Origin of the sequence: Gilliamella sp. ESL0232 (assembly GCF_013346885.1) — a bacterium.
Taxonomy (GTDB): domain Bacteria; phylum Pseudomonadota; class Gammaproteobacteria; order Enterobacterales; family Orbaceae; genus Gilliamella; species Gilliamella bombi.
In genome coordinates this window covers 1-115343 of record NZ_JAAEDW010000001.1, presented here as the reverse complement: position 1 = coordinate 115343, position 115343 = coordinate 1, and the positions used below count along the sequence as shown (strand labels likewise).

The 115343-nt window shown below is 34.9% G+C and carries 96 protein-coding genes, 1 tRNA gene, 1 other RNA gene, 1 pseudogene and 1 riboswitch (1 of these 100 running past the window's edge); of the genes and pseudogenes, 53 read left to right on the top strand and 46 right to left on the bottom strand.

Annotated elements, in window-relative coordinates:
• The 3 genes in view from GYW75_RS00495 to GYW75_RS00485 are tightly spaced (at most 6 nt apart) and all read left to right on the top strand, a layout consistent with a single transcriptional unit that may run on beyond the window.
• On the top strand, positions 1 to 273 hold the 3' portion of the coding sequence (locus GYW75_RS00495) for a manganese/iron ABC transporter ATP-binding protein (RefSeq protein ID WP_174798059.1). It extends 618 nt beyond the left edge of the window; 273 of the gene's 891 nt are visible here — the last part of the coding sequence; its start codon lies off the left edge, out of view; the stop codon is at positions 271 to 273.
• Positions 274 to 279: 6 nt separating this feature from the next.
• The gene (locus GYW75_RS00490; protein ID WP_174798058.1) at positions 280 to 1146 is read left to right on the top strand and encodes a metal ABC transporter permease; all 867 of its coding nucleotides are present in this window, start codon (positions 280 to 282) and stop codon (positions 1144 to 1146) included.
• The gene (locus tag GYW75_RS00485) at positions 1143 to 1979 is read left to right on the top strand and encodes a metal ABC transporter permease (RefSeq protein ID WP_065560162.1); all 837 of its coding nucleotides are present in this window, start codon (positions 1143 to 1145) and stop codon (positions 1977 to 1979) included. The genes GYW75_RS00490 and GYW75_RS00485 overlap by 4 nt, the downstream gene beginning before the upstream one ends.
• Before the next feature lie 116 nt (positions 1980 to 2095).
• Here GYW75_RS00485 and dnaB read toward each other — a convergent pair whose 3' ends face one another.
• From dnaB to GYW75_RS00470, 3 genes are read right to left on the bottom strand one after another with little or no spacing between them, the layout of a single operon-like run.
• The gene (gene dnaB / locus GYW75_RS00480) at positions 2096 to 3520 is read right to left on the bottom strand and encodes a replicative DNA helicase (RefSeq protein ID WP_034909856.1); all 1425 of its coding nucleotides are present in this window, start codon (positions 3518 to 3520) and stop codon (positions 2096 to 2098) included.
• Between the two features lie 53 nt (positions 3521 to 3573).
• Positions 3574 to 4365 (bottom strand): tRNA pseudouridine(38-40) synthase TruA, encoded by a 792-nt coding sequence (gene truA, locus GYW75_RS00475; RefSeq protein ID WP_174798057.1) that lies wholly within the window; start codon positions 4363 to 4365, stop codon positions 3574 to 3576.
• Positions 4352 to 5371 (bottom strand): aspartate-semialdehyde dehydrogenase, encoded by a 1020-nt coding sequence (locus GYW75_RS00470; protein WP_085165927.1) that lies wholly within the window; start codon positions 5369 to 5371, stop codon positions 4352 to 4354. The genes truA and GYW75_RS00470 overlap by 14 nt, the downstream gene beginning before the upstream one ends.
• Positions 5372 to 5548: 177 nt before the next feature.
• Here GYW75_RS00470 and GYW75_RS00465 point away from each other — a divergent pair, with 177 nt between their 5' ends.
• Positions 5549 to 6595 carry a LacI family DNA-binding transcriptional regulator gene (locus tag GYW75_RS00465; RefSeq protein WP_174798056.1) on the top strand — a complete coding sequence of 349 codons (1047 nt, stop codon included), beginning with the start codon at positions 5549 to 5551 and terminating at the stop codon, positions 6593 to 6595.
• A gap of 541 nt (positions 6596 to 7136) precedes the next feature.
• On the opposite strand, the gene guaB is transcribed toward GYW75_RS00465, so the two are convergent.
• The 3 genes from guaB to ubiG form a co-directional block, all read right to left on the bottom strand.
• Positions 7137 to 8603, bottom strand: coding sequence for an IMP dehydrogenase (gene guaB / locus GYW75_RS00460; protein WP_065609461.1), 1467 nt, complete (start codon positions 8601 to 8603; stop codon positions 7137 to 7139).
• A 212-nt stretch (positions 8604 to 8815) separates the two neighbouring features.
• Entirely contained in the window at positions 8816 to 10156 is a 1341-nt protein-coding gene (gntT, locus tag GYW75_RS00455) for a gluconate transporter (protein WP_342366956.1), read from the bottom strand.
• Positions 10157 to 10250: 94 nt separating this feature from the next.
• Positions 10251 to 10961, bottom strand: a complete 711-nt coding sequence (gene ubiG / locus GYW75_RS00450; RefSeq protein ID WP_085165923.1) for a bifunctional 2-polyprenyl-6-hydroxyphenol methylase/3-demethylubiquinol 3-O-methyltransferase UbiG — start codon at positions 10959 to 10961, stop codon at positions 10251 to 10253.
• A 528-nt stretch (positions 10962 to 11489) separates the two neighbouring features.
• On the opposite strand from ubiG, the gene GYW75_RS00445 reads away from it, so the two are divergent.
• The 8 genes from GYW75_RS00445 (at position 11490) to GYW75_RS00410 (ending at position 22582) form a co-directional block, all read left to right on the top strand.
• Positions 11490 to 12851 (top strand): sodium-dependent transporter, encoded by a 1362-nt coding sequence (locus GYW75_RS00445; protein WP_202983886.1) that lies wholly within the window; start codon positions 11490 to 11492, stop codon positions 12849 to 12851.
• 313 nt (positions 12852 to 13164) lie between these two features.
• Positions 13165 to 15039, top strand: a complete 1875-nt coding sequence (gene htpG / locus GYW75_RS00440) for a molecular chaperone HtpG (protein WP_065590702.1) — start codon at positions 13165 to 13167, stop codon at positions 15037 to 15039.
• A 173-nt stretch (positions 15040 to 15212) separates the two neighbouring features.
• The gene (gene licT / locus GYW75_RS00435; RefSeq protein WP_174798054.1) at positions 15213 to 16055 is read left to right on the top strand and encodes a BglG family transcription antiterminator LicT; all 843 of its coding nucleotides are present in this window, start codon (positions 15213 to 15215) and stop codon (positions 16053 to 16055) included.
• A 188-nt stretch (positions 16056 to 16243) separates the two neighbouring features.
• Positions 16244 to 18124, top strand: a complete 1881-nt coding sequence (locus GYW75_RS00430; RefSeq protein ID WP_065590703.1) for a beta-glucoside-specific PTS transporter subunit IIABC — start codon at positions 16244 to 16246, stop codon at positions 18122 to 18124.
• Between the two features lie 3 nt (positions 18125 to 18127).
• The gene (locus tag GYW75_RS00425) at positions 18128 to 19522 is read left to right on the top strand and encodes a glycoside hydrolase family 1 protein (protein WP_174798053.1); all 1395 of its coding nucleotides are present in this window, start codon (positions 18128 to 18130) and stop codon (positions 19520 to 19522) included.
• A gap of 268 nt (positions 19523 to 19790) precedes the next feature.
• Positions 19791 to 21122, top strand: a complete 1332-nt coding sequence (locus GYW75_RS00420) for an OprD family outer membrane porin (RefSeq protein ID WP_174798052.1) — start codon at positions 19791 to 19793, stop codon at positions 21120 to 21122.
• Between the two features lie 13 nt (positions 21123 to 21135).
• A complete protein-coding gene (locus GYW75_RS00415) occupies positions 21136 to 21900 on the top strand; it encodes a histidine phosphatase family protein (RefSeq protein WP_174798051.1) in 765 nt (254 codons plus the stop codon).
• 142 nt (positions 21901 to 22042) lie between these two features.
• Positions 22043 to 22582: a methylated-DNA--[protein]-cysteine S-methyltransferase gene (locus tag GYW75_RS00410; protein WP_174798050.1), complete on the top strand. Its 540-nt coding sequence runs from the start codon at positions 22043 to 22045 to the stop codon at positions 22580 to 22582.
• Positions 22583 to 22785: 203 nt separating this feature from the next.
• On the opposite strand, the gene GYW75_RS00405 is transcribed toward GYW75_RS00410, so the two are convergent.
• Positions 22786 to 24354 (bottom strand): hypothetical protein, encoded by a 1569-nt coding sequence (locus GYW75_RS00405; protein WP_174798006.1) that lies wholly within the window; start codon positions 24352 to 24354, stop codon positions 22786 to 22788.
• Positions 24355 to 24765: 411 nt separating this feature from the next.
• On the opposite strand from GYW75_RS00405, the gene GYW75_RS00400 reads away from it, so the two are divergent.
• Entirely contained in the window at positions 24766 to 25881 is a 1116-nt protein-coding gene (locus GYW75_RS00400; protein ID WP_085164725.1) for a hypothetical protein, read from the top strand.
• Positions 25882 to 26097: 216 nt separating this feature from the next.
• On the opposite strand, the gene GYW75_RS00395 is transcribed toward GYW75_RS00400, so the two are convergent.
• The 7 genes from GYW75_RS00395 to bamE form a co-directional block, all read right to left on the bottom strand.
• Positions 26098 to 27693, bottom strand: coding sequence for a hypothetical protein (locus GYW75_RS00395; protein WP_174798005.1), 1596 nt, complete (start codon positions 27691 to 27693; stop codon positions 26098 to 26100).
• 623 nt (positions 27694 to 28316) lie between these two features.
• Positions 28317 to 29171 (bottom strand): hypothetical protein, encoded by an 855-nt coding sequence (locus GYW75_RS00390; RefSeq protein ID WP_174798049.1) that lies wholly within the window; start codon positions 29169 to 29171, stop codon positions 28317 to 28319.
• 41 nt (positions 29172 to 29212) lie between these two features.
• Positions 29213 to 30127, bottom strand: coding sequence for a lysine exporter LysO family protein (locus GYW75_RS00385; RefSeq protein ID WP_065589158.1), 915 nt, complete (start codon positions 30125 to 30127; stop codon positions 29213 to 29215).
• 81 nt (positions 30128 to 30208) lie between these two features.
• Positions 30209 to 31153 (bottom strand): VirK/YbjX family protein, encoded by a 945-nt coding sequence (locus GYW75_RS00380; RefSeq protein WP_174798048.1) that lies wholly within the window; start codon positions 31151 to 31153, stop codon positions 30209 to 30211.
• A gap of 227 nt (positions 31154 to 31380) precedes the next feature.
• Positions 31381 to 32682, bottom strand: a complete 1302-nt coding sequence (eno, locus tag GYW75_RS00375) for a phosphopyruvate hydratase (RefSeq protein ID WP_065589160.1) — start codon at positions 32680 to 32682, stop codon at positions 31381 to 31383.
• Between the two features lie 53 nt (positions 32683 to 32735).
• A complete protein-coding gene (pyrG, locus tag GYW75_RS00370; protein WP_065589161.1) occupies positions 32736 to 34367 on the bottom strand; it encodes a glutamine hydrolyzing CTP synthase in 1632 nt (543 codons plus the stop codon).
• Between the two features lie 460 nt (positions 34368 to 34827).
• Entirely contained in the window at positions 34828 to 35244 is a 417-nt protein-coding gene (gene bamE / locus GYW75_RS00365) for an outer membrane protein assembly factor BamE (RefSeq protein WP_065574933.1), read from the bottom strand.
• Positions 35245 to 35450: 206 nt separating this feature from the next.
• Here bamE and GYW75_RS00360 point away from each other — a divergent pair, with 206 nt between their 5' ends.
• The gene (locus GYW75_RS00360) at positions 35451 to 36062 is read left to right on the top strand and encodes an FKBP-type peptidyl-prolyl cis-trans isomerase (RefSeq protein WP_174798047.1); all 612 of its coding nucleotides are present in this window, start codon (positions 35451 to 35453) and stop codon (positions 36060 to 36062) included.
• 41 nt (positions 36063 to 36103) lie between these two features.
• Here the strand turns inward: GYW75_RS00360 and GYW75_RS00355 are convergent, their stop codons facing one another.
• On the bottom strand, positions 36104 to 37300 hold the full coding sequence (locus GYW75_RS00355; RefSeq protein ID WP_174798046.1) for an MFS transporter: 1197 nt from the start codon (positions 37298 to 37300) through the stop codon (positions 36104 to 36106).
• A gap of 135 nt (positions 37301 to 37435) precedes the next feature.
• On the opposite strand from GYW75_RS00355, the gene dapB reads away from it, so the two are divergent.
• From dapB to tamB, 5 genes are all read left to right on the top strand, one after another.
• The gene (gene dapB, locus GYW75_RS00350) at positions 37436 to 38257 is read left to right on the top strand and encodes a 4-hydroxy-tetrahydrodipicolinate reductase (RefSeq protein WP_174798045.1); all 822 of its coding nucleotides are present in this window, start codon (positions 37436 to 37438) and stop codon (positions 38255 to 38257) included.
• Between the two features lie 7 nt (positions 38258 to 38264).
• Positions 38265 to 38762 (top strand): tRNA adenosine(34) deaminase TadA, encoded by a 498-nt coding sequence (gene tadA, locus GYW75_RS00345; RefSeq protein WP_174798044.1) that lies wholly within the window; start codon positions 38265 to 38267, stop codon positions 38760 to 38762.
• 132 nt (positions 38763 to 38894) lie between these two features.
• On the top strand, positions 38895 to 39434 hold the full coding sequence (gene hpt / locus GYW75_RS00340; RefSeq protein WP_085164198.1) for a hypoxanthine phosphoribosyltransferase: 540 nt from the start codon (positions 38895 to 38897) through the stop codon (positions 39432 to 39434).
• A gap of 56 nt (positions 39435 to 39490) precedes the next feature.
• Positions 39491 to 41167, top strand: coding sequence for an autotransporter assembly complex protein TamA (tamA, locus tag GYW75_RS00335; RefSeq protein ID WP_065611030.1), 1677 nt, complete (start codon positions 39491 to 39493; stop codon positions 41165 to 41167).
• Position 41168: 1 nt separating this feature from the next.
• Complete coding sequence (gene tamB, locus GYW75_RS00330; protein WP_174798043.1) at positions 41169 to 44984, top strand: autotransporter assembly complex protein TamB; 3816 nt, start codon at positions 41169 to 41171, stop codon at positions 44982 to 44984.
• Between the two features lie 211 nt (positions 44985 to 45195).
• Here tamB and GYW75_RS00325 read toward each other — a convergent pair whose 3' ends face one another.
• Positions 45196 to 46125, bottom strand: a complete 930-nt coding sequence (locus tag GYW75_RS00325) for a hypothetical protein (protein ID WP_174798042.1) — start codon at positions 46123 to 46125, stop codon at positions 45196 to 45198.
• 172 nt (positions 46126 to 46297) lie between these two features.
• Positions 46298 to 47005 (bottom strand): tRNA (5-methylaminomethyl-2-thiouridine)(34)-methyltransferase MnmD, encoded by a 708-nt coding sequence (gene mnmD, locus GYW75_RS00320; protein WP_174798041.1) that lies wholly within the window; start codon positions 47003 to 47005, stop codon positions 46298 to 46300.
• 86 nt (positions 47006 to 47091) lie between these two features.
• Here mnmD and GYW75_RS00315 point away from each other — a divergent pair, with 86 nt between their 5' ends.
• The 6 genes from GYW75_RS00315 (at position 47092) to GYW75_RS00290 (ending at position 51885) form a co-directional block, all read left to right on the top strand.
• Positions 47092 to 47823 (top strand): 1-acylglycerol-3-phosphate O-acyltransferase, encoded by a 732-nt coding sequence (locus GYW75_RS00315; RefSeq protein ID WP_174798040.1) that lies wholly within the window; start codon positions 47092 to 47094, stop codon positions 47821 to 47823.
• 3 nt (positions 47824 to 47826) lie between these two features.
• The gene (locus GYW75_RS00310; protein ID WP_174798039.1) at positions 47827 to 48606 is read left to right on the top strand and encodes a methyltransferase domain-containing protein; all 780 of its coding nucleotides are present in this window, start codon (positions 47827 to 47829) and stop codon (positions 48604 to 48606) included.
• Positions 48607 to 48706: 100 nt separating this feature from the next.
• Complete coding sequence (gene rfaD / locus GYW75_RS00305; RefSeq protein WP_085164186.1) at positions 48707 to 49633, top strand: ADP-glyceromanno-heptose 6-epimerase; 927 nt, start codon at positions 48707 to 48709, stop codon at positions 49631 to 49633.
• A 15-nt stretch (positions 49634 to 49648) separates the two neighbouring features.
• Entirely contained in the window at positions 49649 to 50698 is a 1050-nt protein-coding gene (gene rfaF, locus GYW75_RS00300; protein WP_174798038.1) for an ADP-heptose--LPS heptosyltransferase RfaF, read from the top strand.
• On the top strand, positions 50698 to 51660 hold the full coding sequence (gene rfaC / locus GYW75_RS00295) for a lipopolysaccharide heptosyltransferase RfaC (RefSeq protein ID WP_174798037.1): 963 nt from the start codon (positions 50698 to 50700) through the stop codon (positions 51658 to 51660). Before rfaF ends, rfaC begins: the two co-directional genes overlap by 1 nt.
• Before the next feature lie 24 nt (positions 51661 to 51684).
• Positions 51685 to 51885 carry a YaeP family protein gene (locus GYW75_RS00290; protein ID WP_065560145.1) on the top strand — a complete coding sequence of 67 codons (201 nt, stop codon included), beginning with the start codon at positions 51685 to 51687 and terminating at the stop codon, positions 51883 to 51885.
• Here the strand turns inward: GYW75_RS00290 and GYW75_RS00285 are convergent.
• From GYW75_RS00285 to trmA, 3 genes are all read right to left on the bottom strand, one after another.
• Complete coding sequence (locus GYW75_RS00285) at positions 51878 to 53284, bottom strand: heavy metal sensor histidine kinase (RefSeq protein ID WP_065589174.1); 1407 nt, start codon at positions 53282 to 53284, stop codon at positions 51878 to 51880. The genes GYW75_RS00290 and GYW75_RS00285 overlap by 8 nt on opposite strands.
• The gene (locus GYW75_RS00280) at positions 53262 to 53948 is read right to left on the bottom strand and encodes a heavy metal response regulator transcription factor (protein WP_034914857.1); all 687 of its coding nucleotides are present in this window, start codon (positions 53946 to 53948) and stop codon (positions 53262 to 53264) included. Before GYW75_RS00280 ends, GYW75_RS00285 begins: the two co-directional genes overlap by 23 nt.
• Before the next feature lie 361 nt (positions 53949 to 54309).
• Positions 54310 to 55407, bottom strand: a complete 1098-nt coding sequence (gene trmA / locus GYW75_RS00275; protein ID WP_174798035.1) for a tRNA (uridine(54)-C5)-methyltransferase TrmA — start codon at positions 55405 to 55407, stop codon at positions 54310 to 54312.
• Between the two features lie 362 nt (positions 55408 to 55769).
• Between trmA and srmB the strand changes: the two genes are divergently transcribed.
• A complete protein-coding gene (gene srmB, locus GYW75_RS00270) occupies positions 55770 to 57068 on the top strand; it encodes an ATP-dependent RNA helicase SrmB (RefSeq protein WP_174798034.1) in 1299 nt (432 codons plus the stop codon).
• A 131-nt stretch (positions 57069 to 57199) separates the two neighbouring features.
• A complete protein-coding gene (locus tag GYW75_RS00265) occupies positions 57200 to 57802 on the top strand; it encodes a peroxiredoxin C (RefSeq protein WP_065589177.1) in 603 nt (200 codons plus the stop codon).
• A 93-nt stretch (positions 57803 to 57895) separates the two neighbouring features.
• Here the strand turns inward: GYW75_RS00265 and GYW75_RS00260 are convergent, their stop codons facing one another.
• Both GYW75_RS00260 and GYW75_RS00255 read right to left on the bottom strand, forming a co-directional pair.
• Positions 57896 to 58210: a DMT family transporter gene (locus tag GYW75_RS00260; protein ID WP_085164172.1), complete on the bottom strand. Its 315-nt coding sequence runs from the start codon at positions 58208 to 58210 to the stop codon at positions 57896 to 57898.
• Positions 58211 to 58234: 24 nt separating this feature from the next.
• Positions 58235 to 58558 carry a DMT family transporter gene (locus GYW75_RS00255; protein WP_202983885.1) on the bottom strand — a complete coding sequence of 108 codons (324 nt, stop codon included), beginning with the start codon at positions 58556 to 58558 and terminating at the stop codon, positions 58235 to 58237.
• A gap of 559 nt (positions 58559 to 59117) precedes the next feature.
• Here GYW75_RS00255 and GYW75_RS00250 point away from each other — a divergent pair.
• Genes GYW75_RS00250 through GYW75_RS00240 form a run of 3 tightly spaced genes read left to right on the top strand, consistent with a single transcriptional unit; the run spans position 59118 to position 61349 of the window.
• Positions 59118 to 59774, top strand: a complete 657-nt coding sequence (locus GYW75_RS00250) for a nucleoside recognition domain-containing protein (protein WP_174798033.1) — start codon at positions 59118 to 59120, stop codon at positions 59772 to 59774.
• The gene (locus tag GYW75_RS00245) at positions 59767 to 60234 is read left to right on the top strand and encodes a YjiG family protein (protein WP_065589180.1); all 468 of its coding nucleotides are present in this window, start codon (positions 59767 to 59769) and stop codon (positions 60232 to 60234) included. Before GYW75_RS00250 ends, GYW75_RS00245 begins: the two co-directional genes overlap by 8 nt.
• A gap of 14 nt (positions 60235 to 60248) precedes the next feature.
• Entirely contained in the window at positions 60249 to 61349 is a 1101-nt protein-coding gene (locus GYW75_RS00240) for a M20 peptidase aminoacylase family protein (protein WP_174798032.1), read from the top strand.
• A gap of 122 nt (positions 61350 to 61471) precedes the next feature.
• Here the strand turns inward: GYW75_RS00240 and ribB are convergent, their stop codons facing one another.
• The 6 genes and pseudogenes from ribB to eco all read right to left on the bottom strand — a co-directional run bounded on the left by ribB (position 61472) and on the right by eco (position 67942).
• Positions 61472 to 62119, bottom strand: coding sequence for a 3,4-dihydroxy-2-butanone-4-phosphate synthase (ribB, locus tag GYW75_RS00235; RefSeq protein ID WP_174798031.1), 648 nt, complete (start codon positions 62117 to 62119; stop codon positions 61472 to 61474).
• Between the two features lie 161 nt (positions 62120 to 62280).
• Positions 62281 to 62458, bottom strand: a riboswitch (FMN riboswitch).
• A gap of 109 nt (positions 62459 to 62567) precedes the next feature.
• The gene (locus tag GYW75_RS00230; RefSeq protein ID WP_141671346.1) at positions 62568 to 63326 is read right to left on the bottom strand and encodes an ABC transporter permease subunit; all 759 of its coding nucleotides are present in this window, start codon (positions 63324 to 63326) and stop codon (positions 62568 to 62570) included.
• Positions 63327 to 63569: 243 nt separating this feature from the next.
• Positions 63570 to 64439 (bottom strand): annotated as a pseudogene (locus GYW75_RS00225) (ABC transporter permease subunit); the annotation flags it as partial.
• 321 nt (positions 64440 to 64760) lie between these two features.
• Positions 64761 to 65897, bottom strand: a complete 1137-nt coding sequence (potG, locus tag GYW75_RS00220; protein ID WP_081296719.1) for a putrescine ABC transporter ATP-binding subunit PotG — start codon at positions 65895 to 65897, stop codon at positions 64761 to 64763.
• 101 nt (positions 65898 to 65998) lie between these two features.
• On the bottom strand, positions 65999 to 67108 hold the full coding sequence (locus GYW75_RS00215) for an extracellular solute-binding protein (protein ID WP_065589183.1): 1110 nt from the start codon (positions 67106 to 67108) through the stop codon (positions 65999 to 66001).
• Between the two features lie 339 nt (positions 67109 to 67447).
• Positions 67448 to 67942: a serine protease inhibitor ecotin gene (gene eco, locus GYW75_RS00210; RefSeq protein WP_085164162.1), complete on the bottom strand. Its 495-nt coding sequence runs from the start codon at positions 67940 to 67942 to the stop codon at positions 67448 to 67450.
• 100 nt (positions 67943 to 68042) lie between these two features.
• Between eco and ydiK the strand changes: the two genes are divergently transcribed.
• Both ydiK and pssA read left to right on the top strand, forming a co-directional pair.
• The gene (gene ydiK / locus GYW75_RS00205; protein ID WP_174798030.1) at positions 68043 to 69095 is read left to right on the top strand and encodes an AI-2E family transporter YdiK; all 1053 of its coding nucleotides are present in this window, start codon (positions 68043 to 68045) and stop codon (positions 69093 to 69095) included.
• 181 nt (positions 69096 to 69276) lie between these two features.
• Positions 69277 to 70632: a CDP-diacylglycerol--serine O-phosphatidyltransferase gene (pssA, locus tag GYW75_RS00200; RefSeq protein ID WP_174798029.1), complete on the top strand. Its 1356-nt coding sequence runs from the start codon at positions 69277 to 69279 to the stop codon at positions 70630 to 70632.
• A gap of 207 nt (positions 70633 to 70839) precedes the next feature.
• Here the strand turns inward: pssA and GYW75_RS00195 are convergent, their stop codons facing one another.
• The 12 genes from GYW75_RS00195 to GYW75_RS00140 all read right to left on the bottom strand — a co-directional run bounded on the left by GYW75_RS00195 (position 70840) and on the right by GYW75_RS00140 (position 86388).
• Positions 70840 to 72390, bottom strand: a complete 1551-nt coding sequence (locus tag GYW75_RS00195) for a hypothetical protein (protein WP_174798028.1) — start codon at positions 72388 to 72390, stop codon at positions 70840 to 70842.
• Between the two features lie 851 nt (positions 72391 to 73241).
• On the bottom strand, positions 73242 to 74141 hold the full coding sequence (gene truB / locus GYW75_RS00190) for a tRNA pseudouridine(55) synthase TruB (RefSeq protein WP_446719033.1): 900 nt from the start codon (positions 74139 to 74141) through the stop codon (positions 73242 to 73244).
• Between the two features lie 67 nt (positions 74142 to 74208).
• A complete protein-coding gene (gene rbfA, locus GYW75_RS00185) occupies positions 74209 to 74586 on the bottom strand; it encodes a 30S ribosome-binding factor RbfA (RefSeq protein WP_065560170.1) in 378 nt (125 codons plus the stop codon).
• Positions 74587 to 74652: 66 nt separating this feature from the next.
• Entirely contained in the window at positions 74653 to 77316 is a 2664-nt protein-coding gene (gene infB, locus GYW75_RS00180; RefSeq protein WP_174798026.1) for a translation initiation factor IF-2, read from the bottom strand.
• Between the two features lie 17 nt (positions 77317 to 77333).
• Positions 77334 to 78809 (bottom strand): transcription termination factor NusA, encoded by a 1476-nt coding sequence (nusA, locus tag GYW75_RS00175; RefSeq protein ID WP_034910699.1) that lies wholly within the window; start codon positions 78807 to 78809, stop codon positions 77334 to 77336.
• Between the two features lie 16 nt (positions 78810 to 78825).
• Complete coding sequence (gene rimP, locus GYW75_RS00170) at positions 78826 to 79287, bottom strand: ribosome maturation factor RimP (RefSeq protein WP_065560173.1); 462 nt, start codon at positions 79285 to 79287, stop codon at positions 78826 to 78828.
• A gap of 191 nt (positions 79288 to 79478) precedes the next feature.
• Positions 79479 to 79555: transfer RNA gene (locus GYW75_RS00165), tRNA-Met, on the bottom strand.
• 218 nt (positions 79556 to 79773) lie between these two features.
• A complete protein-coding gene (gene trpA, locus GYW75_RS00160; RefSeq protein WP_174798025.1) occupies positions 79774 to 80580 on the bottom strand; it encodes a tryptophan synthase subunit alpha in 807 nt (268 codons plus the stop codon).
• The gene (gene trpB, locus GYW75_RS00155) at positions 80577 to 81770 is read right to left on the bottom strand and encodes a tryptophan synthase subunit beta (RefSeq protein WP_065590104.1); all 1194 of its coding nucleotides are present in this window, start codon (positions 81768 to 81770) and stop codon (positions 80577 to 80579) included. The genes trpA and trpB overlap by 4 nt, the downstream gene beginning before the upstream one ends.
• Before the next feature lie 26 nt (positions 81771 to 81796).
• On the bottom strand, positions 81797 to 83179 hold the full coding sequence (gene trpCF, locus GYW75_RS00150) for a bifunctional indole-3-glycerol-phosphate synthase TrpC/phosphoribosylanthranilate isomerase TrpF (protein ID WP_065590105.1): 1383 nt from the start codon (positions 83177 to 83179) through the stop codon (positions 81797 to 81799).
• A 15-nt stretch (positions 83180 to 83194) separates the two neighbouring features.
• Positions 83195 to 84826, bottom strand: coding sequence for a bifunctional anthranilate synthase glutamate amidotransferase component TrpG/anthranilate phosphoribosyltransferase TrpD (gene trpD / locus GYW75_RS00145; RefSeq protein ID WP_085164143.1), 1632 nt, complete (start codon positions 84824 to 84826; stop codon positions 83195 to 83197).
• Complete coding sequence (locus GYW75_RS00140; protein ID WP_174798023.1) at positions 84826 to 86388, bottom strand: anthranilate synthase component 1; 1563 nt, start codon at positions 86386 to 86388, stop codon at positions 84826 to 84828. The genes trpD and GYW75_RS00140 overlap by 1 nt, the downstream gene beginning before the upstream one ends.
• 359 nt (positions 86389 to 86747) lie before the next feature.
• Between GYW75_RS00140 and GYW75_RS00135 the strand changes: the two genes are divergently transcribed.
• From GYW75_RS00135 to GYW75_RS00125, 3 genes are all read left to right on the top strand, one after another.
• Positions 86748 to 87656, top strand: a complete 909-nt coding sequence (locus GYW75_RS00135) for an SPFH domain-containing protein (protein ID WP_174798022.1) — start codon at positions 86748 to 86750, stop codon at positions 87654 to 87656.
• A gap of 106 nt (positions 87657 to 87762) precedes the next feature.
• Entirely contained in the window at positions 87763 to 87993 is a 231-nt protein-coding gene (locus GYW75_RS00130) for a hypothetical protein (RefSeq protein ID WP_065610987.1), read from the top strand.
• 106 nt (positions 87994 to 88099) lie between these two features.
• On the top strand, positions 88100 to 88564 hold the full coding sequence (locus GYW75_RS00125; protein WP_065560179.1) for an NfeD family protein: 465 nt from the start codon (positions 88100 to 88102) through the stop codon (positions 88562 to 88564).
• Positions 88565 to 88617: 53 nt separating this feature from the next.
• On the opposite strand, the gene yqfB is transcribed toward GYW75_RS00125, so the two are convergent.
• The 5 genes from yqfB to GYW75_RS00100 form a co-directional block, all read right to left on the bottom strand.
• Positions 88618 to 88926 carry a N(4)-acetylcytidine aminohydrolase gene (gene yqfB, locus GYW75_RS00120; RefSeq protein ID WP_034910676.1) on the bottom strand — a complete coding sequence of 103 codons (309 nt, stop codon included), beginning with the start codon at positions 88924 to 88926 and terminating at the stop codon, positions 88618 to 88620.
• Between the two features lie 43 nt (positions 88927 to 88969).
• The gene (gene bglX / locus GYW75_RS00115) at positions 88970 to 91252 is read right to left on the bottom strand and encodes a beta-glucosidase BglX (RefSeq protein WP_085164136.1); all 2283 of its coding nucleotides are present in this window, start codon (positions 91250 to 91252) and stop codon (positions 88970 to 88972) included.
• Positions 91253 to 91462: 210 nt separating this feature from the next.
• Positions 91463 to 91954: a YajQ family cyclic di-GMP-binding protein gene (locus tag GYW75_RS00110; protein ID WP_174798021.1), complete on the bottom strand. Its 492-nt coding sequence runs from the start codon at positions 91952 to 91954 to the stop codon at positions 91463 to 91465.
• 104 nt (positions 91955 to 92058) lie between these two features.
• On the bottom strand, positions 92059 to 92883 hold the full coding sequence (gene dapD / locus GYW75_RS00105) for a 2,3,4,5-tetrahydropyridine-2,6-dicarboxylate N-succinyltransferase (RefSeq protein ID WP_085164133.1): 825 nt from the start codon (positions 92881 to 92883) through the stop codon (positions 92059 to 92061).
• Positions 92884 to 93622: 739 nt separating this feature from the next.
• Positions 93623 to 95209 carry a hypothetical protein gene (locus tag GYW75_RS00100; RefSeq protein WP_174798020.1) on the bottom strand — a complete coding sequence of 529 codons (1587 nt, stop codon included), beginning with the start codon at positions 95207 to 95209 and terminating at the stop codon, positions 93623 to 93625.
• 935 nt (positions 95210 to 96144) lie between these two features.
• Here GYW75_RS00100 and GYW75_RS00095 point away from each other — a divergent pair.
• Genes GYW75_RS00095 through GYW75_RS00080 form a run of 4 tightly spaced genes read left to right on the top strand, consistent with a single transcriptional unit; the run spans position 96145 to position 97924 of the window.
• Positions 96145 to 96621, top strand: a complete 477-nt coding sequence (locus tag GYW75_RS00095) for a prepilin-type N-terminal cleavage/methylation domain-containing protein (protein ID WP_085164125.1) — start codon at positions 96145 to 96147, stop codon at positions 96619 to 96621.
• On the top strand, positions 96615 to 97178 hold the full coding sequence (locus GYW75_RS00090; protein WP_085164123.1) for a prepilin peptidase-dependent protein: 564 nt from the start codon (positions 96615 to 96617) through the stop codon (positions 97176 to 97178). Before GYW75_RS00095 ends, GYW75_RS00090 begins: the two co-directional genes overlap by 7 nt.
• Positions 97162 to 97596 carry a DUF2509 family protein gene (locus tag GYW75_RS00085; RefSeq protein ID WP_174798019.1) on the top strand — a complete coding sequence of 145 codons (435 nt, stop codon included), beginning with the start codon at positions 97162 to 97164 and terminating at the stop codon, positions 97594 to 97596. Before GYW75_RS00090 ends, GYW75_RS00085 begins: the two co-directional genes overlap by 17 nt.
• A complete protein-coding gene (locus GYW75_RS00080; RefSeq protein ID WP_051634165.1) occupies positions 97589 to 97924 on the top strand; it encodes a prepilin-type N-terminal cleavage/methylation domain-containing protein in 336 nt (111 codons plus the stop codon). Before GYW75_RS00085 ends, GYW75_RS00080 begins: the two co-directional genes overlap by 8 nt.
• A gap of 22 nt (positions 97925 to 97946) precedes the next feature.
• On the opposite strand, the gene GYW75_RS00075 is transcribed toward GYW75_RS00080, so the two are convergent.
• Entirely contained in the window at positions 97947 to 98696 is a 750-nt protein-coding gene (locus tag GYW75_RS00075) for an alpha/beta fold hydrolase (protein ID WP_174798018.1), read from the bottom strand.
• A gap of 136 nt (positions 98697 to 98832) precedes the next feature.
• On the opposite strand from GYW75_RS00075, the gene GYW75_RS00070 reads away from it, so the two are divergent.
• The 14 genes from GYW75_RS00070 to GYW75_RS00005 all read left to right on the top strand — a co-directional run bounded on the left by GYW75_RS00070 (position 98833) and on the right by GYW75_RS00005 (position 114376).
• Positions 98833 to 100770: an exoribonuclease II gene (locus tag GYW75_RS00070; RefSeq protein ID WP_174798017.1), complete on the top strand. Its 1938-nt coding sequence runs from the start codon at positions 98833 to 98835 to the stop codon at positions 100768 to 100770.
• A 204-nt stretch (positions 100771 to 100974) separates the two neighbouring features.
• The gene (locus GYW75_RS00065; RefSeq protein WP_034910662.1) at positions 100975 to 101214 is read left to right on the top strand and encodes a YecH family metal-binding protein; all 240 of its coding nucleotides are present in this window, start codon (positions 100975 to 100977) and stop codon (positions 101212 to 101214) included.
• Between the two features lie 202 nt (positions 101215 to 101416).
• A complete protein-coding gene (locus GYW75_RS00060; RefSeq protein ID WP_065589216.1) occupies positions 101417 to 102079 on the top strand; it encodes a hypothetical protein in 663 nt (220 codons plus the stop codon).
• 18 nt (positions 102080 to 102097) lie between these two features.
• Positions 102098 to 103660 (top strand): glucan biosynthesis protein G, encoded by a 1563-nt coding sequence (locus GYW75_RS00055; protein WP_174798016.1) that lies wholly within the window; start codon positions 102098 to 102100, stop codon positions 103658 to 103660.
• A 35-nt stretch (positions 103661 to 103695) separates the two neighbouring features.
• The gene (gene mdoH, locus GYW75_RS00050; RefSeq protein ID WP_174798015.1) at positions 103696 to 106056 is read left to right on the top strand and encodes a glucans biosynthesis glucosyltransferase MdoH; all 2361 of its coding nucleotides are present in this window, start codon (positions 103696 to 103698) and stop codon (positions 106054 to 106056) included.
• A gap of 64 nt (positions 106057 to 106120) precedes the next feature.
• The gene (epmA, locus tag GYW75_RS00045) at positions 106121 to 107095 is read left to right on the top strand and encodes an elongation factor P--(R)-beta-lysine ligase (RefSeq protein WP_238786363.1); all 975 of its coding nucleotides are present in this window, start codon (positions 106121 to 106123) and stop codon (positions 107093 to 107095) included.
• Between the two features lie 62 nt (positions 107096 to 107157).
• Positions 107158 to 108450, top strand: coding sequence for a DNA recombination protein RmuC (rmuC, locus tag GYW75_RS00040; RefSeq protein ID WP_363319000.1), 1293 nt, complete (start codon positions 107158 to 107160; stop codon positions 108448 to 108450).
• A gap of 66 nt (positions 108451 to 108516) precedes the next feature.
• The gene (gene xseB, locus GYW75_RS00035) at positions 108517 to 108762 is read left to right on the top strand and encodes an exodeoxyribonuclease VII small subunit (protein WP_174798012.1); all 246 of its coding nucleotides are present in this window, start codon (positions 108517 to 108519) and stop codon (positions 108760 to 108762) included.
• Complete coding sequence (gene ispA, locus GYW75_RS00030) at positions 108746 to 109624, top strand: (2E,6E)-farnesyl diphosphate synthase (protein ID WP_174798011.1); 879 nt, start codon at positions 108746 to 108748, stop codon at positions 109622 to 109624. Before xseB ends, ispA begins: the two co-directional genes overlap by 17 nt.
• Positions 109625 to 109651: 27 nt before the next feature.
• Positions 109652 to 111508: a 1-deoxy-D-xylulose-5-phosphate synthase gene (gene dxs / locus GYW75_RS00025; RefSeq protein ID WP_174798010.1), complete on the top strand. Its 1857-nt coding sequence runs from the start codon at positions 109652 to 109654 to the stop codon at positions 111506 to 111508.
• A gap of 7 nt (positions 111509 to 111515) precedes the next feature.
• Positions 111516 to 111800, top strand: a complete 285-nt coding sequence (gene zapA / locus GYW75_RS00020; RefSeq protein WP_065589209.1) for a cell division protein ZapA — start codon at positions 111516 to 111518, stop codon at positions 111798 to 111800.
• 65 nt (positions 111801 to 111865) lie between these two features.
• Positions 111866 to 112046: non-coding RNA, 6S RNA (ssrS, locus tag GYW75_RS00015), on the top strand.
• Positions 112047 to 112075: 29 nt separating this feature from the next.
• A complete protein-coding gene (locus GYW75_RS00010) occupies positions 112076 to 112621 on the top strand; it encodes a 5-formyltetrahydrofolate cyclo-ligase (RefSeq protein WP_174798009.1) in 546 nt (181 codons plus the stop codon).
• A gap of 294 nt (positions 112622 to 112915) precedes the next feature.
• Positions 112916 to 114376: a catalase gene (locus GYW75_RS00005; protein WP_174798008.1), complete on the top strand. Its 1461-nt coding sequence runs from the start codon at positions 112916 to 112918 to the stop codon at positions 114374 to 114376.
• Positions 114377 to 115343: the final 967 nt, after the last annotated feature.

The window sequence follows — 115343 nt, the reverse complement described above, 5'->3', positions numbered from 1 at the left end:
TTTTGTGATCAAGTGGTATTAATTAATCAAACCGTACTGGCCTTTGGTCCAACTAAAACAACTTTTACACCGCAAAATTTAATGACCACCTTTGGTGGTGCACTACGTTACCTTAGTTTATCAGGCGAGAAACTGCATAATGACGAAGATCCTCGTAAAGTATCCATATTAACTGACGATGAGCGTGCTGCTATTTTTTATGGCGAAGGTAAGCATGATTCCCCCCATCGAGATTTATTGATTGACCATCACGATAATAAACCCAAGGGGTAACAATAAATGGAACTTTTACTTGAACCATTTACCTACGATTTTATGCTTAAAGCAATTTGGGTAAGTAGTATTGTTGGCGCTGCTTGTGCTTTTTTATCGGCTTTTTTAATGTTAAAAGGTTGGTCACTAATGGGCGATGCGCTATCGCACTCTGTTGTACCTGGCGTTGCTGGTGCGTATGCACTTGGACTACCTTATTCAATTGGAGCATTTTTTACTGGGTTACTGGCGGCACTTGCAATTACGTTGGTTCGTGCCTTTACACGCTTAAAAGAAGACGCCACTATCGGTTTTATTTTTTCAACCTTTTTTGCTGTCGGTTTGTTAATTATTTCGCTCAATCCAACATCTGTTAATGCACAAACTATTATATTTGGTAATATTCTTGGAATTGATGATAGCGATATGTGGCAAGTGCAAATCATTATTTTGGTATCATTTATACTACTTTTCTTTTTTTGGAAGGATTTGTTAGTTGTCTTTTTTGATGAAACTCATGCCAGATCGATTGGATTAAAACCATTAAAACTAAAAATCCTATTTTTTACTATTTTAAGCGCATGTACCGTTGCAGCATTACAAACAGTTGGGGCTATTTTAGTAATAGCTATGGTTGTTACCCCTGGGGCAACCGCTTACTTACTGACTAATCGATTTTCTCGGCTATTGATTATCTCGGTTCTTATTGGCACTATAACTAGTGCTGTTGGTGCTTGGATTAGCTACTTTTTAAATGGCGAAACTGGTGGCGTTATTGTAACGCTACAAACGCTGATTTTTATTGCCGCATTTTTATTTGCTCCAAAGCAAGGATTTATTGCCAATCATCTTCAGATCCGTAAAAGCCGTTTAAATAAAGGGAGAAAGGTATGACAGAGTTTTGGGAATTTATCTACTATCCTCTGACCCTTCCTCTTATTCAGCGTGCAATTTTAGCTGCACTAGCAACTGGTATAGTTTGTGCTTTGCTTTCTTGCTTTTTAGTTTTAAAAGGCTGGTCCTTAATGGGGGATGCAATTTCGCATGCGGTTTTACCTGGAATTGTGCTAGCCTATTTAGCAGGTATTCCCATTATAATTGGTGCTTTTGCTTCAGGCCTATTTTGCTCGGTTGCAACAGGTTACATCAAAGAAAATAGCCGATTGAAAGAGGATACCGTAATGGGGATTGTATTTTCGGGTATGTTTGCTTTTGGTTTAGTATTATTTTCAAAAGTAGATACTTCACAGCATTTAAATCATATCCTATTTGGTAGTGTACTTGGCACTAGTTATGACGAGCTTAAAAAGATCATATTTATTGCTACAATTGTATCAATCTTAGTTATTATAAAACGCCGCGATCTTATGCTTTACTGCTTTGATCCTGTACAAGCCAAAGTTGTTGGACTACCAGTTAAACTATTACATTATGGTTTATTAAGTGTGTTAGCTTTAACCATTGTAGGTTCATTAAAAATAGCGGGTATGATTTTAGTTATTGCTATGCTAATAGCTCCAGGTATAACTGCTTTTTCGTTAACTAAACGTTTTGAATGGATGTTAGTAATTGCTGTGTTAGTTTCCACATTTTCAACGGTGGCGGGCACCTTGATAAGTTATTATGCTGATGCATCAACTAGTGCTTGTATTGTTATTTTGCAGGCAACCATATTTTTATTTGCTCAGGTTTATCAGTTTATTACTAGCAAAAAATTACGCCACTAAAATTATTCTTGTAACTATTGTAAAGAAGCCGTCTTTAGAAATACTTTTTTACAGCTATAAAAAACAGCGTAATGATATTTTTAAGCCATTTTACGCTGTTATTATTAATTTAATTGTTATTCATCATCCAAATATTTACTATTATCAGCATAATTATCAAAACGTGAAAACTGACCTTGGAATTTTAATCGAACTTTCCCAATTGGTCCGTTTCGCTGTTTTCCTAGAATAATTTCAGCAATGCCTTTATGTTCTGAGGCTTCGTTATAAACCTCATCACGATAGATAAACATTATCACATCAGCATCTTGTTCGATAGAGCCTGATTCACGTAAATCAGAGTTAACTGGTCTTTTATCGGCTCGTTGCTCCAAACTACGATTAAGCTGAGATAGTGCAACAACAGGAACTTGTAATTCTTTAGCCAAGGCTTTTAGTGAACGCGATATTTCGGCAATTTCTAAAGTACGATTTTCAGAAATATTCGGTACACGCATAAGCTGTAAGTAATCAACCATTATCATACTTAAGCCTTTATGTTCCCGATAAATACGTCTTGCTCTTGAGCGTAATTCCATTGGCGTTAAACCTGATGAGTCATCGATATAGATGTTTTTCTTTTCGAGCAATAGTCCCATTGTGCTTGAGATTCTTGCCCAATCATCGTCTTGCAGTTGTCCTGTTCGAATTTTTGTTTGGTCAACACGTGAAAGCGAAGCTAGCATACGCATCATGATTTGTTCTGAAGGCATTTCTAAGCTGAATATTAATACTGGTTTTTCTTGTTCTAGCGCAGCATTTTCGCACAAATTCATAGCAAAAGTGGTTTTACCCATTGATGGCCTTGCCGCAATGATAATTAAATCGGAACGCTGCAAACCAGCCGTTTTTTTATCTAAATCGATATAACCTGTTGAAACTCCTGTCACACCATCATGTGGACGTTGAAACAACTCTTCGATTTTAGCTACCGTTGCTTCTAGCACTTCGGTAATACTTTTTGGACCTTCACCTTGTTTAGTTCGGCTTTCAGCGATTTGAAATATTTTGCTTTCCGCCAAATCTAAAATTTCGGTACTATCTCGCCCTTCTGTTGCATAACAGTTATCAGCAATATCATTTGATGCACTAATTAATTCACGTAAAATCGCTTGTTGGCGAATAATATCACTATAAGCAACAACATTTATCGCACTTGGTGTGTTTTTTGAAAGTTCAGCCAAATAAGCAAAACCACCGACATCAGCTAAAACATCTTTACTTTCAAGGCTTTCAGAAAGGGTAATTAAATCAATTGGTGTACCTTTACTGACCAATGTATGCATTTCAGAAAAAATTAGTTGATGATGGCGCGAATAAAAATCGCGATCAGTGATCATTTCAGATACAGCATCCCAACGTTGATTATCAAGCATCAAGCTACCAAGTACTGCTTGTTCAGCTTCAATTGAGTGTGGTGGAAGCTTGATATTATGCAAGTTTGATTTTTTCGCTTCTTGATTTCTAGAATCTTTATTTGTGCTTGTTCGATCAGTCTTCATTACATTTATCTTTTTAATTTAATTAACTTTTTATTGTTTGCTTATTATCCAACTTATTTTAAAAATAATGGGCCTAATGCTTGGGTTGGTATTTGATATTCTGATGGATAATCCACCTGAACTAAATATAATCCTTCAGATTTTGCTGTTGCAGCAGCTTTCGTCCTATCTTTAGCCTGTAAAAGTTCGCTAATCCATTCTGGATGTCGATTACCCGCACCAACTTCAAGTAAACTGCCCACAATGTTACGTACCATATGGTGAACAAACGCGTTAGCTTTAATATCAACAATAATAAATTCACCTTGTCGCCAAACTTCGATATGATGAATATTACGCCAAGGTGTTCTTGATTGGCACTGCGCTGCTCTAAAGGATGAAAAATCATTCTCACCTAATAAATACTGTGCAGCTTGATGCATTAAGGTTTCATCCAAAGGTAAATAATAATGCGATACTCCTTTAGCTAAAATTGCTGTCCGATAACGATGATTATAAATCACATAACGATAACGCCGAGCAGTCGCACTAAACCGCGCATGAAAACTATCATCAACTACTTGTGACCAACGCACCGCAATATTATCAGGTAAATGAGAATTCACTCCCATTGTCCAAGCACTAGCTGATCGCATGGCTTGGGTTTCAAAATGAATAACTTGACCAGTTGCGTGTACACCAGCATCTGTACGACCAGCACAAAAGACGTTTATTGGTGAATTAGCAATTGTCGATAGTGCGGATTCTAGTCTTTCTTGAATAGAATCAACATACTGCTGTCGTTGCCAGCCAAAGTAATTACTACCATCATATTCAATACCAAGGGCAATTTTATATATAGTCATTAATGAGGATCTCAAGTGTCTCAATTAACATTAATGCACCTAAATAACGAATATTATCAGCAACTGACCAAAATTGAATTTGTTCATAATGGCCGTAACTGTGTCTCAAATTAGCCAATTTAATAGTTAGCTGACCTTCAGACTCTATACTAACTTCGGTCACTGGAGTTGGCATATTATCGCTTTGCACTTCAACCCCAAACTCGCTAAAACGTGCCATATCTAACTCAATCGGTAAGCTACTTGATACATTAATAGCTTGTGACACCCCATAAAACACAGGCACAATCACTGACTCAATAGAGACAGGAAGTTCATAATTACTTAATATTTTACGAATTTGATTAACTTGTGACTTTTCACCTAATATTGAATCATCATGTTCGTGCGATACGGGTAATAAGTTAAATGCCAATTGCTTGTCAAATAACTGATTATCAACTGGCATACCATTTAATAAGCGAGCGCTCTGTCCAGCCAGCTCATCTACTCCTGGCTTACCATACAATGAGGCCGGAATAAAACTGGTGACATGTAAATTGGTTAATAACTCAATATCAGTTAAAGACGCAACACAACGCAATAATTGGCACACTGTGGCACTAGCTACAGCTATAATGTTTTCATTACGGTATTCAGTTAATACACTGTTATTAACTTTAGGTACTACTAATGGAATATGATCCTGCTGAGCAAAATAGCCACTTGCATCAATCACTACACAACCTGATTCTGCCGCAATTTGTGCATATTTTTCACTTGTTTCATAACCAGCAACAAAAAAGGCAAAATGGCACTGGCTCCAATCCATTTGTGCACTATCGGTAACAGTTAAATTTTTACCAGCAAAACGAACAACTTCACCAGCACTATTGTCACTACCGACCAAATAGAGATTTTCAATTTTTAGACTATTGTCTTGTAAACTACGTTGTTGTAATAATTCAACTAGCGCAGAACCCACTTGCCCTGTCGCCCCCACAATAGCAATATTCCATGCAGACATATTTATAAACCCAAATAAAAAATTTAACGGTAATTATATCACTATATTGTCAAATATAGCGGAAAAGATATTTTTCAATTTTGGAACACAGATCGACAAAACAAAATCTGAGCCCTTACAAATTAGCTTAATATCCGTAAAGTAATAAGCCACTTTAATCAAAATTTATTCGTTAATATGACAAAAATCACTCTATCGGATATTGCTACAAAAGCTAATATTTCAGTTGCTTCGGTTTCAAGAGTATTAAAAAAACCACATTTAACTTCTCCTCAAGCTCAACTACGCGTTTATCAAGCTATTGAAGAATTAAATATAGATACATCAAAAAATTTCAAACCCTTTCAATCAATACATAACAGTAGAAAGATATTAATTATTGATAATCAACTTTTTTCAAAAAGTTTAATCAATCTTGGTTTAGAACAAGCTTTGAAAAAAGAGCAGTATCAACTGTTTTATTTGCAGTTTCCTTATAATAACAGAAACGATATCCATCATATTATTCGTTATGTAGCCCAAAATGCATTTGACGGGATTATAATTATCAATGATGCTCCATATTTAAAAACACTGGTTTCTTATAAAGATACATTACCCCCCATTGTATTAGTTAATCACTTTTCGCTTGATTTTATTTGCGTTCACTTTGATCATTTATTGATCGGATATCAAATGACGAAATATTTAACTGAAAATTCTCATACCAAAGTTGCTATTTTACTTAATAATGACCAATTGATAAGTTCAGCACTTTTGCTACAAGGTTATAAACAAGCATTGCTACGTGCCAATATTGTTATTGAGCCTCGATATATTATTCAAGGTTGCTTTACTTATCAACATTCCAGATCAGCTATAAAAAAATTAATAAACGGAAGTAAATTGCCATCAGCAGTCATTTGTGCCGATAATTTTAGCTTAACCTATTTAGATGAAATTTATTATAAAGATCTACACAATCAATCTCCTGATAGCATGGTTTTAGGGGCGTTACATCAAGCCAATGAAAGTAAATCCAAACTAACTAAACCGCTCACTATCTCGTATTTTAGCGCTTCTAAAGAACTTAAATATAATGAATTAGATAATTTATGTAGAATTAATAAACCATTATTTAAAATGGGACAACAGTCTGCAACTTTACTATGTGATATTATTAAAGACACAACAAAGTCTATTAAACACAATAAAATAATCAATGTTGAATCGATGTTTTACTAATACGTGCACTATCTTTAAAAGATAGTCCCTATTTTGTTTTTGCTCGCTTTCATTGCAAATAATCATCGTACATTCTGATATTGCAGAGAGTAAAAATAATTCAGAAGTCCAGACCGTTTAGTTTTATTGAGATCTGATATCGCCTTAGCGCTTGGCAAATTGAAATAAGGAGGGTAATAAATAAGGCAAAGTGTAGCCGTAATCTTTTTCCCAGATAGTAAGCTTTTAAGTTGAATAGCCACTTATTAAATTTCATCCATTATCATTTACAGGACTTTACCCAATGTGAATAAATTAATATGAAATTTCAATATTCGAGCATTTTTAATATAAAATTCGGTGATTAAATTGCCTTTCACCTTTAATTAGCAAATACACAAAATTTAGAATTAACTCTAAAAACAAGATAATTTTTCCAAATAACCTTTATTTACTCCATTTAAGATATTAGATAGCAATTATTATGTTTGTTTAAATGTTCGCTTTATTGGTAAACGGCGTTAAATCAGTACATAAAAAGAGGGAAGCATCCCTCTTTTTTTTACGCTCCAGCTCTGTAATTTGGTGGTTCTTTGGTGATAAGTACATCGTGCACATGGCTTTCTTTCATTCCAGCACCAGTAATGCGATAGAATTTAGGTTTAGTTCTTAACTCATCAATTGTTGCGCAACCGGTCAATCCCATACAAGATCTTAATCCCCCCATTTGTTGATGAACTATTTCTTTTAGTAAACCTTTGTAGGCAATACGACCTTCTATACCCTCTGGCACAAGTTTATCAGCAGCATTGTCAGTTTGGAAATAACGGTCAGAAGATCCTTTTGTCATTGCACCAAGCGAACCCATTCCACGATATGATTTATATGCTCTGCCTTGGAATAGTTCAATTTCACCTGGTGCTTCTTCAGTACCTGCAAACATTGAGCCAACCATTACACAAGATGCACCTGCTGCAATAGCTTTAGCAATATCACCTGAATATCGAATTCCACCATCAGCAATAACAGGAATGTTGTGTTTTTGTGCAATTTCGACAGCATCCATTATGGCGCTAATTTGAGGTACGCCAACACCAGTTACAATGCGTGTTGTACAAATTGAGCCGGGGCCAATTCCTACTTTAACGGCGTTAACACCTGCATCAATTAAGGCTTTAGCTCCTTCTGCTGTGGCGATGTTACCGCCAATAATTTGTAAATCTGGATAGGACTTTCTTGCTTGGCGAATACGCTCAAGTACGCCTTCTGAATGGCCGTGCGATGAATCAATCAATAATACATCTACACCTGCTTCTACTAATGCTGCAATCCGCTCTTCATTACCAGCGGCTGCGCCAACAGCTGCTCCAACACGCAAACGACCTTGTTTGTCTTTACAAGCATTAGGTTTTTGTTCAGCTTTGTTATAATCTTTGACGGTAATCATACCTTTTAGGTGGAATCGACCATCAACAACAAGGACTTTTTCAACCCGGTATTCGTGCATTTTTTGCAGCACGATTTCACGTTGTTCACCTTCATTTACAGTCACTAAGCGTTCTTTCGGTGTCATCACCGCAGTAACAGGTAAAGAAAGATCCGTTGCAAATCGTACATCGCGTGCGGTGATAATGCCAACTAGTTCTTGAGTTTCAGTCACAACTGGAAACCCTGCAAAACCATACTCTTTAGCTAGTTCGATAACTTGCTTTATAGTTGCAGTTGGTAGAACTGATACAGGATCTTGTACTATGCCGCTTTCATGTTTCTTAACACGTTTTACATGATTGGCTTGATTTTCAATTGACATATTTTTATGAATAAACCCAATACCACCTTCTTGAGCAAGTGCAATAGCTAAATCAGATTCGGTTACAGTATCCATTGCGGCAGAAATCATTGGAATATTGAGCTTGATGGTTTGGGTTAATTGAGTACTAATATCAGCAGTGTTAGGTAATACAGTTGAGTGGGCTGGAACTAATAACACGTCGTCAAACGTGAGAGCTTCTTTGACTATACGGGACATGACAATATTCACCATTGAGTTAAATTGTTGATAAAATATTGCCGAGACATTCTACTTACTTTTAACTTAAAAGGCTAGGAAAATTTTATTCTATATTGAAATAAAAAAGTAAATAAAAATACAATAGAATTAAATATAAGTGAAGATATATTGAAAACACCTCACCAATTAAATAAAACTGGTGAGGTAAAAAATCGGCTCTTAATGTTTTATTAAATAAACATATTAATAGCTAAGCATCCTACTAATCCACAAACAGAAATTGTAGTTTCTAATAGTGACCAAGATTTCATGGTTTCAGCAATACTTAAATTGAAATATTCTTTAAATAACCAAAATCCAGGATCATTAACGTGCGAAAATACAACACTTCCAGCTCCTGTTGCAATAACCATCAGTTCAGGACTTACTCCTGTTGAAGCAATAAGAGGGAACACAATGCCTCCTGCTGTCAACGCTGCAACAGTCGCAGAACCAAGCGCTAATCGAAGCAATGCCGCAATTAACCAAGCCATTACGATAGGTGAAATATTCGATGAATGCATCATTTGTTCAATGTAAACTTTTACACCACTATCAACAAGCACTTGTTTAAATGCTCCGCCTCCACCAATAATTAATAACATCATGGCAATAATTTTGATTGAATCAACTAGAGTAGTATTAACTTCAGCCATGGAGCGTCCACGTAAAAGGCCAAATGTAAATACCGCAACTAATACAGAAATCAAAGTTGCAATGACTGGATCACCTAGAAATTCTACATAAGGTAACACTGCATGTCCTTTATCTAAAGTCATATCGCAAACCGCACGAATTGACATTAAAATAACTGGAATTAAAGCGGTAAAAACACTGACTGCAAAGCTTGGCATTTGCTCATCAGTAAATTTTTTAGAATTATATAAGCCTTCTTCAATTGGATGATTAATTACGCGAATAAATGGTAATCTTGCTAATACAGGCCCAGCTAAAATTACCGTTGGGATACCGATGGTAGTACCATAGAGTAAGGTTCGTCCCATATCTGCTTTAAAAATTTCAGCAATAGCTGTAGGACCAGGATGAGGAGGTAAAAAGCCATGGGTCACAGATAAAGCCGCAGCCATAGGAATACCAATATATAGTGGCGATATACGTAACGTGGCAGCAATAGTTAATACTAATGGTAATAACAAAACAAAGCCAACTTCATAGAAAAGTGCAAAACCAACAATAAAACCGGTAAGTGTAACCGCCCATTGGATTTTCTTGTCACCAAATGTTTCAATTAGCGTTGTTGCGATACGTTGGGCTCCACCACAATCGGCCAATAATTTTCCCAACATTGCTCCAAAGCCCATAATTAAGGCTAAACTACCAAGCGTACCTCCGACTCCATTTTTTATGGATTTCACCACATCCATAACTGGCATGCCTTCCATTACACCAACACTTAGCGCAACTAGAATTAGAGCAATAAAACCATTGACTCGAAGTGGTAACATTAAAATAAGTAGCAGTGCTACACCAATAGCAATTATTATTAACGGCATAAATAGGTCCTCTAAAATAAAATATCCCTTGTTATCGGTAACATGCTAAATTATAGAGAAATTTTAAAAAAATACAGGTGGAAATATCTAAAATGAGAATTTGATCACATTTTTAAAATGAATCTGATTTCTGTGCCATTAATATATAATTTATATCCACATTTGGACTTAATTTGAATTGATTTTTAAATAAAAGATATTCCATACCGATAATAGCCTCTACATCTAATTTTGCTTGCTCAACAAACGCCATTAACTCTGATGGGCGAATGAAGCGATTAAAGTCGTGCGTACCTTTGGGCACTAAGCGAGCAATATATTCTGCTCCATAAATCAATAACAATTTTGCTTTATGATTACGGTTAATAGTCGATAAAAATAGTTTACCTCCTGGTTTAAGCAATTTTGCACAGGCTTGTATGACAGAAAAAGGATCAGGTACATGTTCTAATAACTCCATACAAGTAATGACATCATACTTGGCAGGATGTTGTTGTGCATGTTTTTCAACCGTTTGCTTTTGATAATCGATCGTAAGGCCATTTTGTTCGGCATGAATTTTGGCAACGGTAAGCGATTCATCAGCAAGATCAATGGCGGTAACATTTGCCTCTAATTTGGCTAGGCTTTCAGATAATATCCCTCCCCCACAGCCAACATCAAGCACAAGTTTGTTGGTTAGTGATCCACATTTTTGTTTTATATAATCCACACGCAGTGGATTGATAATGTGTAACGGTTTGCATTTACCATTTGGGTTCCACCAATCGGCAGCAAGTCGTGAAAATTTGTCAATTTCATTTTGGTCGATGTTTTGTGACATAGTAGCTCTTTGATATCAGTAAAATCTAAAATTAACTATATGCTATGTTCTTGTGATTATCAATAAATCGGCCTAATTAAACTTGTTTATCAAAAAAATAACATATTAAACACTGCGTTTACTTTATAATTTATCCTACAAAAAGATTATTACGTCAATTAATAAGACAGTGAGAAGGTATCGTTCTTAAATGAATTTATTTAGTTCAAAACATATCATAATTTTTAGCAAATATAATTGATTTTGCCTTTAATTGGCTATGTTGTAATTTTTTATTGTAGATTTCTTCTTTTTGAGTGTTTTAAAAATGTTTAATATGACATATTGATTAGTATAATCGTTATTAAAAATAAATATGATACATTCCTATCGATACTCGCTAAAAATTTATACGGATATAACCAATAACTTGCATAATATCTTGTTTATAGAAGTATTTCATGGCATGATTAAAATTTCATTTATAAAATGACACACTTTTTTCACAACGCTAAATTAAACTAATTAAGATTAAAGGAAACAATATTAATGAGTACGGGTACTATGAAAAAAAGTCACTCACAGTGGAGTTCGCGCATGGGATTTATGCTTGCCGCGGCTGGTTCTGCTGTTGGGTTAGGTAATATTTGGAAATTCCCTTATATGGCTGGTGAAATGGGTGGCTCTGCGTTTGTGCTTACCTATTTACTATTTATGTTTGTTATTGGCTTGCCAATTTTAGTTTTAGAATGGTTAATTGGGCGTCGAGGGCAAAAAAATCCAATTCATACTATGGAAGATGTCGCTGTTTCAGAAGGTCGTTCTAAATCATGGCGCTGGGTTGGTATTATTGGTGTAGTAGGTTCTTTTTTAATTCTATCATTTTATAGTGTTATCGGGGGATGGGCGACCGATTACATTGTTTTAGCTGCTCAAGGTTCTTTCGAAGGTGCTAATGGCGAAGCTACTGGTCAACTTTTTACCCATTTCCTTGGTAATGTTAACAGTCTACTAACTTGGCACACCGTATTTATGTTTGCTACAGCATTTATTGTTGCTCTTGGTGTTGGTGCTGGTTTGGAACGCGGTTGCAAATTGATGATGCCTGGGCTAGGTGTATTATTACTTGTTTTAGTTGGTTATGCTGCCTATGTTAGCGGTCCATCTTTTTATGATGCTTTTAAATTCTTGTTCACCCCTAATTGGTCTGCAATTAACGGTACAGCAGTATTGGCGGCATTGGGACATGCATTCTTTAGTCTATCTTTAGGTATGGGTATTATGATGGCATATGGTTCTTATCTGGGTTCAGATGTGAACTTACTATCAACTGCACGTACTGTAGTTATTTTAGATGTAATTGTAGCGATGCTATCTGGTATGGCGATTTTCCCACTGGTATTTGCTAACGGTTTACAACCTGGTGAAGGCCCAGGACTTATTTTTGTCACCTTACCGATTGCTTTTGGTAATATGGCTGGCGGCACTGTTTTAGGTGTTTTATTCTTTATTTTCCTTACTTTTGCTGCATTAACGTCTTCTATTTCATTACTTGAACCAACAGTTGAATTGTTAGAAGAAAAAACACCATTGGGTAGAAAATCAGCAACAATTTTAAGTAGTTTAATTATTTGGGCATTAGGTATCGCATGTATTTTATCATTTAATGAATGGGCAGAAGTGAAACTATTTGGTAAAAATATATTTGATTTGCTTGATTACTTAACTAGTAAAATAATGTTACCTGTTACAGGTTTAGGCACAGTGATATTTGGTGCTTGGATGATGAACCAAAAACACATCCGAGAAGAATTAAATTTAAATAATTTCTGGTTTAGCATTTGGACTGTTTTATCACGATTCGTTATTCCAGCTGCTGTTATTTTAATTCTTGTTTATGGATTTATGTAATTTTTATTAATTTAAAATAACCTTTAATTAAAAAAGCCTTAATCCCTTCAAGGCTTTTTTTTTTGCTCTCTTTTTGCATTTTTAACAAAAAATAACCAAACAATGAATAAATGTCTTAACCTCTATTGAAATCTGTTTTTTTACTCCCATATAGCAATACATCAATAAATCAAACCATTATGTTAATTTTATTCGGTTAATCTAACTGGCAATGCACTATTAAATGAGCAAAATGATAAAAGTTAGTTAATAACAAATCATTTTCGTCATTAGAATTAATTGAAATGACTAAATATAATAGAGGAACTAGTCAATGAGTAAGCAAGGCACTGAAACTCGTGGATTTCAATCCGAAGTTAAACAAATTCTACATTTAATGATTCACTCTTTATACTCAAATAAAGAGATTTTTTTAAGGGAACTTATTTCAAACGCATCCGACGCAGCCGACAAACTTCGATTTAAAGCGTTAGAAAATCCAGATCTATATGCTGGCGATGGTGAACTTGGTGTGCGCATTTCAACTAATAAAGAAACAGGCACTTTGACTATTACCGATAATGGTATTGGTATGACTCGTGATGAAGTGATTGAAAACTTAGGTACCATTGCTAAATCAGGTACCAAAGCATTTTTAGAGTCCATTGGTAGCGATCAAGCCAAAGATAGCCAATTAATTGGTCAGTTTGGTGTAGGTTTTTATTCTGCTTTTATCGTTGCCGATAAAGTCACTGTTAGAACGCGCGCAGCCACCGCAAAAGCTGACGAAGCAGTTATGTGGGAGTCAACAGGGGAAGGTGAATATACTATATCTGATGATAATAAAGAAACCCGTGGTACAGAAATTACTTTACACTTAAAAGAAGATGAAAAAGAGTTTTTAGACGATTGGCGTTTACGCTCTATTATCAGCAAATATTCTGATCACATTTCACTTCCTGTTGAAGTACAAACTACTGATGAAGAAAGCAAAGAAGTCAAATGGGAAAAAGTTAACAAAGCACAAGCTCTTTGGACTCGTAGTAAATCAGAAGTGACTGACGAGGAATATAAAGAGTTTTATAAACATCTGTCACACGACTTTGCCGATCCATTAAGCTGGAGTCATAACCGTGTTGAAGGTAAACAAGAATATACTAGCTTACTTTATATTCCAGCAAAAGCGCCTTGGGATATGTGGAATCGTGATAATAAACACGGCTTAAAACTGTATGTACAACGTGTATTTATTATGGATGATGCTGAACAATTTATGCCTAACTATTTACGTTTTGTAAAAGGCTTAATTGATTCAAATGATTTGCCATTAAATGTATCGCGCGAAATTTTGCAAGATAACAAAATCACCCAAAACTTACGTAATGCATGTACTAAGCGTGTGTTACAAATGCTTGAAAAACTTGCTAAAGACGATAAAGAACAGTATCAACAGTTCTGGAGTGAGTTTGGTTTAGTATTAAAAGAAGGTACTGGTGAAGACTTTACAAACCGTGAAGCAATTGCAAAATTACTTCGTTTTGCGTCAACTCACACTGATAGCGATGCGCAAACTGTTTCGTTAGATGATTACATTAGCCGTATGCAAGAAGGTCAAGAAAAGATCTACTATATTACCGCTGATAGCTATGGTGCGGCAAAAAATAGTCCTCATCTTGAGCTATTCCGTAAAAAAGGTATTGAAGTATTATTATTGTCCGATCGTATTGATGAATGGATGATGAGTAACTTAACTGAATTTGATGGCAAACAGTTCCAGTCTATCAGTAAATCAGACGAATCAATCGAAAAATTAGCCGATCAAGATATTGAACAACAAAAGCAAGTTGAAAAAGAACTTGAACCATTTATTGAACGTGTTAAAACCGCATTAGGCGATAAAGTGAAAGAAGTAAAATTAACGCATCGCTTAACTGATACACCTGCGATTGTTACCACTGCTGCCGACGAAATGAGCACACAAATGGCTAAATTGTTTGCAGCAGCAGGTCAAAAAGCACCAGAAATCAAATACACGTTTGAAATCAATCCAGATCATAAGCTGGTTAAACGTATTGCCGATACACAAGATGAAAGCATATTTAACGATTGGGTAGAACTACTACTAGATCAGGCTTTACTTGCTGAAAAAGGTTCACTTAGCGATCCAAGTAAATTTATTCAAACCATGAATAAATTATTAACACAATAATAAAATAATAGACTAAGCGGCCTCGATACATTAACCCTATCGGGGCTTTTTTATAGTAAAAGAAAAGCAATATTTTTTTAAAATATGATATTTATCACATTTCTTTATATTTTTGCTTCCGATTTTTTTATGTCTATTCATAATAAATAGACATATATAATTAATCACACCCAATGAAAGTTTATAAAATATTAAACAACAATGTTATTGTTACACTTGATGCTAAAGGTAATGAATTAATTGTTACTGGTCGTGGAATTGGATTTAAAAAACGTGAAGGTGACTTAATTAATACAAATCTTATTGAAAAGCAGTTTTCACTCGATAATAAAGAAACATACCCTAAATTTGAAGAATTGCTTTCAAAGATTCCTTTTGAAGTGTTAGCCACATCTGAAATTATTATTAATCATGCAAAACAATGCATAGATGGCATATTACAAGACAGCATTTATATTTCGCTGACCGACCATATCCATTTTGCTATTGAGCGCCACCAGCAAGGATTTGATATTCCTAATGGATTTCTATGGGAAATCAAAAAGTTTTACCCTAAAGAGTTTCAAATCGGTTTGTATGCCTTATCAATAATAAAAGAACGATTATCTGTTGAATTACCTGAAGACGAAGCTGGTTTTATTACTTTTCATATTATCAATGCGCAATTAAATGACACAATGCCCAATATTGTTAATATGACTAAAATCATGCGCGAAATTCTTAATATTGTGAAATACCACTTTAACTTTGAATATGACGAAAATTGCCTATCTTATCAACGTTTTGTTACTCATTTAAAATTTTTTGCTCACCGTATTTTAAGCCACAGAAAGCAAACACAACAAGATAACTCTTTGTATGAATTAGTACGACAAAAATACGAACTAGCCTATATTTGTACTAAACAGATAGATTTACATTTAATACAACAATATCAACATCCACTTTCTGATGACGAAAGTCTCTATTTAACTATTCATATTGAACGATTACGAACTGAATTGAAAAATCAATAATGTGATATAACTCACATTTTAATCATTATATTTAAACAAATTATATCTATTATTCTTAAATCATGCTAATTTTATTAAATCATTTTTGGATTGTTATTGCATAGAAAAGCAGTTAGCTATGCGAGCAAAACCTAAATTCCTTAAATTAAAGGGATTTAGGTTTTTTTTTGCATTGAAAAGGATAAGGTATGAAAAATAAACAGTTTGCCGAATCAATTATTCAACATGTTGGAGGTAAGGACAATGTTATCAGCTTAGTGCATTGTGCTACTCGTTTAAGATTTGTATTAAAGGATGATAACAAAGCCGATGCAGAAACATTAAAAAAGTTAGCTGGTGTGATTACAGTTGTACAAAGTGGAGGACAATTTCAGGTTGTTATCGGTAATAATGTTGCTGATGTATATAGTGACATTATGCAACTGACAAATCTTAATGAAAATAATCAACCAACCTTGCAATCAGGCAAAAAATCGGGGATTTTCTCTAAATTGATTGATCTGGTTTCGGGCATTTTTATTCCAGCTCTTGCTGTACTTGTTGCTGGCGGGATTTTAAAAGGTCTAATCTCGTTGTTACAAGTAATCAATGTCATTATCCCTGAAACACCTACTTATAATTTCCTATTTGCCATTGCTGATGCACCTTTTTATTACCTACCTATTATTTTAGGATTTTCTGCTGTTAAAAAATTTGGCGGTAACCCCTATGTAGGCATGGCAATTGGCGGTGCATTAGTTCACCCTAATATTGTCGGTATGATGGGAGGCGCATTAGAATTACAAACCGAATTCTTTTCAATCCCAATTAGTCTAATCCCTTATGCATCATCGGTATTTCCAATTATTTTAGCAAGTTGGGTATATTCTATATTGGAACGAGCTTTTAATAAAATATTGCATGATTCGTTTAAAAAATTTATCTCGCCATTACTCAGCATATTAATTACCGTACCGTTAACTTTTGCGGTTATTGGCCCTGTTGTGTCAATGTTAAGTGACCTTATTGCCTCTGGAATTATCTTCATCTATCAATTAAATCCTGTAATTGCTTCAATGATTTTAGCAGCTGGCTGGCAAATCATGGTGATATTTGGGGTTCATTGGGGATTAGTACCATTTTCGATGAATAACTTGGCTCTTTATCATGAAGACTTTATGTTACCTATTTTATTACCGGCTGTTTTTGCACAAACAGGGGCAGCATTAGCGGTAATGTTACGTTCTAAAGATAAGCAATTTAAAGCATTAGCAAGCTCATCTGTATTATCAGGGATTTTTGGTGTGACAGAACCAGCAATCTATGGCGTGAATTTACCATTAAAAAAACCATTTGTTATTGGTTGCTTGTCTGCCGCAATTGGTGGGGCTATTGTTGGTTATCATCACACTGTCACTTATTCGTTTGGTATGGTTAGTATATTTTCATTTTTACAATTAATTCCAATTGAAGGGGTCGATGCAAGATTTTATGCGGTTGTTATTGCTACAATTATTTCCTTTGCAATTGCAACAATCGTTACTTACTTCTTTGGTATACCTAAAGATAAATCTCAAACGGATGAAATTGATAATTCATATTCTAACAATATGGAGACTGAAAATAAAACCACGATCTACAGTCCAATGTCAGGCAAGGTCAATTTATTAAGTGAGGTAAAAGATCCTACATTTGCCAGTGAATTAATGGGTAAAGGTATTGCAATCATTCCAACTGTTGGTCAAGCTGTTGCACCTGATAATGGTGAAGTTGTGTCATTATTTCGAACTAAACACGCAATTGGCTTTCAAACCGAATCTGGAGCTGAAATATTAATTCATATCGGTATTGATACCGTTAAATTAGATGGTCAACATTTTGAAGCTCACGTAGAAGCTGGTAGCAAAGTAAAAAAAGGTGATTTGCTAGTCAGTTTTGATATAGAGGCAATTAAGCAAGCTGGTTTTGAAGTTACCACACCAATTATCATTACTAATAGTGATAGTTATCAAGATATACAATGTATCTTTGAACAAGATAATATTCAAAGCGGAGAGGCTTTATTAGCGTTATCCCAAAATAAGGAGTAAAACATGTCAACAAAATTTCCTAATGATTTTCTTTGGGGCGGTGCCATTGCCGCTAATCAAGTTGAAGGGGCTTACCGTGAAGGAGGCAAAGGTTTATCTACATCAGATTGTACGCCAAATGGTTTATTTGGTGACATCATCAATCGCAATGAAACTGATATTGCTAGTATTAAAGACAAAGCTATCGATTTTTATCATCGCTATCCTGAAGATATTGCTCTATTTGCTGAAATGGGTTTCACTTGTCTACGCACATCAATTGCTTGGACACGCATATTTCCTAATGGCGATGAAGAACAACCAAATGAGGCTGGTTTAGCCTTTTATGACAAATTATTTGATGAAATGGCAAAACACAACATAAAACCACTAGTCACTTTATCACATTATGAAATGCCCTATTATCTTGTTACCCAATATGGTGGATGGGAAAATCGTAAAGTCATTGAATTTTTCACTCGTTACGCTAAAACTGTTTTTGAACGCTATAAAAATAAGGTTAAATATTGGCTTACCTTCAATGAAATCAACATGTCATTACATGAACCTTTCACTGGTGTTGGTTTGGACAGAAACAGCACCAAACAGCAAATCTACCAAGCAATTCATCATCAATTAGTTGCCAGTGGTCGAGCGGTTAAACTCTGTCATCAAATCATTCCAGATGCAAAAATTGGTAACATGTTATTAGGTGCTGTGGCTTACCCTCTTACGCCAAAACCTGAAGATGTTTGGGAAACTCATCAAGAAAATCATGGTTGGTTATTTTTTGGGGATGTTCAGGTGCGTGGTTATTATCCAACCTATATGGATCGCTTCTTTAAAGAAAATCATATTAAGCTTGATATTACTGAACAAGATAAACAAGATCTTAAAGAAACAGTCGATTTTATTTCATTTAGTTATTACATGAGTTGCTGTGCAACAGATGATGAGTCACAAAAAACCAAAGGTAATATTTTAGATATGGTACCTAACCCTTATCTTAAAGCATCCGAATGGGGATGGCAGATCGATCCAATTGGGATTCGTTATCTTCTTAATTTACTTTATGAGCGTTATCAAAAACCGTTATTTATTGTCGAAAATGGCTTAGGTGCTAAAGATAAATTAGAAGTAGACAATACAATCAATGATGATTATCGGATTAATTATATGAATGATCATTTAGTACAAATCCGAGAAGCCATCAACGATGGTGTTGAAGTCATGGGATACACCAGTTGGGGACCAATAGATCTTATCAGTGCATCTAAAGCCGAAGTCACTAAACGCTATGGATTTATTTATGTAGATCTAAATCAAGATGGCACTGGCACACTAAATCGTTATAAAAAGAAAAGCTTCTACTGGTATCAATCTGTGATTTCCTCAAAAGGTGAAAATTTGAAAGCATAAGATAATCTGGGAGGATTGACGCTACTCATCCCCCCTATTATTTTTTTATAAACATGTGACAAGGTAAATAGCTAATTGAATGGAGATATAAATTATTTAAATTAATCATATTACTATAAAAAACATATATACATAAAAATAAAACAAAACTTTAAATTATTGGATTGTTACTGCTTTTTGGCAGGCAAAACCTAAATATTAATTAGAGAATTATTCTCTGATTTGGTATTTAGGTTTTTTAATATAAAAACGATTAGGAAAAAGAACAATGAAAATAAAATATCTCACAATAATGCTATTAGGGATATCAAGTTATTCTATGCTAGCAAATGCAACAGCCCACAACAACTCAATTCTCGATGATACATTTTTTAAAGACACCAAATTTGTATTTTCTACTCGAAACTATTGGAAATATTTAAAAGAAAATGCATCCCAACCTAAAGAGGTACACAGCGCTTGGGGGCAAGCATTTAGCTTTGATTATAAATCAGGTTATTTATTTGACATGATTGGTTTTGATGTCACCTATGATAACATAATAAGATTAGGTGCTAGTGATTACTTTGCGACCCGTAACCTACTTTATAACGATGGTAAAGGCTATAACAAACATAACGCTCACGGATTTAATAAATTTACCCAACGTTATGCCAAAATAAAATTAGGTAATGATGCTATTAACTTTAATGGGAAAGCTGGTTGGCATAGCATGAAGGATTTAGGTATCATAAGTTCAACCCAACATCTTACCCGCAATAGTTATCTTGGTTATAGCGGAATTCTAAAATATGATAACGTTTATTTTTCATTGGCTTATATTGATAGCACCCTACCCCGCGAATCCGCTAAAAAATTACGTTTTTTAACGGCCGATCGTAAAAAAATCATTAATAATATTTCAACAGCTGAAATCGCTTATAAAGATAAAGATCTTACTTTAGATTATTCTTATGGTGTTGCTAAAGATTATTTAAGACGCCATGTCATTGAATTATCGTATAAACCAATACAAAAATTAATCTTAGGCGGACAATTCTACGGAAGTTATGCTCTTGACAATTATGATGCCATGAAACAAAACAAAAAAGAGTTTGAAGATCACGCATGGCACTATGCAACCGATGTCGAATGGAAAGAAGAAGACTGGAGTATTAAAGTCGGTTTAGCCTATACAGACGCTAACAAACATAACGCTATCGGATATTATAATCGACATTTAGGTAAAAATACTCGTGCTCGCTTTAACGGTCTTGCCGCTGCTGGCTCAGATTATTTACGTGATGGTGAACTGGTACTAACAACAGTAATGAGTTATGATTTTGTTAAAGATAATAGCACTGGTCTATATATGAATTATGGACAATTTAACTACAAACATAATACATTAAAAAATGGCGAAATTAACGTTTTTGATATATGGAAACCAACTAGTGGTGCTTTTAAAAATTTTTCTATTCTATCGAAGGTTGGATATGGTTGGTCTTATAAAACTGTCAGTGCTTCAGACCTTACACCTAAACTTAGACATGGAAAATACCAACGTTCACCTTCACTTTCGGCGGAAACAGTAATTGATTACCGATTTAATTTATTATAAAGAGGACAAAACAATGAAAAAATTTATTATATTAATTAGTACATTAATTATTTCAATAACAACCTTATCACAAGCTTTTGCTGATGATGTTTATCTCTATGTCACTCGCCATGGTAAAACTATGTTTAATAACGTACACCGTGCACAAGGATGGTCTGATACACCGCTAACAAAACCAGGTGTCGAGGTGGCTGAACAACTAGGACGAGGGTTGAAAGATGTCAAATTTATTTCAGTCTATTCAAGTGATTTAGGTAGAGCACGACAAACTGCTCGCATTGTTTTAGAAGCTAAAGGCGATAAAATTCAAATTAATGAAATGGAAGACTTACGTGAACAGTGTTTTGGCGATTATGAAGGAGATTTTGATCCGAACATGTGGACACCAGCTGCACAGCATTTAGGTTATGCATCAGATAAAGAGCTAATGGCGGATATGGCTCAAGGCAAGGTTACCCTAAAAACAATGATGGATGCAATCGCCGCAGTTGAGAAATCAGGCGAAGCCGAAGACTACAATAAAGTAAAAAATCGTATGCAAGCATCATTAAAAGCCATAGCTGAATCAGCCAAATCACAAGGTGGTGGCAACGTACTTGTAGTATCTCACGGTTTAGCAATTATGGCTATGGTTCAAGAGTGGCAAGATAAACCAATAACAGCTGGGTTAGGTAACGCAAGTGTTACTAAAATTCGTTACACCGACGATGGTAAATTTATTGTTGAAAGCCTTGGAGATATGAGCTACGTCGAAAAAGGCAAAAATCAAGCAAAATAACTTCAAAATATATGGCTCACCAATGAGCCATATTCCACATTTACTATTAGCTCATAATATTAATCGATAAATTTGTAGTATTTATCGCCATAAACAAGCATAATTTAATAGTGTATTTATTAAATGTTACTAAAAGGCCAATATGTTTTATTTATGCAATTATTCATCTCCAGTGGGACTAATAACCCTAGCCAGTCAACAAAATAAGCTCGTTGGGGCTTGGATTGAAGGTGAAAAATATTTTGGTCACACACTCAATACACGAACAGAAGAAAAATCTAATTTACCCATTTTTAACTCAACAAAAAAATGGCTTGACGATTATTTTTCAGGAAAAAGACCGAATCCATACCAATTAGAACTTGCGCCAAATGGCACGCCTTTTCGAATCTTAGTATGGGAAATTTTATGCAAAATTCCATATGGTCAGGTCATTACTTACGGCGATATCGCAAAACAGATCGCCATTAAAACAAACAAAGCAAACATGTCTAGCCAAGCCGTAGGCGGGGCTGTTGGTCATAATCCCATATCAATCATTATTCCTTGCCACCGAGTTATCGGCGCAAACGGTAATTTAACAGGTTATGCTGGTGGAATAGATAAAAAAATAAAGTTATTAGAAATAGAAGATGTTTATATCAAAGATTTTTTCATTCCAACTAAAGGAACTGCACTTTAAATTGTAGTTACATTGTTTTTAATTCTAAATTTTTAACTGATGGAATAACGATAAAGCACTACTACACCAGTTAAAAATTGAGTTAATGAATAATATATTCCATCAACTAAAAAATGTTTTAATTTTAGTATTATAAATACGGTTTTATTACACAAATAAAGCAATACACTCAACTTTATAAAGAAAAAAGTTACACAATAAAATTACCCCTTACATGCAACATAGTTATTCCAAGAGTCATTTCCCGTGCCTATATGCCCAGAATCAGAATATACATGATATTGTTTAGAAGAAGATTCTCGATCTCGTGTCCAATAAACACCGCCACGCCACTGAGAATCAGGATAAGATCTTTGATTGATAAATCCCCACTCACTAAATAATGAACCATCAATTGCTCGTGTAAAAATCCCTCCCCAGAAAATAGCAGGATCGATCTCTATAGTAGTAGTGGGAGCATTTGTTAACTCATTAACGCTTAGAAGCTTATTAATACCACCACATCGTTGCCATCCACTTGCTCTATCTCCTTTAAAATCGCCTTGAGGTTTTGCCCAAACTGAAATTGGTGTAAAACTATACTCATGCATAACAGATGCATCTCTTTTTAACACAGCCCTTATAGTGACAGTTCCTGATGGTTTACTTATTAATTTAACCATACCATTCTTATCAACAACAACCCCATCACCAGGGTTGTTAATTAATTGATAATCGTAATCCGTTTGTGCACCAGTCATCACTAACTGAAATTTAGCCCCAGGAAAGCCTGTTGTAGGAAATGTTTTTGAAGATACGACTGGTTTAATCCTAAAACCATAATTTGGTACATAATCTTGAGTATAACCTCCACCACCTTTTGATCGTGTTCGCCCATCTGGCGAATTCCAATACATTCGATAATTCAAATCTGGATTATCACCAGGCTTACCCCATTGATATTCAGGATAAATAATTATGCTATTTGGTTTGACATAACATAACTCTGATTTTGGTGCTATTTGGTAGGTCTTAGCTAGGGTAATTTGCTTACCTACATCAGGTATTCCGTATGCTGAATGGGCACTAACATTGGTTTTTATGATGAGCTTTAATGGCATTGAAAAGCCACTACCACAACCTATCATTTTTTTCTTATCATTACCTATTATTCTTACACCATTATTGTCATACCACCAATAATTAGTCGATTCAACTTTAAACGGCTCCTGTGGATCGGCACTATCACCATCCATATCGCTGTAATTTTCAACTTTATCTAAGTTTGTTGAAGTATAAATCGCCACTTTAAAATCATTCAACGTTAAATTACCATCAAATTCTTTCACTTCACTAGATTTTATAGTGCCACTCGCCTCACTGTAAAAAACACCGTTGACAGTAAAACCATGTTTATCTGCACTCGATAACGCCAGCACTTGCGGAGCATTCCCTGTAATAATCTGATTCGAAGTTGCTGTTAGTATTGCATTAGCTGAACCAACATGTATCCATTGTGATAATAAGATTAAACCCATTATTTGAGCAAGTTTCGGTTTTGAGTGAGCTGTAAGTGTTGTTATTTTGGCAACAAAGTGAGATTTGCAATGGAAGTGTTTAAAACAGAAAGATAACAGTAAAAATAAAACGTTTTGCCGTAATATTAAAGGTGAAATAAAACGATTAACAAAATGCCCGATGCCCGATGCCCGATGCCCGATGCCCGATGCCCGATGCCCGATGCCCGATGCCCGATGCCCGATGCCCGATGCCCGATGCCCGATTAAGTCCATATTTTATCATAATTTTATTATTCCTCACACTTATTTTCTTAAATTTATTGTTATAAAATAAATAGTTAATGTTGTTTTTAGTAATTTTAGCATAAAATAGTATATAACTATGCTACCCTATTTTAGAATAAAAACTTCATTTTTCACCTATTTTTTTGTAAAGTTTTGTTAAGCTAATTTTTATTTTTATCATTTCTTTATCATACAAATACCTAACATATAAAATATAGTAATCAAACTTCAAGTATAATACAGAATATAAATCATTCAGTATTATAAAAAATAATCGAATTTACTTAAGCTGAAATTTTCGCTAACATATTAAAGTTAAACTATCAATATCTTTTAATCCATATAAAATATGGTTGTAACATCATATTGAAAAAACTTCAAATAATTTAAATAATAACAATGAAAAATATACTACTTGCTTTACTTTTAATCCTTTCTTTTCCTGTATTTAGTACTATCTATAGAACTACCTATAGTGCTACCTATGCTTATAAAGGCTATATTGAGAATAAAGAAGTAACGTTATATTTGAGCCCCTATTTGAAAGCTTTTTGGGTTTATAAAGATGATCACAAACAGATACAACATGCTTTATCCTATGAATGTCACTTAATGAACTCATGCGATGAAGTTAGCCAACAAAACAGTTTAAAACTTTATGATGATAAAGATATTTATTTGGATGAAAATGATAATCATCCAAAAATTAAAGATTCAATTAGTTACTTTAACTTTAATCATAATGGGCAAACACAATTTAATCAAAAATTAGTTGGTTATTGGTTTGATGGCAAAAAAAATCAACAATATCCAATAAAATTGCAAAAAGAACTTGAAATAATTGATGAAGCAGATGCTGAATTTAATCGCCTTGAATTATTACAAACGAATTCATCAGATAAATTTTATTTTACTGCGGTATTATCAAAAAAGAAAAAAGAAAAAATTAAACTAGTTGGTGTGAATGTTTATGACAAAAGTAACCACCAATTAATGCAAAAAATACAAAATTTACATTATAGCTACAACCAATTTGACAGCATTTATCTAGAGGATATCAATTTTGACGGCAATCTTGATTTAGCCATTAAAAAATATGCCTCAAGTGCCAGAATAGGAGCAAATTATGACTACTATATCAATGACAAAGGTAAATTTGTAGCCACAAACTTGTGGGGTAGCGATATCGATTTTAATCCAAAAGATAAATCCGCCACAGGTAAAAAAAATTGTTATAATTATAATGAAAAACAGCAAAGAATCTTGACAACAATACAAAGTATTTATCATTATCAAAAATACAAATATATCAATATAAAAAATAGCTGTCAGTTTAAAAACATTGATACCCAAGAGCACAGAAAATGTAATGAAGAAGAATATAACGCTTGTTTGTTAAACCGAAATAATATTGATCGAGAAAACCCGCATGTAATTGGTGAAGATAATATATTGTATAAAAATATGGTATGGTACAAAGATAAATTCATTGATGGCGTTGTAGATGATGAATGATTATGATGTGGTTTTAGCTAGCAATAGTCTTATATAATCGTTATTTAGTATAATAACTCAGTCAAGTTATTTACAATATAAAAAACACTTTTTGCTAACTATTTCGCCAAGTTTTTACTGCATATTAACACTGCTATTTATTCATGCCATGAAGCACAACTATTTTCGATTTAATGTTTAATTTGATGCTGATCATTATCAGCATCAAATTATGAATTATCCTTTACAAATTGCATACCCTAAACCAGGATCTTCAGCTGCAAACCAACCAGTAAACCCATCATGACTATGTACAATGTATGTCCCATGATCATGGATATCTATAGTCCAATATCTGGTAATAAAATGATCTGGATTTAATTCTTGCCATTCTGAATCAGGGTAGGATGATTTGCTTGCCCAACCCCATTCACCCAAAATAGAGCCTCCTATGGCACGAGTGTAGCTGTTAGACAAAGTAAGTTTATCTTCACCTAATTCTGCCCCTTGACCTTCATATCGTGGTGAGTTTGTTAATTGGGCTCGACTCATCATATTTTGTAAACCACCACAACGCTGTTGTACAGCATTAAACGATCCTCTAAAATTTTTCGGCACCCCCCAAATAGAAGTTGGGTTAAAACGGTAATCATGAATGACAGAATTATCTCTTTTTAAAGTTGCCCTCACTGTAACAGTTCCTGAGGGTTTACTATTAAGTTTTACTACACCATTTTGATCAATTGCAACACCTCCTCCTGGGTTATTGATCACTTGATAATGATAATCATCTTGCGCTCCTGTCATCACTAATTGAAATTTAGCACCAGGAAACCCTGTTGTTGGGAATGTGTTTGATGAAACTATTGGCTGTGCTTTAAAACCATAATTAGGTACGTAATCTTGAGTATAACCACCACCAACTAGAGGGTGACGATTAGCATATTCAGGTCGATTAAAATAATATTCATCTGTTTTTAAATCAACTCCAATCCATTGGTATTCTGGATGAACTATAGTAGAATTCGGTTTAGCATAACAAATTTGCGATTTTGGTGCGATTTGATAAGTTTTAGCTAGGGTAATCTGCTCGCCTTTATCAGGTATTCCGTATGCTGAATGAGCACTAACATTGGTTTTTATGATGAGCTTTAATGGCATTGAAAAGCCACTGCCACAACCTATCATTTTTTTCTTATCATTACCTATTATTCTTACGCCATTATTGTCATACCACCAATAATTAGTCGATTCAACTTTAAACGGCTCCTGTGGATCGGCACTATCACCATCTATATCGCTGTAATTTTCAACTTTATCTAAGTTTGTTGAAGTATAAATCGCCACTTTAAAATCATTCAGCGTCAAATTACCATCAAATTCTTTCACTTCACTAGATTTTATAGTGCCACTCGCCTCACTGTAAAAAACATCGTTGACAGTAAAACCATGTTTATCTGCACTCGATAACGCCAGCACTTGCGGTGCATTTCCTGTAATAATCTGACTCGAAGTTGCTGTTAGTATTGCATTAGCTGAGCCAACGTGTATCCATTGTGATAATAAGATTAAACCCATTATTTGAGTAAGTTTCGGTTTTGAGTGAGCTGTGAGTGTCGTTATTTTGACAACAAAGTGAGATTTGCAATGGAAGTGTTTAAAACAAAAAGATAACAGTAAAAATAAAACGTTTTGCCGTAATATTAAAGGTGAAATAAAACGATTAACAAAATGCCCGATGCCCGATGCCCGATGCCCGATGCCCGATGCCCGATGCCCGATGCCCGATGCCCGATGCCCGATGCCCGATGCCCGATGCCCGATTAAGTCCATATTTTATCATAATTTTATTATTCCTCATACTTATTTTCTTAAATTTATTGTTATAAAATAAACAGTTAATGTTGTTTTTAGTAATTTTAACATAAAATAGTATATAACTATGCTACTCTATTTTAGAATAAAAACTTTATTTTTCATCTACTTTTTTGTAAAGTTTTGTTAAGCGTATAAAAACTCATAACTGTAGGAATTACTCACGTTGTTTATAGTAATTTGAGAAAATACTGTAATCAATAGACATAAAAACAAAATTAACACCTTATCAACAACAAGCAATATTGCGCATATATCATAGAAAATAATCATCACTGATTTGACTAGATATTTTATAGTTAGCCATCAAACCATATATAATACTAAATGATCTCGATCTCTTGAGTCTAAATAGCATGACTACCATTGTATATAAAACATGAAACAAACAGCATAATTTTTTGTGAATTGAGTACTCAATATGAGCATTTACCTAATTTAGATTATATTTTTGTAAAAAATATTCAGGATTCTATACCGTTTGGTAATTAAGACTTCTTCAAACATGTGCGCACACCATTATATGAATTAAAATTTCACTAAACCTGCAGTCAGATTTAGTTCATCAAATTTATAAATTATCATTCATCCATAATATTTACCCAACTTGGTATAATAGGTGTTCGACAGTAATAATTAGCTGAAGGCTGTATATCTTTATTTCTAATTTTTTGAAATTCTGACGTTTGAGGATCATTAAATAGCTCAGGATCCCGACGACGATTCATTTTGAAAAACAAGAATTCTTCATACCAACTGTTGTGTAACCATGGTTTTGGATAACCTAAAGTGGCATAAATGCGGTTACAAATAAAAGTTAACCTCCCACCAAAAACGAAGAAAAAAAAGAACACAAAAGCAACAAAGCCAATACAGTTTGTTTTGGTAATTTCTATCACTTCTAAAGAATCCCACTCATGATTGAATAATACGCTAATGAAAATAAAACCATCGGTACATAATATTATCGATCCAACACAAATCATACAATACTTCAGCAATTGCAACGTCGAAAGACCAACTCCTTTAGGGAAAAATAAAGCATGGTATTTAGGAAAGCGGACGGCATAAGCTTGATATTTGTTCTTATCAATTTGTTTGACAACCATTTCGACGTAATCACCATTTTTAAAAGCGACATTTTCTAACTTACCTTTGACTTTGACATTACCGATATAACAAACAAATGGTGTGCCTTTCAATAGCTTGGTTTGTAGTAACCCAAAAGTAAATAAACTAAGCATGAATTCATAAACAAACTTACATATAGCTGCAGTTATTAGAATAAATCCACCGATCATCTCGATAATAAATAGCCCCAAAATTGACTCAATAAAACCACAGTCTTCTGTTTTTTTATTGTGATCCTTTTCTTGATCTACTTTCAATATTTTTAAACGTCTTACTTTACCTTTTAATAAACTATACTTTCCCATTACCTTTTTACTCCGTTTAAGTAGGCTTTGCTTTTTTTAAGCTAAAACCCAAACCCTCCATAGTTAAATAACGTAATAAATATCGGCATTATAAGTGTCAATAAAAAACCTTGCGCAATAGCCGCAGGCACTATGGCTATCCCACCACCTTTTTGCAGCATGGGGAGTGTAAAATCCATTGATGTTGCACCACACAGACCTAATGTGGTTAATTGGTAGCGTTTAATTAGTGTTGGGATTAAGATAATTGCGCATAATTCACGCAGAATATCATTTAAAAACGTAGCACTACCAATAACTGGACCATGGGCTTCTGTCATTAAAATACCCGATAACGAATACCAACCAAAACCCGATGACATAGCAAGACCAACTCGTGCGGGCAAATCTAAAACAAATGACGCAACAATGCCCCCCAAAAATGCACTTATCGTAACTACTAGCGTTGTAATTATGCCTATTTTATTGAGCAGAATGTGCTTAATTGAAATATTATTACTGCGCAATTGAATACCGACTAAAAACAATAAAAAAACCAATACAACTTGCGTGGTACTTTCTGAATATTGCCAAATAAATAATGGAAATAATCCGCAAATAAACCCAACAATTAATGCAATACAAACACGCAATGACTCAAAAATCATTTTAAAACGTGATTCGTAAGTTTGATCTGTTTTATATGCCTTGGTAGAAAGAAAATAATCAAAAATAATTAAAACAACAAAATTACCCCCAAATGTACAAATAAAAAGAACACCGGTATAACATAAAATCATTTGTAAATTTGTAGTTAAGTTATCTAAATGTGCAAGTTCAGATCCCATAATGAATAAAATAAGGTAAACCATCCAACTCAATGTTTGGTTAATCTTGGTCATCAAATTATCATTTTTAATCTTAATTAAATAACCAATAAACAATGGCACTAACGCAATAAGAATACCAAAATACATATTTTATTCCTTAACTATTCCTGATTTTTATTTTTAAATAATTGGATCAAACCTATGTTTTAAACATGTTACTGCTAATCATTAAGTCAATGATGCTAATTTTTGCTCAATATTAAGTTGAAGCTGATCCAATAAAGCATAACGATTTCGATATTCTGAACGTTTTTTACTGGCGATTTCTTCAATGGATTTTCGATTAATTTGGTTTGGTAATATAAATAAACCATTGGCATCTTGTTTGCTATCAAGAGTTAACCAAAAATCGTCATAATCAGATAAAATGCGCTCTTGGCGGCTATTATAGCGCCAATTGTTATATATATGTGTTTTATTGCCCACAGCAACAATTTGAGTTAACTGATAATAACGAGCAACAGTTAATACAGCTTCAACTACAACACGTTTAGGGAATAACCCATAGCAGGCTTTAGTCGCTTTTTGTACACGAGTACGCGCATCATTATGTCCTGTGCCTTGTAATCCTGCAATAAATAGCGTTGGCTTACCTTGATATTCTACGATTGAAAATGTTAAAGTGGCTAAGTCGATGCCATCACTATCATAAAAATAAAGGCTGATTTCGCCTTCTCTTGCAAATTTATTACGGGCTTGCACTGCTATTTGAATGTTTTGTTCATTTTTAACTGTTACATCCGCCAATACAAAAGGCAATTGCGGATTATAAAAGGCCTTGCTTACGCTTTCAGGTTGTTTAGCTAAAAAATCATAGTGATACGCCAAAGCGTCATAACGGGCTTTTTGACTCAAGCAAGAAGCTAAATAAGGACGCTGTAATTTGCATGGCAAATTTGTTTGGCACGAAAAATAATCGCCGAGTAATGGGTACTGCCTTAGTTTATCAAGCCATTTTAAGGTGATTGGACTTAAAAACAAGGTTCTAAAAAAAAACTTATAACGATAAGTCGGATTAAGCCATAATTCGTTTAATGGTAATTTACCAGTATAAAGCCAGTTAAAAAGTTGCCATTTACTTTTTGGCTGAGACATATTCGTAATATTATTCATAAGTAGAACTTTAAATTGAGTTAGTTATTTTATCTATTATAGGAACACTAAATTAATCAATACATATTTGATTATTAATAAGCCTTAAAAAAATCAAATGTTAAGAGTACAACACAACCTTAATCGGTGCAACTATTCCTACATTAAGTAGGTTTAAATTATTTGAAAATAAAAAACGGTGAACTAGTCACCGTTTTTTAAGCAATAACGTCTTTTATCAAAAAGAATTATTGGCCTTTAACTTCTTTTAAACCGTTGAATGGTGCTTTTGAACCTAAAGCTTCTTCAATACGGATTAATTGGTTGTATTTAGCAACACGGTCCGAACGGCTCATTGAACCAGTTTTAATTTGACCAGCCGCTAAACCTACTGCTAAATCAGCAATTGTTGAATCTTCAGTTTCACCACTACGGTGAGAAATAACTGCAGTATAACCCGCATCTTTCGCCATTTTAACCGCAGCGATAGACTCAGTTAATGTACCGATTTGGTTTACTTTAACTAAGATAGAGTTAGCGATACCTTTTTCAATACCTTGTTTAAAGATTTTAGTATTAGTTACAAATAGATCATCACCCACTAATTGAATTTTGTGACCTAATGCTTTAGTTTGGTAAGCCCAACCTTCCCAATCGCTTTCATCTAAACCGTCTTCGATTGATACGATTGGATATTCATTAGTTAAACCTTCTAAGTAATGAGTAAATTCTTGAGCAGTGAATTCTTTGTTACCTTCACCTTTCAATACATACTTACCAGTTTCTTTGTTATAGAATTCAGAAGCCGCACAGTCCATCGCTAACGTGATGTCTTTACCTAAAACATAACCTGCTTTTTCTACCGCTTCTTTAATACATGCTAATGCTTCAGCATTTGAACCTAAATTAGGAGCAAAACCACCTTCATCACCAACTGCAGTATTCATACCTTTAGCGTGTAATACTTTTGCTAAGTTGTGGAATACTTCAGAACCCATGCGGATTGCTTCACGAACTGTTTTAGCACCAACTGGTTGGATCATAAATTCTTGTAAATCAATGTTGTTATCAGCGTGCTCACCACCGTTGATGATGTTCATCATTGGTAATGGCATTGAATATTGACCTGGAGTGCCGTTAAGATCAGCTATGTGCTGATAAAGAGGAACACCTTTAGCTGCTGCAGCTGCTTTAGCCGTTGCTAAAGATACAGCAAGAATTGAGTTAGCACCTAAATTAGATTTAAAATCAGTTCCATCTAAGTCAAGCATAGCTTGGTCGACAGCGGCTTGATCTAACGCATCTTTACCCACTACAGCTTTAGCAATTGGGCCGTTAACGTTTTCAACCGCTTTTAATACGCCTTTACCTAAAAAGCGAGATTTGTCACCATCACGAAGTTCTAACGCTTCACGTGAGCCAGTTGACGCACCAGATGGCACGATTGCAAGACCAACAAAACCACCTTCTAAATGAACTTCGGCTTCAACTGTTGGATTACCACGAGAGTCGATCACTTCACGACCATGTACTTTAACGATTTTTGCCATGTTATTTTCCTCTATATGACAGATATATTACAAATGTTAATTTAAAACTATTTTTATTGCTGCTCTTGATAAGCTTTGGCAGCTTTTATAAAACTACTAAATAGTGGATGTCCATCTCGTGGTGTTGATGTAAATTCTGGATGGAACTGACACGCAACAAACCATGGATGATCTGGGATTTCGATAATCTCAACCAACTTTCTATCCGTTGAAAGACCGGTGACCTTTAACCCAGCTTTAACCACTTCAGGTAATAAATTATTATTTACTTCATAACGATGTCGATGACGCTCGGTAATAGATTCGTTTTTATACATATCGTATACTAATGAATTTGGCTCTAAATGGCAAATTTGTGAACCTAAACGCATTGTGCCGCCTAAATCACTGTTTTCGTTACGCTGTACTACATTGCCCGATTCATCGCTCCATTCTGTGATTAAAGCAATGATTGGGTTTGCACAATCTTTAACAAATTCGGTTGAGTTAGCATCTTTAATACCCGCAACATTACGCGCATATTCGATCATAGCCACTTGTAAACCAAGGCAAATACCTAAGTACGGGATCTTGTTTTCACGTGCATAGCGAGCGGCCATAATTTTGCCTTCAACACCACGATAACCAAATCCACCAGGAATTAAGATAGCATCTAAACCTTCTAGTAAATCAGTACCACGTGACTCAAGATCTTCTGAATCAATATAACGGATATTCACCGTTAAACGATTTTTTAATCCACCGTGTTTTAATGCTTCATTCACTGATTTATAGGCATCAGGTAAAGCAATATATTTACCCACCATACCAATAGTCACTTCACCAACTGGGTTCGCTTCTTCATAAATGACTTGTTCCCATTGAGAAAGATCGGCCTCTTTACAATCAAGATTGAAACGTTTACAAACAAAAGTATCTAAGTTTTGTGATTTTAATAATGCCGGAATTTTATAAATAGAATCGACATCTTTAAGTGAAATCACTGCACGTTCAGGCACGTTACAAAATAGTGCAATTTTAGCTCGTTCATGAGCAGGAATAATGCGATCGGAACGGCAAATTAACACATCGGGTTGAATACCAATTGATAGCAACTCTTTTACTGAATGTTGCGTAGGTTTGGTTTTGACTTCACCTGCAGAGGCCAAATAAGGTACTAAGGTTAAGTGCATAAATAATGTGTGTTCACGACCAACATCAACCGCTAATTGACGAATCGCTTCTAAAAACGGAAGTGATTCAATATCACCAACAGTACCACCAATTTCAACAATTGCGACATCAAACCCCTTTGCTCCATCAATTACACGTGATTTAATTGCATTAGTGATATGAGGAATAACTTGAACTGTAGCCCCTAAATAATCACCACGTCGTTCTTTTCGTAACACATCAGAATAAATGCGCCCTGTAGTGAAGTTATTTTTTCGCGTCATTTTAGTGCGAATAAAACGTTCATAATGACCTAAATCAAGATCGGTTTCTGCACCATCTTCAGTCACAAACACTTCACCATGTTGAATAGGACTCATTGTGCCCGGATCGACATTAATATAGGGATCAAGTTTGAGCATGGTGACATTTAAATTGCGGGCTTCTAAGATTGCAGCAAGTGATGCTGCGGCAATGCCTTTACCAAGGGAAGAAACGACACCGCCTGTAACAAAAATATAATTCGTGACCATTAATACCAGACCATTATTAATTTATAAGAACAATGTTGTATCGATTTTTAAAGCATAAAAACCAATATAACAAATAAGAATCAGACGGGAATGCAGTATAACAGAATCTGCCTTGTCCCACAATTGAATAATTAATTTTAACTGATAAGTTGCAGGAAAATACCGAGTTGTTTACAACTCATGATTAAAATAACCTGATTGTAAATCTACAGTAGCAAATTCTAAATATTTAAGATGAGTATAATGATCCTCGTCAACAAATAAGATAAAACATTATTTAGGTATAGCAATCGTCACAATAAATTGTCGAGAATTTATATTAGTATGGTCACATTGGCAGTTGTATGATGTAGCTAAAAATGTATAAATAAGCTTATAATTAATACAAAAGATCAATAGCCGTAGCTAAACCAAAATAAAAACCTCATTTTTTAAATGAGGCTTTTATTTTATATTTTAATTAAGATTCAGGAGTATCATCATCAGATTTTGTATCAATTGGATCTGATATACCTTGTTTATTCATTTCTTCTAATGATTTAGAACCTGCTAGCTCTGAAGTTTTGATATCCTTTACAATACCCATTTCATCAAAATAGACAACATAGGTTCTTTGACTAACAGCGCCATGCTGCGGTTGTTGACGGAAAACATAATACCAAACACGATCACCAAAGACAGAAGTTAACATTGGTGACCCCATAATAAATACAACCTGTTCTTTATTTTGACCAACTTGTAATAGGTCTATAGCATCTGGTGTTACATAATTACCTTGGTTAATATCAGGTCGATATACCCAACGATCAACAACCGAACAACCAGTTAATAAAACACTCGCTACAATTGTAAAAGAGGTAAACTTACGAAACAGCATCTAACTTTATCCATAAAAAAATAATGATATATATTATCGCTGATATTTTTCATAAGTGCTAGCCAAATTAATAAATTCTTCTACAGTTAGATAATGATTCTGATATCAGTAGGTCCTAACATAAATTATCACTTGACTTTTATTCTTGTATCAACCAACTTAATACTGTCATAATAGACACTATTTTTAAACATCAAAGGTACAAAATGAAACTAGAAACTATAGATCAAAAAGCAAGTTATGCTATCGGTTTGCAAATAGGACAACAACTAAAAGAATCTGGCTTAAATAATTTAGAACTCAACGCATTAAAACTAGCAATGGAAGATGTATTATCGGGTAATCAACCTGCTCTACCTTTACAAGAATTACATGAAGCATTACGCCATGTGCATGAACAAGCAACCAAAGAGAAGGCCAAACAAGCAGAAAAAATTGCTCAAGCAGGTAAAGATTTTCTAGCAGAAAACATTACAAAAGATGGCATTAAATCGACTGAATCAGGTTTACAATACGAAATCATCAAACAAGGCGATGGCGATTTACCGAAAGCAACCGATCGCGTGCAAGTTCATTATACAGGGCAACTAATTGATGGCACAGTATTTGATAGTTCTGTTGAACGTGGACAACCTGCTGAGTTTCCAGTCAATGGTGTGATTAAAGGCTGGGTTGAAGCGTTACAACTTATGCCAGAAGGTTCAAAATGGCGTTTATATATTCCTCAAGAATTAGCTTATGGTGCTCAAGGTGCTGGCGCATCAATTCCACCATACAGTGCATTAATTTTTGATGTTGAATTACTAAAAGTTTTATAAGCAAGAGTGGACGCTACTTGGCGTCCATTTGTTTTGAACGATTATCGTTTAGGAAGATGATAAGCACTAAATGCCGCCAGTAACAATAAAATACTCGCCGTACCAAACGCAACTAAATGAGTGTGTAAATGATCATAAGCCCATCCACCTAACCATGAACCAATCATCGCACCAATTTGATGTCCCAAATAGGTTAATCCTGAAAGTAGTCCCACAATTTTTACACCATAAATATCAGCGGTAATGGCTCCAGACATCGACAAAGCACCAGCCCAAACCAAACCACCCACTGCTGCAATAGTAAAAAGCTGCCATTTAGTTGATGCTAAAACAAGAGCAATAAAACCTAAACCTCGTATTAAATAGACCATCATTAAAATGTTTTTTCGTTGCACTATATCAGATAAATAACCCAAAACTAAGGTACTAAAAATAGCGACTAAACCAATCAAACCAATACCATTAGAACTAATGATAGGGTCAAATCCATGATCGGTAAGCATTGGGACTCCATGTGTTCCTAATAAATTCATACTGAAGCCACAGGTAAAAAGCCCAAAACTCAGTTGCCAAAATGGACGTGTTTTTAACACATCTATAAGTTTGATACTAGGCTCTATTTTTTGATTGATAACAGGCTCTATACCAGAGACTTCGATCTCCGATTGATTATCTTTCATAATAAACAAAGCAATAGGCAAAGCGATAATCATAAAAATCACAGCAAACGAAATTAGCGTTGTTTTCCATCCATAAATAGGAATAAAGAAAGCAAAAACAGGTAACATTACAGCAATACCTGCCATACTTCCTGTTGATAAAATAAATAAAGCCAACCCTCTACGCTTGATAAACCAACGTGCCACAATGGGCGTAAAACTGACAGAACCAACAAAGGAAGTACCAAAAGATAACGCAACACCAAAAGATAGAAAAAAGTTCCAATAATCAGTTGAGTTAGCTGACCAAACAGTAGAAATAATAATAATGATGGAACCTAATATTAGGACAAAACGAGTACCATATTTACCGACTAAATATCCCGCTATTGGCATAGCAATTCCAGAGAAAAGCATACCTATAGCAATAATTCCAGAAAGAATGCTACGACTAAAATTAAGATCATTTGCAATGGGAAGAAAAAAAACTCCCATACTCATTCTTAATCCACTAGAAAGTAAAGTTAGAAAGGAGGCCGCAATAACAATATTCCAACCAAAATACCACGGAGATCGCATAATAAACTCCTGATTATTTTTTATAGAAAACGGTTCAAAAATTCTAGCATTTAAGTTTAGTCGATGTGTATAAGTTATTTATTTTCCGCTATAATATTTATTTATCTATATTCACAAAAAGTTAAGGAAAGTTATATGTCAACAAATATGGTTCGTATCGCGATCGCAGGCGCTGGTGGCAAAATGGGACGGCAACTTATCCAAGCTGTTTCGCAAATCAAAGGGGTTACCTTAGGAGCAGCATTTGAACGAGCAGGTTCCTCACTAATTGGTAGTGATGCAGGTGAGCTTGCAGGGATCGGTATTTGTGGCATTAAAGTCACCGATAATCTAGAACAAGCTAAAGATCAATTTGACGTATTGATCGATTTTACGCGACCTGAAGGTACACTCGCCCACTTAACTTTTTGTGTTGAAAATAAAAAAATGATAATCATTGGCACAACTGGTTTTGATGATGCAGGTAAACAAGCTATTGCTGATGCAGCTAAAAACATTGCCATTGTCTTTGCCGCAAACTTCAGTGTCGGTGTTAACTTAGTGCTAAAATTGTTGGAAAAAGCCACCAAAATTATGGGCGGTTATACTGATATCGAAATTATTGAAGCTCATCACCGTCACAAGGTTGATGCGCCGTCTGGTACAGCATTAGCTATGGGTGAAGCAATTGCAGATGCACTTGATTGCAACTTAAAGGATCGTGCAGTTTACTGTCGTGAAGGTCATACAGGGGAAAGACCACAAGGCGCTATTGGCTTTGCAACTATCCGAGCAGGTGACATAGTAGGAGAACATACCGCTATCTTTGCCGATATTGGCGAGCGCGTTGAAATTAGTCATAAAGCATCTAGCCGCATGACATTTGCTAATGGTGCTGTTCGAGCCTCGCTCTGGCTTGCCAAACAGCCAGTTGGTTTATACGACATGCGTGATGTTCTAAATCTCAATAATTTGTAATTTGAAAATGTCAGATGAAATTTGGATGCAACATGCACTAGTGCTTGCTAAACGCGCCGAATTGCTTGGAGAAATCCCAGTCGGCGCGGTGATTGTTGATGAAAATAATCAAATTATTGGTGAAGGTTTTAATCAACCCATTAGTAAGCATAATCCCACTGCGCATGCTGAAATGATGGCTATTGAACAAGCAGGTAAATATTTGAATAACTATCGATTGATTAATACAACTCTGTATACCACTCTTGAGCCTTGCATTATGTGTGCTGGAGCCATTATACATAGTCGTATTAAACGCGTAGTATATGGTGCAAAAGATTACAAAACTGGTGCAGCAGGTTCTTTTATTGATATTCTTGCTTGCCAAGGTATCAACCATTATGCAGAAGTAACTGGCGGAGTATTAACTAACGAGTGTAGTACTGTTTTGAGCAACTTTTTTAAAAAACGTCGCTTACAAAAAAAATTGGTCAAGAATGGCTGTCAAAAAGTTTCAGGTAACTAGGCGTTTAAGTATAAAATACAACAATCTGTTCCTATGTTAGTTTAATAAAAAATGGGGGCGCTTATTCTTTTTACCAAGGAAAATTGCTAGAATCTCATTTAATTTTTTAAAAATTTAATTTGAGCATTATTAATGAAAAAACACACATTAGAAATGATGATATCTACTGATGATATCCAAAAACGTGTAATTGAGCTAGGCCAACAAATAAGTCAAGATTATCAACATAGCCAAAATGAACTTATTTTAGTTGGACTTTTACGTGGCTCTTTTATTTTTATGGCCGATTTGAGTCGAGCAATTACTGTCGGGCACGAGGTTGATTTTATGACAGCATCAAGCTATGGTAATGCTGTTATTAGTAACCGTGACGTTAAAATCTTAAAGGACTTAGATGAGGATATCCGTGATAAAGATGTATTAATTATCGAAGATATTATAGATACAGGTAATACTCTTAGCAAAGTCATGGCTATTTTAGAATTGCGCCATCCACGCAGTATTGAAATTTGTACGCTATTAGACAAACCCTCTCGCCGTGAAGTAAACGTTCCAGTTAAATATATCGGATTTTCAATTCCTGATGAATTTGTTGTGGGTTATGGTATTGACTATGCTCAGCACTATCGTCACTTACCTTTTATCGGTCATGTAACTTTACTTGAATCTTAATATTATACGAGGTATATGTGTCTCGATTCTCCTGTTCATTAGGTTTACTTTTAGTTATGACAGCTACGACAAGTTATGCTGACATGAAGTTATCCATTAAGGGATTAAAAGGCGATCTTGCAGATAATGTTGAGGCACGAACTTCATTAATTACACCTGACAAAGTTAGTGATACTCCAAATTTTAAGCGTTATTTTGAAAGCGAAACAAAAAAAGCATTACGTGCATTGGGTTACTACTCTCCTAGCTTTGAATATAACGCACAAAACCCAAAAGTTCTTGTTGTTAACGTTTCACCTGGCGACCCCGTATTAGTTGAGCAGCTTAATATTAATATTACTGGTGAGGGGAAACAAGATCCTGATTTTCAATATTTACTTAAAAACAACTTACCAAAAATTGGCGATGTGTTAAATCATGGTATTTATGAATCATTTAAGAAAAGCCTGCAAAATTTATCACTAAAAAAAGGTTACTTTGATGCCAATATGCCTAAACATCAATTAGCTGTATCTATGTCTGATCATCAAGCCTTTTGGAATATTGATTATACAACAGGTAGGCGATATCGATTTGGTAAAGTTACTTTTCATAATGCCAAAATTCGTGATGACTATTTAGCTAATATTGTGCCATTTAAAGACGGTGAGGAATATACAGCTGAACAATTATCATTATTAAATAGACGCCTTACTTCTACAAACTGGTTTAATTCAGTGGTTGTTGTCCCAGATTTTCCTCATCTAACCGAAGATAGAGTTCTTCCCATTGATGTAGAAACCTCACCCCGAAAAAAAAATAATATGGACTTAGGGTTGGGCTTTTCAACAGATAACGGCGTGCATGGTAAGATTGGTTGGAATAAACCTTGGATCAATAGTCGAGGGCAAAGTTTTCAAAGTAACTTATCACTATCTTCGCCAGAACAATTGGTGACCATGAGTTACAAAATCCCTTTAAAAAAATCACCTTTAGAGCAATATTACACTATCCAAGGTGGTTATAAAAAGATAGATAATAATGATACCTACTCACGTTCTTATACGTTCGGGGCTTTACGTAATTGGGATAATTTTTATGGATGGCAAACTGCATTAGGGTTAAATGTGTTAAATGATGACTTTACCCAAGGTGATTCAAGTTTTAAAACATTCTTGTATTACCCATCGCTTAGCATATCAAGAATCCGTTCTGATGGTAATTTATTAGCAATGTGGGGCGATTCACAACGTTATTCTGTTGAATCAGCTGGAGAAGTATTAGGTTCAGATATTAATCTAGTGCGATTTCAAGCACAACAAACTTGGATTCGCTCCTTAAAAAAATCGCATCGATTTATAGCTCGTGGCAATTTTGGCATTATACAAGCGAGCAATTTTGACCGTGTTCCACCATCATTTAGATTTTTTGCTGGTGGTGAACGCAGTATTCGAGGTTACAGTTATCAGTCTATTTCGCCTAAGGATAAAAAAGGTAAATTAAAAGGAGCTTCTAAACTCATCACTGGTTCACTTGAATATCAATATAATTTATCTGGATCATGGTGGGGAGCTGCATTTGTAGATACAGGTGAAGCTATAGATAAAGTTGATAAAACTAAATTTTATACAGGAACTGGTTTTGGCATTCGTTGGGCTTCTCCGGTTGGGCCAATAAAGGTCGATTTAGCAACACCACTTAACAAAGATACAGGTTCAATTCACCTATACATTGGCCTAGGAAGCGAATTATAATATGACTAAATATTCAGCTAGAATTAAAAAAGTAAAAAAATTAAAGCGGATACGTAAATGGAAAAAGCGAAGCATCGCTATTTTATCTGTTATCGCCTTTCTAATTGTTTTTGTTATTTTGTTTATATACACCAGTCTTGGTGTAAAACTAACCACCTATGTTTTAAATAAATTTCTACCTGAGTTAAAAATAACTCAAGTTGAAGGCACCTTTCATGATTTGCATATACAAGGACTTTCGCTTGAATTACCGGGTATTAATGTTCAAGTTAATGATGCTTCATTTTCACTCACAGGACTTTGTTTATTAAAGACTGAAGTCTGCATCAATCAATTCAATGCCAATGGTGTAAATGTTTCAATTAACACTAAAGAAATCGAAAGTTCACCAAGTGAAACTACTATTGATACTACCACCGCAGAGCAACATTTTGTTCTCAAAACTCCATTACCTATAGAGCTTAACAGCACACACCTTACTAATGTAAAAGTCACTGTTGATGATATGCAATTTGGAATGTCTGACTTCACGGGTAAAGCCACATGGGTTAATAATCAGATTCATGTTTATCCTGCTGTTGCTACAGGGTTGAATGCTATTTTTACAGATAATAAAGCAGCAAATGTACCAGTAAAAACGTCCGATACAGATATCGCACTTAATGAAAAAATCGCCCAACTTTTTAATCAACCACTGATTGAATCATTGCCTCAAATTAATATTCCATTAGATATTAATGTAACTAGTTTAAGAGGGACAAACTGGCTATTACATATGGGGGAGCATGATTACCTTTTTGATAACGTTACAATTCAAACCAATATTGTTAATAGCCGTATTATTATAAAACAATTAGATACAGATGCTATAACTCCCTATGCTAGCGGACATGTTTCACTTTCAGGCGAAATCACATTACACGATAACTGGCCTATATTAGCTTTAATAAAAGCAGATACTGAACAAAACCGATTGGAAGCACAGTTTTCTGGTAAATTGCTTGGTGAGTTATTAACCAATATAAACCTTGATGGTTCGAATCAAATGGTGATGAGTGGACACATCAATTTTATTGAAAAATACTTACCTATAATCACTCAAATTGAAGGTAAGCATATTCAATGGCCAATTGAAGGACAAGCACAATATCAATTAAATGATTTTTCCACATCAATAAATGGTAATGTACAGCAGTTTCAAATGTCGGCCAAAGGTATTATTCAAGGGAAAGAATTAATTAATACTTCGTTTGATATTGCTGGCAAAGGAACTAATCAAGAGGCAAGCATTGATCATGGAATCATTAAATTACCTCAAGGTGAAATTAATATAGATGGAAATATAAGTTGGCCACAAGCATTACAATGGGATATCAACATAAAACTAAATAATGTTGATATGTACAAAGAACTACCTAACTATCCGATTCGATTAAATGGTCAATTTAAAACTACAGGCGTACTAGACAAAGATAAATGGGCGTTTGATTTTTCCAATCTACAACTAAAAGGTAATATTAACCATGCTAATTTTTTAGCATCTGGTAACGTATATGTTGATTCTGAAAACTTAGCCACTGCAAATAATTTTGTAATTAATTGGGGTAAAAATCAGATCGATTTAAATGGTTCAGCTGAAAAAGGCAACTTACTGGCTAAGCTAAATCTCGAATCATTATCGTTAATAGTTGATGATATGCAAGGTTCAATTGTGGGTAATATAAAACTTAATCGCACACATGATAATGCAATTATAGATACTAATTTAGCCATTAATTCACTGTCTTTTAATACTATCAAAGTAGCTAAAGCTAATCTTACCGGTAAAGTTGAGTATAAAGAACAGGCCAGTGGCAACATTAAACTCACTGGGCAATCAATAGAACTTTCAAGCCAAACTATAAAAAAATTAAATGTAGATTTAACTGGAAGTGAAAGCCAACATATATTAACCGTTAATATTGATGGTGAACCTGCATCACTAAAAACATCGTTAACAGGAAAACTTGATAAAGAACGCACAAAGTGGAACGGAACCATTTCAGGTGCGCTACTCAATTTAAACAAAAATAACAGTTGGCAATTAGCTAAATCTGTTGACTTATCTTATGATGTTAATAATCAAATCCCAGCAATTAATGTTCATTGCTGGATTAATGGAAAGTCAAGCATTTGCCTTGATAAGCAATTTTTGTTAGCTAAAAATACCGATACAAGTATCACCTTAAAAAACATTAATCTATCTAGGCTACCAATACCAAATGACGGTGAAACCAAACTTACTGGTAATGTAAATGGAAAAATAACTATTCAATTTAATAATGACAATACAATACCATTAATAAAAGCAAATTTAACAAGTTATGATGTTTATATTCAACAAATGGTTACCTCCCAATCGTTACTATTGCCTTTTGATGTTTTCAAAATAGATGCTGAATTTAATGAACAACAGGCTAAATTGGATTGGAAATTTGGTCTGAATAAATTAGGAAAAATAAACGGTAATCTTGTTATTACTGATCCAATTGAACAAAAAAAATTAAGTGGTCAATTAAGTATCGATCACTTAGCTTTAGCAATTATTAACCCATTATTAGATAGCAAAGACTATGCTAAAGGGGCTATTAATGGTAACGTTAAATTTTCTGGCTCATTAAATGAGCCATTGCTAACAGGAAATATTAACTTACAAAATAGCGAAATCAAATCTAGCCAATTACCAATTGATATTAAATCAGCTAAATTTGACCTCAATTTCAATGGTAAATCATCCACATTAAAAGGTGTTTTAACAACTCAAGCTGGCAATGTTAATATTAATGGTAATGCCAGCTGGAATACTATAGATAAATGGCAAGCCTCGTTAGCTGTTAATGGCGCTGCCATGGAAGTTACTGTGCCACCAATGATTGTTATGTCAATTGTTCCAGATATTAAAATCAATGTAACACAAGATGAATTAACGTTATTAGGTAAAGTTAGCATTCCAAAAGGAAAAATAACAGTTGAATCACTACCAGCATCAAGTGTTGATGTCTCACCAGATGAAGTAATGCTCGATATAAATCGGAAACCTATTAGGCCTCAGGAATTTGGCATTAAGATCAATAGTCATCTTGAAATTGATATTGGTGATAACGTTATTGTCGATGCTTTTGGACTAAAGGCTTCGCTTAAAGGTAGTTTAATTGCGGCACAAACCAATAAAGGACTTGATTTGCATGGTGAAGTTTTGATTCCAACAGGTCGATTCCATGCTTATGGGCAAGATTTAATTATTCATAAAGGCATCATTACTTTTTCAGGATCGGCTGATCAAGCTACACTCGATATAGAAGCAATTCGTAATCCAGAAGCAATGGAAAATAGTAATATTATGGCTGGAATCCGTGTTACAGGATCTTCTGAATCGCCAAAAATTGAAGTATTTTCAGATCCCGCCATGTCACAGCAAGAAGCACTCTCCTACTTAATCCGAGGACAAGGACTCGATAGTACAGAACAAAGCGATAGCGATATGATGACAGCTTTGCTGGTTGGTATTGGCACAGCGAAAACAGGTAAATATATTGGCGATATTGGTAATGTATTTGGTATTAAAAATCTAACACTTGATACGCAAGGTGCCGGTAATAACTCTAAAGTTGTGGTTAGTGGCTACATATTACCTAATTTACAACTTAAATATGGTGTAGGTATATTTGATTCATTGGCCACTTTTACTTTACGTTATCGCCTAATGCCTAGTCTCTATTTAGATGCAACATCAAGTTTAGCTCAAACATTGGATCTGATTTATCAATTCGATTTTTAACATTACCCCAAAGGACTCTATGCCCATTATCTTATGCAGAATCTCAATAGGGTAAAAGGCTAACACCATCCTAGCCTAAAACGTGCTAACTGACGCTTTAACTAAGCTGCATATAAGGTTAGCCATTTCAACGGTAAAAAGGTGCTATCAACATTCGTTTTTGTTTGATATTACATAATTTGTTCCTGTCTGACATGGAGCTACTATTAGGTTATTCTTCAATTTTTTTATCAAACCAAGAATATCCCATTCCCCTTTTCGTGTAAGCATCCTTTACCTGACTACAAGGGTATCCTTCTTTTATTGCTTTTTGTAATTTACTTTCTTTGTTCCAGTCTAATTTTTGAGATTTAACTGCTTCTAATTTATCTATGCATGAGTTATATGTAGTAATAAATTCCGCATTATTTTCTGTATAGAATTTAATGTACTTATCATTTTCTCTTTTCCATGCTTTTTCCCAACTAATACTACAAACTGGTAAAAAAACTAGATCATCTGCACAGTATAGTGATTTTTTTGATTCAATGGTTTGAATATCAGCATTAGCTAATTCATCAGTCGCCTTTTCCTCTAACGCTTTTTCGGCAACACTACAATTAGAACCAGTTCTTTTGTCTAATTTACATAAAGACTGCATTTTTGCTTTAATTTCATTAAAAGATAGTTGTTTTAACTCTTTTTTACCTTCATCTACTTTTTCTTTATAAATCGTTTCCCAAGCTTCACATTTCGGGCTTTTATTAAATGAAAAACTACTTTTACATTCATCTACCTTTAAATATTCATTAACTGATTCGCCCCACGACATACCAGAAATTTGTTTTTTAATAGCACTCATTTCAGAATCTACTGCTTGTTTTCTTTCGTCTTCTTTCCGTTTGTTTTCTAATTCATATTTTATCTTTTTGTCTTTTTTAATTGCAGACATTGCAGCACGACATTCAGGATCTTTTTCTACCTTTTCGATACCGCCTTTATCACTTGCCATAAATGCCTTTTTTAGATCCTGATTACATTGCTCTACTTTTTTATTTGCTGAGTCTATATTGTTTAAATAATATTCTTCGTTTTTTTCTTCACAACCAGTTAAAACCATAGCGGTGGTTAATATAAGTAAAACGTTTTTTAAGGCTTTCATCTATTCTCCTATTTAACTTACTTTTATTTTCATAAATATAGTATAAATAATAAATTATTATTGTTTAATATTTTATATGAATTACCTTATCATTTCTAGAAAATTACTTAATAGTGGAAATTACTCATGTTGTTTATCTAATTTGCAAAAAGACTGTAACAAATATACATACTCACTTATAGCCAACTAACATTTCACGTTTTGAACCAAAGCCTTTTCGTTTTTGAACGATAAATCCTGCATTAATTAAACGACGACGAACAAATCCTGCTGCAGTAAAAGTAGCAAAACTACCACCAGATGCTGTCAGGCTAAAACAATTTTTAAATAAACGTTCTGACCACATATCTGGATTCTTAGCTGGTGAAAACCCATCAAAAAACCAAGCATCAATCAAAACATTTTGCTTTATTAAAAAATCTGAAAAATTGCTAATATCATCATTACATATCTTTAAACTAACATCGTCAAACTGGAAAGTAGAATCAATTAAAAAAGCCTGAAGTCGTTTTGATAATGAAAGTAATGTTTTATTTTTAAAAAGCACACTATTATGAATCTTTATTAATTCATTTAACGATAACGGGTACTTTTCAACACTAAAAAATGCAAGATGTTTAAGTATATGATTCGGGTATTGACTTCTAAAATGTAAAAATGTTTCCCATAAAATCAAAAAATTTAGCCCTGAACCAAAGCCTGTTTCGCCAACTATAAATGTATCTTGCTTGTGATTCAAAAAACGCTGACGTAAATCATTACCTTCAACAAATACATATCTGGTTTCCTCAATTGCGCCTTCAGTATTAAAATAAACATCATCGAAATAGGTAGAGACAGGAGTTTGATTTTCGTCCCAAGTTATAGTTGGTTTATACATAATCACCCTTTAGAAGAAGCCGTTAACGAACTGTATATTAGCTTAGATTAAGTATATAATACGTAAATTAACTTATGAGGTAAATTATGCTATTTCTTTTTCGCTTAATTAGTGGTGTTATAATTGGTATTATCGTTTGTGTTTTAGGCGTCATTTTTTGCCTATTTAACCCAAGAAATCCCAAAAATGTAGCAAGATTTGCTCATTTATTTAGCTTTCTATTCAAACCTATATTGGGAGTAAAAGTTGATACTCGTACGCCTCCTAATATCAATATAATAGGTAGCTGTATCTATATTGCGAATCATCAAGATAACTATGATATAGTTGTAGCTGGTGATGTTGTGCAACCTAAAACGGTAACAGTAGGTAAAAAAAGTCTGGCTTGGATTCCTTTTTTTGGGCAACTTTATTATCTTACAGGTAACATTCTTATTGACCGTAATAATAAATCAAAAGCTCACGACACAATCGGACAAGTTGTTAATGAAATTAAAAAGCGTGGCATATCTATTTGGATGTTTCCTGAAGGTACTCGTAGCCGTGGACGGGGATTATTACCGTTTAAAACAGGTGCATTTAAAGCTGCCATTGCTGCTGGAGTACCAATTGTGCCAATCTGTGTATCGCAAACCAATAATATTAAATTAAACCGCCTAAATAATGGACATATCATTGTTGAAATGTTAGAACCTATCGAAACCAAAAATCTAGGCAAAGAGGATGCTAGAGCCTTAATGGAACAGTGCTATAGCCAAATGACAACTAAAATAGAGCAAATAAATGCTGAAGCAGAACAACTAAACAATCAAAAATAAGTCATGAATAAACAAGATCGTAATTTTGATGATATCAGCAATAAATTTGCACAAAATATTTATGGCACAACCAAAGGTCAAATTCGCGAAGCAGTAGTATGGCAAGAACTAGAAAAAGTTTTAGCTACCTATCCGCACAATAAATCATTAAATATTCTAGATGCTGGTGGAGGACAAGGTCAGATCGCCTGTCGGCTAGCCAAACTTGGGCATCAAGTAACGCTTTGCGATATCTCTGAACAAATGCTAGAACTGGCAAAACAAAAAGCTCAATCCGAAAAGATAAATATAGATTGTCTTTGTTGCTCTATTCAGCAGCTTGATAACTTAATAAACAAACAGTTTGATTTAGTCATTTGTCATGCTGTATTAGAGTGGGTTGCTGAACCAATTGAATTAATAAAATCATTAAAACAACACCTTAAATTTGATGGTTTTTTATCGTTAATGTTTTATAACTATCATGCGCTTTTGTTTAAAACGGTCACATTAGGCAATTTTGGTTACACAAAATCAGGGTTAGCTAAGCGTAAGAAAAAGACACTTTCTCCCGATTATCCAAGAGTTCCAACAGACGTATATCACTGGCTTACACAACTTGATTTTGATATTTTGCAAAAAACAGGGATTCGTATTTTTCATGACTATCTAATCAATAAATCCAAAGCAGAAACTCATTTTGTACAACTATTAGAACTGGAACAAAAATACTGCCAAACTGAACCTTATCTTAATTTAGCAAGATATATTTTAGTTACTGCAAAAAATAAAGTGAATTCATAAAAAACTCGTCTTGCCCATGCTTTTTTAAATGAGCACTCGAAAAATTTATCATAAATCGCTATTATAAGCAGATTAGTTTTATTGATTAAGGAAAATGATCATGATTGTTGTAACAGGCGGCGCAGGGTTTATTGGTAGTAATATTGTTAAAGGTTTGAATGACCTGGGGCACAAAGATATTTTGGTGGTTGATGATCTAACTGACGGCACCAAGTTTTCTAATCTAGCTGATCTAGATATTGCCGATTATATGGACAAAGATGAGTTTATCGCAGCTATTATTAGTCATGACGATCTTAATATTGATGTTGTTTTTCATCAAGGTGCCTGTTCGTCAACCACAGAATGGGATGGCAAGTTTATGATGGAAAATAACTATGACTATTCTAAAGACTTGTTGCATTACTGTCTCGATTTCAATATTCCATTTTTATATGCTTCATCAGCCGCTACTTATGGTGGGCGCAGTGATAACTTTATTGAAGATCGCACTTACGAAAAGCCATTAAACGTATATGGATATTCTAAATTCTTATTTGACCAATATGTGAGACAATTACTACCCCAAGCTAATTCGCCAATTTGTGGATTCCGTTATTTTAATGTATATGGACCACGTGAATCACATAAAGGTAGCATGGCAAGTGTCGCATTTCACTTAAATGAACAAATTAATAAAGGTGAAAAACCAAAACTCTTTGCAGGTAGTGAAAACTTTAAACGTGACTTTATTTATGTTGGTGATGTCGTTGCGGTCAATTTATGGTTCTGGAAAAATAAAATATCAGGAATTTATAACTGTGGAACAGGTCGAGCAGAGTCGTTCCAAGCTGTCGCTGATGCGGTTCTTACTTACCATAAAAAAGATGAAATTGATTATATCCCCTTTCCTGAACATCTAAAAGGACGGTATCAAAGCTATACCCAAGCAGATCTGACTAAATTTAGAAAAACTAAATGCCCAATTGAATTTAAGAATGTTGCAGAAGGAACTGCTGAATATATGAAATGGCTCAATGAACAATAAGATGGAATTGATTAAATGAAAACACTCATTATTGGTCCTTCATGGGTTGGCGATATGATGATGTCGCAAAGCCTGTATCGTACATTAAAACAACTTGATTCTAATAACGAAATTGATGTTTTAGCACCGGCTTGGTGTCGAGCGTTATTAAATAAAATGCCAGAAGTGAATCAAGCAATTGCAATGCCATTAGGCCATGGTGAGTTTGCGTTAAAAAAACGTCATAAAATAGGTAAATCACTGCGTGATAACCATTATGATCATGCTATTGTATTACCTAATTCATTCAAATCAGCACTGATTCCATTTTTTGCCAAAATTCCTAAACGTACAGGTTGGAAAGGCGAGATGCGTTATGGTTTATTAAACGATCTTCGTAAACTTGATAAGCAAGCATTTCCGTTGATGATTGAACGCTATATTGCTCTTGCTTATCCTAATAGACAGATTCATTCGGCTTCCGATTTACCACAACCACTACTATGGCCAAAACTCAATGTCGAACAAAATGAAATAACCCAAGCTCTTTCAACTTTTACTATAACACAAGATGAACCATTAATTGGCTTTTGTCCTGGTGCTGAATTTGGTCCTGCAAAACGTTGGCCCGATTATCATTACGCGGCACTTGCTGATATGCTAGTTAAACAGCACGCTAAAGTTATTATTTTTGGTTCCAAAAATGATCGCAAAGTAGGAGAACAAATTATTGCTAAAATGATACATCGCGATAAATGTATCAATCTAACAGGTCAAACACAATTAGAACAAGCTGTTAGCCTAATTGCTGCTTGTAAAGCCATTGTAACTAATGACTCTGGACTAATGCATATTGCAGCAGCTTTAGACAGACCACTGGTTGCTCTTTATGGGCCAAGTAGTCCAGATTTTACCCCTCCACTATCAGATAAAGCCGAAGTTATCCGTTTAATTACCGGTTATCACCGCGTCCGTAAAGGCGATGCAGAACAAGGTTACCATCAAAGTCTGATCGATATTAAACCCGATATTGTTTTCGAAACTTTGATGAAACTCATCATGCGCTGTAAAAAGAGTAAAGAATAATGAGAGTATTAGTGGTTAAAACATCATCCATGGGGGATGTACTTCATTCTTTACCGGCATTAACTGATGCGGCTAACAATTTACCAAATATATCCTTTGATTGGGTAGTAGAAGAAAATTTTGCCCAAATACCTAGTTGGCACTTTGCTGTAAACCAAGTGATACCGGTTGCAATAAGACGCTGGCGAAAAAATTGGTTCACTAAAACAATTCGTCAAGAGCGCCATGATTTTATTAATACCTTAAGACGACAACGTTATGATGTGATTATTGATGCACAAGGACTCATTAAAAGTGCGTTTCTTATTACTCGTAAAGCACGGGGTATTAAACACGGTTTGGATCGCAAAAGTATCAAAGAACCAATTGCTAGTTGGTTTTATGATGTAAAACACAATGTACCTAAACAAATGCATGCTATTGAACGCGTTAGATTACTGTTTGCAAAAAGCCTACAATATAAATTACCTGATTCAATGGGTGATTATGCTATTGCGCGTCACTTTTTATCTTCATTACCTAACGATAATCAGCAATATCTAATTTTTTTACACGCAACAACACGAGATGAAAAGCACTGGAGTGAAGATGCCTGGCGGAAATTAATTAAATTAGTTGAGCCTACTGGGTTAAAAATAAAATTACCTTGGGGAGCACCACATGAGCAAGCACGAGCAATTCGTCTAGCACAAGGATTCCAACACGTAGAGGTACTTCCCAAGCTTTCACTTTCCGATATAGCAACCGTTATTGCGGGAGCAAAAGCCGTTGTTTCGGTAGATACAGGTTTAAGTCATCTAACTGCTGCATTGGATCGTCCAAATATTACTTTATTTGGCAAAACCGATCCAAAATTGATTGGTGGCTATGGAAAAAATCAATTTAGTATTATCTCAGATGAAAAATGCATGCAAACCATTCAAGCTGAACAAGTTTATAAACAATTAGTTAGCTTTTTATAAGTGGAATAAAAAGAAATGAATTTAATGAATAAATATAGCGATCTTATTTATGAAAAATACGCACAAATTGGCAGTAATGATCTCGGTTATATTGATGATGCCTTAGGCGCTGTTATGCAAGTGTTAGACGAAGTTGTTCGTAACGAAAATGTCCCACAAGAACTAAAAGATAAAGCCGCTTATGCAGCGGCTAATTTACTGATCAGCGACTTTGATGTTAAATAGTGGTTGGTAAATTAATAATAAAACGGGTTGATTGCTCATCAGACTCAGCGTAAATTGAACCTTTATGTGTTTCAATAATGGATTTGACGATAGCAAGCCCTATTCCTGTACCTGAATTATCATTACGATGACGTGATTCGTCAACTCTATAAAACCGATCAAAAAGGTGTGGCAAATGTTTACTATCAACTTTCTTGCCTGGATTCGAAATGATGATTCGAACTCGCTTTTCACTTACTTGACTTAAAATTATAGTGATAGTCTGATTTTCAGGTGTATAACGAATTGCATTGGATAAAATATTACTGATTGCCCTTCTTAACATCATCTTATCACCTTGAATATGGGAACAATTTCCTTCAAGATTAAAGGCAATATTTTTCTCGTCGGTAAGTGGTTCAAAATATTCACACATCATTGTGATCAAGCTATGTAAATCAATATCGATTAAATTAGGCACCAATTGACGATTATCTGCTTGTGCTAAAAATAACATATCAGAAATCATCTGTGACATTTTTTCGTATTCTTCTAAATTTGAATATAATATCTCGCGATATTCATTAGTTGTTCTGGCATTACTCAGTACTATTTGCGTTTGAGTTGTTAAATTGGTAATAGGCGTTCGCATCTCATGAGCGATATCTGCTGTAAAATTACGTTGCCGCTGAAACACATCCTCTATCCGATTAAGCATCTCATTGAATGCTTTCACTAAACTAACATATTTAATTGGTACTAAAGAAGCAGGAATACGGTAATTTAGACTTTTAAAATTAACTTTTTCGATCTTTTTAATCAACCGATTAATTGGTTTTTGGGTAAAATAGACACTGACAAAAGAACCAATTAAGGCCAAAATACAAGCAATAGCAATAAGCAAGCCTAAACCATCGTGTAATCGCCGAATGAATTCGAGATGTAAATCACGACCAACAGCAACTATAGTGGTATATTGTCTACCATTTTCAATCGAAACTCGTGAAGCGGCAATTCGATATGAGGCTTTATCTTGATTCCAAATAGCGGTACTGTGATTTGCAATAATGGTATCAAAATCAATATGATTTTTAGCAACGGTTAGATTAGGACCACGTGTTCGATAAACAATTTTACCTTTCTCATCAATAACATAAACAAATAGGCGATGATGTCCTGTCAAAATTAATAATAAATTTTGAATAAATTCGTCACGATTTTCATCTGGGGAATAGTAAACTAATTCACGTTCTATAGAATCAATAACCGAATTAAGTTCGGACACATTTTGTTGGATTGAAATTTTTTCAAAAGAACGTTCAATAAAAAAACTAAAACAATAAAGTAAACCGCAGGTTAATAAACAAACAATAAGAGGCAAGCGAAATGATATTAACTTATTCTGTTTCATCCAAGACATCTAACTTATACCCCATTCCACGGACTGTATGAATCAATTTTGGCTCGAAATCAGCATCAATTTTATTTCGCAATCTCCGAATTGCAACATCAATCACATTAGTATCACTATCAAAATTCATATCCCAAACTTGAGATGCAATTAATGATCGTGGTAATACTTCCCCCGGATAACGTAAAAAATATTCTAATAACAAAAATTCTTTATTGGTTAAATCAATGCGTTTATCTCCACGTGTTACCATACGTTTAGGAAGATCCATGACCAGATCTGCAATACTCAATTGGGAATTATTGACTTGAGGGACATTACGTCGGAGCATAGATTTCACACGAGCTAATAACTCAGCAAACGAAAAAGGTTTTACTAGATAATCATCAGCACCTAAGTTTAGGCCTTTAACTTTATCATCCACACTTCCCATAGCGGTAAGTAACATGATAGGTGTCTCTTTGCCTGCTTCACGCAGTGACTGAACAATTTTCCAACCAACTATATCGGGCAACATCACATCTAAAATAATTAGATCATAATCTTCTGTCATGGCTCTATGATAACCATCAAGACCATTATTTGTTAAATCAACAACAAACCCAGATTCAACTAAACCTTGACGAAGATACTCACCTGTTTTTTGCTCATCTTCAACTACTAACAATTTCATACTTGAATATTTCCTTTGTTATTTGTCTGGTTGTCGTAATTGCATAACACAGCTATAGAATAAATGATAAACACCAAACCAATCATGATGGTTTAATGACTATTTTGTAATCATAATGTCATTAATTAGTTGGTTTATCTTTGTTATAGTAGCTACACAATGATTCATGAGGCTAGACATTATTGTTTCATTGTTTTATTTCCTTTCATCCATTCCTTGCAATTTAATGCAGCCCTAGTTTATCTAGGGTTTTTTTTTGTTATAGATCGATGCAAGTTTACATACACCCGAAACAACAATTAGTTAGGTATGAATTGAGTATATTTTAACAAAAATACTCTACATTGAATATTACTTCCTTTTACTTTTTATACAACACAATACCCGTCTCGACATGATCTGTATAAGGAAATTGATCAAACATAGCAAAATGTTGAATTGAATGTGTTTTAGTCAATAACTGTAAATTGTCACGCAATGTATTAGGATTACACGAAATATAAATAATTTTTTTATAGGTTTTTAATATATTAATGGTATTTAAATCCACTCCCCCACGTGGTGGATCAACAAGTACCGTATCACATTGATATTCATCCAAATTGATTCCTTTTAAACGATTAAACTCTCGTTCTTTTTTAATTGCACTAGTAAATTCTTCGGCTGACAACCGTACAATATCAAGATTATCAATTTGATTAACTAAAATATTATGCTGAGCTGAATAAACAGACGCTTTAGCTATTTCAGTAGCCAATACTTTGCGAAAGTTTTGTGCTAGAGCAATTGAAAAGTTACCATTACCACAATAAAATTCGAGTAAATCACCAGTTGAATTTTTGGTAACCGATATGGCCCACTGTAGCATTTTAATATTTACCGCTGCATTTGGTTGAGTAAAACTATTTTCAATTTGTCGATAAATAAACGTTTTATCCATTACTGGCAACACTTCATCAACATAATCCACATCAATGGCTATTTTTTGATTACTTGCTCGCCCTACAATATTAGCAACTACTCCATGTTCAGCTAATTGAGTTTTTAATTTTTTTGCTTCTATAATCCATCCATCACTTAACTTTTTATGATATAAAAGCGTAATTAATAGCTGACCACTTAAAGTCGAAAAATAATCAATTTGAAACAGCATATGGCGAAGTAACAAATTATGTTGTAACAAAGGTAAAATGGTTTGCATTGCTTGATTAATTAGTTTTGTTGCAATAGGAAATTCATCAACCCGTATTCGTTTTTTTGTTTTTTTATCATACATAATATGATAAAGATCTTCACCATCATGCCAGATCCTAAACTCAGCACGCTTACGATAATGACTAATAGGTGAACAATATACCGATAATTCGGGCAGTGAAAAATCTGATAATAATGCTTTTAAATTATCTACTTTTTTTTTCAACTGTTGATTATAATTATCATTCGAGAAACATTCAGTCATATTCATTATCTGATAGTTATTAAAGAAGTATTATTTAATATGGAAATTTGAGCCAATCCGTGTTAAGCCACAAAATAATTAAACATTAATTATTTAAACCAATTTAGCCTCGGTAGCATAAATAATCATTATGCATGTTATCGCAAACGGATGCGTATCTTATCACAAACAGCTAACAATGATAAGTTTTGCTTAAATAAAACATCTAATTTTAGACATAAAACTATATTTTACACTGCAATAACTACCTTACAATTAATCGCTCCATAAAAATAAAATAATATTCCATCACATTTTTATTGATTGTAGTTACAACGATTAACGTTATAATGTGCCTTATAATTTTAGATGAAAAGAACACTATGACTACACACACTTTTTCTGGTTTAGAATTAGATGATATTTTAATTCACAATCTCCAAACACAAAATATAAATACTCCAACCGTAATCCAAACACAAACAATCCCTGTTGCTTTAGATGGCAAAGATATTTTAGGTTCTGCACCAACAGGCACAGGTAAAACGCTAGCTTTTTTAATTCCGGCCGTACAACATCTACTCGATTTTCCACGCCGTAAACCAGGTCCACCACGAATTTTGATTTTAACGCCAACGCGTGAACTAGCCATGCAAATTGCTGAACAAGCCAGATTATTAACCGAATCAACAAATTTAAGCATTGCAACTATTACTGGCGGTGTTGCTTATATGAATCACGCTGAAGTGTTTAGTAAAAACCAAGATATTGTTATTGCTACAACAGGCCGATTATTACAGTATATAAAAGAAGAAAACTTCGACTGCCGAGCAGTTGAAATGCTTGTTTTAGACGAAGCTGATCGGATGTTAGATATGGGTTTTTCACAAGATGTCGAAATGATATCTTCCGAAACCCGTTGGCGTAAACAAACTTTATTATTTTCTGCCACACTGGAAGGTGAAGGACTGCATAACTTTGCTAGCCGCATTTTGACTGATCCAATCGAAATCAATGCCGAGCCTTCACGCAAAGAACGTAAAAAAATCCTGCAATTTTATTATCGTGCCGATGATTTAACTCATAAAGTGGCACTTCTTATTCACTTATTAAAACAAGAACAATTAAAAAAAACGATTGTATTTGTTCGTAAACGCGAACGTGTGCATGAATTAGTTAGCTTACTACACCAAGCTGGTATCCATAGCTGCTATTTAGAAGGTGAAATGGTACAAGCAAAACGCAATGAAGCAATAAAAAGGATCAGCAATAATACTGTCAATGTACTTGTAGCAACCGATGTTGCTGCACGAGGTATTGATATTGACAATATTACTCATGTTATTAATTTTGATGCACCCAAAACTGCCGATGTATATTTACACAGAATTGGACGCACCGCTCGAGCAGGGAAAAAAGGCACAGCTATTATGCTAGTCGAAGCGCATGATAACGAACTACTGCAAAAAATTGAGCGCTATATTAAGGAACCAATCAAATTAAGAACGATTGATGGATTACGCCCTAAAACTAAAGCACCAAAACCAGTAACTAAGAAAAAACATTCACAAAAAGCAAAACAAAAAAGTGCGAACAAAAAGCAAGAACAAGTAAAAAAGAAAAAGATAAAACAACGCTATCGAGACACAAAAAATAAAGGCAAACCGAAAATCAATAACTAATACCGAATAATAATCACAACTTAATAGTTTAAACTTATGATACCAATCGTTTATAACAACTTTGACAATAGATTTTAATTGCTATAATGCTACGCTACATGAGTTGCAGTTAATTATAAAGGAGAAATACTATGACACTAGTCACTCGCAAAGCACCAGATTTTACATCAGCAGCAGTTTTAGGTACTGGTGAAATTGTTAATAATTTCAATTTATTACAACATATCAAAGGTAAATATGCCGTTGTGTTCTTTTGGCCAATGGACTTCACATTTGTTTGCCCATCTGAAATCATTGCATTTGATCACCGTCTAGAAGAATTCAAAAAACGTGGTGTTGAAGTAATTGGTGTTTCAATGGACTCTGAATATGTACATAATGCATGGCGCAATACTCCACAAGATAAAGGTGGTATTGGTGAAGTTAAATTCCCAATTGTTGCAGATATCAAACACTCAATTATGCAATCTTATGGTATTGAACATCCTGAAGCTGGAGTTGCACTGCGAGCTTCGTTCTTTATTGACAAATCAGGAATTGTACGCCATGAAACAATTAACGATTTACCAATTGGACGTAACATTGACGAAATGATTCGTATTGTTGATGCTTTCCAATTCCATGAAGAACATGGCGAAGTTTGCCCTGCTCAGTGGACAAAAGGTAAAAAAGGCATGCAAGCAAATCCAAATGGCGTTGCAAGTTTCTTAAAACAGCATGCTGACGAAATTTAATTCAGTACAATTTTTTATTCATCCATATCTTATTTTACGCTTTGCGTTACCGGAGTTAATCTCCGGTTTTTTTATATATATAAACGCAATTAATTATAGAGTGGCATGTAATCCTACAACACCAACGATAATAATGGTGAGACCAAATATACGAGGAAAATTCTTAGGCTCATTAAATAACAGCATATTGGCTAACACCGCACCCGAAGTCCCAAGACCAACCCAAACAGGATACACAACACTCAATTCAAGATAATGGAGCGAAAAATAGAAAAGCACAAAAGAGACAAAAAAACCTCCCCAATATAAAACCAATCTAAATAGACCTTTTTGCTCAGCATATAATTTAAGGCCTATAGCACCAATTACTTCAAAAACTGATGCAATTAATATTAACAGCCATCCCATGATTAAATTATCCTTATTAAAATATTAACTGTCGGCACGTTTTAGTTGTACAACACCAATAATAATTATCGCCACAAAAAAAAGTTGAATTAGCTTAATCTCTTTATTAAAAAGTAAGATATCAATTAGCGTTGCACCGACAGCACCAACACCTGAAAATATGGCATAAACCGTACCTGTAGGTATTGTCTTGCAAGCATTGGTTAAAAAAGTAAAATCAATAATAATGAGCGATACAATAATAACCCATTGCCAAAGCTCGGTTGCGATGCTAAATCCTAAAATCCAACATATTTCAAAAAAGCAGGTTAGCACCACAAATGCCCACTCTTTATTCATGCTAAACATATAGCTACCTCGTTTATGCTACTTTATTTTATGTCGTAATCAATTTTCTGCTGCAATGTGTTTAAGTATAATGCTTGATTATGCCTTATTGCCTAAAAGCAACGACAAGACAAAAGATGGTTCGCAAATAGAATTTGCCGCCAAAAGATATCAATTGTTATATGGTCCTATCCATTAAACCAAAACGCCTAACGTTCACGAAACATCATCACAATTTTTATTATTATTTTTCAAATAAGTAAGTAATTCTATAATGAAGATATATAAATGGCAAGGACAAAATTACACAATTCAATGTTAGAAAGCTTATACAAGCTAACCAATTCACCTCTATATAATACTTAATTATGCAAGATATAATAAAGATTTGTAATTTATTAGAAAAAAATAAAAAATGTTATATCTTTTTCAATTTAACCTAAAATCGTTATAGAATGCTAAAAACCACTTTTGATGCATTTTTTAACTAAATTGTATAATAAACATTTTATACTTATTAAATATTGTTAATTGTAATAATACTTAATATTTTTTAAACATTCGGAAAAAGGAAGGCAGCATGTCAAAAAAGACAGATAATGAATTTAAAGTTGGTATAAAAGCCTATATATCACTAATAGTAGCCATTTTATTTTTTTCAGGCTTATTTTTTAATGTAGAAGGTAAAGAATGGCTAGGAGCGTTTGATTTTACCAGCTTAAGCGGCAAATTTGGCACTATGCTACATCCTGAAAAAAATACTTTTGTGGGTGAAGGAGGTAATAGTGCAAGAGCTGGTTTTATTTTTGCCTTATCACTTATACCTACGGTTATGTTAGCGCTAGGCGTGTTAGAAATATTTACCCATTACGGCACCATTCGTGCTTCACATAAATTATTAACACCATTATTAAAACCAATTTTAGGTGTACCAGGTAAAACTGGACTTGCATTAATTACCGACCTACAAAGCACTGATGCTGGTGCAGTATTAACTAAAGAGTTATATGACGAAAAGCAAATTACTAAAAAAGACCTAATCATTATTAGTGCTTGGCAATATTCTGGTGCGGGTTTAATTAATAACTACTTCTCGATTGGTTCGGCATTATTTGCCTCAATGACTGTAGCTATTTTTATTCCTCTTGTCATCATGTTAGTGCTTAAATTTGTAGGCTCAGTAATGGTTCGCTTAATATTAAATACAATTTATAAAAAGGATTTTATCAATGAGTAATTCACAAAAACAAACTAATAACCCTTTAGATATTTTTGTAATCGGTGCTCGCAAAGGATTCAACATTGCTATTAATAATTTAATGCCCAATATTTTAATGGCATTTGTAATCACCGAAATACTAAAACGTTTAGGTATAATGCAATTAATAGGAACTTATTGTGCTCCAGTAATGGAGATTTTTGGCCTACCTGGCGAAGCAATTACCGTATTACTAACTGCATGGTTATCAGCATCAGCAGGTACAGGCGTTGCAGTTAACTTATTTACCGCAGGAACAATCAATCCAACAGCAATAACCATATTAGCCCCAGCTATTTTCTTAATGGGCTCACAATTACAGTATATGGGACGATTATTAGGCGTTGCCGATGTACCAAAAAAATACTGGCCATTACTCATGTTAACCAGTATTTTTAATGCATTAGTTTCAATGATTATTATGCGATTTTTTGTTTAATAAAGGAGATAAACATGTCTAATGTTTTAGAACATTATCAGTATTTACACCAAATTCCAGAGTTGGGATTTGAAGAACACAAAACATCGGCATATATCGCACAGCAACTTGAACAAGCAGGCTATAAAGTAACTCGCAACATCAATAACACAACAGGAATTGTTGCGCAATACGATAGCGGCAAAACTGGCCCTGTACTCGCTTTACGGGCAGATATGGATGCTCTAGGACATATTATTAACGGCGAACCTTGCGCAAGACATACCTGCGGTCATGATGGCCATTCATCAATATTATTAAGCTCGGCACAAGAGTTAATAAAAGAAGGTAACATCAAAAAAGGTCGATTGAAACTCATCTTCCAACCTGCCGAAGAACTTGGAACAGGTGCTTTAGCTATGATTGAAGGAGGAGCTATTGATGATGTTGATATGATTATCGGTTTACATTTACGTCCAAAAGATGAATGTCCAAAAGGCTTTGCTGCAACGGCAATGTACTATTCAGCATCCACCACAGTTGAAGTAAATATTCATGGTATCCCAGCACATGGTGCTCGACCTCATTTAGGCGTTAATGCCCTTGATGCAGCAACACTGGCCATTCAAGCAGTTAACACCATTCACCTTGCACCTAACTTAAACTATAGTGTTAAAGCCACACGTTGCATTTGCGATGCTGGAGTCACCAATGCTATTCCATCCGAAGCATATGTATGCTGGGATCTAAGAGCGCCAACTAACCCAGCCATGGATGAACTAAAAGCCAAAACGTTAAATGCGATAAAACTCAGTGTTGAATCTATCGGTGCGAAAGTGGATATCAATGTCACTAAAGAAATTCCAGCCGCGGAAATTGATAATGATGTCACAAAAATTATTGCCGAAGCCATTGTCGATGTACTTGGCAAAGAGGGGTTAAAAGAACCTATTTTCACCCCAGGTGGAGAAGACTTTTTCAATTATCCTTGTGAACGTAATGTCAAAGCTGGTTTTTGGGGATTAGGAGCTGATCTAACACCAGGATTACATCATCCTGAAATGAAGTTTGACACTTTAGCATTAGAAAATGGAGTCAAAATAACCAAAGCTTGTGCATTAAAAGTACTTGGCTAATTTCCACCCTATTCCGCCGATACCTTACTTCGGCGGAAGATGATTTAAATCACAAACAAAAGATCTTTCCCTAACTTGTATAATACTGTTGATAAGCACTTAACATTTTTAAGTTAGGATTTTCACTTCAATGCCAAATAGTTACGATATTCAACAATATCTTCGATCGTCACAACTGGCATATGATACTCATTAGCAAATTTAACAACCTCTGGCGCTCTTGCCATAGTCCCATCGTCGTTGGTTAACTCACACAATACTGCGGCAGGCTTTAAACCCGCTAATGTCACTAAATCAATAGATGCTTCAGTATGACCTCGGCGAATTAATACGCCACCTTCTTTAGCAACTAAAGGAAACACATGCCCTGGATGATTAAGATCACTTGGTTTGGCGTTATCATTCACAGCAGCCTTAATAGTCGTAACGCGATCAGCGGCTGATACACCTGTTGTAACTCCATTAGCCGCTTCAATTGAGATGGTAAATGCTGTATTATTTTTACTAGTATTATTTTCTACCATCATAGGCAAATTTAACTCATCACAGCGTTTTTTAGGCAAACATAAACAAACAATACCACTGCCGTAACGAATAGTTAGAGCCATTTGTTCACTGGTAATAGACTCGGCAGCCCAAATAATATCACCTTCATTTTCGCGATCTTCATCATCTAAAACTAGTACACCTTGACCGGCTTTAATAGAAGCAATTGCTTTTTTAACACGTTCAATGGGCGTTCCAAATTCATTTAAATTAAACTGATTCATGGTAAATACCTATATTTTTATTAACTCATTTATTTCATTATTTATCTAATTAAAATCAAATGGCTATTTGCTATCTAATTAATTAAGTATAAATAAAATACCAGAATCAGGGCAGTGCTTGACCAGCATGACTTTGCCTTTCAGCAAATATTGGAAAGATAAGCAACTCTCTTTTATCCAGACTTTTACTGTCGGCTTTGGAATTTCACCAAATCTGCTTGTCCTTAATCTATCAAAATCTAACTGAGCAATAAAACAACTACCACAGTTAACAAAATAAATTAAGCGCTCGTGGGCTATACCACCGGTGGGGACTTACACCCCGCCCTGAGAATTTTGCCAAAAAATTGACGAATCACACTATAATACAAAATGATAAAAAAGACACGGAGTTTTAAAATGAAATATTGCCGCAAACAGCGGCAATAATAGAAAGAGCAGAGTTTAATTAATGCCTACGAGTTTCACTTATGCGACGCCGTTCGGCTTTACGCATCCATAGCCACGAAATAAAGCCAATAATACCAACAATTAGCAATATAATTGTTGCTAAAGCATTAACCTGAGGATCAACCCCTAAACGTACTTTTGAAAATATCAATTTAGGTAACGTCATAGCACCTGGTCCAGTCACAAAGTTAGCAATAACCACATCATCAAGTGACAATGTAAATGCTAAAAGCCAACCTGACACTAACGCTGGTGCGATCATTGGTAGTGTAATAATAAAAAATACCTTTAAAGGATTTGCACCAAGATCTAATGCAGCTTCTTCAATTGACTTATCTAATTCACGCAACCTAGCACTAATTACCACAGTCACATAAGCTGTACAAAATGTAGCATGAGCCATCCAAATAGTTATAGCGCCACGGTCTTTTGGCCAACCAAGTACCTGTCCCATTCCCACAAATAACAACAGCAAAGCCAAACCAGTAATAACATCTGGCATAACCAGCGGTGCTGTAGTCATAAACGAAAATAAATTAGAGCCTCGGAATCCTCTAAAACGAATGATAGCATAAGCCGCTAATGTACCAAGCACAACAGCAAAAGTTGCAGCACCTGCAGCAATAGACAAACTTAGCCCAACAGCTTTAAGTAATGTTTCGTTATTAATTAACTCAAAATACCATTTGACCGAAAAATCCGCCCAAACTGTCACCAAACGCGAACTATTAAACGAATAAACAATCAAAATAATCATTGGGATATATAAAAACGAAAATACCACCAAAAAGATAAGTCCTTTCAAACACCGGAATAGCAATGCAATGGTAACTAAAACGGTAATAATGAAACTAAAAACAAAACAGCTATAATAAAAGCTCCATTCACCCAAAAGCGATAATCCCGATGATGAAATCAAAACACTCAATAAAATCGCACCGAGCAATGACGAGATAAAAACAATCAAAGCCGATCGCATAATAACGGGCAAATCGTTCATCTATCTACCTCCCATTTGTCGATTTTGAAATTTATTGAAATAATAAATAGGTACAATCAATATCATCAACATCACACTAGCTACAGCCGAGGCAGCTGGCCAGTCATGATTATTAAAGAACTCAGTCCAAAGCTGTGTACCAATCATAATTCCTTCGGAAGGGCCTAATAATTCGGGGATCACGTACTCACCTACAGCAGGAATAAACACTAACATCCCCCCAGCAATCACCCCATTTTTGGTTAAAGGTACAATGATCTTAAAAAATGTTTTTATCGGTTTACAACCTAAGTCTAATGCTGCTTCGATTAACGTTGAATCGACCTTACTTAACGACGTATAAATTGGCAATACCACAAATGGTAAATAAGAATAGACAATACCAATATATACAGCAAAGTAGGTTTTCATAATAATCAAAGGCTGATCAATAACCCCTAACCACATTAAAAAATGATTTAATAAACCATTAGGATTCAAAATACCTATCCACGCATAAACACGAATTAAAAACGATGTCCATGAAGGTAAAATGATTAACAACAATAAAATATTACGGGTTGACTGTTTGCATTGAGAAATAGCCCAAGCCAACGGGTAACCAATTAAAACACAAAGCACGGTTGAAATCGCAGCAATCTTAAGTGATTGCAAATACGAATCAATATAAATCGTATCGCTAATTAGATTTAAATAATTGCCAAAATTTAACGTAATATTAAGCAAACCATCGTCATAACTTAACAAATCAGTATAAGGTGGTACAGCTAAAGCAATTTCAGAAAAACTGATCCTAAATACGATTAAAAATGGTAGCAAAAACAGTAATAGCATCCATAAATAAGGGATCGCAATTACGGTTAACCGTCCATAAAGAGTCATTAAATCCGAATCATCTCGCTGTTGACGCAATTTTTTATATGTATAAAAAATTACAACTAACCCTGCTGGAATAAATAAAATACTGCCAGCAATAATAAGCCGATAAGCAAATTTAGACGACCTATAATGCGCTAAAAAACAACCAAAGCATGACAATAAAAAGCTCAATGTCATTGCGGTAAATAGCGCATCTAAAAATAAATTGTCAAATGCACCTGTTGTTACAAAACGCCAATAAACATTGAGCAACACAAATGCATTTAACAACAATCCCAATACAATGGATCGCATTATGATATCCTCTTTTGTTTATTCAGTAAGCACAACACAGCTGTCAACTTCCCAACTTAAGTTAACTATATCACCCCAAGTTGGCATTCCTTTACGATAACGATGCTCATTTTGCAATTGTGCAATAATAACTTGCCCACTTGGCAATTTGACATGATAAATCGATAAATCCCCAAGATAAGCGATTTCAACAACTTCACCTGTAGCGCAGTTATAACCATCTTCAGGTAATTGCTCACATAATTGGATTTTTTCTGGGCGCAAAGCAACTTTAATCGGCACACCTTCCACAGCTGGAGAATCATAATCTACTTTAAATGGATGTTTAATAGTAGGACAACTCAAAATCAAACCATCTTCTAACGTATCTTGCAAGATACCGTCAAAGATATTAACCGAACCGATAAACTCAGCACTATAACGGCTATTTGGATGTTCATAAATTTCTTCTGGCTCACCAATTTGCACAAATTGACCTTTATTCATAATGGCAATACGACCAGCCATAGTCATAGCTTCTTCTTGATCATGGGTAACCATAACGCAAGTTGCCCCCACTTGTTCTAAAATGCTCACCACTTCAAGTTGCATTCGATCACGAAGTTGTTTATCAAGTGCACCCATTGGCTCATCAAGTAACAATAATTTTGGTCGTTTGGCTAAGCTTCTTGCTAAAGCCACGCGTTGGCGCTGACCACCTGATAATTGGTGTGGTTTACGTTTGCCAAATTGCTCCATATGTACAAGCGCTAACATCTCTTCAACTCGATGTTTAATTTCGCTATTGCTTAATTTATCTTGCTTTAAGCCAAAGGCAATATTTTGTTCAACCGTCATGTGAGGAAATAAAGCATACGATTGGAACATCATATTAATAGGACGATTATAAGGCGGAACCTGTGATAAATCTTTTCCATCTAAAATGATTTGCCCCGAAGTCGGTTGCTCAAAACCAGCTAGCATACGCAATAGTGTTGATTTACCGCTTCCAGATGCACCTAATAATGCAAAAATTTCACCTTTATATATAGTCAAATTTACATCATCAACGGCATAATAATCATCATTAAAAACTTTTGTTAAATTTTTGATCTCCAATAAAGGAGTTATCATCTTTTTTTTAGGCTGTACCTGATTTGTTGTTTTATCGTTCACTCTTTTTTCCTCATAACAACAAGCCAAAAAAAACGAGACGGAAAGACTCACAGCCTCTCCGTCTTGGATTATTAGTTAAGATTCGATATACAAAATATCGATTATTTACCAGTTTTGAGCTTAGTCCACGTGCGGGTAATTATACGCTCAAGTTTTGGATCTTTAACTTTTAAAGTGAATAGTTTTTCCATCACTTCTGGTTTTGGATAAACTGCTGGATCATTTTTCACTTCTGGTTTTACAAAATTTTCATTAGCAACCTGATTAGCGCTAGCAAAGTTAACATCGTTAGTAACTTGCGCTGCAATTTCTGGTTTCATAACAAAATTTAAAAACTCATGAGCTTCATCTGGGTTTGCTGAATCTTTTGGAATAGCAAAGGTATCAAAAAAGACTAAAGCACCTTCTTTTGGTATTTGATAACCAACATGCACACCGTTATTTGCTTCGTTAGCTCTATCTCGTGATTGTAAAATATCGCCAGACCAACCCAAAATCACACAAATATCGCCATTAGCTAGATCGGTAATATATTGTGAAGAGTGGAAGTAACGAATATTTGGACGAACTTTTTCTAACAGCTCATAGGCAGCACCAGTATAATCCTTGGCATCTGTACTATTTGGATCTTTACCTAAATATTGAAGAGCACTAGCAAAAATTTCGGTAGGCGCATCCAAAAATGCCACACCACAATCTTTTAGTTTTTCCATATTTTCTGGTTTAAACACTAAATCCCAGCTATCAACTGGTGCATTATCACCTAGACGCTCTTTAACTTTATCAATGTTATAACCGATACCTGTTGTCATCCATACATAAGGGATAGCATATTTATTATCAGGATCATGTGTTGCCATTAATTTCATTAGATTAGGATCTAAGTTTTTCCAATTAGGCAATTTATTCTTATCTAATGGAAGATAGATATCAGATTTAATTTGTCTAGCTAAAAAGCTATCTGAAGGCGAAACCACATCAAAGCCAGAATGACCCGCCATTAATTTACCTTCAAGAGCTTCGTTAGAATCATAAACATCATAAACCAGCTTAATACCAGTCGATTTTTCAAAATCAGAAATCGTATTAGAACCAATTTGCCCTGCCCAATTGTAAAAATGTACGACACGATCTTTAGCTATAGCAGATTGAGATAACGCTAGTGAAACACCAGCCACGATTGAAAGAATTGTTTTACGTTGAGTAAACATGCTCACCACTTCTCCTCTAGTTGTAGGGATATTACATGTTAGACACAAGCCCATTGCAAAGACACAACGGACCCCCAAATTTTACTATCGACATTGTTAACAATAATAAAAATTATCAAAGTAACAACCATCTAGCGAAACCGAGGTAATCAGGCAATCACAAGTCATTAATAACATAAATGAACTAGTAGAGCTAACCTTGCATTACGAGGGATAAAATACCTTTTTTTTTAAAGATGTCCACTTAAAAAATCAAATATTGAAAGTTTAAGGATTGAGTGGTTGTATTTTAACCACCCAAGGAGTAAGGAACAACCAATTAACAATTAGATAACAAAATTATTCAGCACTTGCTTGCATAATTTTAGCATTTGGTTGCCACACACGATATTTAACTTGCAAATCGTTCGGAACATAAAAGACTAACGGTAATTGGCTGTTATAGCTAAACAAACCTAAATTATGGTTGATTGTCACAAATTGATTTTTATTAGTACCTTCAGGGCAAGCCATTAATGTTGAAATGTTACCAACAGTCTTTTCAACTACGTAATAGGAGTATCCCCAACCTTTAAGCTCTTCTTGCTTAACTACACCACCTAAATTTTGCAAATTACAATCAACATTCATTTCTTTACCAATGATCACCTCAACTTTCGCATTGTTTTCATTAGCAATAGTTGGTAAATGAATAGCATAACGAGTATAGCCAACTTGAGCTGCAGGGAATGGCGCTATATCATTGACACTTTGTGCAACAGGTTGCGTTTTTTGTGAATTTGCGCATGCTGTTAATGCTACACCTAATAATGTTAATAACAATAATTTTTTCATTTTTATCTCCTTTAACTAATTAATCATAAACACCATCGTATTAATTTTCAGTGATAATGCGTATAATAACACCATCTAGATTAATAAAATTGGTGTAAAAATGCCAGCAGAAAAAAATACTACCGATTTACTTAAATTGATTTTAAACCTGTTAATAATTGGTTTACTAATCATTATTACCTATCGTGTTGTTGAAGTTTTTTTATTCGGTTTCTTCTGGGCGGTGATGGTCGTAATTGCCACTTGGCCCTTAATGATAAAAATACAACGAAAATTATTTAACAAACGCTGGCTATCACTACTAGTAATGGCACTGATATTAGCCTTTGTTTGTATTATACCTTTCATATTAATTATTAGCTCGGTAGCACAAAACGGTCACCATCTTATTGAATGGGCAAAAACGCTATCTCACCAAAAACTACCAACACTTGACTGGCTTGAAAGCGTACCTGCCTTCGGCTCTGAACTACACCAAAAATGGTTAAACTTAATACAAACTGATGGCTCTGATTTAGTTTCAAGCATACAACCTTATATTGGCACCATGATAGGTTGGCTACTTGAGCAAGCCACCAATATTGGACTATTTATCTTTCATGCTGGTGTAATGATTATTTTTAGTCTATTACTATTTTTAAAAGGCGAAAATATCACCAAATACGTTTACCTACTAGCCAACCGATTATCAAAACAATATGGCGAAATCACTGTCACATTAGCAGGACAATCCATTCGAGCTGTAGCTCTTGGTGTTGTGGTTACTGCCATTACCTTAGCCTTAATTGGTGGATTAAGCTTTATATTAACCGACATGCCGTTACCAGGTATACTCACTCTAATTTTATTTATTTGTTGTGTCGCACAAATTGGTCCTGTGATTGTAATGCTTGGATGCATTTTTTGGCAATTTTGGGCGGGCAACACCATAGCTGGTATCGTATTAATTGTTGTGGCAATTATCTTAACCACCTTAGATAGCGTAATGCGAGCTTACTTAATAAAAAAAGGTGCCAATTTACCGTTTTTACTTATATTATTTGGTGTGATTGGTGGCTTACTTGGCTTTGGCATAATGGGATTATTTATTGGTCCTGTCGTACTAGCTTTAACTTACAAAATAATTCAAACTTGGGTTGATGAACAATCTTAAACAATTTATTATCACCCAGTAAGAAGCATAAGCGCATAAACAAGTTGCTAAATACGCTACATAACTTAAAGCAACTGAGCTAAAATGCATACAAATTAAAAGGAGTGTTATTTTTACTGGCTTAGCTTATATTAGAAAACAAGTTTCTAAAGTAACTTGACAGTTATAATGACAAAAAATCATGCGAATACCATTTATAAAATACAATCACCAAAAGCATCTTGACGAATTAGGTAAAATTCAGCAAGACGCCAAGCAATATCATATCTGCTATACCCCAAAAGCATATCGACTGGCTTTAATTGAAAGTATAAAAAGAGCTCAGCACCGAATTTATATAGTTGCGCTCTATCTAGAGCAAGATGAGGCAGGTCAAGAAATTCTTAATGAACTGTACCAAATCAAACGGCAACGCCCTAATTTAGATATCAAAATATTTGTTGACTGGCACCGTGCACAACGCGGAAGAATTGGCGAAGACAAAGCCCATACCAACGCAAATTATTATTACCAACTAAAACAGCAATATCCAGATATTGACATTCCTATTTATGGTGTACCTGTCAATCGTCGTGAAGTACTAGGCGTACTGCATTTAAAAGGTTTTATTATTGATAATACTGTCATTTACAGTGGAGCTAGCATTAATAACGTATACCTACACAAGCGTGAAAAATACCGTTACGACCGTTATCACTTTATTACTAACCCACTATTAGCAGACAGCATGGTGCAGTTTATTCACGACCACTTTTTACCATATCAAGCGTTGCAACTACTTAATACTGGCACCCATAAAACCCGCAAACAAATTAAGTCTGAAATTAAAGAGCTACGCCAACACTTAATGAATACCAACTACCAATATAACAGCAATACCGACAACAACACCTTATCGGTTGCACCAATAATGGGGCTTGGTCGCAATAACTCGCTCAACAAAATCATCCATCATTTAATCAACGTAACCGAACAAAAAATCATATTTTGCACGCCGTACTTTAATTTGCCTAACATCCTAGTTCGCGATATCATTCGTTTGCTTCGTAAAGGTCGCCAAGTTGAACTGATTATTGGTGATAAAGAAGCAAATGATTTTTATATTCCACCAGACCAACCTTTTAACATATCAGGTGGATTACCCTACTTATACGAAATCAATTTAAGAAGCTTTATTGAGCGCCTACAATCTTTTATTGACAAAGAGCAACTTATCATACGTCTGTGGAAGGATGGAGAGCAAACCTATCATCTTAAAGGTATCTGGGTGGACAATACTTGGGTACTTATAACAGGCAACAACCTAAATCCACGCGCTTGGCGACTTGATCTGGAAAATGGCATATTAATACATGATCCAAAGCAAGAATTAAGCCATAAATTTAACCAAGAACTTGACACTATTCGTCAAAAAACCACATTGATCACACATTTTCAACAAATCCAAGCGAGTCAATTTTATCCAAGTCAAGTTCATAAGTTGATAAAGCGACTGAGCCGCATTAAAGTGGATAGGATTATTAAGCGGTTGTTGTAAAGGTAAGATGTTTTGAAAGAAAAGGTTTCTTAAAAAACATAATAAAAACAATATTTTTTCAACTAATTTTGAGAAAAAAGCGCTTTTGCTGTTTAACAACAAAAGCGCAAATTTGATCTAGACTTCATATTAAAGGTCTACAGATAGGTGCGTTCTAATCATTGCAGTAAGGCAATATCGCCTTTAACAAGAAAAGCACATATAGAATTAAGGGGTAACACAAGCCATAAAGTGACTATTAGCTGTACTCTGCAGAAAAATCCCCCCATCGGCTGAATAAACACCATATAGACTGGCATTATATGAATTAGCCCAATATCCTGTATCATTAGCCCAGTTGTTACCAATACTGAGATTCCAATCACTACCTTCATAGAAATTATTCATAGTATTGGCAGTAAAACCCCACTCGTTAAATAGTCCGCCAACCCATTTACCGCTAATATCTTTATAACTGACTTTTCGTTGACAGTTATTAATACTTCTTCCAGGTAAACCTTCTGTCCAACCAGCTCCATTCCCATTGGTATAGTCATTTATATCGGGAATTCGATAACCATTACCTAAATTACGACAAAAGTTTTGAGCATCCGCATATCCATATCTTACTGTGATTCCTGGTTGAGAGATATACCAACGTTCTATCTTAAAGCTATACAGTAATTTTGTATGATTTACATCAGAGTAAAGCTTAAATAACGAAGGGGAAAAAGCCTTATTACTTGAATTTATGGAAGGGCCTTTTAATATAATCTTTAGTGCTTGTTCGCCACCAGGATAAAGGTTACCATCTCTAATACAAGTCCTACATATCCTATCAATGTCAATAGCCCAATGTTGTGTATTCTCTTTGCTTAACGATAATGATACACCACTACCGCTAACCGCACTCACCGTTGTACCATTTGCAGCTATAACTTGTTCAGGAGAGATTCCTCCCAATAATAAATAGAAATATAACCTATCAGATCCTGTCGTCGGAAAGTTTTCTGCTATATTGCTATTATTTGTGACTTTAAACCCTTTTAACGAAACCCAATTTGGACCATCCATATCCCAAATGGTAGTACCAAAAGCATGGTCATCGTAAGCTAAATTTGGTTGCGCATAGCAAGCAACTGGCCTATTCATATTGGCATTAATATAGTAACTATGCTCATTACCCGTAAAATTGCTACTATTGGGAACACCATACTGCGTCGATAAGGTGCTTGCAGTTGCTGTTAAGGTAAGTTTATAAGGCCCATCACAAAGATTTAGCCGTCTATTCGGATTTGCTTTAACTTCTCCTGTAATATCTGTACCATTTTTATCTTGCCATTTTATGGTTAAATTTCCTGTTGCATTTATATTATCATCGCCATCATCGTCTCGACCATAATTATAAGGTGAATCCATTAATTCGCTTAATTGAATTCTTGGGTAATTTACCAATGGTACTATTGCTTGTATATCAGCAAATGTATCTGTTATATTTGGCATTTCAATTGGTGCATCTACGTTAGATTGATCTATTACTGCATTGGGATAAAGTGCACTATTTGCTCCCTGAGGAATATAACTAATATTTGGTAGTCTTATACCCAATAAATCTTCCATACTAGCAACTTTAGTTACACCATCAATACTTAAATATGGTGCAGAGCCGTGAATGACCTGTGATGTCTTTGCCGATAACGCCTGCGAGCTCAGCGAATAAGGCAATAAAAGCAATGGAGCAAAAATCAGCGGTGACTTGGATAGCAATCTAGAAATCAAAGATATCCTTGCCAACAACTTTATCGATTTCGATAGATTTGGTGATAAAAATAAGAATCGAATCTGTTTTTGACTACTGTGAAATTGAAAAAGATTTAAGGCGTAGGGTTGCCAGTGCTGGTGCCTGGTGCCTGGTGCCTATTATGATAGCGCATAACATTCTACCTGTCAAGTAATTTGTTGTTTTATTTGTGTTTTTATGATTATTTGCTTATTTAATAAGCTGTATTATACTAAATAATGCGTCGAAATTATAGCTGGTTAAACACTAAAGAGCTAGTATTTTGTTAATTTATTGTAATGTCTTGAATACGATTGAAACATTACAAAAAACTTAGCATAAATATTTTTTCGCTATATTTTATCGTCATTTATAAAAGTCAAATTACCCATGCCATATTTATGGAAAAGCCCTTTAACGGAAATACTCACTTTAATTTTTTTAAAATAGGGCTTAGGCAGATATTTTCTGAACCTAGTATATAGTCATGGATCGGCTACACTATGTGCCCATTTATTGCTTTAGTATGCCTTATTATCTTGTAAAAAAGATTCAGGAGTTTATACCGTTTCATATCTCAACGAGTCGTTAAAAACTACTAGCTTGAAGATCTTGTTTTTGTAGTCGATTTAAACCGAGCAAGACAAGCTGATAAATGTTGAATATTGATTAAACATTCTTTTTTTATTTTTGATCTTTTAAGAAAGTAATTTTGAGACAACTACTGGCATAAATGTAATGCCAGTGCCAAATAATTTTTTTGCTATTTCAGGATGAAGTCCTAGATATCAACAAATATAGATCTTTTTAATATCAAGTAATTTAGGAAAAATTTAACTTTTTAAAAGAATTAGGATGTTGATATTAAACGCTTTGGCAATAATTTGTTATTTTGCATTATACCAGCGCCAATAAATTGCTTGCCTTGATAAATTCGCACTAAGGTTTCAACTTGCGTGGAGCTTTCAAGTTCAATGGTTCGTCCTAATAATATATCTTTACCTTGCGTATCGCTAAGGGTAACTTTTGGGCGATCTTGCAATGGGCTGTCAACGGGCATTAATAGATCATCTTTAAGTTCGATATTTTGTAGCTGTTCTAAGGTGACCATGTTTTCAATCTGGTAATTGGAAACTTGTAAACGCCTTAAATAAATAACATGTGCTCCGCAACCCAATAATTCCCCTAAATCATCAATAATGGTTCGGATGTAAGTGCCTTTTGAGCAGTGTATTTCTAACGTTAATTCGTTTTTTATTGCATCAAATTGGATAAATTGATTTTCGTAAACGGTAATTGGTCTAGCTTCACGTTCAACCACAATACCTTGGCGAGCATATTGGTAAAGCGGTTTTCCTTGATATTTTAATGCCGAAAACATAGTTGGCACTTGTAAAATATTACCGCGAAAATGAGTTAAAGCTTGGTTGATTTGTGATCCAGTCACTTTAACAGGTTTGGTACATATAATTTGACCATCAGCATCAGATGTGTCGGTTCGTTCTCCTAGTTTGGCGATCACACGATAACGCTTATCTGAATCCAATAAATATTGTGAAAATTTGGTTGCTTCACCAAAACAGATAGGAAGCATCCCTGTCGCTAGTGGATCAAGAGCTCCCGTATGCCCTGCCTTTTTAGCATTAAATAACCATTTTACTTTTTGCAACGCATCATTTGATGTCATGCCTTGCGTTTTGTCTAGCAACAAAACGCCGTGAAGATCACGGCGAGTTTTTTTTATATTCATCATTTTTTATACTGAAACACATAGTTACCGGAAACTTTTTTACAGAGTTCAGGACTATTTTTTAATATTAATCTTTATGACGCTCATTATCTTGTTTGATAACATCCGCCACCAAACTCGACATTTGCATACCTTTAACGAGCGACTCATCGTAAAAGAATTTTATCTCTGGAATGATTCGCAAACGCATCGCTTTGCCAATTAAGGTTCGAATGTAACCTTTAGCATCATTAAGTACCGTTAATCCTTGTTCAATAACTTGTGGATCATCGTCATTCAAAAAAGTCACAAAAACTTTGGCATACGAAAGATCACGCGAGATATCAACGCCTGAAACGGTTACCATACCAAGACGAGGGTCTTTGATTTCTCGTTGTAAGATAATTGCAATTTCTTTTTGTAATTCATGCCCAACTCGAGATGAACGATTAAATGCTTTTGCCATATCTATTTTCCTTATAAATGAATAAGCAAGGACTATACCTTGCTTATAACATCAAATACGTTGTAATTAGATCGTACGTTTGATTTCGATAGTTTCAAAAACTTCAATCGTGTCGCCAACACGAACATCGTTGTAGTTACGCACACCAATACCACATTCGGTTCCATTACGTACTTCGTTAACATCATCTTTAAAGCGACGTAATGATTCAAGTTCGCCTTCATAGATAACGACGTTATCACGCAATACACGAATTGGGTTGTGACGTTTAACAACACCTTCGGTTACCATACAACCTGCAATTGCACCAAATTTAGGTGATTTAAACACATCACGCACTTGAGCAAGACCAATAATTTCTTGTTTGTATTCTGGTGCAAGCATACCGCTCATGGCTTGTTTAACTTCGTCAATTAGATCATAAATAACAGAGTAATAACGTAAATCTAAATTTTCTGATTCAATTACTTTACGTGCTGAAGCATCGGCACGAACGTTAAAGCCTAAAATGATCGCATTTGATGCAGCAGCCAGTGATGCGTCAGTTTCGGTTATACCACCCACACCTGATCCAATAATTTTAACTTTAACTTCATCTGTTGATAGTTTAAGTAATGAATCAGAAATCGCCTCAGCAGAACCTTGAACATCTGCTTTTAGAACAATATTGAGTTCAGAAACATCGCCTTCTGTCATGTTGGTAAACATGTTTTCAAGCTTCGCCTTTTGTTGACGAGCAAGTTTTACATCACGGAATTTACCTTGTCGATAAAGCGCAACTTCACGAGCTTTCTTTTCATCGCGTACAACAGTAGCTTCGTCACCAGCTGATGGTACTCCAGACAAGCCAAGAATTTCAACTGGTATTGATGGACCAGCTTCAGTCACTTCTTTACCTAGTTCATTACGCATCGCTCGGATACGACCGTATTCAAATCCACAAAGTACGATATCACCTTTATGCAATGTACCTGATTGAACAAGTACTGTTGCAACTGAACCACGACCCTTATCAAGGAATGATTCAATCACAACGCCGCTTGCCATACCTGTTTCGTACGCGGTTAATTCAAGCACTTCAGCTTGTAGTAAGATGGCTTCAAGTAGTTGATCAATACCAGTACCTGCTTTAGCAGACACATGAACAAACTGAGTATCACCACCCCAATCTTCTGACATCACGCCATATTGTGCAAGTTCGCCTTTTACACGCTCTGGATCAGCTTCAGGTTTATCAATTTTGTTAACAGCAACAACAATTGGTACATTTGCCGCTTTAGCATGTTGGATTGCTTCTATAGTTTGTGGCATTACACCATCATCAGCAGCAACAACAAGTACTACAATATCCGTTGCTTTAGCACCCCGCGCACGCATAGAGGTAAACGCCGCATGACCTGGAGTATCTAAGAAAGTTATTTCTCCATTTGGTGTTTTAACATGATAAGCACCGATATGTTGTGTAATTCCACCAGCTTCGCCTGAAGCCACTTTTGCTTTACGAATATAGTCAAGTAAAGAGGTTTTACCATGGTCAACGTGTCCCATAATGGTAACTACAGGTGCACGAGAAACTTTTTCTGCACCTGTATCACGATCGCTCATAAGAGATTCTTCGAGCTCATTTTCACGACGAAGTACTACTTTATGTCCCATTTCTTCAGCCACTAATTGTGCTGTTTCTTGATCGATAACTTGATTAATAGTTGCCATTGCCCCCATTTTCATCATAGTTTTGATCACTTCGGAACCTTTTACTGCCATTTTATTCGCTAATTCAGCAACGGTAATGGTTTCACCAATAACAACATCACGATTAACCGCTTGGACAGGTTTAGTAAAACTTTGTTGCAACGTGCTTTTACCTTTCTTTTTATTATGGCCGCCACGAGTCACTGCTCGAGCTTCTTCACGTTCCGCTTTGCCTTCTGATAGCTTGTTGCCTTTTTTCTGTTTAGTTTGTTTAGTATTTCGACCACGTCCACGAGCGCTTTCAACTTCACGATCAGTTTCATCTTCTGCTGCTCTAGCGTATTTAGAGGTTGTCACATGATAATCTTCATCTTCTGTATGATCACTATCATCAACTTCATTATATTGTTCTGCTAGCTTACGAGCTTCTTCAGCCATACGCTTAGCATCTTCCTCTAATTTTCGACGATTTTCTTCTTCCGCTTTACGTTTAATTTCATTCGCTTCAGCTTCTAATCGTGCTTTTTCTTCTTGCGCTTTTTTTACTTTTGGATCAACTGCTCGCTCTTGTGCCGCTTTCGCTTTTTCCTCTTGAGCACGCTTTTTCGCTTCTTCTTCAGCTTTCTTTTCTTTTTCTTCCGCTTCTTTACGCGCTTTTAATTCGGCTTCTTGTTTCGCTTTTAATTCTGCTTCTTGGCGAGCTTTTTGTTCAGCTTCTAAGCGTGCTTTTTCTTGCTCCGCCGCAATTTCAGCTGGATCGCGTTTAACAAAAGTTCGTTTTTTACGAACTTCTACTTTTATTTCTTTGCTTTTGCCACCACCGCTCGACACATTTAAGGTTGAGTGCGTCTTACGTTGCAATGTTAACTTTGTTGGACCTTGCTGAGGTTTTAAATGAGCAAGCAAAGCTTCTTTCTCCTTTTGTGTGACAGTGTCTGTTGCAGATTTCTTCATACCTGCATCAGCAAACTGTTGCAAAAGTGTTTGCACTGGTGTATTGATTTCTTGAGCCAGTGTTTCTATTGATACTTTGGTCATGTATTACTTTTCCTCAATTATTCATCTGCAAACCAACAAATATTACGAGCAGCCATAATAAAATCGCCAGCTTGTTCGTTTGTTATACCTTCAATTTCAGCTAAATCATCAGTACCTTGTTCTGCTAAATCTTCCAAAGTAATGATGTCATGTTGTACTAATTGATAAGCTAACTCTTGTGTCATACCAGGTAGATTTAGCAAATCTTGAGCTGGTTGTTTTTCGCCACTATTTGCTAGTGCAAGTGTTGTTAATGCATCTTTTGCTCGCGTTCTTAATGCTTCAACAAGATCTTCATCAAGTTCTTCAATTTCAAGCAATTCGTCAACTGGCACATAGGCAAGTTCCTCAAGTGAGGTAAAGCCTTCTTCAACTAATAGCTGTGCAAGCCCTTCATCAATATCAAGATGTTTCATCAAATTATTGATTGCAGCAAAAGATTCTGCATGATGTTTTTCTTGTAAATCTTCGTTACTCATCACATTTAGTGTCCAGCCAGTAAGCTGTGAAGCTAAACGGATATTCTGACCATTTCGACCAATGGCTTGTGGTAAAGTTTCAGCATTGACGGCTACATCCATGGTGTGTTTGTCTTCATCAACAACAATTGAAACAACATCTGCCGGCGCCATAGCATTAATTACGTATTGTGCAGGATTATCGTCCCATAAAACAATGTCAATACGTTCTCCACCAAATTCATTAGATACTGCTTGTACGCGCGCACCACGCATACCAACACAAGCACCAACAGGGTCAATACGACGATCATTACTACTAACTGCGATTTTAGCACGTGAGCCAGGATCACGAGCCACGCCTTTGATGTCAATCATCTCTTCACCAATTTCAGGGACTTCAATGCGGAATAACTCTTCCATCATTTCAGGGTTTGAACGGCTAATGCATAGTTGTGCAGGTTTATTATTTTGTTCTACAAGATATAAAATACCACGGACACGATCGCCTATACGGAAGTTTTCACGCGGTAACATATCATGGCGTGACATCATTGCGTCTGCATTGTTACCTAAATCAAGAATCACGCTATCGCGATTGGTTTTTTTGACAATTCCAGTCACAATATCACCAATACGATTTCTAAACATGTCAATGATCATTGCACGCTCAGCTTCGCGTACCTTTTGTACGATAACTTGTTTTGCTGTTTGTGTGGTTATACGGTCAAAAGCAACGGATTCAATTTGCTCTTCAACGTAATCGCCAAGTTTAACAGATGGGTCTTCGTATTGTGCAGCGTCTAATGTCATTTCTTTAGTTGGTTGCGTAACTTCATCAACAACAAGCCAACGGCGGAAAGTGTCGTAATCACCTGTTTTATGATCTATTTTAACAACAACGTCAATATCAACATTATGCTTCTTTTTTGTGGCCGTTGCTAATGCGGTTTCTAAAGCTTCGAAAATTTTATCACGCGTAAGTGCTTTTTCGTTTGATACAGCTTCAACAACAGCTAAAATTTCTTTATTCATCCTTTACATCCGTACTCTATTTAAGGTTAAAATTAGGTACAATATTCGCTTTTTGAATATTACTAAAAGCAAATACTTCATCTTTATCATCTACAGTTAATGTAATCATTTGGCTATCGATAGACTTAATTCGTCCTTTCCACTTACGGCGATTAGCAACAGGTATACGTAGACTGACTGTAACTTCTTCACCAATAAACCGCTGATAATGCTCAAGCGTAAACAAAGGTCTGTCCATTCCAGGTGATGAAACTTCAAGATTGTAAGCATCTTTGATCGGGTCTTCTACATCAAGCACCGCACTGATTTGACGGCTTGCATCAGCACAATCATCAACCGTAATACCATTTTCACTATCAATATAGACTCGTAGTATAGGATAACGACCACGAATATATTCAACTCCGACTAATTCAAAACCAAGTGCATTAACTGGCTCTTGGATAATATCGGTTAATTGTTGTTCTATATTAGCCAAACAAACCTCCACAGCAGAAAATAAAAAAGGGCATAAAGCCCAACATTCTTTTTAAACTTACGCTTAAATCACTACACGAAAAAAAGCCTCGACATGCGAGGCTTACATTCAAAAACTAACTATAATGAAGCCACTTTATTCGAACTTTCAGACAATAACAGGATAAATTGGTTTATGAATGAAAATTTAAGTGGTTGCGGGGGCTGGATTTGAACCAACGACCTTCGGGTTATGAGCCCGACGAGCTACCAAGCTGCTCCACCCCGCGATAGATGAATGAGAATTATACGGCATTTTAAATAAAATGCAACTGCAAATCACACTGATTTTATCAGTAACCTTAAAATTATTAAAAATATGCTACACGTCAATTTTAATATATATACCACTTAACTTAAGCATAATTGTTGAACTTATATTGGCACAATAATTCCATTTTCAAGCCTATTATTGTGCCCACTATTTAGTACTATAAAGTAATATAAATTACTTGCTAGTTGCCTGTTTCATTGATTGAACAAATTTGGCTAATTGGTTAAGCATTTGTTCAGGATTGTCGAGGTTTTTCTCAATAATTTTTACTGTTGCCGATCCGCTAATTGCCCCAACTGCACCGGATTTAATCGCTTCGCTAACTTGAGTCGGTTCTGAAATACCAAACCCTTGTAACGCAGGTGGAGCGCCAAACTCAACTAATTTTTTGATCAGATGGGTAAGCGGTTTGTTAGCTCGATTTTCAGCACCAGTAACACCTGCTCGTGATACCAAATAGGTATAACCTTTGCCTTGCTTAGCAATACTTTGAATGACTTTATCATCAGCATTTGGTGGACAAATAAAAATCGGTGCTATATTGTATTTTTCGGCGGCCACTGTAAATTCTTGTGCATATTGAGCTGGCAAATCAGCAATCAATACTGAATCAACTCCCGCTTTGGCACACTTGGCATAAAAGTCGTCGATACCATTTTTGAAAACTAAATTAGCATAAATAAGTAATCCTATTGGAATATTGATGTATTGCGCTCTGACATTGGTTAAAATTTCAAAACACTTTTCAACTGTTATTCCTGCTTTAAATGCCCGAATATTGGCATTTTGAATAGTTGGACCATCGGCCATAGGATCTGAAAATGGGATCCCTAGCTCTAGTGCATCAGCGCCAGATTCAATTAAAGTTTGAATGATTTTAAATGACAGTTCTGGCGTTGGATCACCAACTGGAACAAAAGGAACAAAAGCACCTCGTTTTTCGGCTGTTAATGTTGCAAACAGTTTTTGATAACGGCTCATTCTATTTCTCCTTTTGCTTTTAAAATATCATAAACGGTAAAGATATCTTTATCGCCACGCCCTGACAGGTTAACTATTAGTAGCTGTTCTTTAGTTGGATTTTCTTTTATCATTTTCATAGCATAAGCTAATGCGTGTGATGATTCTAACGCAGGAATAATACCTTCATGCCGTGATAACGCTTTAAATGCATCAAGCGCTTCATCATCAGTAATTGAAACATAATCAGCACGACCAATACTATCTAAATACGCATGCTGTGGACCAACTGATGGAAAATCTAACCCTGCCGATATTGAATAAGATTCTTCAATTTGTCCTTCTTCCGTTTGCATCATCGGTGATTTCATACCGAAATAGATGCCAAGCTTACCATGCTTTAACGAAGCGCCATGTTCGCCACTTTCAATCCCATGACCTCCTGGCTCTACACCAATTAATTTGACGGATTTATCATCAATAAAATTAGCAAACATACCAATTGCGTTTGAACCACCACCAACACAGGCAATGACTGCATCAGGCAAACGCCCTTCTTTTTCAAGGATTTGTTGCTTAGCTTCACGGCTGATCATCTGTTGAAATTCACGTACAATTGTTGGAAAAGGATGCGGACCTGCTGCAGTACCTAACATATAATGTGCTTTTTCATAACTGCCAGACCAATCACGTAATGCCTCGTTACACGCATCTTTTAAAGTCGCTGAACCAGTTTCAACTGGGATGACTGTTGCGCCCATCAATCGCATTCTAAATACGTTAGGTGCTTGGCGTTTAACATCTTTTGCACCCATATAAATTCGGCATTTTAAGCCAAGTAGTGCGCAGGCTAAAGCCGAAGCAACACCATGTTGCCCTGCACCTGTTTCGGCTATAATTTCAGTTTTGCCCATTCTTTTAGCAAGCAATGCTTGTCCTAAAACTTGGTTAGTTTTGTGTGCACCACCATGCACTAAATCTTCTCGTTTTAAATAAAGCTTAGTTTTTGTTCCTGCAGTTAAATTTTTACATAATGTCAGTGCGGTTGGTCTACCTGCATAATTAACTAATAGGTCATTAAACTCTTTCTGAAAGTTTGGATCGTTGATTGCAGAGATGAAGGCATCCTCAAGTTGCTCAAGTACTGGCATTAATATTTGCGGGACATATTGCCCACCAAATTCGCCAAAGTAAGGATTTAATTTAGACATAACCATTCCTTTTTTAAATTAAAAAATTAAATTTGTTCAAATACTGCTTGGATTTTCTGTTTATCTTTAACTCCTGGTGAAACTTCAACCCCTGAATTAAGATCAACACCAATCACATTCGTCGCTAAAGCTGATTTAATATTTTCTGGATTAATGCCTCCAGCTAAAATGACATTATTTAGATCTTGATTATCAAGTAGCGACCAATCAAAGCTTTTTCCTGTACCGCCTGCACCATGATCAAAGATATAACGAGACACTAATGGATTGGCATGTTCAGGTACAGCACCATCAATACTTAATGCTTGCCAAATTTGACAAGTTTTGGGTAATTCTTGGCGCAATGTTTTGATATAGTTTGCATCTTCATCTCCATGCAGTTGCACTGCATATAAAGATAACTGTTTTGCTATTTGGCATACGGTTTCAATATCTTCATTTCGAAATACACCAACCCAATTAAGTGGCGCTGCTGCAATAACTGTTCGAGCTTTAATTGGCTGTATATAACGTGCTGAATTTGTGACAAAAATCAAACCACCATAAACTGCACCAGCTTGATAAGCACTAACAGCATCTTCGGGACGTGTTAAACCGCATACTTTATTTTCGCCTAACATCACCTTACGAATTGCCAAAGTTAAGTTTGGTTCAGACATTAACGCACTGCCAATTAAGAATCCATCTGCAAAACGACTCAGTTCTTTAACCTGATTGTGAGTATAAATACCCGATTCACTAATAATAATGCGATCGTTAGGAATTGATTTGGATAAGGCCTTTACCCGATTTAGATCAACCGTCAAATCCCTTAAGTTACGATTATTAATACCGATTACTTTCGCACCCAGTTGGATGGCTCTTTCAACTTCGTTTTCAGTACTAGCTTCTGTCAATATCCCCATATTGAGCTTATGAGCAATGTTACTTAGATGACGATATTCATCATCCGTCAATACAGATAGCATTAATAGTACTGCGTCAGCTTGATAATAACGCGCTAAATAGATCTGATATTCATCAATAATAAAGTCCTTACAAAGCACGGGTTGTGTGATTTCATTACGAACTATGGGTAAAAATTCAAAGCTACCTTGAAAATATTTTTCATCAGTTAATACTGAAACTACTGAAGCATAATCTTTATAAACTTTAGCAATAGCGGCTGGATCAAAATCATCCCGAATCAATCCTTTTGATGGCGACGCTTTTTTACACTCTAAAATAAAAACCGTTTTAGGTTGATTTAACGCTTGATAAAAATTGCGATCACTAGGGAATATCGCTGATTTAAAGGTATTAATTGGCTTTACTGCTAACTGCTCAGTTAACCATGTTTGTTTATCTTCAATGATTTTTTTCAATACTGTTGCCATTTCAACATTTTTTACTAATGCTGCAATTGCCATGTTATTCTCCACTTATTATCTTGCTGCTAGTTGTTGTAATAATGCATAAGGTTTACCACTTTGCATCATTTCAATTGCCCGTTGTGCATTTTGTTTTAAATTTGACTCGCCAAATAAGCTCATTAACATCGCAACATTAGCGGCAATTGCTGATTGGTGTGCTGGTTTTCCGTGACCTTGTAAAATGGCAATTAACATATCACGATTCTGCTCAGGTGTACCCCCTTCAATATCTTTTAAGGTAAATGTTGGCAAGCCAAAATCGTCAGGTTTAAGCGTAAAATAACGAATTTCACCATCTTTAACTTCAGCAACGTCAGTTTTACCATGAATAGCAACTTCGTCCATTCCTGCACCATGCACCACATAAGCATGTTTATAATTAAGCATTTTTAATGTTTCAGCAATCGGTTGGATTAAATCTGGATGATACACGCCTAATAAAATACGTTTAGGACGAGATGGATTAATCAATGGCCCTAACACATTAAAAATGGTCCGAGTTTTTAATTGTTGGCGTATTGGTGCTGCATGGCGAAAACCTGAATGATATTGCTGGGCAAATAAAAAGCACACGCCAAGTTCATCTAATGCCTGACGAGATGTTTGTGCTGACATATTTAATTTAATGCCTAAGGCAGAAAGCACATCGGAAGAGCCTGATTTACTTGATACACCACGATTACCATGTTTAGCCACTTTATAACCTAATGCTGCAGCCACAAAAGCACTAGCTGTTGAGATGTTAATGCTATTGGTGCCATCACCCCCAGTACCAACAATATCAGTAAAATCATAATCTGGAGAATCAAAAAGATCGGCATTCTCAAGCAATGCTAAAGCTGCCCCTGCTATTTCATCCGGTTTTTCACCACGAACTTTCATACTAATTATTGCGGTAGCCAATACAGTTGGTTCAATCTTACCTTGAATAATTAAATTAAATAGTATTTTACTTTCCTCTTGTGTAAGGGTTTGCCCTAAATATAATTTATTAACAATAGGTTGAATATTATACTCTTGCTTATCAACAATAGCTTCCTGTTTTGGCTTCTCTTGTTTTTGTGGAGGATTTAGTGCCCATTTAATAGTTTGTTCTAATAATTCTACACCTTGAATGGTTAATATCGATTCTGGATGAAATTGAAAACCACAAACCCGATCCTCATCATTACGAACTGCCATTACAATATTATTGCAAAGCGCATTGATGGTTAGTGTTTTTGGAATATTTTCACCTTTTAAAGAGTGATAACGAGCCACCGGTAGCGGATTTGGTAATCCTTTAAACATCGCTTGCTCATCATGCTCAATTAAAGATGCCTTACCATGCAAAATATCGCCAGCTGGCACAATCGCTCCACCATAGGATTCCACAATAGCTTGATAACCAAGGCAGATACCAATAATAGGCAATTTACCTTTTAAACGTTTTAACAGTTCTGGCATGCATCCAGCGTCACTTGGCGCTCCTGGACCTGGTGATAACATTAAAATAGGGTTTTGCATTTGTGACAATTTTTCAATAATTACATTTGCAGGGATAGTATTTCGATAAATCGTCACACAATGCTTACTATTACGTAATTGATCGACCAAGTTATAAGTAAAAGAATCAATATTATCAATAAATAAGATATTAGCCATTAGAATACACCTTCTACATTATGCGCTGCCATGATAGCTCGAATAACTGCACGTGCTTTATTACGTGATTCATCAGATTCTGATTGTGGCTTTGAATCTAGCACCACACCACTGCCAGCTTGTACTGTCGCTATGCCATCTTCGACATAGGCACTTCGAATCACAATACAGGTATCAAGATCACCATTCGCGGTAAAATAGCCAACAGCACCACCATAGCTACCACGTTTAACTTTTTCTGATTCAGCAATTAATTGCATCGCACGAACTTTGGGTGCTCCTGTTAATGTTCCCATATTCATAGTGGCTTGATAAGCATGAAGCGCATCTAAATCACTGCGTAACTGACCAACCACACGCGAAACTAAATGCATCACAAAAGAGTAACGATCCACTTTTAACAAATCTTTAGTATAACGAGTACCGGGTTTACAGATACGCGCTAAATCGTTGCGAGCTAAATCAACTAACATTAAGTGTTCAGCCAGTTCTTTTTTATCGGTACGCATTTCGAGTTCTAATCGACTATCTAAATCATAATCAATATCGCCATTAGCAGTTAAACCTCGTGGACGAGTACCGGCAATTGGGTAAATTTCAACTTGATTAGTTGCTTTAGTATACTTAAGTGCACTTTCAGGTGAGGCGCCAAATAACACAAAATCACTATCTTGCATATAAAACATGTAAGGGCTTGGATTATTGTTTTTTAATACCTGATAAGCCGATAATGGCTCAGGGCAAGGTAATTTAAAACGCCGTGAAGGTACTGCTTGAAAAATTTCCCCCTGCTCAATTGCATCTTGCATTTTTTTGATAATTGTATTGAAATCATCATCACTTTTATTACATGTCACATCGATATTAGTAAGGGACTGAGTATGAATGGCTTTCATTGTGCTATTTAATATTGCTTGTAAATTAGTTAACCGTTGCGTTAAGCGCTCAGTTTCTTTTGAATCAGAAGTGAAAACCGTCGTTTTTAAAATGGATTTATGATCTTTATGATTTATTTCTAATATTGTTTCAGCTAAATAAAAACAGAAGTCTTGACAACGCTGCTCAGTTGGTAAATTAGGTAAGTTTTCAAATCCAGCGACAAGGTCGTAACAAAATAGCCCACCAACAAAAATCGCATCTTGACCACATTGTTCAGGGATATTCACAATAGTCAATAATGTGCGTAATGCATCAAAAACTGATAGCGACTTTAATCTTGAATCTTCATCTTGCATACTATCAATAGTGGGAAATACCAATTTAAGTGTTTGTTCATCCACTTGTACATTATCTAACTTGTCTGTAAAAGCCTGTTGTAATAAAGGTAATAGCTTTTCACCATTTGTGGTCAATGCCTTAAAACTCACTTCATTATTTATTGCCGAAATACGTAATGCACTATCGACAATCATGACACTTTTAATTCCTTGCTTATTATCAATTTCGGCTGATTCTAGTAACAACGTTGCCGGTTTACTATCGCACAATTGATAAAACACTTGAGTTGGATCTTGATAATAACCGATGGTTTGGGTTATTTGTGTTAATGTCGGCTTATTCATTGTTGACTCTCTACATTTAAATTTTTATTTAGCTGATTCGTTTAACATCCAAAAACTAAAAAACCCGCATAAAGCGGGTTGTGTAAAAAAGACAATACATCATTACATCACCCGCAAAAGGTAACGCACCACCAACCAAAGCGGGTGAATTGACGAGTAATAAGATGTAAATATTGTGCTTTCATAATTTTATCGATTAAAAATAAATTTTGTACTATTAAACTAGTTTACTAGCACACTGTCAAGAGATTATTTATTTTTAAAAACAAACTTCTCATTTATAACTAGGCAAAAAATTTAATAATCTATAAAATGGTTGACTCATTTTTATTATAAAAAATTATAAGGATTTTTGAACTATGCCAGTATTTTATATCGTCATTGGTGTTATTGTTTTGCTTGCGTTAATTACTGTCTTAAAGGCAATTACAATTGTTCCCCAAGGTTATCAATATACTATTGAACGTTTTGGTAAATATACCCATACACTTGAACCCGGTTTAAATATCATTATTCCGTTTATGGATGGTGTTGGTCGTAAAATTAATATGATGGAGCAAGTACTCGATATTCCATCACAAGAAGTCATTTCAAAAGATAATGCTAATGTGCAAATTGATGCTGTTTGCTTTATCCAAGTACAAGACGCAGCAAGGGCTGCATATCAAGTAAATCAATTAGAGCGTGCTGTCATTAATTTAATGATGACTAATATTCGTACTGTTTTAGGCAGCATGGAATTGGATGAAATGTTATCACAACGTGATCATATTAACTCTAAGTTACTAAGTATTGTCGATGAGGCAACAAGTCCATGGGGAATCAAAATTACCCGTATCGAAATTCGAGATGTTCGCCCACCAGCAGAATTGATTGCTGCGATGAATGCGCAAATGAAAGCAGAACGTAATAAACGTGCCGAAATTCTTGAAGCAGAAGGTGTTCGTCAAGCAGCGATTTTACGCTCTGAAGGTGAAAAACAATCTGAAATATTAAAAGCAGAAGGTGAAAAACAATCTGAAATATTAAAAGCAGAAGCGCGTGAACGTGCAGCCGAGGCAGAAGCAAGAGCAACTCAAATGGTATCCGATGCTATTGCTGCAGGTAATATTAATGCTATTAACTACTTTGTTGCCCAAAAATATACTGAAGCATTACAACAAATTGGTTCATCGGATAATAGTAAAGTGATTATGATGCCACTTGATGCGTCAAGTTTAATGGGTAGTATTGGTGGTATTGCTGAATTGATTAAAAACACGAAATAAAAAATCAATTTTTATACTTAAACATAGTGTTTCCTGAAACTTTTCAACAAAATCGTAAACTCTATATTTAGAAATTTCACTGAATGAATCTTAGAGGTGATTGATAATGAATGGTTTTTTGATGGTTTTCTATAATCCGCCTTATTGGGGATTTATTGTTCTAGGTGGTATTTTGCTAGTTATAAAATTACTCAATACTGGCAAATATGGTTTTTGGAGTGGGATCGCTACTTTTATTATTGTTTTAATTGCTTGGATTTTACCGTTTTCTTGGCCAATTTTGTGGATCATGGATAGCATTGGAGGCATTAACGAAATGATTAAAAATACTAAATAAAAATCAAATTTTATACTTAAACATAGTGTTTCCTGAAACTTTTTAACAAAATCTATAAACGCTATGTTTAAGATTTTTACTGAATGTATTATAAAGGTAATCAACAATGACTGATTTTTTTATGGTTTTCTATAGTTCGCCCCATTGGGTATTTATTGCTTTAGGCGGTATTTTGCTGATTATAGAATTACTTGGTACTGGTGGATACGGGCTTTGGAGTGGGATAGCTGCTATTATTGTTGGTTTAATTGCTTGGATTTTACCTCTTTCTTGGCCAATTTTATGGATTTTATTTGCAATTCTAACGCTTGTATCTGCTTATCTTTGGTGGCTTTGGCTCAAAAAGCAAGGTAAAGATAAATCAAGTAAAGGCGAAATCAATCAGCCACAACAAGATTTAATTGGTATTAAAACAGTTGTCACAGATGCTATTGTTAATGGCTCAGGTCGGGTAAAAATCAAAGATGGAACATGGTCGGCAAGATGCGTTGAAGATCTTAATGTTGGGCAGCGTGTTGAAATTATTGCTGTGGATGGTTTAATTTTAGATGTGCTACCTATAAATCAATAGTTTTTTGCTAGTTATAAAAATAAATAGGGCGCATTAACAATGCGTCTTTTTTATTATAAGAGCGAAAAATGAATTACAAAAAAATGATTTTCATTGGGGTATATGTCAGAAATTACTTTTTTCAAATCACTCAAAGTCATATTCTCTTGTTGGGCATGGTTTTCGGTAAGTTGATCAAATGTAATTTGTGTAATGTTAACTATTTTAATTGTACAAAAATACTCATCAGTTTCAAAAGTTCCAACACGAAGCTTATCACCAACTTTAAAATGTGATTCACTCTTATCTCGAATGGTAATGACTTTTAAACCAGCTAAAATATCAGACTTAAAACGTTGATAAAAAGTAATATCATTTTGCACAGCATTATCCTATGTGAAAATTACCCAAATTACTTAACAAGTATTAATCAAGCAAAGTAAATGTTTGCTTGTCCTGAGTTGTCGAATCACTACCGATATACACATTAAATTTTCCTGGTTCGGCAACATATTGCATTTTATTGTTCCAGAATTTCAGCATATCATATTTAATCACAAATTTTACTTGACCCTTAGTGTGCGGTTTTAAAGTAATATTATCAAAACCAATTAACTCTTTCACTGGGCGGCTAACCGACGCTGTCACATCTTGCAAATAAAGCTGGACGGTCTGCATACCTTCTCTATTTCCTGTATTTTCAACATTAACGGTGACAATAATTTCACCATCTCGATTCATTTTAGTACTTGATAACGAAAAGTCCATCGCAAAATTGGTATAACTCAAACCAAATCCGAAGGGGAATAACGGCTCATTAGGACTATCAAAATACGAGGTTGTATATTTGCCCATATTTTCCGTACCACGAGGACGGCCTGTATTCAAATGGCTATAATAGACTGGGATCTGCCCAACATTATAAGGAAAAGACATGGGCAATTTGCCCGAAGGGTTATAGTCACCAAATAGCACATCGGCAATAGCATTACCACCTTCGGTTCCTAAAAACCAAGTTTCAAGCATAGCATCTGCTTGAGCATACTCTTCAGATAATGTTAAAGGACGACCATTCATTAAGACAATGACCAAAGGTTTACCTGTTTTTTTCATTGCTTTAATTAATTGTTTTTGAGTTGCTTGCAAAGATAGATCTGTTCGACTTGATGACTCATGAGCCATACCTTCTGCCTCACCAACAAAGGCAATAACAATATCAGCTTTTTTAGCTATTTTCACCGCTTCTGCAATCATTTTATCGGCTGGTCGATTATCAAATTTAGTTGTTTCTCCGTATAAATTTAAAAACCGATATAAATTTTCATCATCAGAAAGATTGGCACCAAAAGCATAGCTAATTGATTCAGGATTTTTAACTGCATTTTTAATACCTTCTAATGGAGTTACCGCTAAATTAGCACGCCCAGCTCCCGACCAACTCCCCAAAATATCACGTTTTGAATCAGCTAATGGACCAATCACCGCAATTTTCTTATTTTTAGCTAGCGGTAATATCTCATTCTCATTTTTTAATAACACAATACTGCGGCGTGCCACATCACGAGCTTCTTCACGATGTAATCGATTATCAGCAAACATTGTATCGATATCTAATTTTGGATCTAAATTACGATTAGGATCACTAAATAACCCCATATCATATTTAAGTTCAAGTACATGACGACAAGCTTGATTTATTTCATCTTCTGTAATGGCACCTTCTTCGACTAATTCAGGTAAAAATTGTAAGAAATATTCATCATTCATACTTATATCAATGCCAGCTTTAATCGCAACACGTACAGCATCTTTCGGATCACTAGCTACGCCATGATTAATAAGTTCACGAATAGCCCCATGATCACTGACAACAACACCATCAAAATGCCACTGATTCCGTAGCACTTCGGTTAACAACCAATGATTCCCCGTTGCTGGAATACCATTAACGCTCACTAACGAAACCATAACTGCCCTGCTACCTGCATCAATTGCTGCTTTATAAGGCACAAGATATTCTTGGAACATTTTGCGTTCGCTCATATCCGTACTGTTATACTCACGCCCTGCTTCAACTGCGCCATAAAGTGCAAAATGTTTTACTGATGTCACCAATGATTTTTTATCGGCAAGCGATTGCTTTTGCATCTTTTCAACAAAAATCCGCCCAGCTTCTGAGGTTAAATAAGGATCTTCTCCAAACCCTTCAGACACACGCCCCCATCTAGGATCACGTGTAATATCAACCATTGGCGCCCAAGTTATATTTAATCCATCCGAGGTAGCTTCGTCAGCTGATACTTCAGCAGCTTTTGCAATTGCACTACGATCCCAAGTGGATGCAATACCTAAATTAATTGGGAAGATAGTTCTATGTCCATGAATTATATCAAAACCAAAAAATAGAGGAATTTTATTGCGAGATTTTAGAGCACGCTCCTGCATTTGAGAAAGGTCAGGTTCGACAACAGTATTAAAAATGCCACCAATTTCACCTGCTTCAATTTTATCAAGTACTTTATCTAACGTTAGATCACCACCAACACTAATTAGGCGCAATTGTCCCGCTTTTTCTTGAAGCGTCATTTTTGATAATAGATTATCAATAAAAACTTTCCTTATTTCCTTTACTTCGCTATTAGGTTCTTGTGCAAACAAATGCCCAGAAAAGATAAGAAAAAATAAATATATAGCTACTTTTTTCATCATAATAAATATTGTTATAATTAAGAGGATAGACAAGCAGACAACATAACGTATTTACAAAAAATCTCGTTTTTTATCTACTTACATTCAGGTTTAAAACATCATAATAGTTATTGCATCCCCTTATTCAAACACTGTCTTTTCTGAAATTTTTTACAAAGTTTAAGGGATAATATTGCCGACAATTGTTGGCAATATCAACTCAATAACACATTAATCTCTAAAATTGGTAAATTGAAACGGTTGACCAAATTCGCTATTTTTAATTAATGCCATAGTAGCTTGTAAATCATCACGTGATTTACCTGTAACACGGACTTGTTCACCTTGTACTTGAGCTTGTACTTTAATTTTTCTGTCTTTGATCGCTTTTACAATCTTTTTAGATAGCTCTTTATCAATACCCTGCTTAAGCTTAACCGTAATGCTATAAAGTTTACCGCTGTGCTCCATTTCTTCAGGAATTTCAAGTGCACCACCGTCAATACCACGTTTAGCTAGCTTATCACGCAGAATATCGAGCAGTTGCTGTACTTGGAAATCAGATTGGCTTGTTGCTTTAATCGTTTCATTTTTTTCATTTAATTCAAACGATGCTTCAACATTTTTAAAGTCCCAACGAGTAGCTAACTCACGAGTGGCATTTTCAACACCATTTTTAACTTCTGGCATTTGAATTTCTGAAACGATATCAAAAGAAGGCATAAATTCTCCTCTTCTAATGGTTATAAAACTAAAATTATCTAGTTAATAAATAGAATAATCGTCGCCTAACAATAATTTAGACGACTTTAAAATATAAGCGTGAATTAATCGATAGTACGAAGCAATTCATTGATACCTACTTTACCTAAAGTTTTAGCATCAACTTTTTTCACAATAACTGCACAATAAAGACTATATTTGCCATCTTTTGTCGGTAAGTTGCCAGAAACAACTACTGAACCAGCTGGTACACGTCCATAGTGAATTTCACCAGTTGCACGGTCATATATTTTAGTACTTTGACCAATAAATACACCCATTGAAATTACGCTACCTTCTTCAACAATAACGCCTTCAACAATTTCGCTACGTGCACCAATAAAACAGTTATCTTCAATAATGGTTGGGTTAGCTTGTAACGGTTCTAAAACACCACCAATACCAACACCACCCGATAAATGAACATTTTTACCAATTTGCGCACAAGAACCAACTGTCACCCATGTATCAACCATCGTACCTTCATCGACATAAGCACCAATATTGACATAAGATGGCATTAATACAGTATTTCGAGCAACATAGGCACCTTTACGAGCAATAGCAGATGGAACAACACGGAAACCTTCTTGTTGGAATCTTGCTTGATCATATTCAGCAAATTTTAATGGCACTTTGTCATAATAGTTAGTCGGACCGCCATCAATCAGTTGGTTTTCGTTAATACGGAAAGAGAGCAAAACCGCTTTTTTTAACCATTGATGAGTTACCCAATCACCATTGATTTTTTCTGCGACACGCATTTTACCACTGTCTAATAAAGCAATGCATTGGTTAATCGCATCACGTGTAACTGTATCAACATTTGACGGTGTAATCTCAGTACGACGTTCAAATGCTGCTTCAATAATAGTTTGTAATTGTTGCATCTCAAGTTTCCTTTAATTTATAGTCCGTTAGCAAATAATAATTAGATGGACAGTATAATATAATCTTTCTTGCTTTTTAAGTGGTTTAATCAAAACACCACAATCAATATCCAAGCAATCAAAAACAATCGAAATCTTAGTAAAGTCATAGGAAATCACAAAAAAACAGAAAAATAAAAGCTTTAATAAAAATCAATACCTTTTCTGATCACTTTTGGGATGTAATTGCACTGCTTTTTAACACAAAACAACTCACAAAAACCACCTAAGGCTATGTTATTTGTCTTATTCTGGCGTCAGACAAATTTGTCTGGAACAAATTTGAACATCTGAGCACAGAGAAGATGGCCTCGAAAAGGCGAGTATCAGGATGATACGAATAGTGCCGTAGGCCACATTCTGTAACCAACGCGTGGGATTGCAAAGGGAATTCGCTTTAATTCCCTTTGCTCGGACGTGGTCACTGTGGCTATTTTGTTCACCTAAGGTCAAAACGTCCGAAACCTTGCCGAACTAAAATAGACCACGAATTTAAACCGCCACAGCGTAATCATTAGAATTGCCAACCACGCTTTCAGCGTCAGCGGCGGGGGGCGGCGCGATTGTGGCTTCGCCGCAACAGCGCAACCCTAAGGGAAAACGCCCCAACTGACGCGGAGGCGTTATTTTTTGTTAGATTGTCCTCTCAGGCACCATAACCGCCCCCGCGGCCTAAGGATTAAGAAATAAACGCTAAAAACTAAGGTGTGGTGCAAGCAGCAGAGAAGCTGTAACTGTTACCGTTGCCGTCAACGCCGCCACTAGTAGAGAGAACATGGAAATTACGGATACTTGTGGCATCACTCGTCCAGTAGTTGTTGCTGATGAAACCCGTATCAGCATAGCTGTTCATATTACCCCACTCCGTGAAAAAACCTGCTCCTACATGACGTCTATAATAAAAAGTACCTGACGACGGCATCGCACCATCTATGTTATTTATACATGGGAACCTACTACTATTTACATCACACTTCGCATTGGTTAAATCACTTACCCGTGACAAACGATAACCCAAACTATTACACCATGTGGTTTGATTAGAAACGCTAGTTCTTTGAGCCCCCCGATTGACGAACCACTGCTTTAAGACAAAGCCATATCTCACCCCATTACCACTTCTATCACTTCCCACCAACTCAAATGTCTGTGGCAAAGATGGCACGGTAATTTGACTAGGATTAGAATTGCTCCACAAGCTTCTTGCCTCTGGACCATTCAACGTTACCCGTGTTACATTCTTGGATTTATCTCTAATCCAATTATCATATTGTACAGTACTTCCCCATGGGTCTATAAATGAACCTGAACGCGGCCTAACCCAACTCACCGTTGCCGTTATATCACCACGTGTGGTAACTGTCCAACTAAACTGACTTGCATCTATTCCACCTATATCCAAATCAAAATACAATCCATCTGCACCTGTTGTTGGAAAATTTAAACCGTAAGATGATGGATTAGTAGACTGAACTAAAAAGCCCTTAGCTGGATTCCATATGTTAGCAGGACCTGAGAAGCTGTCTGTGCCATAAGTTAGATTCGGCCTGACTGCACAAATAACGGGCTGTGATGGCGTGATATAATACTCCGCTGTTCCTCCACTAAAAGTACTACTATCTGGCAAACCATATTGTGTAGTTAAACTACCTCCTGTACTACTTAAGGTTACCTTATAAGGCGCTTTACATATATCTAATGCATCACTACGATTAATGGTATTGCCATCTTTATCCGTTATTGCTAACGATATACTTCCTAATGCAGTAACTCCACCTGCTCCCTGTCCATCTCCATCATCGTCTCTCCATTTACCTTGTGCCACTAAGTCATTTATATTTATTGAGTTGCTTGATGGCGGGACTATCATTTCAACATCAGCCAAAGTATCCCCTACATTCGGTAACTTGATTGGCGCTGTCGGTGATGAAGAATTATTTTGCGATGTGAATGTTCGACCATCTGATAACTTAATACCTAATAAGTCCTCTGTTTTAGTCACTTTAGTAACACCGCCATCAAAGGTTAAATAAGGTGCAGTACCCTGAATGTAATTAAAAGTAGTAGCCGATAATGCCTGCGATTCTAAGGAGTACGGCAATAACAACAACGGCACTAATGCCAATGGGATTTTTGAAAATAATTTTGTGAATAATTTCGATAACAATTCGAGAGATAATTTCGATGATATAAATGAGTTTCGTGCAAAAACTCTTCGAATAGGATTATTTAATAAATTTAAGGCATAGGTTTGCCAGTGCTGGTGGCTAAAATGATAATGCATCATGGTTCACCTGTCAAGTAATTATTTGTTTTATTATTTGTTTTATTTATATTTTTATAATTATTTGCTTATTTAATAAGCTTGTTTTCCTATAGCGATAAAAGTATAACCATTTTAAAAATTGTTGGCTAGTTTTTTGGCGGACTTTTTTGTAAAGAAATGTAAAAATAAAAACGATTTGTCTTTATAGAATAGATGGGTTAATTTTCTAATTAAAATAAGGTGTTAGTTTTGTAAGTTTTTGTATTTTGCGGAATGATTAATATTGCTGATAACATCTAAAACACAAACACGCCCAACAACCTAGTTTAGCGTACTAGCTTTACTTCGTTATCGGCACATTTTGACGCTCTAATAAGGCAAGCATATTAGCCTTGTAGTGCTATAAGTGTGTTTCTTGCTTTAAAAGCGTTCAAATGGACTATTGATTTTATTTAAGTTTTTTGTTAATTTCCTTGATTGCACCATGAAGTGTAATTCGTCTTAACGCTTAGAATAAAAAGCGACAGGGCTTTTAAACTTATGCCGTTTTCTTGTGTGTAAGTTCAATAGATATTGTGTATAGTTATAAATACAAAAATCTAGTATCTTTCCTTCCTAGAAAGGTGATTATAATACATAACAATCTCCAAACTGTGATGGTGCGAAGGTGCTAGTATAAATCACCTTTCTACTTTCTTCACTCCACCGTGTTTAAAATTGCACTTCATGTTTGAATCCAGGAAAAACAAAATAAAAAACTTAGTAAAATCAATATACTTGCCAACCGCTTTTTGACGTAATTTTTAAATAAACTTTTCATCAAAACAAAAAGCAAAGTATTAACGAAAAAAGCACAATTTATTTGAGCAATGTATCACAAATCTAGAATGTCAAATAACCAATTGTTTAATTAAAATGTACTCTGCAACTATCGTGATAGTTACCAAGACAATATTATGCAAAATTGGGGATTTTCATTACTAGAATTGTTAATAACTATTTGTATTAGTGCTATTTTAGTCACAATAGGCGTTGAGCATTGGAAAGAGCAACAGCTGCGTAATGAATTAGCTTATACAACCAAACAGTTAGCTTATTTTTTGTATGAAGTTCAAATAAAAGCGTCGATTAAAAATGAGAATTACATTATTCACCAATTTACTTCACCTTGGTGCATTGCAATCACTAACGATGAAAAACCTACATCATGCAGTGAAGGAGTACTTTATTTTATCAAACCTGATAATTCTGTTGAAATTAGTGAATTATTAAACAATAAAAATGCTTTGATCTTAGGTCGTCGCAACTTAGCACAAACAATGTCTTTCCAATTAAAAAATAAGATAGGTACTAGCAGGATTTTTATTTCTTTATTTGGACGCATTCGATTCTGTGCAGAAAATAGCTATATAACAGGGTTACCTCGATGTTAAAAGCATCTGGATATTCCTTATTTGAAATGCTTATTAGCTTAATATTATCAAGTCTAATTTTTATGGGTATAACCTCGTTTTACATTCAATTACAAACAAGTATTATGCAATATTATCAAAAAATACGTTTACAACAGGCAATTGAACTTGGATTAGCTGGTATGAAAAAAGACATAAGACGAGCTGGTTTTATTGCTAATGACCCCAAAAAAATAACAGCTAAAGCTATTAAAATCGATAAACAAGGAAAATGTATTGTTCTTCGATACGATAGCGAAATTCGCAATTCTTGGGTTTGGGACAAATTTACCCCTATAAAGTCAGATGTTTTTACCTATCGCTATAAAGAAAACAATATAGCCTATAAAACAGGAGCAATAGATTGTTTTGGAACTAAATGGGAAAACTTATTTGATTCAAACGAAATCAAAGTAACCGATTTTACAATAAAACAGCTACCCGATGCCATTAGTCTATCTGTTACTGCTGAATTAAGAAAAAACAAGCAGATTAATTATCACATAACTGAAATAATCAAAAATGAAAACCTATTTTAAACAAATTTATACTTCGTCTGGGTTTAGCACTATTTTAATGGTAGTTATTTTGATGGTTGTGGGATTGGTGCTATTAATTGGTTTTAATGTCCTTATTGCCTCGTGGCAAAAAACTATCTTAATGGAAAGTCAATACTATCAACAATTTAATCAAGCTAGTTCATCTTTAACTTGGGCAATAACCCAAAATTGGCAAACTCCTAAAACAAATTGGTATTGTATGACTGAACCCACTTATCAATTAAAAGCATGTATAAAAAAGTCTTTATTAAAAATTGATAAGTATGTGTTAGTAAGAGGCGAAGCTAAAGATTTTTATTTATATACACTCGCACATTTTGATAACAATCGATTGATTGTTGAAAAAGGTCATTGGCTCGATTATTGCCCAGAAAAAAGAGCTATTTATTGTGAATAACAAAAAGAAAAAAATAGCTGGCTTTAGTTTAATTGAAGTTATGATAGCAACGCTATTATTTTCAATTATTATGTTAGGATTTGTTAATTACCAACAAGCATTGTTTTATAAACATCATTACTTTACAAACTACTTACGTGCCAACAAAATTGCTTTTCAGCTACTTGATAGCTACCCTTATACCACAAACCAAATTATTCCTTCTGGTTGGCACTATAAGCTCACCAGTAAAACTTATAATGCTCAGTGTAAAATGGTTGTTATAACGGTTAATGCACCTAACAAACAAGTTGCCAAGCAGCAACGATTATTTTGTAATTCACTCTAAATGTTTGCAAGTTAAATACCATTCATCCCTCTATCCAGTTATGTAGAAGTTGCAAAACTTGTGACGTTTTTTCAGCGTGAACATTATGCCCTGCACCTTCAACTACTTCAATTTTTGCATTAGGAAATTGTTCGAAAATCGCTGGATAAGCTTCATTTGTAATATAAGTAGAGTTACCTCCCCGAATAAATAACGTGGGTTTTAAGCAAGGAGAGATATTTTGCCAATCGCATATATGAGCATATTGTGAATTAATTGCTTCAATATTAAACAACCATTTATCATTCTTAAACGATTTTAGTAAAAAAAGAATGGTTGGCATGTTAATACCTACTTGTTCCATTAAATTGATGATCTGCTTTTTATCGGTAATTTTGTTACTAAGGCAATACATTAACACTCTTAAAATAGTGGCATTGGCCGAACGGTGATATTTTATAGGCGCAATATCGATAGCAACAATTTTTTGGATAGAATCTGAAAGCATTTGCGATAATTGCAAAGCAATCTTCCCCCCCATTGAGTGACCAACTAATATTATATCTTTTAATTGTAAATCATAACAAAGTTCAGCTACATCTTCAGCCATAGTTTGATAAGTTATCTTATTAGACCAAGGGGAATGCCCATGATTCCGCAGATCAACTTGCACGGTTTGATTATGTTGCACAAAATCCTTCGCTAGCATATTTAAATTATCTAAACTCCCAAATACCCCATGTAAAAACACTATCGGCTGTCCATCACCCTGTAATTTATAGTTTAATTTCATACTTTAATTCGACCAATTATTTTAAGTGGCATTATTATACTTCTATTTTCAATACCATCACCGATTAATTCAATAACCACAATTTGCATAAATATGATAGAATTTAATACCAACTTTTTAACTAGTGTTAGGCCATATGTTTCAAAATAACCCTCTACTTGCACAATTAAAACAAGAACTCCATGAGCAAACACCACGCGTTGAAGGCACTATTAGAGCTCATGAAAAAGGATTTGGTTTTTTAGATGTTGATAATAAAAAAAGTTATTTCATCCCTATTGCTAAAATGAAAAGAGTTTGCAATGGTGATAAGGTATTAGGGACAGTAATAAGTAATAACGATAAAGAGTCTTTTGAACCTGAATCATTAATTGAAAGTGCATTGCAAAAATTTATTGGCAAAATAGGCTTTCAAGATCGTGCAATGGTTATTTATCCTGAAAATATGTCAACTAATCTAGCCATTCGTTGCAAAATAAACAAGCAAGTTAGCGAAAAACTAAAAGAAGGCGATTGGGTTGTGGCAACGCTTGTTTCTCACCCTTTGCAAGAAGAACGGAATCAATTTCTTGCCGAAATTGTTCGTTTTGTTGCTGAAAGCAATTCACCTTATCAACTTTGGCTAAAAACGTTAGCGCGCTACGATTTAGAAACTCACGCCCCACAGTTCGATTCATTATCAATTAACGGTACTGAACTTGATAACCGTCAAGATTTAACCGATGTTAACTTTTTCACCATCGATAACGAAGATACAGAAGATATGGATGATGCTATTGCGATATCAAAAGGTGAACAAGGAGATTATCAATTGACGGTTGCCATTGCCGATCCTACCGCTTATGTATTACAAGATAGCGAACTTGATCGTATTGCCAAAATCAGAAATTTTACCACTTATTTACCTGATTTTAATATCCCTATGCTACCCAAAGAGCTTGCCAATGATTTATGTTCATTAAAAGCAAATCAAAAACGTCCAGCAATGATATGTAAAATGGGTATTGACGAAACGGGCAATATTAATAGCGATGAGATCACTTTTATACCAGCTTGGATTGAATCAAAAGCTAAATTAACTTATAACAATGTTTCTAATTTTTTAGAAAATAATGAAGATTTAGAAACTAACAATCCAATTATTAAACAGCAACTTAAACATTTAGCTGACTTAGCAAAAATTCGTATGACATGGCGGCAAAATCATGCATTAGTTTTTAAAGATAATGGAGATTATCGTTTTGAACTTGATGAAAATCGCCAAGTTAAATCAATAATTAAAGAGTCTCGTCGGATTGCAAATCAAATAGTAGAAGAAGTCATGGTTTTAGCAAACCAAGCTTTAACATTGCAATTAAAAAATAAAATTGGTTTTGGAATTTTTAATATTCATTCAGGTTTTGATAATAAATATATTGAACAAGTAGTGACTTTTTTAAATGACAACGGAATCACTGAATTTGATAAAGAATCATTATTATCTTTCGATGGTTACGTAAAGTTGCGTCGTATAATCGACAACACTCCATTTTTGTCCACAAAACTTCGTAAGTTCCAAAGCCCTGCTGATTTTTCAACTGAACCTAAACCACATTTTGGTTTGGGATTTGATGCCTATGCAACATGGACTTCACCAATACGTAAATATGGTGATATGGTCAACCATCGATTAATCAAAGCATTTATCCGATCACAAGAATTAGTCGCACCCGATAAAGATCAATTAAAAAACATGAATGAAAGACGCAAAACATTACGCTATGCAGAACGTGATATGGCTGAAAACCTTTATGCTCAATACTTATCAAATAAAGTAGGTGAAAGTTTTTCTGCTGAAATTATCGATATCAATCGTGGTGGTGCTCGAGTTCGTTTATGTGATATAGGCGCTTTTGCATTTATGCCACTTTCAATGATTCACTCAGTCAAGGAAGAAATTATCTCGTTACCTGAGGAAGGAATCATCAAAATTAAAGATGAGGTTTGCTACAAACTTGCTGATACTATATCTGTTGTTATTCTCCAGGTTAAAAGCGAAAATCAATCAATCATTACAAAATTAACCAACAATTAAAAAATAAAAGAAAGATTATTCTTGCTTGAATTTACAGCTTTTTTGCTGTTATTTCTTCCCCCGATGTAAATCAGGGGGAATAATTAAAACTTTATTATATTTTTAATATCAAACCTCTTTTTCTTATTAAAAATATCTGTTATCTTTCGGGACTAAAAATAATGAATTAATCATTAAAATGAACAATAATTCAGGGAGGCTATAATGTCAATTCATGGACACGAAGTATTGCATATGATGAATGGAAACAATTATACCGAATCTTCTTTACTTGATGCTATCAAAAGTAAGTTTGGAGAAGATGCCATATTTCATACTTGTTCAAAATCCAACATGAATGCCGAGCAACTAATCGCTTTTTTAAAAGCAAAGGGGAAATTTAAACCCTCAGTTGATCATGAAACTAAATTTACGGTCGATAATAAAAAAATATGCAAACATTAGAGAGAAATGACCGTATATAAAGTACAATTTTTATAAATTTAATTTAATCTGCTAGTGTTTTTTAAATTAATAAGAGTATATAATTTCGCGCTATAACAATAATCGTTATAAGTGGCTGTTGTTACTAATAACGTGACTAAATTAGTGGCAAAGTTGCTCGCTTTAAAATTAACCTAAAGAATATGCTCATGGAATTTGATAAATGAAAGTAAGTAATATCCTTATATGCACCTTTGTCGCTATTCTTGTCACAAGTTGTGCAAAAAAAAATTTACCTTTAAAAAATAATGAACCAATTTCCGAAACAGAGCAACTATCTCTATTAAAACAACAAACTGAAACTAACGACCCTTATGTTGTTGATGCTAAAAATCAGCTAATTCGGTTTGTTGGTGATAAAAACTTCGATAACTACATTATTAAACAAGGTATTCTAAATTGTAAAGGCAATAATAATCTCTCCTCTTGCGTATTGAATTTTTATTTAAATGAACTATATAAATTAAAGTATCATGTGCAACTCAAAAAAGTAGTTGAGGAAAACCAAGCCGAACATAATATGGAACTAAGTAAAATAAAAGCAACTGAAAACAATATAAAAAGTTATTGCCAATATTCAGCTGATTTCGTTGCAGCAATTTATACAAAAGATAATGCAAAAATAACACAATATTTTCGACCACAATTTAGAATGTCAGAACAAGATATCTCATCCTTAAAAGCAAAGATTACTAAAGATGACTATTCTTACTTCCTAATAAACGAAAACCCAAGCATTCTTCAAGAAATGAAAGTGGATTACGTTGAGAAATGCTTAGATGATCCAAAAAACAATATTATCAATTATTTCAATATTTTTAGATAATACTAACGCGAGTCTTTTATGTGCAATTTATTTCCAATTCATAAGTTTAATAAAACTTTAATTTGCAAGGTGCTTTGCTTAGCTTCAGCTACTTGTATTAGTTTTTCTGCATGGGCTTTTTCGCTTGATGATGTAGTTGAAAAAGCTGAAAAACTATCTAAAAAGGCTTATGTTCAACCATCTAAAAATATTCCTAATGAATTAGCATCTTTACAATTTGCTGATTACCAAAAAATTCTATTTAATCATAAAAAAGCTTACTGGGGTGATCAAAAAAGTCGTTTTAAACTTGAGTTTTATCACGAAGGAATGTACTTTGATGTTCCAATAAAGATTAATGAAATTGTTAATAACCAAATAACTCCAATACAATATGATCCTAGCTATTTTGATTTAAGCCAGATTAATCTTGATAAACTAGATACTAAAAATTTGGGTTTTGCTGGTTTTAAAGTCCATTACCCAATTAATAATCCAACAAAAACCGACGATGAAATATTTTCAGCTCTTGGTGGCAGTTATTTTCGTGCGGTAGGTAAAGATCAACGCTATGGTCTTTCGGCAAGAGGGCTTGCCATTAACACTGGAGAAATGTCTGGTGAAGAATTTCCACGTTTCAAAGAGTACTGGATTGAAAGACCAGAACCAAATCAAAAACATTTAGTTATCTATGCATTACTTGACTCACCAAGCGTAACTGGTGCTTATAAAATTACATTGATTCCAAGTATTGATACTACTGTTACAGTTCAAGCTAAGGTCTTTTTCCGCGATTCTGTAAAAAAACTTGGCATTGCCCCACTCACCAGTATGTTTTTATTTGGGCCTAATCAACCATCACCATTGTTAAATTATCGACCTGCAATGCATGACTCTAATGGTCTGTCAATTTTAGCTAATAATAACGAATGGATATGGCGTCCATTAAATAACCCTAAACGTCTATCGTTTTCATCGTATAGTTTAGAAAACCCAAAAGCTTTTGGCTTAATTCAGCGTGATAAAGGTTTTGATGATTATCAAGATCTCGATGATCACTATGAAAAACGACCAAGCGTTTGGACTGAAATTTTAGGCGATTGGCAAAAAGGACGAGTCGAATTAGTTGAAATCCCAACAGCAGACGAAACTAACGATAATATTGTCACTTTTTGGGTGCCAGAAAAACAATATAAAGCTGGCGACGTGCTTGATATAAAATATCGATTACATTATTCATTACATGAATTACAGCGTTATCCTAATAATATCGCAAAAGCTATTAGTACCCGATTATCACTCGGCGATATAAAACAAGCTAATTTAATTCGTAAACTTGATGGCTCTAATGCGTACGTGATTGACTTCGCTGGTCCTTCATTATCAGAAAATGACCCAGTCAAAGTAATTTCAAGTATTACTAACGGCTCTATTGTAAGCTGTGATTCACAGTACAATCCAATAATAAAAGGATGGCGTGTAATTGTTAGATTCAACGTCCAAGATAGTAAAAAGGCAACGGATATTCGTGTACAACTCGCTTCACAAGCAACCAATGAAGTGATTTCTGAAACTTGGAGCGGGCAATACCCAGCACAATAGTAATGTAATAGTCATTATTATTATAAGATAAAAATATGAAAAAAGATTACTTTACAAATCTACCTGATGCTGAAGCTTGGCGTCAAAAATATGAAAATAATACAACATCACCTGATGATGTTGAGTTCTTAAAATATCGCTTAAATCAGATTGGCGATACTAGTTCTTTTATTGATGACCGAAAACAACAACCAAGTTATCCTGAAGTTGAACGCGTTCCAATTCAACCTCAAATCTGGAACCAGCGCTATATTGCCAAGTCAAAACATAACTTTAATATTTTAGCTATAATTCGACGCTTTATTATGTTTGCGCTGATTGTAGTACAAACATATTATGGAACCACTTATCTATCTTCTTTATTACCATACCAAAGTTGGCAAAAAATCAATTTTATGACTAATTGGGATATCAATCCTGAATTAGCCATCTACAGCATAATACCTTATATCATACAAGGGGCGATTATTATCCTGTTTGCTATTTTGTTTTGTTGGATCTCCATTGGATTTTGGACCAGCATTATGGGCCTAATTTTAGCCGTCATGGGTAAAGACCGTTACACTATTCCTATTCCCAAGGACCCAGCATCACATATCGACGCAAAGCATCGAACCGCTCTTGTTATGCCAATTTGTAATGAAGATGTTGCTCGAGTATTTGCTGGGTTACAAGCAACTTATCAATCTTTAGCTGAAACAGGCCACGCAGCTTGTTGTGATTTTTATATATTAAGTGATACTAACGATCCCGATCTATATGTGAACGAACTTAAAGCTTGGGCTGAATTTAATGCAGCAAAACAAAACAATGGTTGCAACGTTTTTTATCGCCATCGCAAACGCCGAGTAAAACGTAAAAGTGGTAATATTGATGACTTTTGCCGTCGTTGGGGACATCAATATGAATACATGATGATCCTTGATGCCGATAGTATCATGACTGGTGATTGCATTTTAAAAATGATCGCCATGATGGAAATGACCCCAAAAGCCGGTATTTTACAATCACCACCAAAATCAGTAAGAATGACCACGCTTTATGGACGTATTCAACAATTTGCCAACCAGATTTATAGTGATATATTTTGTTCTGGTACACACTTTTGGCAATTAAGCGAAGCGCAATATTGGGGACATAATGCAATGATTCGCTTAAAACCTTTTATTGAGCATTGCATATTATCTCCATTGCAAAAACGTAAGGGTCCAATTCATATCTTATCGCATGATCTAGTTGAGGCGACGCTTATGCGTCGTGCTGGTTATGGCGTCTGGATTGCTTATAATATGAATGGAAGTTATGAAGAGCTTCCTGGTAATATGATTGAAGATTTAAAACGTGATAATCGCTGGTGTATGGGTAACTTAATTAATTTAAGGCTAATCTTCAAAAGCGGTATTAAATTGACCCATCGTTTAATGTTTGCAACTAGTGGCATGGCTTATATTTCTTCATTATTGTGGCTAGTATTTTTAATATTTTCGACACTATTATTATTGGTGTTTAATATTTCTGAGCCTCAATATTTCTTCCAACCTAACCAATTTTATCCGACTTGGCCAAGGTGGGATGAACAATTAGCCATTCAACTATTATCAACCACAATGGTTTTACTGTTTGCACCTAAATTCTTCAGCTACGGTATTATTATAGCCAGAACTGGGGCAAAAGATGTTGGCGGTATATTTAAATTAACTTTATCAATACTGATTGAAATGATTTGGTCAATGATTTTAGCGCCAATACGCATGATCTTTCATAGTAAATTTGTACTTAAAGCATGGATGGGCAGTAAAATTCAATGGAAGTCACCATCCCGAAATGACGACGCTCTAACATGGGGGGAGTCATTTTATTTTTGTTGGCCACTGTCATTATTAGGTATTATCTGGTTAGGAGTAATTATCTGGTTAAATCCACAATTTACTTATTGGTATATAGCCATATTAATACCTTTAACCATTTCACCTTTAGTAATTAGAGTATCTGGGCTTTCAAGTATCGGCATGAAGGCAAAAAAAGCAGGACTATTTTTAACCCCTGAAGAAACGCATCCTACAAGAGCTGTTACTCTTACAGGCGAATATTTAATTAAAACTGAAACTGCATTTGTTGAGCATGGCTTTGTTATGGCGTTGGTCGATCCTATATATAATGCGCTAACTTGCTCTTTATCGACTTCAAGACATAGAGTTAATAATAAAAACCAACAAAAACGCAATGAGCTTATTGAACAATATCAACACATAGACTTAGAAAAAATGAGTAAAGAAAAGCAGTTAGCGATTTTAGAAGACCCAATTATTCTTTCCGCATTACATCGTCATATTTGGCAACAACAAGAAAAATACGACAATTTGTTCTCAATATGGCAAAATGAACGCCAGCAATAAGAAATAGGGCTTTTGCCCTATTTCACTTCTTTTTAGTAACTAATCAAAATCCATGGATATTTTTATGACTTGGCAACCTTCTGCACCTATAAATAATTTACTTAAGCGCGCGAAAATTGTTTCTCAAATTCGTCAATTTTTTGCTGATCGCTGTATTTTAGAGGTCGAAACACCTACCTTAAGCCAATATGCAGTAACAGACGTACATTTAAGCTCTTTTCACACTAAATTTTTAAAGCCTGGTGAAATCGATGATCAACAAGGGCGAAACATGTCATTAATTACTAGCCCTGAATATCATATGAAACGCTTACTAGCTGCTGGTAGTGGTCCAATTTATCAAATGTGTAAATGTTTTCGTAATCATGAAGAATTCAGCCGTTATCATAACCCTGAGTTTACCATGTTAGAATGGTATCGCATCCAATTTGATATGATGCAAATGATTAATGAAGTCGATGATCTATTACAAACCATTTTAGATTGTGAACCTGCTGAACGTATTTCTTATCAAAAAGCGTTTCAAAGGCATCTTAATATTGATCCTTTGGAAGCCGATCACGCAACCTTAGTCAATGCAGCAAATCAGCTTGATATCGGACTTAACACAGATAATTATGATAAAGATGGATTGTTACAATGCTTATTCACTTTCGGTGTTGAACCACATATTGGTCAAGACAAGCCTATTGCTGTATTTAACTTTCCAGCATCACAAGCTGCATTAGCCGTTATTAGCCCAGAAGATCATCGTGTAGCTAGCCGTTTTGAGTTCTATTACAAAGGTGTTGAACTTGCTAATGGCTTTAAAGAATTGACTAATGCACAAGAACAACGAATGCGTTTTGAACAAAATAATTTAGATCGTACTAATCAAAATTTACCAGCTCAGAATATTGACATTGAATTACTGGCCGCTATGGAAGCTGGGCTACCAGACTGTGCTGGAGTCGCTGTCGGATTAGACCGTTTAATTATGCTTGCCTTAAATTGCAATAGCTTGAATGATGTGATGTCATTTACTTTTGAAAGGGCTTAATTATGTTCAATGCTTTAGGATTAACCGAATGGATTGCCATTATTATTGGGATTGTTGCCTTAATGTTATTTATATTTGCTATAAAATCTCAATCAACAATTAATAATTTACAGCAACTATTCGATCTACAACTAATTCAAAAAAAGGAAGAAAACCAAACTTTAGTAATTCAAGTAAAACAACTTGAGCATGAATTAGAGCAGTATCGACAACAAAATCTAGCGCAGAATGTTAAAATTAGTGAACTCAAAACGCGTTTAGAAGAAACGTTAAGTGCAACACATGAACGACAAACCATACTAGAACAAAGCGAACAACGGCTTACGACTCAGTTTGAAAACCTAGCCAATCGTATTTTCGAACAGAGTGGCAAAAAGATTGAACAACAAAATAAGCAAAGCCTTGATTTTTTACTTTCACCACTAAAAGAGCAACTAGAAGGTTTTAAAAAACAAGTACAAGACAGTTTTGGACAAGAGGCAAAAGAACGCCACACACTGACGCATGAAATCCGTAACTTGCAACTACTTAATGAACAAATGAGTAAAGAAGCAACCAATCTAACTAATGCGTTAAAAGGTAATAACAAAACCCAAGGGAATTGGGGGGAATTTATTCTAAGTCAAATTCTGGACAATTCAGGATTACGTTCAGGTTATGAGTACGAAACACAAGTTAATCTAACCAACGAGAACAATCAACGATTACAACCTGATGTCATTGTTCACTTACCGCAAGGGGGTGATGTAGTTATTGATTCAAAAGTGGCCTTGGTTGCCTACGAACGCCATTTTAATAGTGATGACGAAAACGTTAAAGCAAAAGCAATGGCCGAACATTTAACGGCTGTGCGTAACCATTTAAAACAACTTAGTCAAAAAGATTATCATAAACTTATTGGCATTAATTCATTAGATTATATTTTGATGTTTATTCCTGTCGAGCCAGCATTTTTAAGTGCAATAGATAATGACCCAACATTAATTAACGATGCGCTGAAAAGTAATATTATGATAGTAAGCCCCACTACTTTATTAGTTGCATTACGAACTATCCATAATTTATGGCGATTTGAATATCAAAATCGTAATGCTGAACTTATTGCCGATAGAGCAAGCAAATTATATGACAAAATGCGTGGCTTTGTTGAAGATATGGAAAATCTGGGAAGTTGTTTAGACAAAGCTCAACAAACCTATCAAAATTCCATGAACAAATTATGTAAAGGTCGTGGCAATGTAATTGGACAAATTGAACGATTTCGTGAAATGGGTATCGAAGTTAAAAAACCGATTAATCCAGATATTACCTTATTATCAATGGATGAATTGAATAACGAAAATGAGAGTAAATAAACAAAACCTAGATTCACGATTATGGGAAATAAGTGTATACTCATCGCACGCAAAGAGGAATTGAATATGGCAAAAAAGCAAGACAAAGAAGTAAGTTTCGAAGAGACACTTAAACAGCTCGAAACCATTGTAGCTCAATTAGAAAACGGCGATCTACCATTAGACGAAGCACTAAATGAGTTTGAAAAAGGGATCAAATTAGCAAAAGCAGGACAAAAACAGTTACAGCAAGCTGAGCAACGCATTCAGATTTTATTATCTGAAAATAGTGACTCCGAACTGTCAGAATTCTCAAATGATGATAATGAATAGTTTAAAGCCATTACAAGAACGAATTGATTCGTTTTTAACCACCTATATTTCACAAATTGAACCATCTCAACTTCAACAAGCAATGAGTTATAGTTTGTTGGCTGGTGGAAAACGAATTCGACCTATTTTAGTCTATTTAACTGGACAAATGTTTAATTGCCCCCTTTCTAAGTTAGATGAAGCCGCTGCTGCGATTGAAGCAATTCATACTTATTCATTAATTCATGATGACTTACCTGCAATGGATAATGATGACTTACGCCGAGGAAAACCAACCTGCCATATCCAATTTGGTGAAGCTCAAGCAATACTTGCTGGTGACGCCTTACAAAGTTTAGCCTTTTCAATACTAGCAAAAAGTAAATTAATCGATGCTGAAACTAAAATTAATATGATAACTGAACTTGCCCATGCCAGTGGCGTTAATGGCATGTGCCTTGGTCAATCACTTGATTTACAGGCCACACATCAATCAATTAGTCTTGAACATTTGCAAAAAATACATTGTTATAAAACAGGAGCATTGATCAAAACGGCAATCCGTTTGGGTGCTTTTGCATGCGGTGAAATAGCTAAACCTTATCAGCTAATGCTCGATCGCTATGCTGAGGCTATTGGGCTAGCATTTCAAATTCAAGACGATATTTTAGATATCATTGGCGAGCAATCTATTATGGGTAAACCACAAGGTTCAGACCTTACTCATGAAAAAAGTACATACCCTGCATTAATTGGGCTAGATAGCGCAGTAAAACTAACCCAGCAACTCTATCAGCAAGCTATCGATAGTCTAAAACAAATACCTTATAATAATCAGCCATTACAGGATCTTGCTGGTTATATTATTAATCGCAATAGTTAATAACTAGCTAAAATACAGCATTACATAATGAATTTAGATAATTACCCTTTGTTAAAACAAATAAACTCGCCTGAGGATCTAAGACGTTTTCCTCAGTCACAGTTATCGTCTATTTGTCACGAGCTTAGACAATATTTACTCGCATGCGTAAGTCAATCAAGTGGTCATTTAGCATCGGGACTAGGTGTTGTTGAATTAACAACAGCCTTGCATTATGTTTATCACACACCTTTTGATAAAATTATTTGGGATGTTGGTCATCAAGCTTACCCTCACAAAATTTTAACTGGTCGACGAGACCAAATGCTCACTATTCGTCAAAAAGGGGGACTTCATCCATTTCCTCATCGTAATGAGAGTAAATATGATGTGCTAACCACAGGTCATTCTTCAACTTCAATTAGTGCAGCACTTGGTATTGCAATTAGCGAACAAAAAAAACAATCAGGTAAAAAAGTAGCGGCCATTATTGGTGATGGAGCATTAACTGCTGGTATGGCATTTGAAGCAATGAATCACGCTGGTCATGTTAAGCCAGATATGCTAGTGATTGTCAACGATAATGATATGTCAATTTCTGCAAATACCGGTGCACTTAACCAACATCTAACTCAAATCTTATCAAGTAAAGCCTATACATCTTTTAGGGAAAATAGCAAACGAATATTAGCTAATATTCCACCATTAAAAGAACTTGTTAAAAAAACTGAAGAACACTTAAAAGGATTAGTCACACCAGCTATCTTATTTGAAGAACTTGGATTTAATTATATAGGTCCTGTTGATGGACATGATATTAATGGATTGGTCGCAACTTTACAAAAAGTTCGCCAATTAAAGGGTCCACAACTGCTTCATGTAATAACACAAAAAGGCAAAGGCTACGCACCAGCTGAAAAAGATCCGACTTTATGGCATGGCGTACCAAAATTTAATCCAAATGATGGTATATTACCTACTACTCAAAAAGTTGCGCCAACATATTCGCAAGTATTCGGCGATTGGTTATGCGAAATGGCGCAAAATGATAAACGTTTAATGGCAATAACCCCAGCAATGGGGGAAGGTTCAGGTATGACAAAATTTGCAAATAATTATCCTGACCAATTTTTTGATGTTGCAATAGCCGAACAACATGCGGTAACCCTTGCTGCTGGGTTTGCAATTAGTGAATTAAAACCTGTTGTAGCTATTTACTCAACTTTTTTGCAACGCGCTTATGATCAAGTAATTCATGATATTGCTATTCAAAACTTACCTGTATTGTTTGCTATCGATCGTGCAGGAATTGTCGGCGCCGACGGTGAAACTCACCAAGGTGCATTTGACTTAAGTTATCTACGCTGCATACCCAATATGGTCATTATGACACCGAGTGACGAAAACGAATGTCGACAAATGCTCTACACAGGCTATTTACATAATGGTCCTGCAGCAGTACGTTACCCCCGTGGTGAAGGCACTGGAACACCATTAATCCCATTAACAGCAATTCCTTTGGGACAATCTAAATTGTGCCGGCAAGGTGAAAATATTGCTTTACTAAATTTTGGCGCTTTACTTACCGAAGTTTTACAAGCTGCAGAACAAATCAATGCTACAGTTATCGATATGCGTTTTGTTAAACCATTAGATGAAAAAGTCCTTTTGCACATTAGCCAAACTCATAATATACTTGTCACCATCGAAGAAAACAGTATCAAAGGCGGAGCAGGTAGCGCCGTCTGTGAATATTTATTATCGAAAAAAATAAAATGTGATATTTTAAATATTGGACTCCCTGATAAGTTTATTTCTCAAGGCTCTCAAAGCGAAATAAGGCAAGAAATAGGACTAGATAAAAAACACATTATCGATAAAATTAATCGTTTTATGAATCAATAGGTTAAATATGGAAACTCAAGCTGTCACTATTCAAATTTTTGGACGAACATTAAAATTTAATTGTCCTGTTGATGAAGTCGACGCACTTAACAATGCCGCAAAAGATTTAGATGCGCGCTTAACAAATTTACGAGAAAAGTCTCCACATGTTGGCAGTGATCAACTTATTATGACTGCCGCTCTAAACATTTCTTACGAACTCTCAAAAGAAAAAGAAAAAAGCAGTGAATTTGGCGATCGGTTAAAAATGTTACAACAATTACTCGATTCTGCCCTAAATCCTAATAATTAACTACTTGAATTGTAAATTTAATACAAATAGTATTGTATGATCCGTCAAATTTTGTATTATAGCATACGACTCTGAGATGATCGCCATATGGGTTAGTCCCCTGAGCCGATATTCTAAACTTAAGAACGGAGTGACTTTTAATTGGTGTGTATGCCTTACTTGTAAGGAAACCTAAAAATTAAAACACAATGTTCACCTTGAACCTTGGGTTCAAGGGTTACGACCCTAACGACATCTTGGAGCGCTCTTTTACTTTTAAACAACAGTGAAAACTGATGAATATAAGGCAAATCATTCGTCAAAAACGGCGACAATTATCTCCCGATGAACGTGAGATTGCACAACACGCTATATATCAAAAAATTGCCTGTCACCAAGCGATTAATAAAGCAAGAAATATCGCCATATTTTTATCATTTGATGGCGAAGTCGAAACCCAACCTATAATTAACTATTTATGGCAACAAAATAAATCCGTCTATTTACCTGTTATCCACCCTTTTGCAACCAAAAACTTACTCTTTTTAAAATATACCAGTCAAACTCAACTCATAAAAAATAACTTTGGTATATTAGAACCAAAGTTAAATGTATTAAATGTACTTCCTTACCATCAACTCGACATTGTTTTTACGCCACTAGTTGCTTTTGATCAACGAGGTCATCGTATGGGCATGGGTGGAGGATTTTATGACCGATTACTAGCAAATTATCAAACTCAACAAATTTTACCAATTGGGCTTGCTTTTGCTTGCCAAAAAGTCCAACATATTGAGAACAAACCTTGGGATATTCGATTGCCCGAAATTATTTACGCTTGAATTTATTGATAACAATTTAAAAAATTGTCAAAATTTTCATAATTATCAAAAAATAAATGATTTAGTGTATTATTCCATTGAGAACCTTAAATTTAGAAATACACAAATTTATAGATATAAATTAGATGTTGTGAGTTTAAATATATTTTAACGTATTGAAAACCCCCAATATCCAGCTTTTTACTATGCACTACCGTCCCATATATATGTTTTAGTAATTTTAAATTCAAAAATTAATTAATTGATTATTTTAATTTACAAAAGCGCTTTAATATACTAGAAAGGAGTGTTGCAATGTCAGAAAAAAAAGAACTAACCACCAATAACGGTGCCCCAATAGCCGATAATCAAAACTCTCGAACTGCTGGCCCTCGTGGTCCAGTATTGCTTGATGATTATCAACTCATTGAAAAACTAGCCCATTTTAACCGTGAAAATATTCCTGAAAGACGTGTACACGCTAAAGGCTCTGGCGCACACGGTACCTTTACGGTAACAAATGATATCACTCAGTATACTCACGCCAGTATATTTGCTAAGATAGGTAAACAAACACCTCTTTTTGCAAGGTTTTCAACAGTTGGTGGAGAACGTGGCTCATCAGACACCGCCCGCGACCCTCGTGGATTTTCGGTAAAATTTTACACTGACGAAGGCAACTGGGATATAGTAGGCAATAATACACCTGTATTTTTTATACGTGATGCATTAAAGTTTCCTGACTTTATTCACACCCAAAAACGTGATCCCAAAACCAACTTAAAAGATCCACAAATGATGTGGGATTTTTGGTCTTTATCACCAGAATCACTTCACCAAGTCACTATTTTATTTTCTGATCGTGGTATTCCTGATGGTTATCGTCATATGCACGGCTATGGTAGCCATACTTATAGCTTAATTAATAAAGATGGCGTTCGCACTTGGATTAAATGGCATTTCAGAACTGAGCAAGGAATAAAAAACATTCATCCTAAAAAAGCAGCAGAAATGGATGGAACTAATCCAGATTCAGCACAAGAAGATTTGTTCAAAGCCATTGAGCGAGGAGATTATCCAAAATGGCGACTTTACATACAAGTAATGACAGAAGAACAAGCTAACAACCATCCTGAAAACCCATTTGATGTTACTAAAGTTTGGTCACAAAAACAGTTCCCATTAATCGAAGTCGGCGTAATGGAACTGAATCGTAATCCAGAAAACTATTTTGCTGAAGTTGAACAAGCAGCATTTGAACCAAGTAATGTAGTGCCAGGAACGGGTTTATCACCAGATAAAATGCTTCAAGGTCGAATTTTTGCTTATGCCGATGCGCACCGCTATCGTATTGGTACTAATTATCAACAATTGCCGATCAATGCTCCAAAATGCCCTGTTCATAATTATCAACGTGATGGTGCAATGCGTTTTTATGCTCCTGATAATGCGCCTAACTATGAGCCTAATAGCGTCGATAGCGCACCAAAACAACAACCACAATATACCGAACCGCCAATGCATGTACCAGCTGGCACAATGGACAGGCACGATCATCGTGTTGATGACGACTATTACTCACAACCACGCGCATTATTTAACTTAATGCAGTCTGATCAAAAACAACTGCTTATTGATAATATCGTTGGCTCTATGAAAAACGTGAATCGAGACATTCAAATCAGACAGCTCAAACACTTCTATAAAGTGCACCCTGACTATGGAACTGGAATTGCCAAAGGATTAGGCATTGATATTGACCTAATAAAAAGTTAGTACTTAAAATAAAATGCCGACAATTTTAGTCGGCATTTTTAATTATTGGCTGTAGCTAAATACACAAATATAAATTGATCACGTTATAAAATTTATAAAAACACTTCATTAATTTAGCAAAGTCACATATTATTAGCATAAATTACAGTGAAATCATATAACTTATTGAAGTTAAAAGGATTATCCGATGAAAATCATTAATCTAATTGTTATATTGTTGTTTAATTGTGTCGGAGGATTGCTAAGTTATCAATGGTGTTATCGTTTTATCAAAAAACAATACCATACACCTGAATATTATTATTTAATGTATTATGGATTGTGTTATTTCTGTTTTATTCTTATTTCAATCTTCATTTTAAACAAAATAAAAAAACCGTCAGGTTTAGTCTTTTGTGGTTTACTTATTGGCATTTTAATTAGCCTTATTTTTATGATTATCCCTCGGTTAATTCGATATCCTTATTTATATCAGCGTTATTTAATCAATTCGATTGGTATTGATTTGCTGATATCAGCATGGATCACGCTTAATTTTATAATATACCCAGCTATTTTATTGTGCTGTCACTACTCAATTTTTTGGATTGAAAAAATATATAAGAAATGTATTTTCAAGCAATAATAGATGTTTCCCCATAGATAAAATATTAGGCAGTACGCACGAGTATAAATAAAAATAAGATCGCAACTTGTTAAAAAGCATTTAACGATCTAAAAAACAATATTTTTTACTGAAACGTAGGGTTACCTGAAACTTTTTGACAAAATTATACTCATTTGTTTACTTAATTTTTTAAAGACAAATAAAAAATTCATGCTAATAAAAAAGATGCTTACTAGGGCGTGTTGATCTTTCGTGATTATTTTTTAGACGGCATGATGTGAGTTATAATAATTCTGTCAAAAACAACCATAACTCGATTCATCATGCCAAGAACAATGCTAACAGATAAACGGTGGGAAA

Coding starts and splice junctions, on each gene's coding strand:
- GYW75_RS00290 (WP_065560145.1), top strand. CDS start 51,685: ATGAATAAATATAGCGATCTTATTTATGAAAAATACGCACAAATTGGC.
- rbfA (WP_065560170.1), bottom strand. CDS start 74,586: ATGGCAAAAGCATTTAATCGTTCATCTCGAGTTGGGCATGAATTACAA.
- trpD (WP_085164143.1), bottom strand. CDS start 84,826: ATGGCTAATATCTTATTTATTGATAATATTGATTCTTTTACTTATAAC.
- GYW75_RS00410 (WP_174798050.1), top strand. CDS start 22,043: ATGTTTTATTTATGCAATTATTCATCTCCAGTGGGACTAATAACCCTA.
- GYW75_RS00250 (WP_174798033.1), top strand. CDS start 59,118: ATGTCAAAAAAGACAGATAATGAATTTAAAGTTGGTATAAAAGCCTAT.
- GYW75_RS00255 (WP_202983885.1), bottom strand. CDS start 58,558: ATGTTTAGCATGAATAAAGAGTGGGCATTTGTGGTGCTAACCTGCTTT.
- tamB (WP_174798043.1), top strand. CDS start 41,169: ATGACTAAATATTCAGCTAGAATTAAAAAAGTAAAAAAATTAAAGCGG.
- GYW75_RS00085 (WP_174798019.1), top strand. CDS start 97,162: ATGAAAACCTATTTTAAACAAATTTATACTTCGTCTGGGTTTAGCACT.
- pssA (WP_174798029.1), top strand. CDS start 69,277: ATGCGAATACCATTTATAAAATACAATCACCAAAAGCATCTTGACGAA.
- bamE (WP_065574933.1), bottom strand. CDS start 35,244: ATGCTGTTTCGTAAGTTTACCTCTTTTACAATTGTAGCGAGTGTTTTA.
- eno (WP_065589160.1), bottom strand. CDS start 32,682: ATGGCAAAAATCGTTAAAGTACATGGTCGTGAAGTGATCGACTCTCGT.
- truB (WP_446719033.1), bottom strand. CDS start 74,141: ATGAATATAAAAAAAACTCGCCGTGATCTTCACGGCGTTTTGTTGCTA.
- dapB (WP_174798045.1), top strand. CDS start 37,436: ATGTCAACAAATATGGTTCGTATCGCGATCGCAGGCGCTGGTGGCAAA.
- tamA (WP_065611030.1), top strand. CDS start 39,491: ATGACAGCTACGACAAGTTATGCTGACATGAAGTTATCCATTAAGGGA.
- truA (WP_174798057.1), bottom strand. CDS start 4,365: ATGACTATATATAAAATTGCCCTTGGTATTGAATATGATGGTAGTAAT.
- rfaC (WP_174798037.1), top strand. CDS start 50,698: ATGAGAGTATTAGTGGTTAAAACATCATCCATGGGGGATGTACTTCAT.
- infB (WP_174798026.1), bottom strand. CDS start 77,316: ATGACCAAAGTATCAATAGAAACACTGGCTCAAGAAATCAATACACCA.
- htpG (WP_065590702.1), top strand. CDS start 13,165: ATGAGTAAGCAAGGCACTGAAACTCGTGGATTTCAATCCGAAGTTAAA.
- GYW75_RS00060 (WP_065589216.1), top strand. CDS start 101,417: ATGAAAGTAAGTAATATCCTTATATGCACCTTTGTCGCTATTCTTGTC.
- GYW75_RS00075 (WP_174798018.1), bottom strand. CDS start 98,696: ATGAAATTAAACTATAAATTACAGGGTGATGGACAGCCGATAGTGTTT.
- GYW75_RS00445 (WP_202983886.1), top strand. CDS start 11,490: ATGAGTACGGGTACTATGAAAAAAAGTCACTCACAGTGGAGTTCGCGC.
- GYW75_RS00325 (WP_174798042.1), bottom strand. CDS start 46,125: ATGAAAGCCTTAAAAAACGTTTTACTTATATTAACCACCGCTATGGTT.
- GYW75_RS00485 (WP_065560162.1), top strand. CDS start 1,143: ATGACAGAGTTTTGGGAATTTATCTACTATCCTCTGACCCTTCCTCTT.
- GYW75_RS00100 (WP_174798020.1), bottom strand. CDS start 95,209: ATGATGCATTATCATTTTAGCCACCAGCACTGGCAAACCTATGCCTTA.
- trmA (WP_174798035.1), bottom strand. CDS start 55,407: ATGACTGAATGTTTCTCGAATGATAATTATAATCAACAGTTGAAAAAA.
- GYW75_RS00095 (WP_085164125.1), top strand. CDS start 96,145: ATGCAAAATTGGGGATTTTCATTACTAGAATTGTTAATAACTATTTGT.
- GYW75_RS00390 (WP_174798049.1), bottom strand. CDS start 29,171: ATGGGAAAGTATAGTTTATTAAAAGGTAAAGTAAGACGTTTAAAAATA.
- GYW75_RS00065 (WP_034910662.1), top strand. CDS start 100,975: ATGTCAATTCATGGACACGAAGTATTGCATATGATGAATGGAAACAAT.
- GYW75_RS00490 (WP_174798058.1), top strand. CDS start 280: ATGGAACTTTTACTTGAACCATTTACCTACGATTTTATGCTTAAAGCA.
- GYW75_RS00415 (WP_174798051.1), top strand. CDS start 21,136: ATGAAAAAATTTATTATATTAATTAGTACATTAATTATTTCAATAACA.
- trpA (WP_174798025.1), bottom strand. CDS start 80,580: ATGAGCCGTTATCAAAAACTGTTTGCAACATTAACAGCCGAAAAACGA.
- GYW75_RS00110 (WP_174798021.1), bottom strand. CDS start 91,954: ATGCCTTCTTTTGATATCGTTTCAGAAATTCAAATGCCAGAAGTTAAA.
- ribB (WP_174798031.1), bottom strand. CDS start 62,119: ATGAATCAGTTTAATTTAAATGAATTTGGAACGCCCATTGAACGTGTT.
- dxs (WP_174798010.1), top strand. CDS start 109,652: ATGAATTTAGATAATTACCCTTTGTTAAAACAAATAAACTCGCCTGAG.
- GYW75_RS00395 (WP_174798005.1), bottom strand. CDS start 27,693: ATGGACTTAATCGGGCATCGGGCATCGGGCATCGGGCATCGGGCATCG.
- GYW75_RS00265 (WP_065589177.1), top strand. CDS start 57,200: ATGACACTAGTCACTCGCAAAGCACCAGATTTTACATCAGCAGCAGTT.
- GYW75_RS00380 (WP_174798048.1), bottom strand. CDS start 31,153: ATGAATAATATTACGAATATGTCTCAGCCAAAAAGTAAATGGCAACTT.
- GYW75_RS00465 (WP_174798056.1), top strand. CDS start 5,549: ATGACAAAAATCACTCTATCGGATATTGCTACAAAAGCTAATATTTCA.
- nusA (WP_034910699.1), bottom strand. CDS start 78,809: ATGAATAAAGAAATTTTAGCTGTTGTTGAAGCTGTATCAAACGAAAAA.
- GYW75_RS00470 (WP_085165927.1), bottom strand. CDS start 5,371: ATGTCTGCATGGAATATTGCTATTGTGGGGGCGACAGGGCAAGTGGGT.
- ydiK (WP_174798030.1), top strand. CDS start 68,043: ATGCCAGCAGAAAAAAATACTACCGATTTACTTAAATTGATTTTAAAC.
- epmA (WP_238786363.1), top strand. CDS start 106,121: ATGACTTGGCAACCTTCTGCACCTATAAATAATTTACTTAAGCGCGCG.
- GYW75_RS00230 (WP_141671346.1), bottom strand. CDS start 63,326: ATGATTATTTTGATTGTTTATTCGTTTAATAGTTCGCGTTTGGTGACA.
- GYW75_RS00055 (WP_174798016.1), top strand. CDS start 102,098: ATGTGCAATTTATTTCCAATTCATAAGTTTAATAAAACTTTAATTTGC.
- GYW75_RS00385 (WP_065589158.1), bottom strand. CDS start 30,127: ATGTATTTTGGTATTCTTATTGCGTTAGTGCCATTGTTTATTGGTTAT.
- licT (WP_174798054.1), top strand. CDS start 15,213: ATGAAAGTTTATAAAATATTAAACAACAATGTTATTGTTACACTTGAT.
- GYW75_RS00285 (WP_065589174.1), bottom strand. CDS start 53,284: ATGTCTTGGATGAAACAGAATAAGTTAATATCATTTCGCTTGCCTCTT.
- GYW75_RS00215 (WP_065589183.1), bottom strand. CDS start 67,108: ATGTTTACTCAACGTAAAACAATTCTTTCAATCGTGGCTGGTGTTTCA.
- GYW75_RS00005 (WP_174798008.1), top strand. CDS start 112,916: ATGTCAGAAAAAAAAGAACTAACCACCAATAACGGTGCCCCAATAGCC.
- GYW75_RS00315 (WP_174798040.1), top strand. CDS start 47,092: ATGCTATTTCTTTTTCGCTTAATTAGTGGTGTTATAATTGGTATTATC.
- tadA (WP_174798044.1), top strand. CDS start 38,265: ATGTCAGATGAAATTTGGATGCAACATGCACTAGTGCTTGCTAAACGC.
- guaB (WP_065609461.1), bottom strand. CDS start 8,603: ATGTCCCGTATAGTCAAAGAAGCTCTCACGTTTGACGACGTGTTATTA.
- pyrG (WP_065589161.1), bottom strand. CDS start 34,367: ATGGTCACGAATTATATTTTTGTTACAGGCGGTGTCGTTTCTTCCCTT.
- GYW75_RS00070 (WP_174798017.1), top strand. CDS start 98,833: ATGTTTCAAAATAACCCTCTACTTGCACAATTAAAACAAGAACTCCAT.
- GYW75_RS00135 (WP_174798022.1), top strand. CDS start 86,748: ATGCCAGTATTTTATATCGTCATTGGTGTTATTGTTTTGCTTGCGTTA.
- zapA (WP_065589209.1), top strand. CDS start 111,516: ATGGAAACTCAAGCTGTCACTATTCAAATTTTTGGACGAACATTAAAA.
- GYW75_RS00420 (WP_174798052.1), top strand. CDS start 19,791: ATGAAAATAAAATATCTCACAATAATGCTATTAGGGATATCAAGTTAT.
- GYW75_RS00425 (WP_174798053.1), top strand. CDS start 18,128: ATGTCAACAAAATTTCCTAATGATTTTCTTTGGGGCGGTGCCATTGCC.
- dnaB (WP_034909856.1), bottom strand. CDS start 3,520: ATGAAGACTGATCGAACAAGCACAAATAAAGATTCTAGAAATCAAGAA.
- trpCF (WP_065590105.1), bottom strand. CDS start 83,179: ATGGCAATTGCAGCATTAGTAAAAAATGTTGAAATGGCAACAGTATTG.
- GYW75_RS00360 (WP_174798047.1), top strand. CDS start 35,451: ATGAAACTAGAAACTATAGATCAAAAAGCAAGTTATGCTATCGGTTTG.
- rfaD (WP_085164186.1), top strand. CDS start 48,707: ATGATTGTTGTAACAGGCGGCGCAGGGTTTATTGGTAGTAATATTGTT.
- hpt (WP_085164198.1), top strand. CDS start 38,895: ATGAAAAAACACACATTAGAAATGATGATATCTACTGATGATATCCAA.
- GYW75_RS00355 (WP_174798046.1), bottom strand. CDS start 37,300: ATGCGATCTCCGTGGTATTTTGGTTGGAATATTGTTATTGCGGCCTCC.
- GYW75_RS00240 (WP_174798032.1), top strand. CDS start 60,249: ATGTCTAATGTTTTAGAACATTATCAGTATTTACACCAAATTCCAGAG.
- trpB (WP_065590104.1), bottom strand. CDS start 81,770: ATGTCTAAATTAAATCCTTACTTTGGCGAATTTGGTGGGCAATATGTC.
- GYW75_RS00090 (WP_085164123.1), top strand. CDS start 96,615: ATGTTAAAAGCATCTGGATATTCCTTATTTGAAATGCTTATTAGCTTA.
- GYW75_RS00280 (WP_034914857.1), bottom strand. CDS start 53,948: ATGAAATTGTTAGTAGTTGAAGATGAGCAAAAAACAGGTGAGTATCTT.
- GYW75_RS00130 (WP_065610987.1), top strand. CDS start 87,763: ATGAATGGTTTTTTGATGGTTTTCTATAATCCGCCTTATTGGGGATTT.
- ubiG (WP_085165923.1), bottom strand. CDS start 10,961: ATGTCACAAAACATCGACCAAAATGAAATTGACAAATTTTCACGACTT.
- mnmD (WP_174798041.1), bottom strand. CDS start 47,005: ATGTATAAACCAACTATAACTTGGGACGAAAATCAAACTCCTGTCTCT.
- eco (WP_085164162.1), bottom strand. CDS start 67,942: ATGAAAAAATTATTGTTATTAACATTATTAGGTGTAGCATTAACAGCA.
- GYW75_RS00400 (WP_085164725.1), top strand. CDS start 24,766: ATGAAAAATATACTACTTGCTTTACTTTTAATCCTTTCTTTTCCTGTA.
- rfaF (WP_174798038.1), top strand. CDS start 49,649: ATGAAAACACTCATTATTGGTCCTTCATGGGTTGGCGATATGATGATG.
- GYW75_RS00140 (WP_174798023.1), bottom strand. CDS start 86,388: ATGAATAAGCCGACATTAACACAAATAACCCAAACCATCGGTTATTAT.
- GYW75_RS00125 (WP_065560179.1), top strand. CDS start 88,100: ATGACTGATTTTTTTATGGTTTTCTATAGTTCGCCCCATTGGGTATTT.
- GYW75_RS00245 (WP_065589180.1), top strand. CDS start 59,767: ATGAGTAATTCACAAAAACAAACTAATAACCCTTTAGATATTTTTGTA.
- xseB (WP_174798012.1), top strand. CDS start 108,517: ATGGCAAAAAAGCAAGACAAAGAAGTAAGTTTCGAAGAGACACTTAAA.
- GYW75_RS00260 (WP_085164172.1), bottom strand. CDS start 58,210: ATGGGATGGCTGTTAATATTAATTGCATCAGTTTTTGAAGTAATTGGT.
- dapD (WP_085164133.1), bottom strand. CDS start 92,883: ATGCAACAATTACAAACTATTATTGAAGCAGCATTTGAACGTCGTACT.
- GYW75_RS00310 (WP_174798039.1), top strand. CDS start 47,827: ATGAATAAACAAGATCGTAATTTTGATGATATCAGCAATAAATTTGCA.
- ispA (WP_174798011.1), top strand. CDS start 108,746: ATGATGATAATGAATAGTTTAAAGCCATTACAAGAACGAATTGATTCG.
- srmB (WP_174798034.1), top strand. CDS start 55,770: ATGACTACACACACTTTTTCTGGTTTAGAATTAGATGATATTTTAATT.
- GYW75_RS00010 (WP_174798009.1), top strand. CDS start 112,076: ATGAATATAAGGCAAATCATTCGTCAAAAACGGCGACAATTATCTCCC.
- GYW75_RS00405 (WP_174798006.1), bottom strand. CDS start 24,354: ATGGACTTAATCGGGCATCGGGCATCGGGCATCGGGCATCGGGCATCG.
- GYW75_RS00430 (WP_065590703.1), top strand. CDS start 16,244: ATGAAAAATAAACAGTTTGCCGAATCAATTATTCAACATGTTGGAGGT.
- mdoH (WP_174798015.1), top strand. CDS start 103,696: ATGAAAAAAGATTACTTTACAAATCTACCTGATGCTGAAGCTTGGCGT.
- rmuC (WP_363319000.1), top strand. CDS start 107,158: ATGTTATTTATATTTGCTATAAAATCTCAATCAACAATTAATAATTTA.
- bglX (WP_085164136.1), bottom strand. CDS start 91,252: ATGATGAAAAAAGTAGCTATATATTTATTTTTTCTTATCTTTTCTGGG.